A 115,343-nucleotide genomic window follows, 5' to 3' on the forward strand; every position below is an offset into this window, starting at 1 on the left:
GGAGTTTGACGTGGGTTCCGGCGTGGGTTCGGCCGATGCCGATGTGCCGGAGTCGGCCGGGCAGGCGCAGTGTGACGGTGCCGGACTTGTCGATGCGGTCCTCTCGGACGCGGTCGTGCGTGGGGGTGGTTCCGGTGGGGGTGGCCTTGGTGCCGGTGTCGTAGACCGTGGCCGGGGTGGCCCGGTGCGGGAGTGATCGGTGCGGCCGGTGGGCTGCGTAACCCCGTACCGGCGGGCAGCTTCGGACTGGGACTGACCGGAGAGGACCGCCGTGATCACGAGACGCTGCTTGCTCATGCCCCAGCGTCGCCGTGACCATGCCGATCACGCGAGACATTTCATTCCGATGTCCCGAGACACCCCATTCCGATCTCCTGACCAGGACACCACCGGTACCGCCATTTGAAACCCCCTGCATCCCTTGAAAAACAGGGATCCGGGCGTTTTGCGTGTCGGCGAAGAGCTGCCTGACCACATTGTGACTACATCTGGTGGAGCCGACCGAATGGCCGGCTCCGATTTGACGAACTGCCGCAGGTGGATCAGGACGTAACGCACTCATGGGATCGGTTGGTCTCCTTCAGACTGAAAGGATCTTGTCCGACTTAGTTCGGTTGCATTGCCAGCAGAGCGTCTGCAGATTCTCTTCGGCCGTCATCCCGCCCCTGGACACGGGAACAACGTGGTAAGCCTCGAGGAGCAGGTGAGGCTCGGCCGCGAGGGACACCGAACAGAACCGGCAGGTGTGGCGATCCCGCGTCTTGATGAACGTTCGGAGCCTGGCGGTCATCAACGCTCGCCGGCCGGCAGCGGACTTGTTGAATCGGATCTTCTGCGACACCGTTTCGACGAGGGCGTCGATGGTCTGGGCATTCAATGTGACAGTCATTCGCTGCGAGCTGTTGCCGCCTGCGCTCACGTACTCGAACGCATAGACCGGGTACGGAACGGTGATCGGTGAGAGTTCCACCGCCTTGTGTGCCATGAACTCCTCGGAGTAGTGCTTGAGGATGAACGCAGGCGGCTCGATTGATGCGGTGATGCCGGCGTCGCGCTGGCGAAGGCTGTCGACAGCGTCCTCAGCTGAGCACCCTCATATCGCCTAGGTCATAAATCGAGTACCAGTTGCTCCCCGACACACCGCGACACACACGTCATCATCGTGTCTCCCGTCAACCGCTCCTCCAGTCCGAGCACGGAGTCGCGATGCTCCGGGATACCCGCCAGCACGCGCACCTCGCACGTACCGCAGGTGCCCTCGCGGCACGTCGACAGCACGTTGGCTCCCGCGCGGTTGACTGCGTCCAGGATTGATTCGCCCGCGGCCACCCGCACCGTGGTGCCGCTGCGGCGGAGTTCCACGTCGAAGGGTCGATCGGGCAGCGTCGACGCCGCACGGGGTGCGAACCGCTCGACGACCACGCTGTCCGAACGGCCAGCTCGGCGCGCCGACTCTTCGACGGCCAGGAGGAGCTCCTGCGGCCCGCAGGCGTAGACGCGTCCGCCGGCGGGCAAGCGCCTCCACATATCATCGACGTCGTAGCGTCCGCGTTCAGCGCTGGGCCAGAGGTAGACGCTGGCGCCGTATCGTTCCTGAAGCTCGTCGGCGTAGGCCATCGTCCTGCGCGAGCGCCCGAGGTAGAGCAAGCGCCACGGGACGCCGGCGCTGTCGGCCTCTGCCGCCATCGCAAGAAGCGGCGTGATGCCGATCCCGCCGGCGAGGAGGAGCCAGAACGGCGCGGGCTGCGGCGCGAAGTGGTTGCGAGGTCCGCGGATGCGGAGCCGGTCGCCGACCGCGACGCCATCGTGTACGACGAGTGAGCCGCCGCGACCGGTGTCCTCACGGAGAACGGCCACCCGGTATTCGCCCTCGCTCGGGTCTCCCGTGAGCGAGTACTGCCGAACGAGCCCACCGGGAAGCTCCAGGTCGATATGGGCGCCCGGGCGCCACGCCGGCAGACCGCCGTCGGCGGTGGCGGTCAGGGTGAGCTCGATGACGCCGGGCACCACGTCGCGGCGGACGCTGACGATCACGGGGAAGGACTCCGGCGTCACGGTGGTCCTGGAGCTGCGGCTCTGACGCGGGGGCGTGGTCGTCGGCGTCCACGCCAGTGGCAGCGACACGAGCCCGCGACCCTCCGAGACGACGGTGTGCCGCAGGTCCTGCACCGGCACGGCGAGCCCGAGGTCGGGCAGCCGCTCGTGCAGCACGCCGAGCTCGACGCGGAGCAGCAGCCGCGCGAGCGGCGCGCCGAGGCACGCGTGGACTCCCTGGCCGAACCCGAGATGGGGCGACTCCCAGGTGCGCTGGACGTCGATCCGCTCAGGATGGGCGAAACGGCTCGGATCGCGCGATCCCGCGGCGTATGCGAGGAAGACCTCATCGCCTTCCCGCAACGGCACGCCGCCCAGCCGAGTGTCGCGGGTCACGAGCCGCTTCATGCCGGTGATCGCGGACTCGAAACGGAAGATCTCCTCCAGCGCCTGCGCGCGCGAAGCGTCGTCGCGCTGCACACGCGCGTAGAGGTCCGGGTCGGCGAGGAAGTGCGAGAGGGCGACGCAGATCAGGTTGGATGATGTCTCGTGTCCGGCGAGCATCAGCCCGGGGAACATCGACAGCATTTCGAAGTCGGTCAGCTCGACGGCACCGCTGTCACGCTGATCCCAGATGTGGCTGATCAGGTCGTCACAGCGATCGTTTCGGCGCAGTTCCATGAGCTCGTGAAGGTGGTCGTGGAGGTCGAGCAGTTTGGCCGCCTTCTCGTCAGGTGTACCAGGGTGGTAGATGTCCCGCGGTCCCATGAAGAAGCCGAGCGCCTCGCCCACCCACTCGGCGCGCTCCGCGTCCACCCCGACGATGTGGCTGATGACCCGCAGCGGGAGCGGTAGCGCGAAGGCCGTCTTCAGGTCGGCCTCCCCCTGCTCGGCGAAACCGTCCACCAGCCGGTGCGCCTCCTCGCGGATCCACGGCTCGAACCGGGCGAGCCGGCGCGGCATGAAGAAGGTGTTGACGCTCGACCGGAGCCGGTCGTGGTCGGGGTTGTCGATGCCGATCAGGGTCCCGCGGCTGGGCACGCGGCCCTCGAACTGTTCGCGCCATGGGGACGGCACGGTGCCGACCGTGGGCTGCGACGAGAACGTTTCCGGGTCGTGAAGGGCTGCGACGATGTCGTCGTAGTCCGTGAAGACCCGGGCGCCGCCATACGTGTCGGACTGCGGCGGTATCTCCGCGTGGCGGGCCGCCTCGAGGTCGGCGAAGAGCCGCTGGGGATCGGTGAAGGGGCACGCCGACGGCGTGGTGAAGGTGGTCATCCTTAGGCTCCAGGAGTGCTGGCGGCCCGCCGGAGGCATGCACAAGCGGGACGCGATGGGTCCTTGTGCTCGCCCAGCGCGCTGGAGGCGCCGAGGGGGATTATTCGCTCCGGCCGTGATGCCGGGCGCCCTCACCCCGCCTGTGTAAACGACGACGGTACACGAGGCCTGTCCCTATTGTCAAGAATCGGGTAACTTATGCCGCTTTTGCGCAGAAGTCTGCGATACTCGGAGGATGGACACCGCGGTCATCCCGAATTCATCGCTCATCGTCGACGGCCTGCCTTTTCTCGCCATCGGCGGCGAGCTGCACAACTCCAGCTCGTCGGACCCCGCGCACCTGGCCGCTGAGTGGGGCCGGCTCGCGACCGCCGGCATCAACACCGTGCTGGTGTCGGTCTCCTGGGCGGAGCTCGAACGAACCGAGGGCGACTTCGACTTCCGCATCGCGGATGAGCTGGTCCGACAGGCGCGCGGTGCGGGCCTCCGGCTGGGCGTGATCTGGTTCGGTGCCTTCAAGAACGCACTGTCGACCTACGCGCCGACCTGGGTGCGCGCGGACACCGAGAGGTTCCCTCGAGCGGTGCTGCAGGAGGACCCACTGCCTACGCCCTTCAGCTACGCGGGATCGATGGCGAAACCCGCGCTCTCCGTGTTCTCGCCGGAGCTCGTCGCCGCGGACGCGCGCGCCTTCGCAGCCTTCGTCCGGCACCTGACGGAGACCGATGACACCGGGACCGTGATCATGATCCAGGTCGAGAACGAGATCGGCCTCCTCGGTTCGGCCCGTGATCATTCCGCGCCGGCTCTCGCCGCGTGGAACGCCGCTGTGCCGGAGCTGGTGGTGCAGCTCGCGCGAAACGACGCGGACGCGCTGCCGGACGGGGTCGCGGACGCTGTACTCGCGGCACCCGCCAGGGCGGCGTGGTCGCACCTCGCCGGGAACGCCGACGACATCCAGGAGACGTTCATGGCGTGGGGGTTCGGGTCGTACGTGGAGAGGATCGCGGCTCCCGTGCGCTCGTCGACGCGCATCCCGTTCTTCGCGAACGCCTGGCTCGGCCCGCAGCCCGGTCAGGACAGGCCGGGGCAGTACCCGAGCGGGGGCCCGACGGCGCGAATGGTCGGCCTGTGGCAGGCGGTGGCGCCGTCGCTCGACTGGGTGTCGCCGGACATCTACATCGACGACTCCCGACCGGTGCTCGAGGCCTACACGCAGCGCGGGAACCCGCTCTTCGTCCCGGAGTCGCGCTTCTCCGCGGGTGACCTGTTCCTCGCGGTCGGGGCGCTGGATGCGATCGGCTACTGCGCATTCGGGCTGGAGGACGGCCGGGAGGGCGCGCTCTACTTCGAGGCGGCCCGCAGCCTGTTGGCGCTGGCGGACCAGATCCTGGAGCAGCGCTCCCGCGGGAACGTCTGGGGCTTCGCACTCGGAGCCGACGTGGAGTCCGCGTCGCACCGCTTCGGCGATCTCACCCTCACGGTGCGCAACGGGCCGGGCCTGTTCGCCCGGATGCTCCTGGATGTTGGCGTGCAGCTCCCCGAGCCCGAGCCGTCGCCGTCGGAGACCCGGCCCGGCGCCGTGCCGTCGCCCGGGGACGACCGCCCGTTCGGCATCGTGATCCGCACGGCGCCGGATCGGTTCGTCGTCGCGGGCCAGGCGGCGCTGTTCGACTTCGCCGGGGACGATGCGACGGTCGAGATCGACGAGGTGCGGGAGCTCGTGCTCCACGGTGGGGAGCTGCGGCCGGCCCGCTTTCTTAACGGCGACGAGCGCCTCGCGATCGTGCCGCAGCGCGGGATCGGCATCGCCGAGGTCACGCTTCTCCGGATCTGACCGAAACGGCTACTTAGGTTGAAAAAATGCCTAAGATTGTCGTAGACTGACCATGACGTCGGGGCCCCGGCCCGTTCCTCACCGTGACGTTGCGGCGAGGGCACAAACCGTCGCGTCGATCACCCGATCGTTCGGGTTTCGCATGCCGCTCTCGCCACTCAGGTTCCGCCTCCTCGTCACCTCCCTTCTCGCCGTGTCCTTCCTCGGCGCGTTGGACAACACCGTCGTCAGCACAGCGATCGCGACCGTCGCCGGCCAGCTCGGTGCTCTCGAGCACATGAGCTGGATTATCGTCGGGTACACGCTCGCCAGCACGGTCCTGCTGCCCGTCCTCGGGAAGCTCGGCGACCGGATCGGGCCGCGCGCGGTGTTCCTCAGCTCGGTCGCCGTGTTCATCCTCAGCTCTGTCGCGTGCGGTTTCGCGAACGGCATCGTCTGGTTGATCGTCGCCCGCGTGATCCAGGGGATGAGCTCGGCGGGTCTCCAGCTGATGTCGCAGACGATCATCGCCGAGGTGACCACGCCGCGGCAGCGGCCGAAGTTCATGGCGATCATCGGCGCGGCCTTTCCGATCGCGATTCTCATCGGGCCGGTGCTCGGCGGTATTATCACGGACACCTGGGGCTGGCCGTGGGTGTTCTGGATCAACGCCCCCGTGGGCGTCGTCGCGTTCGCGCTCGCGATCGTGGCCGTACCGCACATCGAACCCGGACGGAGCGGGCGCTTCGACATCGCCGGGGCCGTCGCCCTGACGATCGGCCTGGTCGCCCTCGTCCTGGCCGTGTCCTGGGTGGGTGGCAGCGCGCAGGCGGCCGCTACGACCATCGTGTTCGCCGTGGCAGCCGTCGCCCTCGTCGTATTCTTCGTCATCGAGCTGCGCGTCGAGGAGCCCTTGGTGCCCCTCAACTGGTTCCGCGACCGGACGGTCGCCACGGGCACGGTCATCTCGGCGATCGTCGGCATCGGCCTGTTCTCGATCACCTCGTATCTGCCGACTTACTTCCAGATGGCGTACCGCACGAGCGCCACGGTCTCGGGGCTCGTGCCGATCGCGACGGTGTTCGGGATGCTGGTGAGCAACCTGTCAACCGGCTGGCTGGTGAGCCGCACCGGCCACTACCGCGTCTACCCGCTCGTCGGCACGGTTCTCGGCGCCGCCGGGCTCGGCGCGATGGCGCTGCTGCCCGCCGGTGCGCCCCTGTGGGCGCCCGCGGTCGCGATGGCCGTGGTCGGACTCGGGACCGGCGCCTTCATGAGCCTCATCGTCGCGGTCGTCCAGAGCGCCGTGCCGCGCCAGGAGACCGGCACCATCACGGCCAGCGTGAACCTCGTGAGGCAGGTCGGGGCGACTGTGGCGACGGCCCTCATCGGCGGCATCATCGGCGCGACCGTCGCGGTCATGCTTCCTCCGGGCCTCCACGCGGCCACGCTCACGCCCGCCATCGTTCACGCCGAAGGCCCCGAGATCCAGCAGCAGGTCGCCCACGTATACCAGGGCGTGTTCGTCCCGATCTTCGTGGCGCTTGCCGTCACCTACGTCGTCGGCATCGTGGCGGCGATTCTGCTGCCGAATCGCCGACTGTCCGACGACACCGAACCGCTGCGCGCGGCACCGGCCGCATCCATGCCCGCCTGAGCACGAACAGGAGATCATCATGACCCCCGTCCCGACCCACACCATCGCCGTCGTTGGCAGCGGTCCCATCGGATCCGCCTACGCCCGGCTCCTGCTCGAGGCCCTCCCCGACGCGCGCGTCGTCATGTTCGAGGCCGGTCCGCAGTTGACTGCCATCGCCGGGGAGAACGTGCGCAACATCCCCGATCCGGACGAGAAGGAGCGGGCTCGCGAGCTGTCGCAGGGTCCGCAGGCCGGTGCGTTCCGCGAGTCCCTCGGCATCCCCTCGTCCGTCGTCGTCGAGGGCATGTTCACCGCGCGTGGGGGGACGCACCTCCTCGATTTCGGCGGCGAGGGCTCTGCGCACACGCCGAGCTTCCCCGCGGCGGCGGCGTCCACCAACGTCGGGGGGATGGGCGCGCACTGGACCTGTGCGACGCCGAGCCCGTCGTTCAGCGAGCGCATCCCCTTCATCGCAGACCCGGAATGGGAAGAGCTTGTCGCGGAGGCGTCGCGGCTCCTGCATGTGCAGACATCGGCTTTTGCAGACTCGGAGATCGGAGCGGCGATCCGCTCGCTGCTGGCCGAGGAGTTCGGCTCCGAGCTGCCCGACGGCTTCGGCCCAGGGACGCTGCCCGTCTCGGGCGACCCCCAGCCGGACGGCACGATGCGCTGGGCCGGAGCCGACGTGGTCCTCGGGCCGGTGCTCGAGCCCGGAAGCGGCCTCTCGGAGCGATTCGAGCTGCGGGACCTCTCCCTGGTGCGCCGGGTCGAGCGCGCCGACGGCCGGGTCACCGGCGTCCTGGTCGAGGACCTCCGCAGCCACGATGTCTACTCGCTCGACGCCGCTCTCGTGGTCGTGGCCGCTGACGCCTTCCGCTCCCCGCAGCTGCTGTGGGCGTCCGGGATCCGTCCCCGCGCTCTCGGGCATTATCTGACCGAGCACCCGGTCGTGATCTCCACCGTCGCCCTCGATGCCGACAGCATGCGCCGGTTCGCGACGGAGCAGGAGCTCGATGCGGAGCTCGCCCGCAGGGCGACCAACCCGGCCGATCCGGTCGCGGCCGTCAACCGCGTCCCCTTCTCAGAACCGGGCCACCCGTTCTCACTGCAGGTGATGTACGCGGAGAGGCCGCCGTTCCAGCTCGACCCGGAGCATCCCGCCGCCGACAACCGCTGGGGGTACGTCAACATGGGGTATGGGATGCGCAAGCAGCCGCGGTACGGCGACGGCGTGACCTTCGATGACGACGAGCTCGACTATCGCGGCTTTCCTAACATGACGGTCACGTACGAGCTCGCCGAGGTTGAGCAGCGCGAGATCGCCGAGGCCACGGAGCGCCTCCGGCGCGCCGGGAACGCCCTCGGCACGTTCGTCGCCGAGCCCCGGCTGCTGCCGAACGGCTCCAGCCTGCACTACCAGGGCACCATGCGCATGGGCGCGGAGGACGACGGCACCTCGGTCGCCGACCCGTACTCGCGCGTGTGGGGCTACGAGAACCTCGTCGTCGGCGGCAACGCCCTCATCCCGACCGCCACCACCATGAACCCCACGCTCATGAGCGTCGCGATCGCCGTGCGCGGCGCGCGCGAGGCCGCCAGGCGGTTGGCAACGACGACGAGCGCATCCGCAGGCGCTCGCAGCTGACGCGTACGAACTGGATCACAAAGGAGAATCCAATGCTCGAAGAACAACTGATACAGACGGCGGGCTTCCGCAACATCGGCCCGGAGGGTGCGCCCAACGGATTCCAGCTGCGCGTGCGCAGCCCGTACTACCGGGGGCTCTGGGCGAACCTCATCGAGAAGCCGACGGTGACCGTCGACGGTGAGCGCTTCGGCGGCGACACCATCCGCTGGACTCTCCCGGCCGGCGAGTTCTCGTTCGAGGAGCTCCAGCAGTCCAACGACGCACGCTGGCCACTCGGACATGCCGCCGTGCTGACCGTCCCGCGCGACGGCGGTCTCGCCCGCGGCATCCACGACGTCACACTGGAACTGCGGCTGCGGATGTCGTACATCCCGGAGGAGCTCCAGCCCTCGATCTGGACCGCATCACGGAAGTCGGTGATCGTGAAATGACCACCGACGACCTCCCCTTCGGCCTCGGCGTCTCGCTCTACAGCTACACCGACGACATCGGCGTCACCATGACCGTCGAGGACTGCATCGCCGACGTCGCCGACCTCGGCGCCAGCGGCCTCGAGATCCTCGGCGAGGGTCACATCGAGGACTATCCCAACCCCTCCACGGCGTGGATCGACGCGTGGTTCGCCCGCAACGAGCGCCTGGGACTCACGCCGACTCTCTACGGCTCGTGGATCGATACCCGCCGCTTCCCGGGCCGCGGAATGACCGCGGCCGAGGGCGCACAGCAGCTGGAGCTCGACCTGCGGCTCGCCTCCACTCTCGGCTTCTCGTTCGTGCGCCCGAAGATCGGCGTGATCTCCGAGGACCTCCTGGTCGACCCGATCTGGCAGGAGGCCGTTGAGCGCAACCTCCAGCTGGCCGCCGACCTCGGCATCGTGATCTGCCCGGAGATCCACTGGCCGACCGTCATCAAGTCGCCGGTCGTGGAGGAGTACCTGGAGTTCAAGGAGCGCACCGGCTCCGAGCACTTCGGGCTGCTCATCGACACCGGCGTCTTCGAGCTGTCGTCGTACCCGCGGCGGGGAGGCAGCGCCTCCTTCCGCATGGGCGACGGCTCGGCCCGGCCGCCGGTGGTGCCGTTCGTGCCGGTGTCCGACCTCGCCGACGTGATGGAGCACACCGTCTACTTCCAGGCCAAGTTCTACGAGGTGGACGACGACCTCGTCGACCACTACATCGCGTGGCGGGACATCATCGACGTGGTCGTCGACTCCGGCTACACCGGGTGGCTGTCGAGCGAGTACGAGGGCCACCACGAGCCGTACCGCGCGCCCGACCAGCTCCGGCGGCAGCACGCCCTCATCCGCACCATCGCCGCAGAACGCGCGGCGGCGCACTCAGACAGGAAGTGAACCATGCCCAATGGACTCATCGACGATGCGAGCCTGCGCGTCCACCCGGAGGGCTTCGCCCTTGCCCTGACCATCCCCTGGTACCGCAGCCTGTGGTTGTCCTCCGTCACGACCCTTCGGCTGACGTTCGACGGCGCCGAGGTGCCGGAGGTGGATCTGACCTTCGAGCTCGCCGGCGTCCGCTATAGGATCGCCGACCTCCCGCAGCAGAGCGACGTGCTCTGGTACCTGCAGTCGCATCCGCTGCTCATCGTCCGGCGCGAGTCGGCCGTGCAGCTCGGCGAGACGCACGAGGTCGAGCTGCACGGCGAACTGCGGCTGCCCTATATGCAGATCAAACCGGGAGAGGACGGAGGCCCGGGGCTCTACGTGCCGAACATCGTCCACCAGCATCTGACGCTCACCGCGACCGACCACAATGCCGAGCCGCCGGCGCTCGTCACCGATGTTCCTCCGGCTCCGGAGGCGACCGACGCCGACCCGTTCCAGCTGGGACTGACGCTTTACTCGGCCAGCGCCGAGTTCCGCGCCGGCTGGTTCGACTTCGACGGGCTGCTGGACCGTGTGGCCGAGCTCGGTATCGGCCCGGGGATCGAGATCGTGGCCTCCCAGGTGCTGCCGACGTATCCCGCCGTCTCCGACGAGTTCGTGACGACCTGGCGGGAGGCCTTCGACCGGCACGGCTTCGACGCCAGCTCGTTCGGGGCAAACCTCGACATGGGCAAGCGGCGCGACCGCGACATGACGCCCGACGAGGAGTTCGAGGTCAGCGAGCTGCTGTTCCGCGGCGCCAAGGGGCTCGGTTTCCCGCTGGTGCGCATCCAGTCGGCCAAGCCCGAGCTTCTGCGCCGCCTGCTGCCGGTGGCCGAAGACCTCGACCTCAAGCTCGCCTACGAGATCCACGCGCCGATGGGACCAAACGCTCCTGAGATCGTGAAGGTGCGCGACCTCTACGCCGAACTCGACTCGCCGCTGCTCGGCTTCGTCGCCGACTTCTCGTCGACGATGCACAGCATGTCGCCGACCCTGCTGCGCGCGGTGCACCGGGCGGGCCTGGGTGACGAGGAGGTGCAGCGGCTCCAGGAGATCTGGGCGACCGACGCATCGATGCGGGAGCGCCAGGAGAAGTTCATCGGGTACCTGAACAGCCGCGGGTTCGACCCGGGCCGGCTCGGTTCGTTCGCACACCTGGCCTTCAACATGCACGGGCACGTCGACCCGCACGAGTGGGCGGACATCATGCCGCAGATCTTCCACGTCCACGCCAAGTTCTATGACATCGACGAGAACGGCCAGGAGCCCGCCATCGACTATCCGGAGCTCGTGAAGATCTTCGTCGAGGGCGGCTACCGCGGCTACTGGTCGAGTGAATGGGAGGGCCACGCGTTCGCCGAGCTGGGGGAGGTCGACCCGCTCCTGCTCGTGCGCAAGCAGCACGACCTCATCCGGGCGAGCATGCGTTCGCTGCAGACGGCCTAGGCCGCGCGATGACCGACACCCAGCCCGACCTTCGCGCGCTGCCGCTGCCCGAGGCCGTCACGTGGCTGCGCGATCACGGCGAGCCGGACGATCCGCGCCCGGGCATCGACACGGCGTCGCTGCGGCGGCGGTTCCCGCGCCTCGCGCACGTGCGCACGCGTGACCTGGTAGTGGAGGCGCCCGGCGGACCGCAGCCGGCGCGGCTCTATCGCGACGACACGGTTGCGCATGCGGGCGTGGCGCTCGTCTGGGTGTATGGTGGCGGCTTCATCGGTGGGCACCTGGACATGCCCGAGTCGAACTGGGTGGCGCTCGAACTCGGAGCCCGGGGAATCCCGGTGCTCGCGGTCGATTACGTCAAGTGCCTGGGCGACGTGCACTTTCCGGCGCCGTCGGACGACGTGCTGGCCGCGTGGCGGTACGCCCGGACCAACAGCACGAAGCTGCTGGGTGTCGAGCCGGGCGCCCTCCTGCTCGGCGGCGCAAGCGCGGGAGGCAACCTCACGGCCGGCGCCGTGGCGCGACTGCGAGACGCGGGGGAGTCGCTGCCCGGCGCCCTCGTGCTCGTGTACCCGGCGCTCGATCCGGACGGCGCGCATCCCGGTGGGATCCCGGACCCGGAGTCGCCATACTTTAAGCTCTCGCTCAACTTCGCGGGCTCTCCCGAGGCGATGCACAACCCGCACGCGTTCCCGGGACTCGGGTCGGTCGGCGGGTTCCCGCCGACCCTCGTGGTCGTGTGCGAGCACGACAGCCTGCGGCCGTCGGGGGAGGCGTTCGCCACCCGCCTCTTGGCAGCCGGACGCGACGCCACCCTCTATGTGGAGGCGGGCGCGGACCACGCCCACATCGACGAGCCGTCGCATCGGGGCGCGGCGCGCACCCTGGCCGCGATTGGCGACTGGATCGGGGAGCGCCGGTGAGCCATCGTCGCATCCCTGTCACGTCCCAGGTGCGCGTGATCGTCGACAACGACTTCGCCGGCGACCCGGACGGGCTCGTCGCGCTTGCGCATCATCTGCTCGCCGACGCGGCGGAGATCCGGGGGATCACCTGCACCTCGATCGCAATGGACGACATGCCCTACCCGGCCGGTCATCCCGCGAAGGCGATCGCCGGGGAGCTGGTCGCGCGCCTCGGGCGCGGCCCCGTCCCTCCGATCTCCCAGGACGTACAGGTCAGCTTCGCGGAACTCGACGGCCCGACGGCGGGTGCGCTGCTCATACTGGAGGAGTCACGCCGCGACGATCCGCTGCCGCTCGTCATCGCCTGCGGCGGCCCACTCACCAACGTCGCGTCGGCGCTGCGGGAAGACCCGACCCTCGCCGACCGGGCGGACCTCATCTGGATCGGCGGCGGGGAGTATCCCGGGGGCGCCTGGGAGTACAACCTCGCCCTCGACATCTCGGCGGCGCAGGTCGTGTTCAATGAGAGCCGGATCCGCATCTCGCAGGTGCCGCAGCACGTCTACCGGCGATGCGCCGCGTCGGTGGCCGAACTGGAGGTCGGCCTTCGGTCGGCCGGCCCGTTCGGGGAGTGGCTCTACAGCTGCTTCACCTCGCCTCCCGACTACATCCGGGTCGGCGGCAACTGGCCGATGGGCGACAGCCCGCCCGTCCTGTTCACGGCGATCACGACCGAGTCGAGTGCGTCACGCATCGTGGATGCGCCCTGGATCGACGACATCGGAAACTACGTTGCGCATCCCCACCCGCGCGCGTTGACCCTCTACGACACCGTCGACACGCGGGTACTGTTCGCCGATTTCTGGTCCCGCCTCGCGCTGCTGGGGTAGTCCCGGTCGTCCGGCGCGGCTCGCAACCGGCTCAGATGTGCTCGCCGGCGGCGGCGGCGACGACGCGGCCGGCCTCCTCGAAGAGTGAACGCATCCAGGTGTGCTCGGGGTCCTGCGTGTGGACCGGGTGCCACCACAGCGCGTTGACGATGGGGGTCGGGGGGAACGGGAGCTGAACCACGCGCACGGCAGCGGCGCGTTTGGCCAGCGGCACGAGAGCCGAATGGATGATGCCGACGCGGTTCGTGCCCGCGATGAAATGCGGAATGGCCAGGAAGCTCTCCACGACGACCTCGACGTCGGGCTCGATCCCGAGCTGCTGCACCTGCCGTTCCGCGGAGGTGAACGCCGAGCGCGACTGGTAGTTCATGACCCAGGGAAGCTCCGACAGCTCCTCGCGCGACAGGACGTCTCCCACTCGGTCGTTCGTCTCGGAGACGATCGCGACCCAGTCGTCCTGCCACAGATCGACGAACGGCAGCTCGGTGAGGAATCCGTGCGGGATGACCATCCCGTCCACCGATCGGAGGCGGTTCGCGGCGTCTTCGACCACCGTCGGGTTGTGGAGCATGAACCGGAAGTGGACTCTGGGCGCCTGCGCGGCGGCCAGCTCGGAGACGACACGTCCGATGGTGGTGAACCCGTAGTCGGAGCCGAAGATCGAGAACTGACGCACGGACTCGGACGGGTCCCAGGTCGCCTGGCTCTCGAAGACCCTGCGCGCCGCCTCCAGCGCGATCGTCGTGTGGTCGGCGAGCCGCAAGGCCAGCGGCGTCAGCTCGTAGGCGTTGCCCCGGCGGGCGAGGATTGGATCGCCGAAGTGGACCCTCAGCCTCGACAGCGAGGCGCTCAGCGCGGGTTGGCTGAGCCGCAGCCGCTCCGCGGCACGGGTCACACTGCGCTCGGTGAGGAGGGCGTCGAGCGCGATCAACAGGTTGAGATCGAGCCGCGACATCAGCGGGGAATCGGTCACGATGGTGTGATCCTTCCTGCCCGGCGGTGGGCGTCTTCACTATAACGAGGCGACCCGCGAGGGGGTGCGCGGCCGAGTATCGATCGGGTATCGACCCAGCTTATGTCTGGGATAAGCAGAAGTGGCGTTGTTTATCTGCCTTAGCGCTGCGAAACTCGAATCGCCCCCAGAGGAGACAGCGACACAGCCGCCGCCTCACCGACAACGAAGTCTAAAAAGAGGTCAATCCGATGAAGCACACACGCAGGAGCCGCACCAGCCGGCTTGCCTGGCTCGCCATCCCCGTCGCCGCAGGGCTTACGCTCGCGGGCTGCTCCAGCAGCGTTTCCACGGGCAAGGAGCCGCAGACGATCACCTTCGCCTACGGCGCCACGAACGACCAGGACAAGGCCGCCTACGACGGCCTCGCCAAGGCGTTCGAGGCCGAGAACAAGGGGGTCACGATCACGACCCAGAACCTTCCCGTCCAGAGCTACGGCACGACGATCGCGACTCGGGTCCAGGGCGGCAACGCCCCCGACACGTTCTTCGCCGAGGGCGGCACCGGCCAGGCCCAGTCGATCCTCCCGTGGGCGAAGTCCGGACTCGTGCTCCCGCTCAATGACGCGTCGATCACCAAGAACATGCCCGACTCCGCCAAGAACCTCTACACCTACAACGGCAAGATCTACGGCGTGCCCCTCGGCACCCAGCTGAACGGTGTCATCTACAACGACGAGCTCGCTCAGTCCATCGGCGTGAAGATCGACGTGAGCACGAGCCTCGACGACATCATCGCCCAGTGCGGCAAGGCGCGCGACGCGGGCAAGACGGTCTACGGACTCGCCGGATCGACCTTCCAGAACAACGGCATCCTCGCGGTCGGAATCGCCACCTCCACCGTGTACGGCCCGGACAAGGACTGGAACACCAAGCGCGCTCAGAACAAGGTCACCTTCGCCGGCTCCAAGGGCTGGACGACCGCCCTCGAGTCGGTCAAGAAGATGTACGACGCGGGCTGCTTCCAGGACGGCGCCACCAGCGCCGGGTTCGACGCTCTGACCAACGGCGCCTCCTCGGGCAAGATCCTCGGCTTCTTCGCTCCGAGCGGCGCGGCGCAGCAGATCATGCAGGCGGCGGGTGGCCACGTGAAGCTTGTGGCACTCCCCGTCGGTGCGCCTGACGGCACGAAGACCTTTCTGTCGCTGAGCGCCGACCAGGGCGTCACGGTGAGCGCCAAGACCAAGAGCCCGAAGCTCGCGACGGACTTCCTGAGCTATATCATCTCGGACAAGGGTCAGGAGGCGTACTCCAAGGAGATCGGCTCGATCCCGGTCAACGTGAAGAACGACTCGACCCTGCTGCCGCAGTACGCCGGCATCAAGGACGAGATCGCCAAGAACGACACCCGCGGCTACGCGCCGACCGAGTGGCCGAACGCCAAGATCTACACAGACCTCGGCAACGGCGTCCAGGGCATCCTCACCGGTCAGATGACCGTCAAGCAGGTGCTTCAGCAGATGGACACCGACTGGGGTTGATCCGGTCACCCGGGCGGCCGGTCCTCTGAGGGCCGGCCGCCCGAATCGGTTGAAAGGAACGAATCGATGACGACGCAGTCAGAGGTGCGGAGAATGACAAAGCTCGAGACGCAGGTGCAGGCTCCGCGCCGCGCGCCGCACAAGAAGGCCTATCAGGTCCGGCTCGGCAGCTGGTGGTGGGCCCTCCCCGCACTCGTGCTGATGGTGGTCGTCATCTATGTCACCACCATCGCGGGCGGGTTCTTCGCCTTCACGAACTGGTCGGGCCTCGGCGCGTTCGACTTCGTCGGCCTGGCGAACTTCGTCAAGATCTTCCAGACGCCCGAGCTCATCGGGTCGCTGTGGAACACCCTCCTCCTCGCCTTCGGCTTCCTGATCTTCACCAACGTCCTCGGGCTGCTCTTCGCCCTGGCGCTCAACCGCACGCTGAAGACGCGCTACGCGCTGCGCACGCTGATCTTCATGCCGGTGGTCGTCAGCCCGATCGCCGTCTCGTACATCTGGAAGTTCATCTTCGACTACAACGGTCCGCTCAACCAGGCGCTGGCCGGAGTCGGCCTGCCGAAGCAGAACTGGCTCGCCGACCCGGGGCTCGCGATCTGGTGCGTGCTCGTCGTGATGGTCTGGCAGAACATCGGCTTCGTCATGGTCATCTACCTGGCCGGTCTCGCGACCGTGCCGGAGGAGATGGAGGAGGCCGCTGCGCTCGACGGGGCCAGCACGTTCCGCCGGTTCCGTTATGTCGTGCTGCCGATGATCCAGCCGTCGGTCGCCATCGCCACGACGCTGACGCTCATCCAGGGCCTGCGGGTGTTCGACCAGGTGGTCGCGCTGACGGGCGGAGGCCCGGCCGGAGCCACCCAGACGCTCGCGCTGGAGGTCTACCAGCAGGCGTTCACCTACCAGCAGTTCGGATTCGGAGCCGCGCTGGCGCTCGTGCTCAGCCTCCTGATCCTGCTTTTCTCCATCGCGCAGCAGTATGCGACGCGCGACCGCTCGGCCAAGGAGGCGTGAGCCATGTTCCGGTACACGAAGAAGACCCTCGCCATCGAGATCATCGTGCTGATCGCGGCCGCGATCCTGCTGCTGCCGTTCTGGATCCTGCTGGTCGGCTCGCTCAAGACGCTCCCCGACATCCTGAGCTCGGCGGCGATCGCCCCGCCCACCAGTCCGACCTTCGACAACTTCATCACGCTGCTCTCGCCGGCCTCCACATCGTCGGGCAACATCTGGGCAGGCCTCGCGTCGAGCCTCATCATCACGACAGGCAGCATCATCCTGCTGGTCGGGCTGGGCTCGGTCGCGGCGTACGGGATCGCCCGGTCCACGAGCAAGTGGAGCCGACGCTCCTTCTATCTGTTCCTCGTCGCCATTATCCTGCCGACGCAGCTCGGCACGCTGCCGCTCTACATCGGCGCCCGCGACGTCGGCCTCGTCGGCAACCCGTGGGGCATGATCCTGATCTACACGGGGATGCTGCTGCCGCTCTCGGTCTTCTTGTACGCGAACTTCTTCCGGAACCTGACCCCGGAGTACGAGGAAGCCGCGATCATCGACGGCGCCAACCGCTACCAGGTGTTCTGGAAGGTCGTCCTCCCGTTGATGTCGCCGGCGACCGGCACCGTGGCGATCCTGGCCGGGCTCATCGTCTGGAACGACTTCTTCACCTCGCTGATCTTCCTCAACGGGACGCCCTGGCAGACCCTCCCGGTGGTGATGTACAGCTACGTCGGCTCGCTGGTCTCGCAGTGGAACCTGATCTTCTCGGTCGTCATCGTCTCGATGATCCCGATCCTGGCGTTCTACGCCTTCGCGCAGAAGAAGTTCATCCAGGGTTACGCCGGCGGGCTCAAGGGCTGACATCGCATGACGTCCGCCACGCGTTCCGCTCCCGACCGGGGGGACGGGACCTTCCTCAACCCCGTCCTGCCCGGCGACCGTCCTGACCCGGCGGTGCTGCGCGTCGGCGAGAACTACTACCTGACGTACTCGTCGTTCGACGCGTCGCCGGGGCTGACGATCTGGCGCTCGCCGGATCTCGTCAACTGGACGTTCGTGACCAGCGCCCTTGAGAAGCCCCTGACAACCGTGTTCGCCCCCGACTTCATCGAGCACGATGGACGCTTCTACCTCTACATCCCGTTCATTCCGAGTGCCTGGTCGGACCGCATCCCGGAGCCGCAGATCTGGGTCACCCACGCCGATAGCCCGGAAGGGCCGTGGAGCGAGCCGACGTTCACCGGCGTCTCCGGGGCGATCGACCCGGGGCACATCGTGGGGGAGGACCGCGAGCGGTACCTCTTCGTCAACGGCATCCGTCGCTGCCGCCTGAGCGCGGACGGGCTGACGGCGGTCACGCCGCTGGAGCACGTCTACGACGGCTGGCGGTATCCCGACGAGTGGATCACCGAGGCGTACGCCCTGGAGGGACCGAAGCTGTTCCGCCGTGGCGACTGGTTCTACCTGGTCAGCGCGGTCGGCGGCACCGGGGGTCCGGCGACCGGCCACATGGTGATCGTCGCCCGATCCCGGTCGGTGCACGGACCGTGGGAGAACGCGCCGGGCAACCCGATCGCCCGCACGTGGTCGGCAGACGAGTCGTGGTGGTCGCGCGGGCACGCGACGATCCTCGACGCTCCGGACGGCTCGTGGTGGATGGTGTCCCACGGTTACGCCAACGGCTACCGGACGCTCGGCCGTCAGACGCTGCTGGAGCCGATCGAGTGGACGGAGGACGGCTGGCCCGTCGCCGCCGCGAGCGATGTCGGCGCGCCGCTCGCCACGCCCGCCGCCGGTAGCGGAGCCGTCCCGGTCGCCGTTCCCGCACCCTCCGACGATTTCGCCGCCCCTGCGTGGGGCGAGCGGTGGGTCTTCGACAACCCCGGGCCCGACGAGCAGGGCCGGGCGCGCTTCGGCGACGGGCTGGTGCTTGTCGCGAAGGGCTCCTCCCCGTCCGATTCCTCGCCGCTCACCACCTGGGCGATGGACGACGCCTACGAGGTGGAGGTAACACTCGAGGTGCGCGGAGGCGCGACCGGCGGCCTGCTCCTCTATTTCAACGACCGCATGTTCTTCGGGATGGGCTGGGACGGCGAGGCACTCCCCAGCTACGCGGGCGGCATCCGCACGCACTGGCGGGAGCCGGCCGAACCCGGCACGACGATCGAGCTGCGGCTGCGGAACGACCACCACATCGTGACCGGCTGGCACCGCCGCCCCGGTGAGGACTGGACGCGGCACGGCGTCCGCTACGACACCTCGGGAGCGCACTCGGCGACGATGAACGATCTGAAGAGCCTGCGGCCGGCGCTGTTCGCGGCAGGCGACGGCGAGGTCGTGTTCCGGGAGTTCCGGTACCGACCGCTCGCGGAGGAGGGCGACCGATGACCGTCGACATCGAGTCCCTGCTCGCGCGCATGACGTGGGAGCAGAAGCTTCTGCAGTTGCAGATCGTGTGGAGGCCCTCCGCGGCCGAGCGGGAGGCCCTCATCCGCCGTGGCATCGGCTCGACCTTCTGGCCGCCGAGCGCGGGGGAGACGAACGCAGCCCAGCGGATCGCCGTGGAGGAGACCGAGCTCGGCATCCCGCTTCTCGTGGGGCTCGACGTGATCCACGGGCAGTTCACGATCTTCCCGACGCCGCTCGCGCAGGCGGCCGCTTTCGACCCGGCGGTCGCAGAACTCGACGCCCGGGTCTCGGCGACGGAGGCGCGCTCGGCCGGCGTCAACTGGACGTTCTCGCCGATGGTCGACGTCACCCGCGACCCGCGCTGGGGACGTGTGGTCGAGGGCTTCGGCGAAGATCCCTACCTGTCCTCCGTCCTCACGGTCGCCAAGGTGGCCGGATACCAAGGCAGAGCACTCGACACGGGCGACGCGCTCGCCGCCTGCCTCAAGCATTTCGTCGCCTACGGCGCCGCCGAGGCGGGCCGCGACTACAACACCACGGATGTCTCCGACCGCCGCCTCCGCGAGACGTACCTCGAGACCTTCCGGGCCGGCGTCGAGGCAGGGGCCGCGACGGTCATGGCCGCGTTCAACGCGCTGAACGGCATCCCGATGCACGCGAACCGTGCCCTGCTGACTGGGGTGCTCAAGGAGGAGTGGGGATTCGACGGCGTGGTCGTCGGCGACGCAGACGGGGTCGCACAGCTCGTCAACCACGGCGTGGTGGCCGACGAGCGCGCCGCCGTCGTTGCGGCCATCGACGCCGGTGTCGACATCGTCATGGGCGGGTCGCTGCTGGTGGATGCGGACGGAGTGGCGTTCGTCTCACCGGACGAGCTTCGCGTCGCGCGGGTCGACGACGCAGTGCGCCGAGTGCTTCGCCTCAAGGAGCGGCTCGGCCTGTTCGAGCGGCCGTACGTGAATGCGTCCACCGCCTCCACCTCCGCCACCGAGCGATACCGGGAGCTCGCGCGTCAGGCGGCGGAACGGTGCACCGTGCTGCTGACGAACGACGGCGCGCTGCCCCTTCCCCAGACCGGCCGGGTGCTGCTCGCCGGACCGTACGCGCGCAGTCTCGACCACCTCGGCACCTGGGTACAGCATTTCGCCTCGCCGGTCACCGAGTCGTTGGCGGATGCGCTCGCGACCGAACTCCCGCACGTCGACTGGGAGGTCGTCGACGGATGCGGCTTCTTCGATGCGACCGATGCTGCCGTCGCGGAGGCGGTCGAGCGTGCCGCGGGCGCCGACCTGGTCGTCCTCGCCGTGGGCGAACCGAGCCGGATCTCCGGTGAGGCGAGCTCGCGGGCGGACATCACCCTCCCGGACGCGCAACGACGCCTCATCCACGCCCTCGCCGACGCCGGTGCGCGCGTCGTGGTCGTGCTCGCCACCGGGCGGCCGCTGGTCGTCGAGGACTGGATCGAGCGCGTCGATGCCACCCTCTGCGTGTGGCACCTCGGCTCGGAGGCACCGGCCGCCATCGCCAGGACCCTGTCTGGCAGGGTCAGCCCGGGGGGCCGCGTTCCGATGACCTTCCCGCGCGCGGTCGGCCAGGTGCCGATCCACTACGACCACGAGCGCACCGGCCGTCCCCCGCGGACCGGCGGCGCGCTGCTGCCCGAGACGATCGCCGGCTTCACCGGCCCGAATAACACCGACGACTACTACACGTCGAAGTTCCTCGACCTCCCGCTCGGCCCGCGCTTCGACTTCGGCCACGGGCTCGCCTATACGACGTTCGCCCTCGACGGGTTCGAGATGTCGCGAACCGTCGTCAGCGCTTCGGAGGCGGAGGCCGGCATCGACGCCACGGTGCGCGTCACGAACACCGGCGACCGCACGGGCGACGACGTCGTCATGCTGTTCGTCACGGACGAGGTCGCGTCGGTGACGCAGCCCGTTCGGCGCCTGCGCGGCTTCACCCGCGTCACCCTCCAGCCCGGCGAGTCGGTCACGGTCGCCTTCCGGATCGAGGCGGACCACCTCCGCTTCTGGGCCGACGGGCAGCACCGCGTGCTCGAGCCAGGAGACTTCACTCTCACCGTCAGCGACTGCACCACGGAGCACCGGCTCGGCGTGCGTCTGGAGGAGGCGGCATGACTCTCGAGCGCCTCCGCGACGTCGTCGCCGGCACGGTCCCCAACGTGATCATGCCGCTGTTCTGGCAGAAGGGCGGCCCCGTCGAGGTCGTGCGCGAGGAGATGGAGCGCATCGCCGACGCCGGCATCGGCGTGGTCATCCTGGAGGCGCGCCCGCATCCGGAGTTCCTCGGCGACGGCTGGTGGCGCGACGTGGATGCCATTCTCGAGATCGCCCGGCGCCGCGGCCTGAAGGTCTGGTTCTTCGACGACGACACCTTCCCGACCGGTCACGCCGGCGGTGCGGTGGAGGCGGCCCCAGCGGAGCTGCGCCGCCGCTTCGTCAGCGAGCGGCACACCGACGCCGTCGGTCCCGCGCGGGGTTCCTCCTTCATCGTCGAGCGCCGCGCGCTCTGGGGACCGGCCGCCGCGCAGGAACCCGGAGACCTGCTGCGGGTGCTCGCCTTCCCGCGGGCCGAGGACTCCGACGAGCTCATCGGCGACCCCGTCGACCTCACGAGCCGCATCACCGACGGCGTACTGCACTGGGACATCCCCGATGGCTGGTGGAGGGTCTTCTTCCTGGAGGTCGGCGAAGGCGGGAGCACGCGGCACGCGCAGCACATCGACTACCTGAACGCCGCGTCCACCCAGCTGCTCATCGACACGGTCTACGAGCGCATCCACGAGCGCTACGCCGACGATTTCGGCACGACGATCGCGGGCTTCTTCAGCGACGAGCCCGGGCTCTACAACGACCCGGACACCTTCAATTTCGACTCGCGGCTCGGAAAGGTTGTGCCGCTGCCGTGGAACGACGAGGTCGCCGCCCGGCTGTCCGAGGCGCTTGGACGGGACGCGGTCCCGCTCCTGCCCCTGCTGGGGATGCCCGCAGGCGGACGCGAACGCGAGGTGCGGTACGCCTTCATGGACATGGTGTCGCGGCTGTATTCGGAGAACTTCAGCCGGCGGCTCGGCGACTGGTGCCGCGCGCACGGCGTCGAGTACATCGGCCACGTCATCGAGGACAACGGATCGCACGCGCGGCTCGGCCCGGGCGCCGGGCACTACTTCCGGGCCATGGCCGGCCAGGACATGGCCGGCGTCGACATCATCGGCGGCCAGGTCGTGCCGGGGTTCTCCCGCGGACCGTTCGGCAACCTCAGCGGAGCGGCCGACGGGGAGTTTTTCCACTTCGGGCTGGCCAAGCTCGCGTCGTCGGCCGCGCACCTCGACCCGCTGAAGCAAGGCAGAGCCATGTGCGAGACGATCGGCGCCTACGGCTGGTATGCGGGGCTGCGGCTGTTCACCTGGCTGACGAACCACCTCCTGGTGCGCGGGGTCACGCACCTGGTGCCGCACGCGTTCTCGCCTGCGGCGTTCCCCGACCCGGACTGCCCTCCGCACTTCTACGCGCGCGGCAACAATCCGCAGTACCCGCTGCAGCACCTGCTCAGCGCCTACACGAACCGCCTTAGTCACCTGCTCCAGAGCGGTGCGCACGTCGCCCCGTTCGCGGTGCTCTACCACGCGGACGCCGAGTGGCTGGGCGAGGCGATGCCGTTCGAGCGGCCGCTGCGATTGCTGATGGAGGCTCAGCTCGACGCCGATGTCGTCCCGGCCGATGCCCTCCCGGACGCCGCGGCGGACGACTCGGAGCTGACGCTCGGCGAGGAGACGTACGACGCGCTGATCGTTCCGGGCAGCACCTACCTGCCCGCCCACGTCGCGCACGACCTGCTGCGACTCGACGACGCGGGCGTGCCGGTGGTCTTCGTTGATTCCGTCCCGGAGGTCGCAGGCTCTGGAGTCGACGCGAACTCCCTGAAGCTGCGGTTCCGGGCGGTGTCGCGGACGGGGCTGGTGGACGCCGTCCGGGGGATGAGCGACCGTGCTGTGCGCCTCGACCCGCCGGCCGCGTCGGTGCGCGTGCTGCGCCGCGACGCCGGCGATGCCGACGTGATCATGCTGGTCAACGAGTCGGTGCGGGATGTTGTGCGCACGAGCGCGATCTTCCCGCGTGCCGGAGAGATCGTCGCTTTCGACGCCACCACGGGAAGCCTCACGGAGCTGGCGGCCGGGAGCGACGGGCGGTCGGCGTCCGCTTCCCTGGAGCTCGGCCCCGGGGAGTCGGTCGTGCTGCTCGTCGGCTCGCCGACGGCCTGGGAGGGCCTGCCGGTCCGGCCGGCCGCCGAGCGCGGCGAGGCCGTCGAGCTCGCGCCGACCTGGGCGGTCGCCACGGCGACGGCGTCCGAGCCCGCGTTCACACACTGGGGCGAGCTCAACGATCTGCGGCCGCTCAGCGACCCCGACCTCCTGCCCCGATTCAGCGGCACGGCGCGGTACACGGCATCCTTCGACTCGCGGGATGACGCCGCCGAGCACGTCCTCGATCTCGGGCAGGTCTTCGAGCTCGCCAGCGTGCGCCTCAACGGCGTCGACCTCGGCAGCCGGATCGCGCCTCCGTACGTCTTCGAGGTGCCGGCGGGCGTACTGGCCGGAAGCAACTCCCTGGAGATCGAGGTGACGAACACGCTCGCGAAGGCGCAGCCCGACTTCTTCTCCGCGTTCGCGCAGCAGGAGCCGAGCGGGTTGCTCGGCCCCGTGACCATCGCAGCACGCTCGCCGCTGCCCAGGAGGGACGGCGCATGAGCGACAACCGCCGGTCATTCGAGCGCTTCTGCGACCTCTTGTACACGCAGAAGCGCGTCGCCGACGCGTTCGCCCTCCTCGTCTCCGACGACTACCGGCAGCACAATCCGAACATCCCCGACGGCCCCGCCGCCGCGGCGGAGGCTCTGACGCCGAAGTTCGACGGCAGCCCGGATGCGCGCTTCGAGATCCAGCGGATCCTCGTCGACGGCGATCTGGCGATGGTGCACGTCAAGGCTTCCCGACCCGGCGCCCCCGACGCCGCGGTCGCGGACATCTACCGATTCGAGGGCGGCCGGATCGTCGAGCACTGGGACGTGCTGCAGCAGGTTCCCGTGCACGCTGCCCACGACCATCCGATGTTCTGAACAAGGAGTAAACCAATGTACCAACTCGCACCCAACATCGAACTGCTCTTCACCGAGGCCGGCGACTACCACGACCGCGTCCGCGCGGCCGCTGCGGCCGGCTTCGACGCCGTCGAGATGTGGGGCCCGACCGGCGTCGACGCCCCGACGACGCCGAAGAACCTCCCCGCGCTCAAGGCCGCACTGGAGGAGACAGGCACGACACTCACCGCCCAGCTCTCGGAACCGCGCACGCAGTTCATGATCCCGCCGTGGGACCACTCGGAGTTCTATCGCAAGCTCGACGAGGGCGTCGCCATCGCGCAGGACCTCGGTTGCCCGCGCCTGGTCGTCGGGAGCGGCACCGGCTTCGGCGGGTGGAAGCGCCAGGTCCAGCTCGACAAGCTGATCGAGATCTACCAGAAGGCGATCGCGCAGATCGACGGGTCGGGGATCACGCTCGCTCTGGAGCCGGTCAACATCCGCGTCGACCACCCTGGTTCACTGCTCGACCGCACCGCCGAGGCGGTCTACGTCGCGCGCGGCGTGGGCTCCCCGTACTTCGGCGTGCTCTACGACATCTACCACTCGGCCGTCGAGGGCGAGGACATGGCGGCGGAGCTGGCCAACGCGGGCGAGCTGATCGCCTACGTGCAGCTCGCCGATGCCCCCGGGCGCGGCGAGCCGGGCTCCGGCGAGCTGGACTGGGCGGAGCGCTTGCGGATCCTCCGATCCTCCGGCTACGACGGCCCGATCGGCCTCGAGTACTACCCGACGCAGGAGTCGGTGGCCTCCGTCGCACTCATCCGCGAGCTGGCGGTGACCGCGTGAGCCGCTATCCGGAATCCGTCGACGTCGCCATTGTCGGCAGCGGCCCCGCCGGCGCGACGTATGCGCGCATCCTGAGCGAGGAGGCGCCGGGCGCCACCATTGCGATGTTCGAGGTCGGGCCCACGGTGTCGAACCCGCCCGGCGCGCACGTCAAGAACATCGAGGACCCCGTCGTGCGGGCCGAGGCGCAGGAGCGCTCGGAAGGCCCGGGCGCGGGCGCTGACACCGTGAACTCTCCGGGTGCGGTGACCGCGGGGCAGCGCCGGGGGCGCCCCGGCACCTACCTCCTCGACGAGGGGTTTCAGGAGCCGGGCGAAGACGGCATGCCCGTCGTCGCGTTCTCCAGCAATGTCGGCGGGATGGGCGCCCACTGGACCGGAGCGTGCCCGCGCCCGGGCGACAGCGAGCGCATCCCATTCCTCCCCGACCTCGACGCCCTGCTCGACGAGGGCGACCGACTGCTCGGCGTCACGACCGACGCGTTCGACGGAGCGCCGTTCACGGCCCTCGTGCGAGAGCGGCTCGCCGCGGCCGTGGACGATGGCCGGCCCCCGGCCCAGCGGGTGCAGCGAATGCCGCTGGCGGTCCACCGGCGTGACGACGGCCGCCTGGTGTGGTCGGGTTCGGATGTGGTGTTCGGCGATGTGACGCGTGCCAACGAGCACTTCACCCTGTACGACGAGTCGCTGGTCACCCGGGTGCTGCTCGAAGACGGCCGTGCCTCCGGCGTGGAGGTCCACGATCGTCGCACGGGCGAGCTGCACACGGTGCAGGCGCGTTTCGTCGTCGTCGCCGCCGACGCCCTGCGGACACCGCAGGTGCTCTGGGCCAGCGGGATACGCCCCGCCGCCCTCGGCCGCATGCTCAACGACCAGACGCAGGTGGTCTACGCCACGCGCATCCGGGGTGCGGAGTCAGTGGCGAAGGACGCGGCCACGCGCACCGGCACCGGTGACGTCGGAGCCGACGAGGTGATTGACGGAGCCATCAGCGAGCGCAGTGGCGTGAGCTGGGTGCCGTACACCGACGCGGTGCCGTTCCACGGCCAGGTGATGCAGCTGGACGCCTCCCCGATCCCGCTCGCCGACGACGACCCCGTCATGCCGGGCTCGATCGTCGGGCTCGGCCTGTTCTGCGCCAAGGATCTGCAGTGGGACGACCGGGTGGCGTTCAGCGACGACGAGCGCGACTGGTACGGGATGCCCGCGATGCGCATCCACTACACGCTCACCGACCGCGACCGCGCAGTGATCGCGCGCGCCCAGGACGAGATCGTCGAGCTCGCGAAAGCTGTGGGGGACCCCATCGGCGATCGGCCGTTCACCATGCCGCACGGAGCATCGCTCCACTACCAGGGGAGCGTTCGGATGGGGGAGACCGACGACGGCCGCAGCGTGTGCGGTCCGAACAGCGAGGTGTGGGCGGCGCCCGGGGTTTTCGTCGCGGGCAACGGGGTCATCTCGACGGGAACGGCGTGCAACCCGACGCTGACCTCCGTCGCGCTGGCCGTGAAGGGCGCTCGCCGCATCGCGAGCGCGCTTGCCGGCGACACACCCTTGCTTATGCAGCAAACCGACATTAGTCTGTAGAAACATGGAAAAAGTAGTCAAGGAGGACTCGTGATCCCCGATCGCATCATCGAGCAGGGAACGCTTAAGACCGGCGGCACGCGTGCCGCGGTCGACGTGCGCATCCCCTGGTACCGCGCACTCCCGGCGTCCTGCATCGCAGGCGCCTCTCTGTCAGTGGATGGCGTGCCCGCTCCAGCTGAGACGCTCCGCTGGGAGCTAAACGGCCGCGAGCGCACCTTCGCCGAGATGGTCGACGACACCGAGTCGTGGTGGTTCCCCCTCGACTCGGCCGTGCTCTCCGGCGACGTGCCGGTCGCCGCGGACGGCGGCGAGCACGAGGTCTCCGTGGAACTCACGCTCTACATCCCGTACATCGTGATCGGCGAGAACGAAGTGCTTCACATCGAGGAGCACGACACCAAGACCATGAAGGCGGCGACGGCATGACCGGCAACCTCGGATCCCCGATCCAGGGCGTGACGCTGTACAGCTTCACGCGCGCGTTCCACGCCCGCGAGTACGACCTCGAGGGCCTCATCCGCAAGGTCGCCGCCGACGGCTACGGCCCGGGGCTGGAGATCATCGGCTTCTCCAGCTTCCGCGGCTTCCCCGCCATTGACGACGGCTACGCAGGCTGGTTCCGCGACCTGATCGCCGAGGTCGGGCTGGTTCCGACGTCGCTCGCGATCAACGCCGACATCGGCATCCACCGCGACCGGCTGCTGAACCAGGACGAGCTCATCGAGTACATGCGTCGCCAGATCGAGGCCGCCGCGAAGCTCGGCTTCCCGATCGCCCGCGTGCAGATCTCGATCACTCCCGACTCGATGGCAGCGCTGGCGCCGATCGCCGAGCAGTACGGCGTCACGCTGGCGCTGGAGGTGCACGCCGACCAGTACGCGTCGCACCCGCGCATCCTCGCGCTGCGGGATCGCTTCGAGGAGGTCGGCTCGCCGTTCCTGGGCTTCACGGTCGACTGGGGCGCGACGACCGTGGGCTTCGCGCCGTCCCTGCTGGAGGCCTACCGCCGTCGCGGCGCCACGGACGAGCTGCTCGGCCAGGTCGTCGACCTCTGGAACGAGTTCTACCAGGCCGGGCCGCCGGCGGACCAGGCCGACCACGGCCAGCGCTTCGGCCGCTTCATCGGCCTCGCCGCCCAGAACGGCCGGCCCGACCTCGGCATCGACTTCGCCATCAACGGCACCGGCCTGTTCGGCCCGGCACGCGTCGACGACTGGCTGGAGATCATGCCGTGGATCAAGCACGTGCACGGCAAGTTCTTCGGCATCGACGACACCCACGAGGAGCCGTCGGTGCCGGTGCGCGACCTCATCGCGCTGCTCGTGGACAACGGCTACAACGGAGCGATCTCGAGCGAGTACGAGGGCTGGCACTGGAACTACTGGCAGTCGCCGTTCGAGATCATCCGCGACGAGCAGGCCGTGCAGCGGTCGGCCGCGGAGAACGCGGGCAGCCGGATGGTCACCGACGCCGCGGAGGCGCGTGTCCAGCTGTCGGAGTGGCTGCCGAGCATCGAAGGAGCGAACCGATGACCGCGAACGACAACGCCGAGGCCGGCGGCATAGCCGGCACTGGCATCGAGCTGGGCACCACCCTCTACTCCATGACGAGCGAGTTCGCGGCCGGCGTCTATACGCCGGAGACCCTCATCGCCGCCGTCGCCGAGAACGGCATCGGGCCGGGCGTGGAGTTCAACATCGCCCAGCTCCTGCGGACCTACCCCGACGTCGACGCCGAGTTCGAGAAGCTCTGGTTCGACTCGCTGGAGAAGTACGGGCTCGAGCCGAGCGCTGTCGGCACCAACCTCGACATGGGCCGTCGCAAGGACCGCGACATGACGCCGGAGGAGGAGCACGACTTCCTCGCCCGCCAGCTGAAGACCGCGCACACGCTCGGGTTCAAGCGGGTCGTCATCCGCTCGGCCGGCCGGGAGCTGCTGCGCAGCCTCCTGCCGCTCGCGGAGAAGTACGACCAGCGGCTCGGCTACGAGATCCACGCGCCGCAGGGCCCGAACGACCCCAAGGTGCTCGGGATCCGCGAGCTGTACGAGGAGCTCGGCAGCGACCGGCTCGGCTTCACCGCCGACTTCTCCTCCACCATGCACAGCCTGTCGCCGACGCTGCTGTCGCAGCTGGCCAAGATGGGCCTCGACGAGAAGCACTTCGCAGTGATGGACGAGATCTGGCACGAGCCGACGCCCATGCACGTCCGCAATCAGAAGTTCGAGGACTACCTCACCGGCGAAGGCGTCGACCCTGCTCGATTCGGTCCATTCACCCGGCTCGCGTTCAACATGCACGGCCTGGTGCCGCCGGAGGAGTGGCTCGACATCATGCCGCAGATCTTCCACGTGCACGCGAAGTTCTATGACATCGACGCTGAGGGCCAGGAGCCCGCCATGGACATCCCGCGCATCGTCCGCCAGTTCCTCGAGGGCGGCTACCGCGGGTACCTCTCCAGCGAGTGGGAGGGCCATGCCTTCTCCGACCTGGGGGAGGCCGACCCGATCGACCTCGTCAAGAAGCAGCACGCGCTCATGCGCCGAACCATCGAAGACGCCGTCGCCGGCGTCCCGGCCTGATCGAGGAGCACACACCGTGTCAGACACCATCGCCGAGTCCACCGCCGCCCTCCGGGAGGAGTTGGCCGCGCTGCGCGAGGAGCTCGCCCAGACCCGTTTCCTCGCCCGCCGTGCGGCCGATCGCGGGGACATCGAGAACCTGTTCAGCCGCTACATGTACCTCCACAACGCGTTCCAGGACGAGCGGATCATCCCGCTCTGGGTCAAGGAGGGCACCGAGGGCATCCGCGCCCGCTACACGAACGCCGGCCAATACACCACTTGGGAGAGCGTCACCCGGTACCATCGCGACCGCGCGTCGCCCGTCGGCAAGCTGATCCTGCACGCGACCACCACCCCGGTGATCGAGGTGGCCGGCGACGGTGAGACCGCGAAGGGTGTGTGGCTGATGGCGGGCACCGAGTCGGGCCTCACCGATCCCGCGGTCGCCAAGAACAGCCCCGACTACATGTACTCACCCGGAGAGGTGCAGGGAAAGAAGGTCTGGGCGCACTGGGTCTGGTGCAAGTACGCCATCGACTTCCTGCGTCAGGACGGCGAGTGGAAGATCTGGAAGTTCCGCTGCTACGAGCTCGCCCGGGCGCCGTTCGAGGAGAACTGGGTCAGCTTCGGCGAGAAGAACCAGGACGCCTTCGACCTCGACCTGATGTACTTCGGCGACGACGGCAAGCCCATGTTCATGCCGCCGGCGGACGAGCCGGTGCCGAGCGAGAACCATCCGTACAGCCCGTCGACGGTGCAGAAGCTCGAGCCCGAGCCTCCTGTGGCGCACGACACGTTCGCCGACACGTTCAAGTAAGGGATTCGGATCATGGCAACGCACAATTCGCTCTTCGCCGAGCAGGACGTCCGGCGCACCGACGACGGCATCGCCGTCTCGGTGCAGCTGCCCTGGTACCGCAGCCTCTGGCTGTCCGCCGTCGACGACGTCGCGGCGAGCGTCAACGGGGTCCCGATCCCGCGCGACGACCTGCGCTTCGAGCTGAACGGTCGCAGCTACCGCATCGAGGAGCTGCCTGAGCAGTCCGAGACGCTCTGGTTCGTCGCCGACCGGTCCGACGTCGTGATCCCGCTGGGCCACGCGCCGGAAGCGGGCGAGAAGCTCACCGTCGAGATCGTGCTCACTATGCGCCTGCTCTACATGCAGATCATGCCGGGCGTCGACGGCGGCCCCGGCCGCTACGTGACCAACCGCGTCCCCGTCGAGCGGGAGCTGGTGCTGGCATGACCCTGCGGGTGGCGATGATCGGCTACGGGTTCATGGGGTCCGCCCACTCGGTGGGCTGGCGCCAAGCACCGGCCATGTTCTCTCTGCCCGAGAAGGTGGAAATGGCCGTCGTCGTCGGACGGAACGCGGATGCTGTCGCCCGGGCCGCCGAGCAGTGGGGCTGGGCCGAATCGGCGACCGACTGGCGGGAGGTGATCGCCCGTGACGACATCGACCTGGTCGACATCGTCACTCCCGGCGACTCCCACGCCGAGATCGCGATCGCCGCTCTCGAGGCGGGCAAGCATGTGCTGTGCGAGAAGCCCCTCGCCAACTCCGTCGCGGAAGCCGAGGCGATGGCGGAGGCCGCCGCCCGTGCTGCCGAGCGCGGGGTCGTCGCCATGGTGGGCTTCACTTATCGCCGGGTGCCGGCAGTCACGCTGCTCCGCGACCTGATCGCACAGGGCACGATCGGCGAGGTGCAGCAGGTCCGCGCCGCCTATCGTCAGGACTGGCTGGTCGACCCGCAGATGCCGCTGGCGTGGCGACTCCAGAAGGAGCACGCCGGCTCCGGAGCGCTCGGGGACATCGGCGCCCACATCCTGGACATGACGCAGTTCGTCACCGGTCAGACGGTCGATGCCGTGACCGGTGTGCTCGACACCATCGTGAAGCAGCGACCCCTGCAGGCGACGGGATCCGGACTCTCGGGCAGCGCAGGCGAGGGCTACGGCGAGGTGACGGTCGACGACGTCGCGATCTTCACGGGCCGGCTGTCCGGCGGTGCGCTGGCCTCGTTCGAGGCCACCCGGTTCGCGACCGGGCGCAAGAACGCGCTGTCGATCGAGGTCTCGGGCACCGCGGGCGCGTTGCGCTTCGACCTGGAGGACCTCAACACGCTGCAGTTCTACGACCGCACCGCGCCGGAGGAGCTCCAGGGCTTCGCGAAGATCCTCGTCACCGAGCCGACGCACCCGTACGTCTCCGCCTGGTGGCCCGCCGGTCACCTGCTCGGCTACGAGCACGGCTTCAGTCACCAGGTCGTCGACCTGGTGACCGCCATCACCGAAGGCACTCATCCGCATCCCACCTTCGCCGAGGGCCTGAGCGTGCAGCGCGCGCTCGCCGCCGTCGAGGAGAGCTCGGCGAACGATTCCGCCTGGGTCCGCGTCGCCGTGAGCGACCCGGTTTCCGCATACTGAAGGTCTCCGCAGACCGAATCCACACACGGAAGAGGAGTCACAACGATGACGCGACCGATCACCCTGTTCACCGGCCAGTGGGCCGACCTGCCCTTCGAGGAGGTGGCGCGGCTCGCCGGGGAGTGGGGCTACGACGGCCTCGAGATCGCCTGCTGGGGCGACCACCTCGATGTGTCCCGGTGGGATGACGCCGAGTACGTGCAGTCGCGCCGCGACATCCTCGAGCGCAACGGCCTGACGGTGTGGACGATCTCCAACCACCTCGCCGGCCAGGCCGTCTGCGACGACCCGATCGATGCGCGCCACCGCGACATCCTGAACGATCGGGTGTGGGGCGACGGCGACCCGGAAGGGGTGCGGCAGCGCGCCGCCGAGGAGCTGAAGCTGACCGCCCGGATGGCCGCAGCACTGGGCGTGAAGACGGTGACCGGCTTCACCGGCTCGTCGATCTGGAAGGCCGTCGCCATGTTCCCGCCCGCCTCCGACGAGTGGATCGCCGCGGGCTACCAGGACTTCGCCGACCGCTTCCACCCGATCCTCGACGTGTTCGAGGAGGTCGGCGTGCGGTTCGCGCTGGAGGTGCACCCTTCCGAGATCGCGTACGACTACTGGACCGCCAAAGCGACGCTGGACGCGATCGGGCACCGCGAGAGCTTCGGCATCAACTTCGACCCGTCGCACTTCATGTGGCAGCAGCTGGACCCGGTGGCGTTCGTCCTCGACTTCGCCGACCACATCTTCCACGTGCACGTGAAGGAGTCGATCACCAACCTCGACGGCCGCAACGGCGTGCTCGGCTCGCACCTGCCGTGGGCGAACCCGCGACGCGGCTGGACCTTCGTCTCCACCGCGCACGGCGAGGTGCCGTGGGAGCCGATCTTCCGCGCACTCAACTTCATCGGCTACACCGGCCCGACCTCCGTCGAGTGGGAGGACGCCGGGATGGACCGCCTCCAGGGCGCTCCGGAGGCCATCGCCTTCGTGCGCGAGCTCAACTCGATCACCCCGCCCGACGCCGCGTTCGACGCCGCCTTCTCGACGAAAGCAGACTGACGCCCGATCCACTGGATGTGCTCATCCTGTCGGGCCACATGACCCGCGAACATGACAACGAGCACCGCAGCTTCCGCTTGCACAACCAGTGGATCACGACACTGCTGGAGGACACCGGCCGGTTCCGCGTGCGGGTCGTCGAGGACCCGCGGGGGCTCGGGCCTGAGACCATCGACAAGTACGACGTGGTCATCGTCGTGTTCGAGGGCCGGGACGGCTACCACGAGAAGGCGACCGGCTTCGGCGCAGAGACGGATGCGGCTCTGCGGAAGTTCGTCCACGACGACGGCAAGGGGATCGTCTGGTTCCACGGCTCGGCCGCGCAGGAGGACGACTGGGGCTATCCGGACGAGTACAACGTCATGCGCGGTTCCCGGCTGACGTTGGCAGGAGGGCTCCGGCCGCGGCCATGGGGCGAAGCGCAGCTGGACACCGTCGAGCCGCGGCACCCGATCACCGAGGGCATCAGCGCGCGCTGGACGGTGACGGGCGACGACATCCTCACCGGCGTGGAGATCTTGGTCGGTGCCCAGGTGCTGCTCACGACCTTCGACGACCTGGAGTCGTACGAGAACGCGCCGGTGTGGCCCATGTCGCACTACCCGGTCGCGATCCCGCCGGAGGGCGTCGCGGCCCTCCCCGGGATGAACACCGCCCAGCCGATCGCGTGGATCAACGAATACGGAGGGGGCCGCTCGTTCACCATCACCATCGGCCACGACATCGACACGTTCCGCCGCATCGAGTTCATCCGGATGGTCCCGCGCGGCGTCGAGTGGGCCGCCACCGGCGAGGTCGAACTCAGCGGCCCGGACAGGCGCGGCGAGCGCCGGTTCCTGCCCTGGCCGTATTACAACCGCGAGGGCTGAAGGGCGGCCCCGACAAGGGACAGGTGCGCACGCGTCTGTTCCGTGGGGCTGGCGTCGAGCCACTCGTGCCCTCCCCACTCGCTGCACAGCGTGCCGGCGAAGCCGGGTGCGGCCCCACGCAGTAGCGCGCCGAGGTCCCGGAGTGGCTGCGAGGCACGGTCGTCGGTGTCGTCGAGGTCCCAGAACTTGAGGTGGAACGCTCGGACCAGCGGGAGGATGCTGCGCGCGGCTTCGACCGGGGACCGGCCGAACCGTACGAGCAGGTTCATGTAGAGCGCGTGGGCGGAGGGAGGCACCGCACCCGAGCGGAGGTGGGTCACCACCCCTTCCAGTGTCTCCGGCTCCAGCCAGGCGTCCGTCAGCCGCTGCAGCAGCGGCTCCGGAATGCTCGGTGCCAGCGCCGCGAGATACGTCACCGGCAGCGCCGGCATGAACATGCTGGTGTCGACGAGCAGCCGGATCCGCGAGTCGTCGAGAGTAGCGACGTCGTCGATGGCGCGCGCGACCGGCGCCGTGTCGGGCGTCTGCTGGCCCTGCAGTTCCTCGTAGAGGGTCAGGTCCAGCTCGTGCAGCACGGGCTGCAGTCTGCGCAGTAGCGCGTAACCGGCCTGCCCGATCGGCAGCCGCACGCCTTCAGCGCCGACGTCGTGCGCGGTGCGCAACTGCGGGAGAAGGAATTCGAGCCGCTCGTCGTCGTCGCGCCGACGTGTGGGGGTCAGCCAATCATCGAGACTCGCTCCGACCACGCTGACCCGCCCCCCCGCGGCGTCGAGCCGCTCGCGCAGCTCCACCGCCTCCGCTCTGGAGGCCGCGGGGAACGATCGCCACAGCTGCCCGGGCTCGAGCTCGACCACGGACGAGACTCCAGAGGTCACGATCCCGACGACGATGTCGGTCGACGGGCGATCGGCGCGGATCACCTCCGGCGTCCAGTTGAAAGCGCTCGCCGCGAGTGCCCACGGCGCGTCGCCGACGGCCTCCACCCGCCGCTCGGCCTCGAAGTAGAGCTCGAGCGGAGCGTCCGGCCCGCCCGGGAGATACGGGATCAGCAACCGGAAAGACGCCCGGACGGTGTGCACTCCCGGCCGGAGCGGGCGGCGGACGCGCACCGCGAGCCGGTCCTGCACGAACCACCAGCCGTCGCCGCCCGGCACCTCGACGGGGCACTCCTCCCCATCGAGGTAAAGCTGCAACCACGAGACGCTCGAAAGCGGGAGGGAGCGGATCCATGGCAGGCACAGATGGACCTCGAACCCGTCGGCGGTGGCGATCAGAGCGTCGTCCCTCAGGATCGGGATCATGCGGCCGCGGCTTTGATCCCATCGACGGTCGGGCGGCCGTCCGCGAACCATCGAGGGAAGGTCACCTCGAACAGCTCTTCGATGGCCAGTTCGGCGCCGCCTCGCAGCGGCTCCCGCTCGTCGCCCACCGACCGCACGATCGACAGGTCGCGGGTCGCCAGCGGCAGCGAAAGCTCGTAGACGCGCTGGCGCACCTCCGCCAGGAAGAGCTCGCCGGCTGCAGACAGAGCGCCGCCGACCACGATCACGCCCGGATTGAACATGTTCACGAGTGCAGCGATCGACTCGCCGATCAGCCGGGCCGAGCGCTGCACGAGTGAGATGGCCAGCGCATCCCCGTCCTGGGCGGCGATGGACACGGACTCCGGGGTGATCGGATCCCCGCGGGCGACCACGTTCGCGAGAACGCCGGTGGCGCCCTCCTGGAGCGCCCGCTCGGCATCCCGCACGATGGCCCAACCAGAGGCCTCCGCCTCCAGGCAGCCCAACTTGCCGCACCGGCACGGCGTCGTCGAGTCGCGGACCCTCACGTGCCCGATGTCGCCGGCGGCCCCGTTCGCGCCGCGGTGGATGCGGCCGCGCGAGAGCAGGCCTGCGCCGATGCCGCTGCCGACCTTGCAATAGATCAGGTCGACGTTGTCGTCCCGGCGATGGGCTCGTTCGGTGAGCGCCAGCAGGTTGACGTCGTTGTCCACCCAGACCGGCGCGTCGAAGCGCTGTTCGAAGCGGCGGCGCACGTCGAAGCCGTTCCAGCCCGGCATGATCGGCGGCGCCACTGGAGAGCCCGTCTCGAAGTCGACGGGCCCGGGGACGCCGACCGCGACCGCCCACACGGGGCGTTCCGGGTGGGATGCGAGGAGCTCATCCAGCATCCCGAGAGCGGTGTCGATCGTCTCGGCAGGTCCACGGCCGATGTCCCACGCGCGGTGTCCCTCTGCTATGACCTCGCCGTCGAGGGTGGCGAGGCCCACCCGGATGTGGAGGGCGCCGAGCGCGCAGACGACGATCATGGCCTGGTCGGCGCGGAAACGGAGCGTGCGTGGCGCGCGGCCGCCGGAGGAGGGGCCGTACTCGCCGTCCTCCAGAAAGCCCATCTCGATCGCGGCCTCGACGCGCTGGGCGACGACGCCACGGCCGAGTCCCGTGAGCCTGCCGATCTCGGGCCGCGTGTCGGCCTCCCCGGTGCGCACGAGATTGATCACGCGCAGGAAGCTCATGGCTTCGTCGGTCTGAGCGCCGAACTTGAGTGCGGAATCCCTAGCCATGTTTGATTCTGACACAACAAGAGGGCCAAAAGGGCCATACGGAGGCTACTTCCGTGGAAAGTGCTGAATCTTGTGTCCCTGTGAGACCGAAGAAAAGACGATGCCGACCAAGGAAATCAGTCTCATTGATCCGCGGCATAGCCGATACGCGGTTCCCTGATCTGGACGCTGCCTTGAAAGTAGAGACCGGGCATCACATTCGGCCCATCTAGAAAGGATCAAGGATGATCAAGCTTCTCTCCCACTTGTCTTACGTGGAGATCACGTCCCCGGATGTCGAGGCGTCCGTGAAGTTCTACGAGGAACAGGTCGGTCTGACCGTCGTCGACCGCGTCGACGGAGCCGTGTACCTCCGCTGCTGGGGCGACTACTACGCGTACGCGGTCGTCGTCTCGCCCGGCACCGAGCCGACGCTCGCGACCATGGCCTGGCGCACGTCGAGCGCCGAGGCGCTCGAGGAGGCAGCCAAGCGCGTCGAAGCCGCCGGCATCGAGGGCGAATGGCTCGACGACGTGCCCGCCATCGGCCGCGCCTACCGCTTCACCGGTCCCTGGGGCCACTCGATGACCCTGCACTGGGACGTCACCCGCCACCAGGCTCCCGGCCACGTCGCATCGATCTACCCGGACCGCCCCGAGAAACGCAGCAAGGTCGCCGGCGCCCCGCGCCAGCTCGACCACGTCACGATCGCGACCAGCGACGTCGACGGGTTCGCCGCCTGGTACAACGACGTGCTCGGCTTCCGCATCATGGCCCGAACCGTGCTCGATGAGGCGCCCATCTCGATCTTCTCGGTGCTCACCACGAACGAGAAGTCGCACGACCTCGGCGTCGTACTCGACGGTTCGACCCGCGCCGGACGCGTCAATCACTACGCGTTCTGGGTCGACACCTACGAGGAGCTCCTCATCGCGGCCGACACCCTGATGGAGAATGGCGTTCCGATCGAGTACGGCCCCTCCATCCACGGAATCGGCGAGCAGACGTTCCTCTACTACCGTGAGCCGTCGACGCTGCGCATCGAGCTGAACACCGGCGGGTACCGGAACTACGTGCCCGACTGGCAGCCCAATACGTGGAAGCCTTCGCTGGGATCGAGTAACTTTTACCGGAACGGCGCCATGCCGATGTCGATGACGGAGTCGTTCCCGGCCGCCGACGGGCCGAGCGCGACCGAGGAGGGCGTGCCCGAGGAGATCAAGGCCGCGCTGCTCAACCCGTACGCCGTGCAGGGTCGCGGCTGACGATGGCGGCACCGAGCGAGGACCCGGCCGACCTGGACCGTCAGGACCCGGAGGGCGAGATCGCGGCGAGGGTAGAGGCCTGCCGTAACTGGGGCCGGTGGGGTGAGGACGACGTGCTGGGGACGCTCAACTTCATCGACGCCGCCAAGCGGGCCGACGCCGCCGCCCTCGTCCGCGAGGGTCTGACGATCTCCCTGGCGCAGTCGTTCGACATGAACGGCCCGCAGAAGGGCTGGCGCCGGCGCACCAATCCGGTGCACACCATGCTCGACACCGGCACGGACGCCGAGCGCGGCACCCAGGGGTTCCCGCACGGGCTCGGCGGCGCCGACGACGTGATCGCGATGCCGCTGCAGTGCTCGACGCAGTGGGACGGGCTGGGTCACATCTTCGACCACGGCTACGCCTGGAACGGCCGCCGAGCGGGCGACGTCGTCACGAGCGACGGTGACCTGGTCACGGGCATCGAGCACGCGGCCTCCGTGATCGTCTCGCGCGGGGTGCTCCTCGATCTTGGCCTGCACCTCCGCCCCGGGTCCGCTGAGCTGGAGGACGGTTACGCGATCACGGCCGCCGACCTCCGCTCGTGCGTTGAGGCGCAGGGCGCGACGAGCGCGGTGGGCACCGGAGACATCGTCCTGGTGCGAACCGGCCAGCTCGCTCGCGTGCGCCGGGACGGGTGGGGCGAGTACGCCGGGGGACCGGCCCCCGGCCTCTCGCTGACCACCGCAGGCTGGCTTCACGACACCGGGATCGCCGCGATCGCGACCGACACCTGGGGCTTCGAGGTGCGGCCGAACGAGTTCGATGTGCCGGCGTTCCAGCCGCTGCATCAGGTCGTCATCCCGAACATCGGGCTCACCATCGGGGAGATGTGGGACCTGGAGGAGCTCGCGTCGGAGTGTGCGCGGCTCGGGAGATACGATTTCCTCCTCTCGGCCGCGCCGCTGCCGATCACGGCGGCCGTCGGGTCGCCGATCAACCCCATCGCGCTGCTGTAGCGGGCTCTCCGCCCGGCAGCGCGTCCAGAAGAACAGAGAGGTTCTTTATGACCGCCGTCACGAAGGTCGCCATCGCCGGAAGCGGTGTCGCGGGTCTGGCCACCGCCATCCAGCTCGCACAGGGGGGTGTCGAGGTCGACGTCTTCGAGTCCAAGCCCGAGTTGAGCTCGCTCGGCTCGGGCATCACCCTGCAGGGCAACGCGCTGCGCGCCCTCGCCGCGCTCGGCGCCTGGGTCGACGTTCAGGCGAAGGGCTACTTCTTCGAAGGGCTGACGCTGCGGGCGCCGGGGCCGGACGCCCCCGTGGTGGCCGAGCTGCCCGAGGTGAAAACGGGCGGCCCTGACTTCCCGGCGACCGGCGGCATGTACCGTCCCGACCTCGCGCGCATCCTGCTGGACCACGCAGTCGCAGCCGGCGCGAACGTCCGGTTCGGCACGAAGGTCACAGGCGTCGCAGATACCGCCGACGGCGTCGCAGTAGAAGTCGACGGCTCGCCCGCGGGCACCTACGACCTCCTGGTCGGCGCCGACGGGCTCAACTCGGCCGTTCGCGAGCTGATCGGCATCGCCACCAAACCGCAGCCGACCGGTATGGGCATCTGGCGGTCGTTCGTCTCGCGCCCGGCCTCGGTCGAGCACAGCGAGCTGTACTACGGCGGGCCGGTGTACATCGCGGGCTACACGCCCACCGGAGAGGACACGATGTACGCGTTCCTCGTCGAGCCGGCGCAGGAGCGGGTCGGCCTCACCGACGAGGAGGCGGTCGCGCTGATGCTCGCGGAGTCGCAGGCCTACGGCGGTCCGTGGAACGACATCCGCGCCGACCTGCAGGCGGGCGCGAAGGTCAACTACACCTGGTTCACGCAGCACATCGTGCCTGCCCCGTGGAACCGCGGGCACTCAGTGGTGATCGGCGACGCCGCCCACACCTGCCCGCCCACGATCGCGCAGGGCGCGGCGCAGGCGCTGGAGGATGCGGTCGTGCTGACCGAGCTGCTGCTCGCGGCCGACACGGTGGACGACGCCCTCTGGGACGAATTCCACGCCCGTCGCCTGCCGCGCGCACAGGCCGTGGTCGACGCCTCCGTGCAGCTCGGCCAATGGCAGATCGACCACGACAGGGAGGCCGACGCCGCCGGACTCATCTTCGGCATATCGCACAGGATGGCGGAGCCGGCATGAGGATCGCGCGCTGGTCGGCCGACGGGGCTGTGGCAGAAGGGTTCGTGATCGGGGACCGGGTTGTTCCCTTCCCGGATTCGCTGACCGTGAGCGACGTACTCGCGCATGGGCTGGCGCAAGCGCACGCGCTGTTCGCCCGCGCGCGTGATGACGACGGCAGCGTGTTGGGCGACGTGAGGCTGCTCGCGCCGCTCGTCCCCGCGTCGATCCGCGATTTTGTCGCCTTCGAGGAGCACGTCGAGGGCGTGAGCGCTTCCGTGGACGGCAAGAGCGAGGTCGTGCCAGAGTGGTACCAGGCGCCGACCTTCTACTTCACCAACCCGCACACGGTTCTCGGCCCCGGCGAGCAGTTGCGGCCTCCCGTCAGCGCGCGGCTCGACTTCGAACTGGAGATCGCGGCGGTCATCGGCGGCGCACCCGGTGTCGACGGCGCGAACCTGACCGCCGGGGACGCAGCCGGGGTGATCTTCGGCTACACGATCATGAACGACTGGTCGGCCCGCGACCTGCAGTCGCGCGAGATGAAGGTGCGGCTGGGCCCGGCGAAGGGCAAGGACTTCGGGATGAGCCTGGGCCCGTGGATCGTGACCGCCGACGAGTTCGAGCCGTTCCTCGACGAGGACGGCTTCCTCGCGATCCGTGCCGAGGTGTACGTCAACGACGAGCGCATCGGGCACGACCTCGTCTCGAACATGGGGTGGCCGTTCCCGGAGCTGGTCGCCTACGCCTCTCGCAACTCTCGGGTCGTTCCCGGCGATGTGCTCGGCTCCGGAACGACCGGCAATGGCGGCTGCCTGGCCGAGCTGTGGGGTCGCCGCGGCGAGCTCGCTCCGCCCCCGCTGACCGACGGCGACACGGTGCGGATGCTGGTGGAGGGCATCGGCGAGCTGGTGGGACCGGTCGGCGCACCCGTCCCTGTGCCCGAGCTGCCCCGTGCGCGCGAGCGCTCGCGACACCGGAGCCGCGAGGAGCAGGTCGCGCGATGAGCTCCTCCCTCTTCGACGCGTTCGCCCGGCTCGGCGGCACGACCGTCGTCGTCACCGGCGCCGCCCGCGGTCAGGGCGCTGCCGAGGCGCGGATGCTCGCGGAGCTCGGCGCGCAGGTGGTCGCGACCGATGTCGTCGAACCCGACGGCGCGGTGGGCGACCGCATCGCTTTCCGCCACCTCGACGTGACGGACGAGGAAGCGTGGGCAGAGCTCGCCGGCGAGCTCGCGCAGACCCTGGGCGGTGTCCCCCTCCACGGCCTGATTAACAACGCGGGCGTCACCTACCGCGCCGGTATCGGCCGGACCGAGCGCGCGGACTGGGACCGGGTGCTCGCGGTCAACCTGACCGGTCCGATGCTCGGGATGCGCGCCCTCGCGCCGCTCATGGGCGACGGCTCGTCGATCGTGAACGTCGGCTCGGTCGCCGGACTCACCGGTCACTATACGGCGGCGTACACGGCCTCCAAGTGGGGTCTCCGTGGGCTGTCACGCGTCGCGGCCACGGAGTACGGCCCGCGCGGCATCCGGGTGAACACCGTCCATCCCGGCTTCATCGAGACCGACATGACCGCAAACGCTCCGGAGGCGATGCGGGAGGCGCAGCTCGAGCTGACGCCCCTCGGACGTCTCGGGGAGGCCGACGACGTCGCCGGGCTCGCCGTCTTCCTGATCTCGGACGCGTCCCGCTACCTCTCCGGCGCCGACCTCCCGGTCGATGGAGGATTCGCCTCCTCCGCCGGGGCCAAATACCTCGCCGACCGCATTGCGGCCGGTGCGCAGCACGTTTCGCAGTAAGTAAGGAGCCCCTCGTGTTCATGTACTTCCCCACCAACTACGTCTGGAGCCTGGCCGTCGTCGCCACCCTCAACAACGGCGGCTTCATCGACGAGGTCGACCGGGCGTGCAAGCCGGTGCTGCTCGCGTCGCAGAACGGCGACGACGCCGGCACCGCCGAGCTGTACGCCTCGTGGGAGGCCGTCGCCGACCGCCTGGTGGCGAAGGCGCAGGCCGACGAGGCCGCGGGCCGCCGGATCGGCGCGGGGGAGACGTACTACCGAGCGTCGCTGTACACCTCGCAGGCCGAGCGCCTGCAGTCACCGCGGTGGGAGGGACGCAACGCCGCCTACCAGAAGTCGATCGACCTGCTGCTGAAGCACGTGGAGCTGAGCGACATCCCGCTCACTCGGGTGGAGGTCCCCTACGAGGGCTCGTCGCTGCCGGGGTACTTCTACCGCGCTCCGGGCGACGGGCCGCATCCCGTCATCATCCAGTGGAACGGCCTCGACTCCACCAAGGAGATGATGTTCTACTCCGGGTTCCCGAAGATGCTGGCCGAGCGCGGCATCTCGACCCTCATGATCGACACTCCCGGTTCGGGGGAGGCGCTGCGCTTGCGGGGTCTGACGGCACGCTACGACACGGAGGTATGGGCGGCGGCGATCATCGACTGGATCGAGGCGAACGCCGAGGAGCTCGGCGCGGACCCCGAACAGGTCGGCATCGTCGGCTGGTCGCTCGGCGGCCACTACGCCCCGCGGGCGGCGGCCTTCGAGAAGCGCCTCGCGCTCGCGGTGGCCTGGGGGGCCAACCATAACTGGGCAGCTGTGCAGGAGGCGCGACGGAATCGGGAGGGCGAGAACCCCGTGCCGCACTACTGGGACCATGTGTTCTGGGTGTGGGGCGTGCACGACATGGACGAGTTCATCGAGAAGACCCGGGGGATGCACCTGAACGGCGTGGCCGAGAAGATCACCGTTCCGCTGCTCATCGCGCACGGCGCGGGCGATCGGCAGATCCCCGTCCGCTATGCCCACGAGACCTACGAACAGGCGGTCAACAGCCCTCGGCGCGAGCTGCGGATCTTCGACGACCCGGAGGGCGGCACCGAGCACATCTCGATCGACAACATGCCGTACGTCGCGGGGATCATCGCCGACTGGGTCGCCGAGACCTTCGCCGCCCTCGAGTCGTCCGCCGCCGGCGGGCCGCCTGCCGTCGCCGCCGACGCCCGCTGAACGGACCCGGAGAACCATGCGCACCCAGGTCGCCATCATCGGAGCAGGTCCAGCGGGGCTCCTCCTCGGCCACATCCTGCAACGGGCCAGGATCGGCTTCGTCATCCTGGAGCAGAAGAGCCGCGAGTACGTGCTCGGCCGCATCCGTGCGGGAGTGCTGGAGCAGGGCTCGGTCGACACCCTCCGCGAGCTGGGCCTCGACGCCGGCCTCGATACGCGAGGGCTGACCCACCACGGCATCTACCTGAAGTACGAGGGGCAGCGCCGCCGCATCGACTTCGTCGACCTGGTCGGGCGCACGGTCACGGTGTACGGGCAGCAGGCGCTGGTGAATCACCTGCTGGCCGAGCACGACAGGCTCGGCTCCGACGTCCGCTTCGAGGTCGAAGGCGTCGCTCCGCGCTGCATCGACTCGGGCGCCCCCTACGTCACCACCGTCGAGGGCGAGCGGATCGACTGCGACTTCGTCGTCGGCGCTGACGGCTACCACGGCGTGAGCCGGCCGGCCATCCCGGGTGTGACTGCGCTCGAGCGGGGCTACCCGTACGCCTGGCTCGGCATCCTGGCCGATGTGGCGCCGCCCACGGACGAATTAATCTACGCGCTCCACCCCTACGGCTTTGCCATGCACTCGATTCGATCGCTCGCGCCCCCCGGCTGTACCTGCAGGTCGACCCGTCCGAGTCGATCGACGAGTGGCCGGACGACCGGATCTGGGGGCAGCTGCCGACCCGGCTCGGCGTCGACGGCTGGACGCTGCACGAGGACACGATCACCGAGAAGTCGATCACCCCGATGCGCAGCTTCGGGCGTCGACGCTGGAGCACGACCGGCTGCTCCTGGTCGGCGACGCGGGGCACATCGTGCCGCCGACCGGCGCCAAAGGGCTCAACTCGGCGATCGCCGACGTCGCGTTGCCCGGCCGCTCGCTGTCGGCGCGGTACCGCGGCGACGACTCCCTGCTCACCCGCTACGGCCATGTGCATCGGTGGCGGCCAAGCTCTCGCCGCCGTCTTCGAACGGCTGTGAAGGACTGACGTGACATCGACCGAACACAACGCAGCTCGGCCTTGGTTGAACGCCGACCTCCCGACCGGCGAGCGCATCCAAGTGCTCCTGAGCGCGATGACGATCGAGGAGAAGGCCGGCCTCTGCTTCCACAGCATGATCGGAATCGGTGACCTCACGGAGCCGAACCCGGTCTTCGGGACTCCTGCTCCCGTCGATTTGGTCGAGTGGCGGCACATGTCGCATTTCAACCTGGTAGGCGGTTCCGCCAGCGCTCGCGAGATGGCCGAGTGGCACAACGCCCTGCAGGAGGTGGCCGCCTCGACCCGTCTGGGGATCCCCGTGACTGTGTCGACCGATCCGCGGCACTCGTTCACCGACAATCCCGGCACGGCGATGATGGCTGGACCGTTCTCACAGTGGCCCGAGCCGCTCGGACTGGCGGCGATCGGCGATGAGGAGCTTGTGGAGCGGTTCGGCGACATCGCTCGCCAGGAGTATGTGGCCGTCGGACTGCGGGTCGCCCTGCACCCCCAGGTCGATTTGGCCACCGAACCGCGCTGGTCACGCCAGGTGGCGACCTTCGGCGAGGACGCAGAACTCACCGGGCGCTTGGGTTCGGCGTACGTGCGGGGATTCCAGGGCGCCTCGTTCGGTCGCGGATCCGTCTCGACGATGACGAAGCACTTCCCGGGCGGTGGCCCCCAGCAGGACGGCGAAGACCCCCACTTTCCCTACGGTCGAGAGCAGGTCTACCCCGGCAACGCATTCGAGGTCCACCTCGAACCCTTCGAAAAGCTCATCGCCGCCGGGACACGTCAGATGATGCCCTACTACGGCATGCCCGTCGGAACCGAATACGAGGAAGTCGGATTCGGGTTCAATAAGTCCGTGATCACCGGACTGCTGCGCGAACGGTTCGGATTCGACGGAATCGTCTGCACCGACTGGGGGCTGCTGAGCGACCACGAGATCTTCGGTCACGCTTTCCCGGCTCGTGCGTGGGGAGTCGAGCACCTGAGCTCGCGCGAGAGGATGAAGAAGGTCATCGACGCGGGTGCCGATCAGTTCGGTGGCGAGGCCTGTCCGGAGCTGTTGGTCGACCTTGTCGTCTCGGGGGAGATCCCCGAGTCCCGCCTCGACGAGTGCGCACGTCGCATCCTCCGTGAGAAGTTCGAGCTAGGCCTGTTCGAGATGCCGTACGTCGATGCCGCTGCGGCGGACGGGATCGTCGGGAATCCGGAGTTCCGTGCCGCTGGTGAACGAGCGCAGCGCGCATCCATCACCGTGCTGACCAACGGATCCCTCGATTCGCCGACGCTGCCCCTCTCTGTCGCCTCGCGGTTGTACGTCGAGGGAATCGAGCCGGATGGCCTCGGCGGGTACGGCGTGTTCGTGCCGACGCCGCAGGAAGCGGACGCGATCATCGTGCGCCTGAAGGCCCCGTTCGAGCAGCGGCCCACGATTTTCGAGAGCATGTTCCATTCCGGCTCGTTGGCGTTCCCGGACGAGTTGGTCGATCACCTCCGCGATCTCGCGAAGCACGCGCCGATCATCGTCGACGTCTACGCCGATCGGCCGGCCATCATCGAACCGATCGCCACGGTCGCAGCCGCCGTCACGGTGAACTGGGGAGCGAGCGCCGATGCGCTTCTCGACGTGTTGACCGGACGATTCGCCCCCCAGGGTCATCTTCCCTTCGACCTCCCCCGGTCGATGGCGGCGGTCGAGGCGGCGCGGCCCGATGTGCCCTTCGACACGGCCGATCCGCTGTTCCGGTTCGGTCACGGCATCACCGAGCTGGGCGCCCGTGGTCGTCAAACACTGTAACGAGAGTGCCGCCCCGGGCGATGCGGAGAACTTGGACATCTTCGACTTCCCGCTCTCCACGGACGAGCTTGGGAAGATCGACGCCATGGACAGCGGTGCCACCACCTATCAGTCGTCTCCCGAGATGGACCAGCGGGACGAGTCGTTCACCATCTCGGAGGCGTGATCGGACCCGTCCCCCGAACGCTGGCGTCACAACATCTTGACTACAACTGAGGAAGATACAACGCGATTCAATGAGATGCCGGGATACCAACTTGCTTGATCTTCCGCGGAAGTGGCCCCAATCCGTTGAGTTTCGCGGGTACGAACCAGGGTTCAAATCCCACCGGTACCGCCACGTCCAGAGCCCAGCTTCCCTCCTGTGGAACGGAAGCAGGGGGTCTTCGCACGGTGGATCGCGGCCGGCAGCGAGTTCACCACCCCGCCGACCACGACAACTTAAGCGACGTCGCCTTCTTCCAGCGTGTCGGGATGCAGGCTCCGACCCTCTTCATGCTCGCGGGGCCCCGGCCTGACCTACGCCGTCGCGGGTGTTCGCAGCGAAAAGGCCACCCCGAGGGGTGGCCGATTCACACACAGGGTGCCTAGACGGTGGTGTAACCGCCGTCAACGAGCACGTACGAGCCGGTCATGAAGCTGGCCTTGTCGGAGAGCAGGAACGTTGTGACGTTCGCGATCTCTTCCGGCTGCCCCAGGCGGCCGAGCGGATGCTTTGCCGACAGCCCGTTGAGTACCTCTTCCGGCGCGGACACCAGCAGCGGCGTTTCGATGTAGCCGGGGCCGACCGCATTGACGCGCAAGCCCTGGGCTCCGTATTCGGCGGCCGCGTTCTTGGTGAGGCCCACGACGCCGTGCTTGGCGGCCGTGTAGGCGGCGTTGCCAGGAGCGGCGACGGTGCCGTGGATCGACGCCATGTTGACGATGGCGCCCTCGGAGGCGCCGGCGGCGAGGATCGCCGGGATCTGGTAGCGCATGCCGTAGAGCACGCCGCTCAGGTTGATTGCGATGACGCGGTCCCAGTCCTCGAGGTCGACGTCGCCGACGGGGGCGTTGGCGCCACCGATCCCGGCGTTGTTCACCGCGTAGTTGAGCGCACCATAGGTTTCGAGGGCGAAGTCGACGGCCTTCTTGCTGTCTTCGGCAACCGCCGTGTTCGCCTGGAATGGAACGGCGGTGCCGCCCGCGGCGGTGATCTCGTTGGCGACGCGGGTCGCCCCGTCGAGATTCAGGTCCACAACCACGACGTTGACGCCGTTCTGTGCCAGGTCCTTGCTGATTGCTTCCCCGAGCCCCGAACCACCGCCCGTGACCAGAGCGGTCTTGCCTTCGAAGTTACCCATGATGTCTCCTTCTCCGCAGGATCGTGTCCCGCGATTTCCGTAGTGACCGGCCGTGCCGACCAGTTGTAATAACTACCCGCGGCGGAGATGTATTCCATACATTTGCATGGAAGAGCGGGCGCTCGGCCAGGGGAGCGTTCCTCAGCTCGGACTGAACGGAAGATTCAGGTCGTCCTCGTCCACGTCGACATCGCCGGTATCGTCGGGACCACCGGTTCCCGGCAGAACGTTGACGTCGTCCGGATTGATGTCCTCATCGTCCAATGCCGCACTGCCCTGCGGCTCGTCGTCGCGGGCTTGCATCTCGCGCTCGCTCGACGGGCTGTACGCCGTGTCGCGTCGCACCTGCTCCGCATCGGAATTCGTGGTGTCGCTCATGTCTTGACGCTACGTCCGGTTCGACGGTTCGCCTAGGCCCGGGTCCAGGAATCCTAGACGGCTTCGAGTGCGGTGTGGTGGTCCACCAGCCACTCGGCCATTTGCATGGCTCGGCGGGCCGAGGTGACGTCCCCCATGGTCGCGGCGATGATCGAGCCCTTCATCAAAATCTGGTACGAGTGAGCGAACCCGTCAGGGTCCCGCAATTCGGCCTGTTCGGCGAGGATTCGCAGCTCATTTCGCACGTTGTTCAAATGAGTGATGCTGGCCTTGCCCAGCGGATGATCCGAGCCCATCTCGATCAGAACGTTCACGAACGAGTCCCCCTCGAAATCAGGCCGGTGGAACCATTCATCGAACACGTCGAAAATCGCGAGGATCTGCTCGCGGGGAATGGTGCTTCGACTGCGGGCAACGGCGACGATGGTCTCGGTCGTCCAGACCCTCTCGCGACGGTTGAGGAACGCCGTCACCAAGTCGTCCTTTGACTTGAAATGACGGTAGAAGGTGGCGATGGCGACGCCCGACGTGCGGATGATCTCATCCACCGGAACGCCCCGAACGCCGCGCTGCGTGAAGAGGTCGTACGCAGCCCGGAGGATACGTTCGCGCGCGTTGGGTTTCTCTTTATCAGACATCGTGGCTTTCATGGTACCCCCTTGACAGAGAGAACGTTCTACATCTAAAAATGGGGTACGAGAGATAACGTTCTCTCCAGACCCGAATAGGGGCCACGAGGTTGAGCCAGGCACTACCCACAGCACCATCGACCAGCACCACCGAAGAGCTAGGAGACCAGGAATGTCCATCACCGCACTAGCCCCGCGTCCCGCCGCCCAGCTGCCGGGAGTAACTGATGACGCGGTCAAGGATTACTTGCAGAAAATCGGGCAGATCTCGCTCCTGACGGCGGAGGACGAGACCGAACTTGCCCGCCGCATCGAGGTTGGCGTGATCGCCCAGGAACGACTGGCCCGTGGAGTCGAGTCTGAAACAGTGGCAGAGGAACTCCGCTTCCTGGTCAGGGAGGGGGAGGCTGCCAACCGCCGTTTCGTCCGCTCCAATCTCCGGCTGGTGGTCACCATCGCCAAACGCTATGTCCGTCACGGCGTCCCCTTCATGGACTTGATCCAGGAAGGCAACATCGGCCTTGACCGGGCGGTCAAGAAGTTCGACTACCGGCAGGGCTACAAGTTCTCCACCTACGCGACCTGGTGGATTCGCCAGGCGATCAGCCGCGGCATCGCCGACTCCGGCCGGCTGATCCGGGTGCCCGTGCACACCGGCGAGAAGATCACCGTCGTTCGTAAGGCGATCCGCGAGTTCGAGGTCGACACCGGCCGGGTGCCGACGGTCGACGAGCTTGCCGGCCTCACCGGCTACACCACCCGCATGGTGAAGCGACTCCTCGACGCCGACCAGGAACCGGTGTCTATCCAGACACCGATCGGCGACGAGTCTGGCTCCGAGTTCGGCGACCTCATTGAGGATGACGACAGCGCCCCCGTCATCGACATCATCACCGCCCGAATCCGGCAGGACCTGCTTTGGGAACGCATCGACGCATTGCCGAGCCGCGAAGCGGAGATCATCCGGATGCGCTTCGGCCTGGGCGACGGCGACCCGATGACCTTCGACGAGGTCGGGGCGGTATTCGGGGTCTCGCGGGAACGCATCCGTCAGATCGAGAAGCGCGCCCTGAAGATGCTCAGGTGCGAGGAACTAGGCGATGGATTCGCGGAATGACAGCGTCTCGCTGAGTGACCCGGAGCGGCGTTCAGCCCCACCGTTCGGTGCCCGCGGTGAGGTGAGCGAGCGGCTGATCGGGTTGCTCCGACGATCCGTCGAAATGGGCCATCTGGAATGCGAAGCACTCCAGCGAGATGTCGTGTCGGCCGTCGCCCGGTCGGCCGACATCGTGCGCGACGACGACCTGCAGCTGGCGCTCTTCGTGCTCCACGGGTTGCACTACGGATCAGTCATCGATGCCGACGATGCCTGGGAATGGCACCCGGACCTGGTCGCAACCCGCCTTGTCATCGAGGGCGCATTCGAGCGTGAACTGCGACTGAACGTTCCCATGCCCGCGGTGCCACGGGCAGACCGCGAATCTGTTGCGGGCGCCCTGTTCGAACTCACGCAACCGGACACCGGCCCGAGCCTGTCGAAGTACGTCGCGCGCAGCGCGACCATCGGCCAGGTGCGTGAGCTCGTGGTGCAGCGTTCGATCTACACGCTCAAGGAGGCCGACCCCCACTCCTGGGCGATCCCGAGGCTGACCGGCCGGGCCAAGTCTGCACTGGTCGAGATCCAGGCCGACGAATACGGCGGCGGCCGCCCCGAGCGGATGCACTCGGCCATCTACGCCGGAACCATGCGCGGCCTCGGCCTCGACGACCGGTACGGCGCCTACGTGGACCAGGTGCCCGCCATCACGCTGGCGTCGCTCAACATGATGAGCATGTTCGGGCTCAACCGCCGGCTCCGTGGCGCGATTTCCGGGCACCTCGCCGCCTTCGAGATGACATCGTCCATCCCCAGTCGTTTCTACGGAAACGGATTCCGCCGACTCGGTTTCGGAAGCGACGTCACCTGGTATTTCGACGAGCACGTCGAAGCGGATGCCGTCCATGAGCAGATCGCCGCACGGGACCTGGCTGGATCGCTCGCGGAGGACGAGCCGGCATTGCTCGAGGACATCATGTTCGGCGCGAGCGCCTGCCTGACGGTCGACGGCTGGGCAGGCCAGCACATACTCGATGCCTGGACGGCGGGTCGATCCTCGCTCCGGGTGCCACTGCCGGTTTCGTCCGGTACGCCGGGCTGATGCACAGCGCCCGGTTCAACGCCGACTATGTGCTTCCGTTGCGCTGGACGGACGACGACCGGATCGCCGAACTCACGCGGTATCTTCGGGCGCTGAGCGGCTGGATCGATGTCATCGTGGTGGACGGATCCCCAATGGTGTGTTTCCAACGGCACGCCGTGGCCTGGGGCGGACTGGTGACGCACGTCGCTCCCGGGACATGGCCGGGCGGCAACGGAAAGGTCCGCGGGGTGATGACGGGCCTCCAGCTGGCCACCCACGAACGCGTGGTGATCGCCGACGACGACGTGCGGTACGACGCGGCGCTGCTCGCCCGGGTCATCTCGGCGCTCGATGAGGCGGAGGTCGTGCGCCCGCAGAACTACTTCATCGACCGTCCCTGGCACGCACGCTGGGACACCGCCCGCACCCTGCTCAATCGGGCCCTGGGCTCGGACTACCCCGGCACGCTCGGGGTTCGCCGGGGTGTTGTGCTGGCGGCCGGTGGATACGACGGGGACGTCCTGTTCGAAAACCTCGAGCTGATACGCACCGTGCGGGCCGCCGGTGGGCGGGAGCTTCGCGCCGACGACATCTTCGTGCCGCGGGTCGGCCCGGGCGTTCGGCACTTCCTCAGCCAGCGAGTTCGGCAGGCCTATGACGACTTCGCGCAGCCCGCCCGCCTCGCCGTGGAACTGTCGCTGTTGCCGCTCCTGGCCTGGGCGGCACTCAAACCGCGACGCCTCATGCTGGTGTCGGTCCTGGGGTGTGCGCTCGCCGAGAGTGGGCGGCGGAAGGGTGGCGGCAGGGCGGTGTGGCCGTGGACGAGCGCCCTGTGGGCGCCGCTCTGGCTCGGAGAGCGCGCAGTCTGCGTCTGGCTCGCGGTCCTCGCCCGGGCCACCGGTGGCATCCGCTACGGTGATGCAATCCTTCGCCGGGCGGCGACCCCGCAGCGGATGCTCGCGATCGCGCAGGCCCGAATCGGAAAGGCAGACCATGAATGAGAACATGACGCCGGTGCCCGTCGTAGTCGTCGAATGCGCTGACGGTCCGTTGCTCGTGCGCGGCGAGATCGAGATTCTCTCGGCGGATGGGATTCGTCGGCCGCAGAACCGCAAGACGATTGCGCTGTGTCGGTGCGGGGCGTCCAGCATCAAGCCCTTCTGCGACGGCACGCACAAACTGGTCGGGTTCAAGACCGCGGCGCCCGAGGACCTGCCGCAACCCGACCGGTGATATTCGCTGGGCGGAACGATTTGCGGCGTGGCATAACATTGGCTCGTGGGAAGCGCTCTGGACATCATCGGCTTGATCGCCGAGGTGTTCGTGTGGGTGGGACTGGTGCTCGGCGCGGTGTGCCTCCTGGTGCTGCTGGTGATGCGCACCTTCGGCGGGCGCTGGATCGAGGCGGACGGACTGGCGGTCACCGAGGCGGGAAAGACGCGGCTGCGGTGGATGTCACTGCACGGCCTGCACGAGCGGTTCCTCGACCCGGATGACCACCACCTGGCCAACCCGTCTGCTCCGATCCGGCTGTACTACAGCCAGCGCGACCCCTCCCGGGTTCGCTTCGACAGGGTCGGCCACGGCGAACGCACGCTGCGGCTGCTGTCGTGGCTGCTGCTCGGGCTGGGCCTGGCGGCCCTGGTCGTCTCGGTCGTGCTGATCTTCATTCCGGCCTGAGCGCCGGCGCCCTCATGGGGTGGGGTGGAGGGCGTCGTAGCGCCGGAACCCGGACTGGAACCGCAGCAGGAGTCCGATCAGCGTGATGATCAGCAGCCCGCCGAGCACCGGCGCGAACCAGAGCGCCGCCAGCGATGCGGCCACGCCCACGTAGAGGTCGCCGATCCGCGGGCCGCCGGTGACGACGACGGTGAAGATACCCTGCAGGCGGCCGCGCATGTTGTCGGGCACCGCAGTCTGCAGCATGGTGTTGCGGAAGACCGAGCTCACGTTATCGGCCGCACCCGTTCCAGCGAGCATGACCGCAGCGAGCACCAGGGCCGGGAGGTTGGTGTGGTCGACCGCGGAGCTCACCGGGCCGAACCAGCCGGTGCTTGAGACGCCGAGCACGAGGCCGAAGCCGAGCACGAATAGGCCGTACACGGCGATCGCCCACCCGATTGCGGCACCCTGTCGGCGCACCCCGCCGAGCCTCCCGGACAACACGCTGCTCATCAGGGTGCCGACGGCGCCGGCGGCGGTGAGCACCCCGACCGTGATGGCGCCGCCGCCGAGCAGCAGCGCGCCCACGGCGGGGAACAGCGCGTGCGGGCGTCCGAAGGTCATGGCGACGATGTCGACGATGAATGACATGCGGATGTTCGGGGCCCGCCTGAGGAACGTGAGCCCGGTACGGATCGACTCAAGCCCAGGTCGGTGCCGTTCGCCCTCCGGGATGATGGGCGGCAGTGCGACGATGCCCAGGAACGCGGCCGAAAACAGCACGACATCGATCGTGTAGGTCCAGCCGAAGCCGACCCCGGCGACCAGTACCCCGGCCAGGGCCGGACCCACCGTGACCATGAGGCCGAAGCTGATGCCGTTGAGGGCGGACGCGGCGGCCAGGAGCTCGCGGGGAAGCAGCCGCGGAACGATCGCGGCCCGGGAGGTGCCGATGATGGTCGCGGCCACCGCGTTGATCGAGGTGAGCAGGTAGAGCGGCCACACCGTCTCCACGTGCAGCCACGCGATCAGGGCGATCCCCGCGGTTGATGCCCAGGCCAGGACGGCGGCGACCATGGCGACCGTGCGGCGGTCGAACGCGTCGGCAAGCATGCCGCCGTACAGGCCGGCGAGCACCATCGGCACCAGCGCGAACGTGCCGACCATGGCGACGGCGAAGGTGGAGTGGGTGAGCTGGTAAATGTGCAGTCCCACGGCCATGATCGTCATCTGGCCACCGATGCCGGCCACGCTGCTTCCGATCCACAAGCGTGCGAATGCCGGACTCCGTCGCAACGGCGTGAGGTCGACGAAATGATTGCGGCGCGGGGTGGGCGGAGCGGTAGTGGAAGACATGCGAAGACAAGTCTAAGAGCCGTCAGACGTCGAGGAGCCGTCGGGCGTCCGACAGCCCTCCGTGGCTGCCTAAGCTGGAGGGATGACTTCCGAGCAGAGAACAGGCGTCGTGAAGCCGCGCGCGTCATCCGTCACCCTGGCGCTGCTAGTTGATGTGGCACTCGTGCTGGCCTTCGTGCTCGCCGGTCGCGGCAGTCACGACGAGGGCTTCACCCTGGCCGGCACCGCCACCACGGCCTGGCCATTCCTGGTCGGGCTGCTCGTCGGCTGGCTGGCCTTCCGGGTGTGGCGCTCGCCGCGCCGCGTGATCTGGAGCGGCCTCGGCCTGTGGGTCGCCACCGTCGCCGTGGGCATGATGCTGCGTATGGTCAGCGGACAGGGCACGGCGGCCAGCTTCGTGATCGTGGCGACGCTGGTGCTCGCGGTCTTCCTGCTCGGCTGGCGGGCAATCGCGGCGCTGCTGGTTCGGTCGCGGCGTCCGGCATCCGTTTGACCGCGTCCACGGGCTTCGTTCCGCTGAGGTACGTATATGACACCTTCGTTCGCGATCCGAACGTGCGTTATACGTACCTCAGCTCGGGCCGACGAAAGAGGCGGAACGAAAAAAATGGGGGGTTTCCCCGATGGCGCTCGCCGTGACGGCGCGGCAGGCTGGACACATGGAACTGAGCAGACCAAAGCAGGGGCGAGTCATCGCGGGAGTGTGTGCGGGAATCGCACGCCGATTCGGATGGCGGCCGACGACCGTGCGACTGCTGGCCCTGCTCAGCCTGCTACTGCCGGGCCCGCAGATCGTGATCTATGTTGTGCTGTGGATCCTGATCCCGCAGGACCCGGCGTAGTCGCATCCGCGCACAGCGGCCGTGACTGCGTACTGCCCAGCTAGGCGCGGTCGTACGCGGCACGCAACCAGGCGAGCACCTGGCCGTCCATGTCGTCGACGCTGGCCAGCGAGACCTTGTGGCTGCACATCCCGCCGGCCGGGAGCAGGCGATCGGTCGGCGACAGGCCAGGCAGGTTGACCCCCAACTGGATGCGCCCGGCACTGGGCGCCTCGATCAGCGCGAACTGCTTGTGCCGCCGCAGGGAGACGCTCGCCTTTTTCGGCGCGACCTCGACGTCCGAGCCGAAGCTCACAGCGGCTTCGACCAGCGCGTCGTAGATCGGGCGGAGGCCGGACTTCGGGCCGGAGAGCTGGGTGTCGACCAGGGCGTCGGCAGATTGGTCTGTCGCCCTGGAGCGGTACTGCAGGACGATGCCGTTCGCGAAGCCGTGGCTGATCCCCCGCTCCTGCTTCAGATAGTTCATCAGTGCGGTGTGCGAGTCGAGCCCGGTCGCCGCGAGCACGTCGAACCACTCGTCCAGGGAGCGGCCGGTGTTCTTCGGGAGGTTATCGATCATCGACTGGGTGGCGGTGTCCATGGTCCCAGTAAACCCCGAACGGATGCCTACAGGCCCTGCTCGACCATGTCGATCACGCGGCGGGTCAGGTCCGCGCGGAGGGGGCCGTCAATCGCTCGAAGTGGCCCGTCGATGAGCAGCACCGCCAGGCCGTGCACGGCCGACCAGGCCAGGAACTCCGCCCCTGGCCGACGCTCCGCAGGGAGGCCGCCGGCCGCGGCGAGGCCGTCGAGCGCGGCGCTCAGCAACTGGAACGGCGTGAGGCCGGAATTGCCGGCCCGCGCAGCGCGGGCTGCGCCCTCCATGTCGGGGGAGGCCGAGAACGCGGTCTGGAACAGGCCCGGTTCCTCCTGCGCGAAGCGCAGGTAGCCGACCCCGACCGCACGCAGGCGCCGGCGGGCTGTCGTCAACGGCTCGGCGGCATCCGTCAACGCGGCCTGCTCCGCCTCGATCGCAACGGCGACCCGCGACTGGCACGCCTCGCAGACCGCATCGAGCAGGGCCTGTCGGTCGGTGAAATGCCGGTAGGCGGCGTTGGGTGAGACCCCGGCCCGACGGGTCGCCTCACGCAGGACCACGGCGGTCGGGCCGCCCTCACGGGCGAGCTCGACGCCCGCCTCGATCAGCGCCCGGTGCAGGTCGCCGTGCCGATACGTTTTGCGTCCGCGCAATTTCGGATCAATCGTTGTCAAACCCCGCACCTCCCTCGTACCATGGACTATTGCAATGTGGACAACGTACACATAGTGTAACGCCGCTTCAGGAATCCATCGAAATCCAGTCGAGGACGAACGCATGTCGATCATTGAGGCCACCGGCCTGACCAAGAAGTACCGTTCGAAGAGCGGCCCGGTGCACGCACTTGCCGGGCTCGACCTGTCCGTGCCGCGTGGAACCGTCAAAGCCCTGCTCGGGCCCAACGGCGCCGGCAAGACCACCGTGGTCAAGATCCTCACCACCCTGATCAGGCCCGATGCCGGCACCGCGATCGTCGACGGCGTCAACGTCGTGCGCGACCCCAAGGCGGTGCGGCGCATCATCGGCGTCTCCGGCCAGTACGCGGCGGTCGATGAGAACCTCACCGGCTTTGAGAACCTCGAAATGGTCGGCCGGTTGTACCACCTCGGCGGCAGGGTGTCCCGGCGTCGCGCGCAGGAACTCATCGACCTGTTCGAGCTCACCGCGGCCGGCAACCGGCCGGTGAAAGGTTTTTCGGGCGGGATGAGACGCCGCATCGACCTCGCCGGCGCGCTCGTGATCAACCCCAAGGTGCTCTTCCTCGACGAGCCGACCACCGGGCTTGACCCGCGCAGCCGGCTCGCCCTGTGGGAGGTGATCAAGAATCTGGTCGCCGGGGGCACAACGGTGCTCCTCACCACCCAGTACCTCGAAGAGGCCGACCAATTGGCCGATGACATCGCGGTCATCGACGAAGGCCGGGTCATCGCGGAGGGAACATCAGACGAGCTGAAGGCGCAGATCGGCGGTCACCGCGTGGTCGTCGCGCTGGTGGACGCGGCCGACGCCCCCCGCGCACAGCAGGTCCTCGCCCGGTATGGGTCGGGTGAGCCGAGCCTCGACGACGACGGCCGAACGATCGAGGTCGCCGTGACCGACGGGCCCCTGGCGTTGCAGAATGTGCTCAGCGACCTCGGTGAGGGCCGTATCGAACTGCACGACGCGGGCATGCGGAGGCCGACGCTGGACGACGTCTTCCTCCAGTTGACCGGCCACCATGCTGAAGCCGAGCGACCCGACGACGACTCCGGCGCGAAGCGCGGCAAGAAGACGGATGACGCGGAGTTGGAGGTGGCCCGATGACCGCCGTCGCCACGTTGCCGACGACCAACCCCCTCGCACTCTGGTACTCGGACGGCTGGACCGTCACCAAACGCAATCTGATCAAGATCAAGCGTTCGCCCGACATGCTGGTGTTCGCCGTGATCCAGCCGATCATGTTCGTGCTCTTGTTCAGCCAGGTGTATGGCGGGGCGATCCAGGTGCAGGGCACCGACTACACCCAGTTCCTGATGGCCGGGATCTTCGCGCAGACAGTCGTCTTCGGTTCGACCTTTTCCGGCGCCGCGATGGCACAGGACCTGAAGGAAGGCATCATCGACCGGTTCCGCAGCCTGCCCATGAACGCGTCGGCGGTGCTGATCGGTCGGACCAACAGCGACCTGGTGCTGAATACCATTTCGATGTCGATCATGATGCTGACCGGTTTGGCCGTCGGCTGGCGGGTCAACTCGTCGGTGCCGGAGTTCTTCGCCGGCGTCGCCCTGCTGCTGCTGTTCAGCTACTCGTTCAGCTGGGTGATGGCCCTGCTCGGGATGAGCGTGAAGAGCCCCGAGGTGATCAACAACGCCTCATTCATCATCCTGTTCCCGATCACGTTCGTCTCGAACGCATTTGTGCCGAGCGACACCCTTCCCACCCCGCTGCGGATCTTCGCGGAGTGGAACCCGGTGTCCTCGCTGGTGCAGGCGGCGCGGGAGCTCTTCGGCAATGTCGGTACCGCACCGGTACCCGACGTCTGGACCATGCAGCATCCGGTGATCACAGTGCTCATCGGCGTCTCCGTGATGCTGGTGCTCTTCGTACCGCTGAGCATCCGCAAATACCGGTCGATCAGTTCGAGATGACCGGGCTGAACCAGAACCAGATCGTCACAACCGAATGAGGAGAAGCGCATGACCACCAACGCCCTGGGCATCACCGAGGGATTCAGCGGGTTTGCCGTTCCTGACGTCGACGCGGCGCGGCAGTTCTACGCCGAGACGCTCGGGCTCGAGGTGAACGAACCGGGGATGGGCATGCTCGGCCTCACCCTGCCGGGCGGCACCCGGGTGATGGTGTACCCGAAGCCGGATCACCAGCCGGCGGTGTTCACGATCCTCAACTTCAACACCTCGGACATCGACGCGACGGTCGACCAGCTGGCCGCCAGGGGCGTCGAATTCCTGCGCTATGAGGGCTTCATACAGGACAAGAAAGGAATCGCCCGCGGGGGAGGCGACAGGGGCCCCTCGATCGCCTGGTTCACCGACCCCGCCGGCAACATCCTCTCGGTGCTGCAGGAGGTGTAGCCCCCGCCGTGAGGGGCCAACAAAACCGAGTGGCGGGCGCGGCGCGCACTCGGAGAAACCTGCCCCTCACGGAAGCCCGCAGTGCGGCGCGCCGCGCCGGGTCAGCGGCTGCCGCGGCGCTTGCCCTTCGGCGGCGCGGCGGTGCGGGTGCGGCCGGGTGCCGTCGGTTTCTTGCGGGCCTGCTGCGGCTTCGACTTCGCCGCCGCCTCGCGGGCGAGCTTCGCCGCCTCCTTGGCCTTCGCCGTCTTCTTGACCTTCTTCTCGGGTTCGCCCCGCACCACAACGGTGGCAGCCCGCGAGCTGCCGGCGCGGCGGCCGCGCACGATCCCCACGAACTCTTCGACGTCATCCGTCGTCTCTGCTTTGAGCCAGGCCAGCGCGATCTGGGTCTCGGCGACGCCGTCGACCGGCCGCGATGCGACATCCTTCCTGCTGTGCAGGCGGGCCAGCGAGTGCGGCAGGATGGCGATGCCGACACCGGCCGCGATCTGCTCCATCACATCGTCGAGGTCCCGCATCGTCGGCAGCGGTCGACGGGTGCCGTCCTGCACCTCGGTCGAGAGGTCGCGCCACTCCGGCACGTCGTCGGGATCCTGCATGAGGTGCTCGTCGGCCAGGCCGGACAGCGGCACGACCGCGTCGTCGGGCAGCCCGGCGATCTCGTGGTCCGCGGCGACCACGACGACCGGGATCTCGCGGTAGAGCGGGATGACGCTGAGGCCGTCGTCGTCGATCGGGAGCCTGACCAGGCTGACGGTGGCCCGGCCGTCGCGCAATACCGCCGTCTGTTCGCCGGGCTCGGTGGGGAACACCTCGAGCGGCACCTCAGGGCGTCGTTCGGCCCAGAGGCGGGTCCACTTGGTCGGCGTGACGCCGGCGATGAAGCCGAGAGAGAAGGGCACCGGCATCCTCCCGGGTGGGTCGGTTCCGCCGTTCCGGCGGTGTACTCAGGTTATACGGTGGCTATACGCTGGAGGGATGATGTCGGAGAAGAAGCCCCAGACCATGAAGTCCGCCACGGCGGCACAGAAGCTCGGGATTCTGCTGCAGGCTGCGCCCGAGGAGTTCCAGAACTCAACGGTCACCCGCAGCGAGCTCGCCGAACTCACCGAGAACCCGCCGGCCTGGCTCGCTGACCTGCGCGCCAACGGCCCGCACCCGCGCCAGGTCGTCGCTGCCAAGCTCGGCGTGTCGACTTCTGGCCTGGCTCGCGGCGGCGTCACCGATCCGCTGACCACCGCCGAGATCAAGGATTTGCTGCAGAAGCCGCCGGCCTGGCTGGTCACCGAACGGGCCACGCAGGCCGAGGTGCGCGCGGAACTGATCCGCGACAAGGACGCCAAGGCCGAGAAGGCCGCCAAGAAGGAGCGTGCCGCCCGCGGCGCCGCCCAGCGCGCCGCCCACCGCGGACAATAGCCGGGACTCGCTGCCGGCCCTGGCGCCTGGCCCGCCTGGCCGCCTGGACCAGTTGGCCCGCCTAGCGGGCGTATCGCTCGTGGAGGAACTTCACCACGTCGTCGAGCTCATCCTGGCCGACGCTGTGCGGCATGCCCTCATAGATGCGCTCGACCAGGTTCGAGTGCCCGGGGAGCCACGCCTGGGTCTCGTTGACCGCCCGCGCCGGGATCACGTCGTCTGCGGTGCCGCGCCCCCAGAACACCGGGGGCTTCCGTTCGGCGAGGCGGGCGTCGCCGGGGTGGGCGACCGGCGACACGAATCCAGACAGCTGTACGGCGAAGTCGAACCGTTCCGGCGCGTGCCGCATCAGCTGCAGGGCCATGGTGCCGCCCTGCGAGAAGCCGAGCAGACCGACGGATGCCGGTTGTTCCGGCAGGGCCTCGAGCCAGCCGAGCACGCCCCGGGTCGCCGCATCCAGGGCCTCGATCCACTCGTCATCCGGCCGTGATGATGCGTCCTCGTCGCCGATCGGGAACCATCCCCAGCCGTTGCCGAGTACCAGCGGGGCGCGCAGGGAGGCGATCGCCGGCTCCAGCGGCAGGTAGGGCGCCAGCGCGAACAGGTCGCCCTCGTGCGCTCCGAAACCGTGGAGGATCAGCAGGAGCGGCCGACCGCGTCGGTCTTGCTCGCCTGCCGACCAGAGCACGGCATCCGTGTCGATCTGTTCGATGCGTTCGCTGTCGTCCATCGCCGCCCTGCCTGCTCGTCCCGACGCCGGGAGGCACCGTTTCGTCAATCCTTCCACCGATTGGCTTTCCGCCGAATATGGGCTCCTGTCGGGCATTGGTCGCCACGGTGGGCGAGAATGGCTTCATGAGCGTGCGCACACCTGACCCCGACCCCGAGTGGATCCACGGGCCCGACGACGCACCGCCGCCGAACCCGAACCCCGGCTGGCTCACCGACCTGGAGCTGGCCCAGGTGCGCCGGAGGCTGCCGCTGCTCTATGTCGAGGCGGTCCCGGTGCGCACCGACGGGCTCGGGCAGGTGGTCGAGGTCGGCGTGCTGCTGCGCGCGACCTCCACCGGTGAGATGACCCGCACCCTCGTCTCCGGCCGGGTGCTGTACGGGGAGACGCTGCGCGACGCGCTCTTCCGTCACCTCGAGAAGGACCTCGGGCCGATGGCGTTCCCGCAGCTGCCCGCGAGCCCGGTGCCGTTCTCGGTGGCCGAATACTTTCCGCTGCCCGGGTTGACCGCCTTCACGGATGACCGCCAGCACGCGGTCTCGCTCGCTTACGTGGTGCCGGTCACCGGCACCTGCGACCCGCGGCAGGACGCCCTCGAACTGACCTGGATGACGCCCAAGGAAGCGGCCTCCGACGCCGTTTCCGCGGAGATGGAGGGCGGCCGCGGCGCGTTGCTGCGCACGGCGCTGGCATCCGTCGGCCAACTCCGCTAATCCCCCGCCCGTCCCGCGAACCTGCACTTGTTGGGTCTAAAACGCTCGCTTAAACCCAACAAGTGCAGGCTCGCGAACGCCCGGGAGCCGGCTCAGGCGAGACCGAGCGTCTCCAGGAACAGGCGCGCGTAGCGCGGCGCGTCGACGTTGAGGGCCACCTCGACCATCTCCCACTCATCGGCCAGGCCGTGCACCACGTCTTCGCCTGGCCAGCGGCGGAGGTCGACCAGGGTCTGCCCGCGCCCGAAGCCCGAGAGCTGCACCCGCACCGGCCGCACCTCCGTGCGGAGCGCGCCCGGGTCGACGAGCGCGCACACCGCCCCGGCGTCGCCGATCAGGCCGGTATATTCGGCGCTCTTGTCGGAGCCGAGCGCGATGCGGTTCGTGAGCAGCGCGCCCACCGCGCGGCCGGCATCCGTTTCATGGGTCAGCAGAGCGGATGCGATGCCTTCGTCGATCCCGACCTGGTTGAACACGTCCAGCCCGTACATGAACGTGGGCACGCCAGAGTCGAGCACGATCGCGGCGGCCTCGGGGTCGTGCCAGACGTTGAACTCGGCGACCGCCGTGGCGTTGCCGACGCTTGCCGAGCCGCCCATGAAGACGATGCGCTCGATGTTGCCGGCGATGTCGGGGTACTGGCGCAGGAGGAGCGCGAGGTTGGTCTGCGGGGCGAGGGCGACCATCGTCACGGGCCTGTCGCTCTCGCTGATCAGGCGGCGCATGAGCTCGATCGAGCTGATCGGCAGGGCTTCGCGGCTGCTGGGCGGCAGGCGGAGGGTGCCGAGGCCGCCTTCGCCGTGCACATGAGATGCGGCGCGGGCAGGCTCGATCAGGGGGCGGCGGGCGCCGGCGGCGACGGGGATGTCGGGGGCATTTGCCACGTCGAGGATGCGGAGCGTGTTCTCGACCACGCGCTCGAGCGAGGCGTTGCCGGCGACGCAGCTGATGCCGAGCACCTCGATGTCGGGGTGGGCGACGGCGAACAGGATGGCGAGGGCGTCGTCGACGCCGGTGTCGACGTCGAGGATGACGGGGAGCGGGGTCATCCGCTCAGCCTATCTGTCACGCGAACCCCACTTGTGGCGCGCGAGAACGCACTTGTGGCCCGCGAGAACGCACTTGTGGCGCGCGAGAACGCACTTGTTGGGTCTAAGACGGTCGCATAAACCCAACAAGTGCAGGTTCGCCGAGCAGGGGCGCGTCAGCGAACGAGCCGCACCTCGTGGATCTCCTCGCCGAGGAACGGCTCGGTGTGCTCGCTGCCGTCGGGTGCGAAGCCGTTGCGCTGGTAGAAGCGATGTGCTCGCGGGTTGTCGGACGCGACCCACAGGTAGGCCGGGTCGGCGCCGCAGGCCGCGTCGAACAGTTGCTGGCCGATTCCGGTGCCGTGGAACTCGTGGAGCAGGTAGATGAAGTGTAGTTCTCGCTCGCGGGGGGCGTCGTCGTCGCGGGCCGGTCCCGACCCGGAGAATCCTACGATCTTGTCGTCCACGACCGCCGCATACTGGCGGTATTCCTCGCCCTGGCCCATCCAGTGGGTCCACAGCTCGGCCATCCGGCGCGGGGAGAGGTTGGCGAGCGTGGCTTCGCTGACCAGGTGGTCGTAGGTCTCGTGCCAGCACGTGGCGTGCACGCGACCGAGGGCTTCGGCATCAACGTCACGGACGGGCCGAACAACAACTGTGGTGTCCATCCACCGAGACTAGCTGAGCCGCGGACACTGTTTTGACCGCCGATGTCGGCACTGATGCCGGGTGACCGGAGGCCGCCGTGCGTAACTCCTGCAGTTTTCAATGCGAGTGGATTTGGCACCCGCGTCATTCCGCGGATGTGCGCGCCGGCCGTTTGCAAATTGCAGGAGTTACGCACGCGGGCCGGAGCCGACGGGGCGCGAGGGCCGGTTTCGGCGCCCGCCGCGGAGCCAATTGGGGGCCAAACGGCCGGCTGGGCCAATCGGCCTGCTGTGCGGCGGAGGCGACAAAGCCCCGGTCGGCGCAGCCTTCGTTCGGACCCGACCACGCCCGAACGCACAACGGGCCGGCCACCGAAGTGGCCGGCCCGTCGTCGAACGGATGCAGCGAAGCGGATGCCGCGAACGGATCCGGCGAACGGATGCCGCGGAGTTAGCCCTGCGCGCGACGCGGCGCGGCGCGGCGTGCGCCAGCACCGGCGGACGAGCCGCCGCCACGGACGAGCCCGCCGACCTGCAGGCCGCCGGAGCGACCCGAACCGGAACCGGAGCCGCCGGAGCGACCCGAACCGGAGCCGGAGCCGCCGCCCTGCTTCGGGGCGTGGCTGCGGCCGGTAGCCGCCGGGCGCCCCGAACGGTCACGGCGGGCGCCGCCGGACGAGGCCACGTCATCGCCGCGGCCGGAACCGCCACGACCGCCCTGCTCATCGCGGTTGGTGCGCTTGCGCTGGGCGTTGGCGCCCTGTGAACGGCCACCCTGCGACTGTCCGCGGGCGGGCTGCTCCTGGCGCGGTGACGGCTTCACGTACGCCGCGACCTCGCCGACCAGTGCATTCACGGCGGGGGAGTCCGCGGTCACGCGCTGCGGGGTCACCTTGATGGCGGCCTTCCGCAGCAGCTGCTCGGTGTCCTTCTTCTGCACGGGGAGCATCACGGTGACGACGTCACCGGCGCTGCCGGCGCGGGCGGTGCGACCCGAACGGTGCAGGTACGCCTTGTGCTCGGCCGGCGGGTCGACGTGGATCACCAGTTCGATGTCGTCGACGTGAACGCCGCGGGCGGCGACATCCGTTGCCACCAGAACCTTGACGTCCCCGGCGGCGAACGCAGCCAGGTTGCGATCGCGGGCGACCTGGGAGAGGTTGCCGTGCAAGTCGACGGAGGGGATGCCGGAGTCGGTGAGCTGCTTGGCCAGCTTCTTGGCGTGGTGCTTCGTGCGCATGAAGAGAATGCGGCGGCCGGTGCCCGACGCGAGCTTCTGCACGAGGTCCTTCTTGGCGTCGACACCCTCGACCTCGAAGACGTGGTGGGTCATCGCGGAAACGTGGCTGGTGGCCTCGTCGACGGAGTGCAGGACCTCGTTGTGCAGGAAGCGGCGAACGATCTTGTCCACGCCGTTGTCGAGCGTGGCGGAGAACAGCAGGCGCTGGCCGTTGGCCGGCGTCTTGTCGAGGATGCGGGTGACGACGGGCAGGAAGCCCAGGTCGGCCATGTGGTCGGCCTCGTCGAGGACGGTGATCTCGACGGCGTCGAGCGACACGAAGCCCTGCTTCATGAGGTCTTCGAGACGGCCGGGGCAGGCCACGACGATGTCGACGCCGGCCTTGAGCGCGGCTACCTGGCGGTTCTGCGAGACGCCGCCGAAGATCGTGGTGGTGGTCAGGTTGTACGCCTCGGCGTACGGGGTGAGTGCCGTAGAGATCTGGGTGGCCAGTTCACGGGTGGGAGCCAGGATCAGGCCGACCGGGCGCCCGGGGCGGCGCTTGCCGCCGGCGAGTTTGCCGCCGAGGCGAGCCGCCATCGGGATCGAGAAGGCGAGGGTCTTGCCGGAGCCGGTCTTGCCCCGGCCGAGCACGTCGCGCCCGCTCAGGGTGTCAGGAAGGGTGTCGACCTGGATCGGGAACGGGCTGTTGATTCCCTGCGCCGTGAGGACGGCGAGCAGGGGTGCCGGCACGTTGAGTGCGGCGAAGGTTGTTGCGGTTTCAGACAAAGTGGTGCCTTTCGGGCATCAGATTCCCCGCGTGTTCCGCTGCCGACAGGCGGCATCCGAAACCAGGAGGATTCACATGGCGAAGGTGCCGATAGGCACATCCGTTCGCCGTAAGAAGTGATCATTCATAAAATCGAACCGGCCAGCGGATGCAGGCGGTCGCGATAGGAAGAGGGCGTTCTACGACGCAGGGAGCGCGTCAACGCACTCACAAGTAACCCCAGTCTAGCGGATGCGGTCAAGTGGCACAGATTCGCAGGCTAAAATCGTTGGTCCGAGCGTATAGATCTGGAGTCGAGTGGCAGTGAACGAACTCGATCGCGAACGCGCTCACGTGGCAGCCCTGTACGCGCGGCTGGACGACATGCGGCTCGACGAGGCCACCCGGCTCGCCGCCGTGCGCGCCCAGGGCGTCGGAGGCAACCACCAGATGCGCAGCGAACGCGACGCGTTCGCCCGCCTGCACGAGGACCGGCTGCTGCAACTGCGCGAGGTGGACGAACGGCTCGTGTTCGGCCGGCTGCGACTGGCCGATGCCGGCCCCCGTGGCGACGATCCCCACTCCGACGACGACTCGATCCGGTACATCGGCCGGCTGGGCCTCCGCGACGAGAACCAGCAGAGCCTCCTTCTGGACTGGCGGGCCCCGCAGGCCAGCGCCTTCTACCAGGCCACCGCGGCGACGCCCCTCGGCGTGCTCGCCCGCCGCCACCTGATCATGCGGGAACGCGAGGTGATCCGCCTCGAGGACGAGGTGTTCGACGCCCGGCTCCTCGCCGCGGGCTCGACCGGCGGCCAGGAGAACGAGGTCCAGGGCGAAGGCGCGCTTCTCGCCGCGCTCTCGCTGGAGCGCACCGGACGCATGCACGACATCGTCGCGACGATCCAGGCCGAGCAGGACCGGATCATCCGCTCGGAGATGCGCGGTGCGCTCGTGGTCCAGGGCGGCCCCGGCACCGGCAAGACCGCCGTGGCCCTGCACCGGGCGGCGTACCTGCTGTACACCCACCGGGATCGCCTCGGCCGGGCCGGGGTGCTGATCGTCGGGCCCTCCGACGCGTTCATGAGCTACATCGAGTCGGTGCTGCCCTCGCTCGGCGAGACCGGCGTGGTGATGCAGTCCCTCGGCGAGTTGTTCCCCGGCGTCACGGCGACAACGGATGACGCGCCCGCGGTGGCCGCGCTCAAGGGCTCGGCCGAGATGGCCGGGTTGATTGCCCGCGCCGTGAAGTCGCGCCAGCGGGTGCCGGCGAAGCCGGAGACGGTCGTGGTCAACGGCGACCGGCTGGTCGTGCAGCCGGCGATCCTCGCCCAGGCGGTCGCCAAGGCGCAGGCCAGCGGCAAGACGCACAACGAGGCGCGGGTGGTGTTCGTCAGCCAGGCGCTCGACCGTCTGACCGAGCAGTTCGTGCGGCAGCTGCGGCAGGCCGGCCGCGCCATCGACGACAGTGACATGTCCCTGCTGCGCGAGGACCTGCGCACCTCCTACGACATGCGCGTGGTGCTCAACACGGCGTGGATGCCCCTCACCGCCGAGAAGCTGGTCCAGGACCTGTACGCCAGGCCGCAGTGGCTGGCCGAGCTCACCCACCGGTGGCCGGCCCGGCAACGCGCGCTGCTGCAGCGTCCGCGGGAGGCTCCGTTCACGATCTCCGACGTGCCGTTGCTCGACGAGGCAGCCGAGATCCTCGGCCCGATGGCTGTGGAGTCCGACGCCGGCCGGCACGAGCGAGACGCGCAACGCCGTCGCGACCTCGAAAACGCCACTCAGGCAATCCGGAACGCCGGTGTCGAGGGGATCGTCAGCGCCGAACAGCTCGCGGACAACTTCTCCGATTCCGGTGACGACGCGTCGACGACCGCGGATCGGGCGCGTTCGGACCGCACCTGGACATTCGGCCATGTCGTCGTCGACGAGGCCCAGGAGCTCTCGCCGATGCAGTGGCGACTGCTGGTGCGCCGGAGCCCGATGCGTTCGTTCACAATCGTGGGCGACATCGCCCAGGCCAGTTCGCTGGACGCCCCCTCGAGCTGGCACGCTGCCCTCGACGAGCAGTTCAGCGGCCGGTGGGAACTCGAGGAACTCACGGTCAACTACCGCACCCCCGCCCAGATCGCACGCGAGGCGGAGCGCATCGCGCGTCAGCATGGCCTGCCGATCACCGCGACGAAGTCGGTGCGCGAGGGCGAATGGGCCATCGCCACGTCGTTCGCAGACGATGCCGCCTCGCTACCGGCCTCCGTCGTGCGAGCCGTGCGCGACGACCGGGCGATCTCGACCGCCGGCACGCTCGCCGTCATCGCGCCGGTGCACTTGCTCGAGCCGGTGATGACCCGGTTGACGGATGCCTTCGGTGCCGACGTCGGGACCGGATCACGAGGCCTGGAGCGCCCGATCACGGTGCTCACCGCGCACGACGCCAAGGGCCTGGAGTTCGACGCTGTCGTGCTCGCCGACCCTGACGCGCTCCTGGCCGAGTCCCCTCGTGGGGCCGCGGCACTGTATGTGGCGATGACCCGGCCCACCCAGCGGCTGACGCTGGTGCGGGTGGCCGCTAGCGAACGCGCCTAATACGCCGGGTGGTACAACTCGCCGACGGGGACCTCGACGGCGACCGTGTTGCCCGGCTGTGGCAGCGGGCAGGCCCACATCGGGTCGTAGGCGCACGACGGGCTGTACGCGAAATTGAAGTCGAGGATCAGGGTATCGTCGTCGGCGCCGGGCCCGAGGTCGGCGCCTTTCACGGTGTCGATGAGGTAGCGCCCGCCGCCGTAGGTGCCACCGGGCTTACCGGCCAGGGCGTCCTTCAACGGGATGAAGATGCCGCCGGCGTAACTGGCCAGCCGCCACACGTCGAGCGAGCCGACGTACGGCAACCGCACGCTGCCGACCAGGTCGAACGGCACCGTGCCGTCGGTGCCGGTCTCCACGTTCAAGCGCACCGGTTCCGCCGCCCGGTGCACCTCGAGCTCGAAACGCCAATCCGGGTCGTACGCGGCCACGGTGAGGCCGGTGAAGGCGGCGCGATCGTCGGGCAGGAGCGGCGATGACGGGTGTCCGGCGAACAATTCGTCGCGCCCGGACCGCCACAGCTCGTGGCCCGAGGCCGGGTCATGGGCGCTGAGGTGACGAACGCCGGCGTACAGTCCGAACACGCGCCGGCGCCAGTCCGCGATCTGCAGGGCACCCAGTGTGGAACTCATTTACGTCACACTAGCCCCGTGTTGGCGCCGGTGCCGGTCGCGGTGGGCATGGGCGGGGTCCAATCCGGCGAATCGACACCCAGGTCGAGTTGCCAGGAGGGTGCAAGTTGCTTCAGCCGCAGCATCCGCCACTGCCAGAACGCCCAGAACGCGGGCCACACCGCAACGCTCGCCCGCCCGGCCGTGAAGATCAGCTGGTCGCGATAGAGGGTCTTGCCGGTGCCTGCCGGGTCCGGGGAGATCGCCATCCGATGGTCCCACAGGGTGACCACCGTCATTGCGCCGGACACGCCCCGGCCGGCGTCGCGGAGGATCCGCACGTCTCCGTCCTGCGTCGTCGTCGTGGTGAGGCTGATCACCTGCTCACCCATCGGCACCAGGCCGAGGCCGCGCATCACGACCGGGTGCTCGCCGCCCGCCCACACGGTCGGGAAGCCCCGGGGCTCGAGCGACTCCATGGTCAGCACGGGGGAGCTCACCTCCCGAAAAACGGCGGGGCTCTGCACGGCGCGCCACGCGGCATCCGGGTGGCAATTGAGGGTCTCTTTCAGCAGAACGCGCATGGCTCCAGTCTGCGGTGACGCCCGATGCAGTACAACTGGAGCGTGGCAATCAGATACTGGATGGGCGTTGTGCAGCGTGAACACGTGCGGCGCGGGGTGGAGCTGGGCATCGCCCAGGCCAACCACGGGTCGCGTGCCGCGCTGGAGCAGATGGGCGAGGCCGACGGCATCGTCTACTATTCGCCGAAGACCGATATCGAGGGCGAACCGCTCAAGGCGTTCGCCGCGATCGGACGCATCGCAGACGGCACCGTGTTCCAGGCGGGTTCGGCTTCCAGTGACTTCCGCCCCTGGCGACGCAAGGCCGACTATGAAGCGGATGCCGAGGAGGCCCCGATCCGTCCGTTGCTGGCGGTCCTTGACTTCTCGCGTGACAATCCGAACTGGGGTTACCAACTGCGGCGGGGCATGATCGAAATCTCGAAGCACGACTTCGAGGTGATCCGACGGCAGATGCGGCGAACGTCGCCCGACGAGAGGTGGCGTTCAGGCGGCGTTCAGTAGACTCACGGCTATGACGGGCGAACTCTGGTGGGTGCCCTCGGTCATCGTTTTCGCCGTGGTGGCGGTGGTGGTCGGGGCGATCATCGCCGTCCAGCGCCGCCGGTCGCGAGCACGCCAGCGCCTGGCGCGCGCCGCCGACGCTGACTTGGCACGCCGCGCGGCGATCAGCCTGGTGCGCGCGGATGACCTGGTGCAGGAGGCGTCAGACGAACTCGGATTCGCCATCGCCCAGTTCGGCGAGCAGGCCACGCGCGACTTCGCGACCGCGCTGGCCACGTCCCGGCGGCAATTGCGGGACGCGTTCGCCCTGCAGCAGAAGCTCGACGACTCTGTTCCCGATTCCAGGGAGGAACGCCGGCGCTGGAACGACCAGCTGATCATGCTCGCCGATGAGGCCACGGAACGGCTGAACCAGCAGACCCGAGACTTCGACGCCAAGCGGGGCCTGGAGCGCGATGCGCCGCTGCGCCTGGAACAGTTGACCCGCCGCCTGGATCGGGCGGCCGACCGGGTGAAGAGCGGCGCTGCCAGCCTGCAACGGCTGGGACTCACCTACGCGGAGGGTGCCCTGGCGCCGATCAGCGGCAACGTGGAGCGCGCCGAGATCGCACTCGGGCAGGCCAGGGTCGCGGCCGACGCCGCCTCCGCCCGGTTGAACCGGGCGGCCTCCGAGCCGGTCGGTGACCAGCTGCAGGCGGTGGAACAGGCCCTCTTCACTGTCACGCAGCTGCTGGACGCGATTGAGACCGGCGAAGACCAGCTGCACATCGGCTACGCCACCCTGGGCAAGGCGCTCGCCGCCTCCGACGTGGAGCTCGCCGAAGCGCGCCAGCTGCGTGACCGGCACGAGGACTCCGAGGCGAGTGCGAAGCTCAACGCCGTCATCGCCCGTGCCGACTCAGTGCTGGCCGACCTGCGCCGACCCGACCGGCTGAGCGACCCGGCCGCCGACCTCGCCATGCTGCGCGAGGCGATGGACGGGCTGGACGTCATCCGCTCCGAAGCCCGCAACCGGCAACTGCGGCTGGAGAACGCGCGCACCGCATTGACCGGCGCCGTGCTCACCGCGCAGAGCCAGATCACGGTGACCCGCGATTTCATCACGGCCAACCGAGGTCGGGTGGGCGCAGCCGCGCGCACCCGGCTGGCCGAGGCCGAGCGGCAGCTCGCGCTCGCGCAGGCCGAGTCGGACCCGGTCACCGCCCTGGACACCGCGCGCCGCGCGATGACCCATGCGACGGATGCCGATGCCCTCGCCCGCTACGACACGCACTGACCGCGCCCCTCGGCGTCGTCACGGACTCCAGCTGTGCCGACCGGCGGCTCGACTCTCCCGATAATCTGGGCGGATGAGTGAAACGCAGCCGCAGGGCACCTACCAGGTCCGATTCGATTGGGGCGTCGCAGGATTCCAGGCGCTGGCGTCCGGTGCCGACGTGGTCGTGCTTGCCGATGCGCTGCCTCCCGCCGGTTCACCGGATGCGGCCGCACTGGTCCGGAGGCCGCTGTCCGGCCACCGGGTGATCCGGGCCGACCTCGGAAACCGCACTGCCGTCGCCGAATGGGTGATGGCGCGGCAGACGGAGACCGGCGCCCGGTTTTCCGTCGCGGTCATCGCAATCGGGGAACGGCGGCAGGACGGCTCCGCCCGATGGGGCATGGAGGACCTGCTGGTTGCCGGGGCGGTCGTCGACGCCCTCACCGAGCTCGGGATCGACCATTGCTCGCCGGAGGCGGCTGCGGCATCCGCTGCCTTCGTCGGGTTGAAGCGGGCGCTCAGGCACCTGCTCGCCGCCTCGGAGACCGGGCTGGCGCTCGCCGCGGCCGGGCAGCGCGACGTCGTCAGCGCGAGCACAGTGCTCGACCACTCACGCGACGTGCCCGAGGTCGGGGAGTTCGCCTTTCCAGCCTGAGTGACAGGTGTCAGGTCCCCGTGGCCGCCGCCGCTCTCCGCCGCGCCGCCGCGGTGATTTCCCGCCGGTTCCAGGTGATCAGGTGGGCCCGGCTGAAGCCGCGGCCGCAGAGGCCGCAGGCCAGGGGTCGAGTCGGTTCCCGGTACCGGTAGTGCGTGTGCCCGGCCGGGCAGGTGCCCACCCACGGTGCGAGGTCGTCGGCGATCTCGCCGTCGTGGGTGCGCTTGCCGTCGTAGCCGAGGTCCTGCGCGGTGGCCTTCCACTTCGGTCCGTGCCCAGCGCGCGGCCCAGCCAGGGCGTGCGCGACCTCGTGGAGCAGGATCTGGTGGATTTCGTCGTCCTCGTACCGGGCGGCCAGATAGCGTGACACGGTGATCCGCTTGGCGGTGAAGTTGCACAGCCCCGCGCGTTTCTTGGCGTTGTCGAAGCCGAACGACCAACTCGGGTCGAGGTGAAGGGCGATCAGTGCGTCGGCCCAGCGGCGCACGCGGTCGAGGTTCGCCATCAGGGTGCCACCTGCACCTGATAGAGCCGGTCGTCGCCGTCGCCGGGGTTTCCCCGGCCATCCGTGTTGTTGCTCACAAACCACAGTGTGCCATCCGGCCCTGACACCACATCGCGCAGACGCCCGAAACTGTGGACAAACCAGTCACCCGCCTCACCTGTGGAGAGAACGATGCGCCAGAGTCGTTCACCGCGCAAGCTCGCCATGAAGACGGTGTCGTTGACGATCGCAATGCCGCTGGGACTGGCGACATCCGTTCGCCACTGCTGCACCGGGTCGACGTACGAGGGGTTGCCGGCGGCACCCTCGACCACCGGCCAGCCGTAGTTGCTGCCCGGGGTGATGCGGTTGAGTTCGTCCCAGGTGTTCTGCCCGAATTCGCTGGCCCAGAGCTGGCCGTGAGAGTCCCAGGCGATGCCCTGCGGGTTGCGGTGCCCATACGAGTAGACCAGGGTGCCGAACGGGTTGTCGGTCGGAACCCCGCCGGTGGGTGTCATCCGCAGGATCTTGCCGCCGAGCGAGTTGCGGTCCTGCGCGTTCGCACCGTTGCCGGCGTCTCCGGCCGTGGCGTAGAGCAGGCCGTCGGGCCCGAATCCGAGGCGGCCGCCGTTGTGGTTGCCGGCCTTCGGGATCCCATCCAGAATCAGTTCCGGAGTGCCCAGCCCGTAGCTTCCGGCAGCCCCGGTCAGCGGCATCCGCACGATGCGGTTGTCGTCTGCGGCCGTGAAGTAGGCGTAGATCCAGCCGGCGGAGGCCGCGGTGCCGGAGCCGGAGTGGGAGCCGGAGTCGGCGCCGGAGTCGGTTCCGTGGTCGGCCGCGGTGTCGTCCGCCGCGGCACGATACGCCAGCCCGAGGAGGCCCCCCTCCCCGCCGGGTTCGACCCCCGGCACCGTGCCGGCCTCGCGCAGGCCGCCGTCCGGGAGCAACTCAACGATCTCACCCGCGTCACGCTCGCTGATCAGGGTACCACCGGCCGGTATCCGCACGATCGACCACGGCACATCGAGCTGTGACGCGATGACGACGGGATCCCCGACCGGGTGCACCGGCAGCAGGACTCCGGTGGGAGGGGCCGTCTCCGACGGGACCGGCCGGGCCGGAGTGGACGTGGACGTCGGCGGACGCGGTGGGCCCGCTGTACAGGCGGTTAGGGCGAGCGCAGTTGTCGCCGCCAGCGCGCCGAGCGCCAAGACGCCGCGGCGTCGCATCCGCTGCACGCCGTTGCCGGCCGCAGCCAGGGTGGACTTCTGCCTCATGGTCACGTGCCGCACCTCATCCCGTGCACAACTCCTGCAATTCTCGCCGATTCGGTCGAATTTGGCCCATTTCTTGACAACTCCCCATGAATTGCAGGAGTTATGCGCGCGGGCCGGTGGCACACTCAGGACGAAACCGATCGCCCGGCCGGGAAGGTGTTCGCTGCGGTTGCCCTCATCGGAATTCTCCGGGGTTGGCCACAGCCCGGGGACGAATCGGTCGATACCGGACCGTCTGTGCGGCCGGAAGGCGCCCGGGTTACTCGGTTTGCCCGGACGGACGGGCAGAGTCGTCTGACTCCTGCCGCTTCTGCTTCTTCTCCTGGATGAACGATTCCACGACGGCAACGGCGATGAGCGAACTCTCCACCTGTCCCTCTGGCGCCCCGCTCTTGTTGCGAAGGAACACGGCGGCGGTGAAATCGGCGAGCGCCGCCTCGAGGTTGCCCTGCTCGAAGTAGACCTTGCCGCGGTGCTGGCGGGCGTAGCCGGCGATGCTGTCCCACTCGTGGGTCTCCGCCTCGTCGATGCAGTGGCTCAGCTCCGCCGCGGCCTCGTCGAGCTTGCCGCGGTACTGCTGCACTTGGGCGCGACGGATGCGACACAGCGCGAGTTCCTCGCGGCTCCCGGTGAACCGGGCCTGGCGAACCGCCTCGTTCGCGATCTCCCAGGCTTCGTCCAGCCGGCCTACCAGCCGAAGCAGCGTGACCTTCTCGTTGAGTGCGGACAGGCTGCGGAGGTCGCCGAGTTCGTCGAGCCGGGCGCCGGCGGCGCGGAGGTCAACTTTTTCGCGCAGCGTGACTGCGTCGTAGCCGATGATGATGCTCAGGATGGGTTCCAGTGAGGCGGGCGCGGCCGGGTGTGCCGCGCGGGGGAGGGGTCCCCTTCAGGATAACCCGGGTCTGCATCGTGCGCCGCCGCTGTTCCCCGTGTCCCAGTCACATCATCGCTGTGTCGCCCTCCTGCCGCCTCGCCTTCCGTCCTGCCGCCTCGCCTTCCGTTGTGCCGTCTCGCCTTCCGGTGTGCCGTCCAACGCACCCGTAGTGCCGTCACGCTGTGCATTTGACCACGCGCGGATGGCAGGCCCGCCGCGCGTGGCCAGATCCGCAGCGCGAAGGGAGGGGGCGCGCCGCAGTGTGGGGACGCGGACCCACAGCGCGGCGGGGGCGGGGCGCGCCGAGGTGTGGGGACGGGCATCCGCAGCGCGGCGGGAGCGGGGCGCGCCGCAGTGCGGGAGGCGCATCCGCAGCGGCGGTGGCTCAGCGCCCGATCTGGAACACGGTCCGGCCGGGGAGCGGGGACGGCGTGGCCGTCGCATCCGTTGACACCAGCGACCCCGCCATGAACTGACGCAACTCGGTGCCCTCGATCACCTTCGCCGGGTGCGGGCCGCCGGCCAGCAGTCGGGGGATCCAGCCGGTGTCGATCGGCGTGTGCGCCGCGACGAAGACGATATTGCCGAAGCGCCGACCCTTCAGCACCTGCGTCTCCGCCAGCCCGATCAGATGCGGGAACACCGAGGCCAGCGTCGCAGCCTGCCCGCGCGCGAAGGCCAGCCCGGGGCCGTCGGCGACGTTCACGGCAAGCACGCCCCGCGCGGAGAGCAGCGGCGCCGCCAGCGCATAGAACTCGCGGCTCGTGACGTGGGCGGGCGTGCGCGCGCCGGAGAAGATGTCGACGACGACGAGGTCCACCGCGCCGTGCAGCCCGGCCGGCAGCTTCGCCAGCACTTCGCGGGCGTCGCCGTGCCGCACCCGCAGTTGAGCGCGCTTGTCCCAGGGCAGCTCGGCCCGGACCAGGTCGATGAGCTCGGTCTCCAGCTCGACCACCTGCTGTCGGGAGCCGGGCCGGGTGGCCTCGACATAGCGTGGCAGGGTGAGTGCGCCGGCGCCCAGGTGTACCGCAGTGATCGGTTGGCCGGGGTCGCCGATCAGGTCGATGACGTGGCCGATCCGCTGGATGTACTCGAAGAACAACTCGCCCGGGTTCTCGAGGTTCACGTGCGACTGCGGGGTCCCGTCGACGACCAGCTGAAAGCTTCCGGGGGTGAACCGGTCGGGTTCGATCACGGCCGAGTAGCCGCTGTGCTTCAAGACGACCGACTTTGATCCACCCGACGGATGCTGCTGCTCGCCCCTGCTCATTCCTCCAGTCTGCGGCATCCATTGCACGCTCCGCAGCCAAACCTCCCTCCGCGCGTCAAACGACTCCGTCCCTCGCCGAACCTGCACTTGTTGGGGTTATCAGGCCTCCATAACCCCAACAAGTGCAGTTTCGCGGCCGGGAAGGCGGCCGGGAGGGGGAGTCAGCGGGAGACGGGCTCGGTCGCGCCGAGTGCCGCCAGTTCGCTCCGCCGCGGCAGGCCCTCCCAGTCGCCCGACGACAGGCATACATACGCCCCGACGGTGACGGCAGTCGTCAGCCGGGTGGCGACGTCCTCGCCGCGCAGGTACTCGGCAAGGTAGCCCGCGACGAACCCGTCGCCGGCGCCGACCGTGTCGACGGGGTGGATGCGCACGGCGTCACGCGTGTATTCCTGCCCGTCGACCAGGGCGACGGCGCCGCGGGACCCGAGCTTCACGACGGCCTGCCCGGCCCCGGCGTCCACCAGCCGGTGCGCCAACTCGAGCGGCGAGAGCCGCGTGCCGGTCGAATCGGCAGCGCCCACCGCAATGGCGGCCTCGTCGTCCCCCGCGAAGACGAGGTCGGAGTGGGCGATGATCCGACGGTAGACGCCGCCCGCCTGCTCCGCGGTCCACAGCTTCCCGCGGAAGTTCAGATCGAACGACACCGGCACCCCGGCCTCCCGCGCGACCGCGATCGCCGCGAACGTCGCGTCAGCGGCCGATGAAGACAGCGCCGGGGTGATCCCGGTCACGTGCAGCAGCGATGCCGCCCGGACCAGCTCGGGGTCGATGTCCTCCGGACGCAGCCGCGACCCCGCGTTGCCGCGCCGGTAATACCAGACCCGGGTGTCGGAGCTGGTGCGGTGCTCCTTGATCATCAGCCCGGTGGGTGCCTCAGGGTCGCGGATGCCGACCACCCGCACTCCCTCGGCGCCGATCTCCCGCAGCACCAGGTCGCCGAGCGAGTCCGCGCCCACCCGTCCGATCCAGGTGGTATCGGTGCCGAGTCGGGTCAGCGCGATGGCCAGGTTGCTCTCCGACCCGCCGATCCCGAGGTTCAGGGTGCGCGCGTGCTGCAGCGGCCCGGCGGTGGCCGAGCTCATCATGGCCATGGTCTCGCCGAAGGTGACGACGGATGCCCCGGCGCCGGTGCTCGGGGACCCCGCGGCGGCGCTCATTTGCCGGCCCGCGCATCCGCTGCGAGCTCGGTGACTCGACGCGCCCGGTCGGCGAGGGCGTCGAGGGACCCGCCTTTGAGCGCGTCGCCGATCAGCGGGCCGCCGAGGCTGACCGCGGTGGCGCCGGCCGCCAGCCAGGCCGGGATGTCGCCGAGGCCGATGCCGCCGGACGGCACGAACTGGAGGTCGGGGAACGGGCCGCGCAGGTGTGAGCCGTACTGGGGGCCGACGGTCTCGGCGGGGAAGATCTTCACGGCGGTGGCACCGGCGTCCCAGGCGGAATACAGCTCGGTCGGGGTGAGTCCCCCGGGGAACACCGGCACTCCGGCCGCGACGGCCAGCGCGATGACGTCGAGGTTCACGATCGGCGTCACGAGGTAGCGGGCGCCGGCGTCGATGGCCTGCTGGGCCTGGGCGACGTTCACGATCGTTCCGATGCCGACCTCCACCTCGGAGCCGGCTCGCTCCAGCAGCGCCGGCAGGTGCTCGAACGTGCCGGGGGTGCTGAGCGTGAGCTCGATCGAGCGCACCCCGTTTTCGGCGAGTACGTCGACGACAGCGTCATAGTCGCTCGCCTGGCTGGCGCGCAGCACCGCGATGACGGGGTTGGCGACAAGCAGGGCGGATGCCGGCAGGCGGCGGGGCGGGATGGTCTCGGTCACGATTACTCCAGTAGGGGTGGGGGGTGGGGGGTGGAGGGAGGGACGGGGTTGGGGACGAGGACGGGATCGGGGTTGGGGACGGGGACGGGGTTGGGCCGGGGCGGTCGGCTGGGTCGCGCTGGGCTCAGGTGTGCGCCGCGACCGTGCGCGAGTGCGGGCAAATGGTCGCTTCGGCTCGGTGCGTCACGGCACTTTGCCCGCACGGGTGGGGCGTGGTGCGATGAGCGAGGGGGATGCGGGTGATCCGGGTGCGGATGACGGGGGCGAGGAGCCGGGTGCGGGCGAGGAGTCGGGTGGGGGCGAGGAGTCGGGTGGGGGCGAGGAACCGGGTGCGGCCGGGCCGGGGATAGGCCGGGCGACGGACTGACGGGCGGGCCCGGTTGACCCGCGCACCACCAGCCGGGTCTGCACGCTGCTGCCGCGCTCGCCGCCGGGATCGAGGATCGCGTGCGCGGCCAGGCCGCCGAGGGTGCGGGCGGAACTGTCGATGGTGGTCAGTGCCGGCCAGGCGAGGCCATCGGGGAGGGAATCGTCGCAGCCGACCACGCTCAGCCGACCGGGCACGTCTATGCCGGCGGCGCGACTCGCGGCCAGCACGCCGAGGGCGACCTGGTCATTGAAGGCGAGGATGGCGGTGGGGAGGCCGGATTCGGTGTCGCTGAGGATCCGCTCCGTGGCGTCGCGGCCGGCGCCGAAGTCGGGGCGCTCGGTTCCGACGACGGTCAACGGGATGCCGAGCTCCGCGCAGACTCGGTTCAATGCGGTGCGCTTCTGCAGGCCGGACCAGGATCGGGGCGGTCCGTCGATGTAGGTGATCCGATGGTGGCCGAGCTCGTGAAGGTGGTGAACAGCCGCCGTGTACCCGGGGTCGACGTCGATGACCACCTGGGAGAGCCGGGCCGTCGCCGGGACGGTGTCCCGCAGCATCCGGTTGGCGAGCACGATCGGCAACTTACTGGTGGCGCCGACGATCTGGTCGTCGGCCATGCGGCTCGAGGCCAGCACGAGGCCGTCGACTTGGGTGGACATCCGTTGCAGGAGGGTGTATTCGCGGTCGCTGTCTTCCTGCGAGTCCCCGATCAGGATGCCGACGTCGTGGGCGCCGAGCGTCGACTCGAGCGCGGCGAGGAACGACGTGTAGAAGGGGTTGGTGATGTCGGGGAGTATCACGCCCACGTTGCCGGTGAGGCCAGTGACCAGGCTGCGGGCCAGCCGGCTCGGGGTGTAATCGAGGCCCTGTGCGACCGCGAGCACGCGCTGACGGGTGGCGTCGATGACGGCGGTCGAGCCGCTGAGCGCACGGGACGCTGTGGCCACGGAGACGCCGGCAGCGGCCGCCACCTGCCGAATCGTCGTCGCCATCTTGACCGGTTCGCCTCTCGCAACAATAATGGACAATGAAACCGTTTACATTGAGCTTATCGCAGCCGTCAGGATCCCGCCAGATGACAACCAATGCCCAGCCCGGCACCGCCCAGCCCGGCGCTGTCCCACCCCTCGCCGTCCCGCTCAGCGCCGTCGCCCTGCACCTCAGCGAGAGCGACGAGGTGGCCGTCGCCCTGCATCCGCTGGCCGCCGGCACCCGCGTCGCCCTGGGCGACGGCGCCGAGATCTTGCTGACGGCGGACGTGCCGCGCAGTCACAAGTTCGCGGTGGCATCCGTCGCCGTGGGCGGACAGGTGCACAAGTACGGGCAGTCGATCGGCCGGGCCACGGTCGCGATCGCGGCCGGCGACCACGTGCACACCCAGAACCTCGGCATGGACGACACGGAGCGCGAGCACGAATTCGGCACCCGGCACACCGAACTCGCGGCGCCCGCCGGCGAGATGCCCACGTTCCTCGGCTACCCGCGCGCCGACGGCCGGTTCGGCACCCGCAACTACGTCGGCATCCTCACCTCGGTGAACTGCTCGGCCACCGCCGCGAACCTGATCGCCGACGCGTTCCGCGGCTTCGCGCTCGACGAGTTCGAGAACGTCGACGGCGTGATGGCCCTTACCCACAACAGCGGATGCGGCCTGGTCCCGACCAGCGAGGGCGGCCAGGTGCTGCTGCGCACCCTGCGCGGCTACGCGAACCACCCGAATTTCGGCGGCATGCTGGTGGTCGGGCTCGGCTGCGAGATGGTGCCGGTGGAGTCCCTGGTCGAGGGCTACGGACTGCCGGCCGACACGATTGTGTCGACCATGAACATCCAGGGCGAGGGCGGGGTGCGCGCCACGGTCAAGGAGGGGATCGCCCGGATCCGCGCGATGCTCCCCGAGCTGAACCAGCGGCGGCGGGTGCCAGCGCCGGTGTCGGAACTCGTGCTCGGCCTCAACTGCGGCGGGTCGGACGGTTTCTCCGGCATCACCGCGAACCCGGCGCTCGGCGTCGCTTCCGACCGGCTGGTCTCGTACGGCGGCACCTCGATCCTGGCCGAGACACCCGAGGTCTTCGGCGCCGAGCACCTGCTGACCAGCCGGGCGGTGGCGCCCGCGGTCGGGCAGCGCCTGCTCGACCGGATCGACTGGTGGCAGGACTACGCCCGGCGCGGCGGCGGGAGCCTCGACAACAACCCGTCGCCCGGCAACAAGGCCGGCGGACTGACCACGATCCTGGAGAAGTCGCTCGGTGCGGTCGCCAAGGCCGGCCAGGCCGACCTCTCGGCCGTGTACGAGTACGCCGAGCCGGTGACCGAACGCGGCCTCGTGTTCATGGACACTCCCGGATACGACCCGGTGTCCGTCACCGGCATCATCGCCGGCGGAGCCACAGTGGTCTGCTTCACCACCGGACGCGGATCGGTGTTCGGGGCCAAGCCGACCCCGTCGATCAAGATCGCCACGAACACCGAGATGTTCGAGAAGATGGCAGACGACATGGACCTCAATGCCGGCCGGATCGTCGACGGCACCGCGACCATCGCCGAGGTCGGAGGCGAGATCTTCGAGCTGATCGTGCGCGTCGCATCCGGTGAGCAGACGGTGAGCGAGGAGCTCGGGGTGGGCCAGGAAGAGTTCATTCCCTGGCAGTTCGGCACGGTCACCTGAGCCGGCGGCGGGTCCGGCGACGGTTGCGGCCCGGCGGATTCCCTTACCCCGCGTACTCGGTCGGCGCCGTGGGGGCCAACCCAGGACATCCGCTACCGCGAAAACGCACTAGTTGGGGTTATGACGGCTTCATAACCCCAACAAATGCACTTTCGGCGAACGGGGCAGGCGAACGGGGCAGGCGAACGGGGCAGGCGAACGGGGCAGGCGAAGGGGGCAGGCTCACCAGTCGTGCATGCTCCCGTCCCGCTGCAGGCGGTTCACGGGCAGGTAAGCGGGGGTGTAGGCGTAGGACGCGGCGAGTTCCTCGTCGTACTCGACGCCAAGGCCGGGGTTGGTGCCGGGGTGCAGCAGGCCGTTCTCGAAGGTGTAGCTGGTACGGAACACCTCAAGCGTATCGGCCGAGTGCTTCATGTACTCCTGGATGCCGAAGTTGTGGATCGCAAGGCCCAGGTGCAGCGCGGCCGCCTGGCCGACCGGCGAGATGTCGGTGGGCCCGTGGAAGCCGGACTTGATCTGGTAGATCGCGGCGAAGTCCATGATCTTCTTCAGCGCGCTGATGCCGCCGGTGTGGGTGACCGCGCTCCGCACGTAGTCGATCAGCTGCTCGGTGATGAGCGTCTGGTAGTCGTAGACCGTGTTGAACACCTCTCCGATCGCAAGCGGCGTGGTGGTCTGCGACCGCACCCGCCGCAGTGACTCCTGGTTCTCGCCGGGCGTGCAGTCCTCCAGCCAGAACAGCTTGTACGGCTCGAGCGACTTGCCGAGGATCGCCGCCTCGTTCGGGGTGAGGCGGTGGTGGCCGTCGTGCAGCAGCGGCAGTCCGAAGCCGAACTCCTCCCGCACTGCCTTGAACACGGTGGGGATGTGCTCGAGGTAGGCGGCGCTGTCCCACTCCTCCTCGGTCGGCACCGACGTGCGTTTGGCCGGTTCGTAGTCGTAGCGCTCGCCCGGTTTCTGGTTGGTGGCGACCCCGTAAACCTGGCCGAGACCGGGGACGCCGGTCTGCACCCGGATCGCCTTGAAGCCCTGGTCGAGGTGGTTCTGGATCGAGGTGAACAGCGACGGCAAGTCGGAACCGGATGCGTGTCCGTACGCGAGCGCGCCGGTGCGGCTCGCGCCGCCCAGCAGCTGGTACACCGGCTGCCCGGTGACCTTGCCCTTGATGTCCCAGAGCGCCACGTCCACCGCGGCGATGGCCGCCATGGTGACCGGGCCGCGACGCCAGTACGCACCTCGGTAGAGGTATTGCCAAGTGTCTTCGATGTTCTGCGGGTCACGGCCGATCAGGAGCGGCACGACGTGTTCCTGCAGGTATGCGACGACAGACAGTTCCCGTCCGTTGAGTGTCGCGTCGCCGAGGCCCGTCACGCCGTCGGAGGTCGTGAGCTTCAGGGTGACGAAGTTGCGGCCGGGGCTGGTGACAAAGACCTCAGCGCGTTCGATGGTGGCCATGCGAGTCCTTTCGTGGAGCGAGTGGAGCGAGTGAAGCGAGTGAGACGGGCCAAGCGAGTGAAGTAAACGGAATGGGCGAAATGAACGACGTTGGACGTCAGCGCCGAGCGTACGAGGCGAGTGGCAGGTGGTAGGCGAGGTCGACGGCGGTTTCGGTGGCCTCATCGAGCGTGAGCCGATGCTCGGCGACCAGCTTCGACAGGTAGCCGGCGTCGATCCGGCGGGAAAGGTCGTGACGTGCGGGGATGGAGGCGAACGCCCGGGTGTCGTCGACGAAGCCGCTGGTGTTGTAGAAACCGGCGGTCTCGGTGACCAGTTCCCGGAACCGGGCCATCCCGCCGGGGGAGTCGAGGAACCACCACGGCGCCCCGAGTTTCACGGCCGGGTACGCGCCGGCGATCGGCGCCAGCTCCCGCGAGTAGACGGTCTCGTCGATGGTGAACAGGATGATCCTGAATCGCGGATCGTGCCCGAACGCGTTCAGCAGCGGCTGGAGCGCTCGCGCGTATTCGACCGCCACCGGGATGTCGAACCCGTTGTCCGGTCCGTAGGTCTCGTGAACGGATGCCGCGTGGTCGCGGAGCACGCCCGGGTGCAGCTGCATGACGAGGCCGTCATCCACCGTCATCCTCGCGCTCTCGAACAGCATGTTTCCGGCGAACGCCTCGCCGGAGGCCGCGTCGACCGGCCCGTTCAGCGCCGCGGCGAAGATCCGCTCCGCCTCGGCCCGGTCGAGCGGAGTCGTGTTGGCGGTGAGGTGGCCGTGGTCGGTCGCCCGGGCTCCTGCGGCGACGAAGGCGAAGCGCCGCTGCTGCACGGCCTCGAGGAAACCGGCGTAGTCGCCCACATCGACGCCGCTTCGGGCGGAGAGTCGGTCGACCGCGGCGCGCCAGCCGGCGCGGTCCGGGTAGAACACGGCGTCGGGACGGAAGGTGGGAACCACGCGCTCGCCCCAGCCTTCGGCGGCGAGCGCGGCGTGGTCGGCGAGGTCGGCGTCCGGGGCATCCGTTGTCGACAGGACTTCGATGTTGAACCGGTCGAACAGCCCACGGATGCGGAATTCCGGCTTGGCCAGCGCCTCCGTCAGCTCGTCGTAGATCACGTCCGCGGTGGCGGCTGACGGTTCTTCGGTGATGCCGAAGATCTCCACCAGTTCGTGTTCCATCCAGTAGCGGGTGGGCGTGCCGCGGTAGAGCTTCCAGTTTTCGGCAAACCGGCGCCAGATCAGGCGGTGATCGGTCTCGAACGGCGCGGCCGGGTCACGCGGGCGCACGCCGAGGTCGCTGTTGGAGAAGCCCTGCGAGACCAGCATCCGCACCAGGTAGTGGTCGGGAATGATGAAGAGTTCGGCCGGGTCGCCGAAGGAGTCATTGCGGGCGATGGCGCCGGCGTCGATGTGGCCGTGCATCGAGACGATGGGGAGCGCGGCGGTGGCCTGGTAGAGCTCCCTCGCGATGCTCCGCTGCGCCGGTTCGGCGGGGAGAGCTCGGTCCGGATGAAGTGTCCACGGTCGCGATGTCACTAGCTGCCTCCTCATTGAAACGGTGGTGAAACAAAACAGCGGTCTTTGTTGCAGCCGCCGATCGATGAGCGATGGCCGCCAAATCGCTGCACTGCCGACCACTATAGGGCCTCGGCGCCGATACCAAACCGTGACTTGACGAAACACTGAAAAGGTTTGCAGAATAGGGTCAACGTCAGGCGCCAGGGGTGCGCCGGCCGGGGTACACAAGGAGGTGTTGGGGTATGGCCGTGACCATTCGTGATGTCGCTCGTGCCGCCGGCGTCTCCATCTCCACCGTCTCCCGGGCGCTTGCCGTACCGGAGCAGGTCGCGGCAGACACCCGCCGCCGGGTGCAGGAAGCTGCCCGGTCGATGGGCTACCGCCCCAACCGCGCGGCCCGCGGCCTCATCACCGGCCGCACCGGCAGCATCGGCCTCGTCGTGCCCGACCTGGAGAACCCGTTCTTCGGTTCGATCTGCAAGGGCGTGCAGGCGCGGGCGCGCGCCGCCGGCTACGCCGTGTTCGTCGCGGACACCGACGAGGACCCGCTGCTGGAAGCCGAGGTCGTCCGCAGCCTCACCAAGCAGGTCGACGGTGTGATCCTCTGCTCCGCCCGCGGCTCCGACGCGGAGGTCGCCGCCCTCGCCGAGGAAGCGCCGATGGTGCTGGTCAACCGGCAACTCGGCGACATCCCCTCGATCACGTTCGACAACGACGGCGGGCTCCGTGCCGTGATGGGGCACCTGGTCGCGCTCGGTCACCGCAGGATCGCCTATGCCGCCGGGCCTGTGACGTCCTGGTCCGACCGGGAGCGTTCGCACGCCTTCCATTCCTACGACTCCACCATGCCGGGCCTCGAACTCATCGAGCTGGGAAAGTTCCCGCCGGTGTTCTCCGGCGGCACGCAGGCCGCCGACCTCGCGATCGCCAGCGGCGCCACCGCGATCGTGGCCTTCAACGACCTGGTCGCTGTCGGCCTCATCGACCGCCTTCGCCATCGCGGGCTGCGGGTCCCCGACGACATCAGCGTCGCCGGATTCGACAACGTGCCGGTCTCAACCCTGGTCTGGCCGAACCTGACCACCGTCGATTTCCCGCGGGTCAAGATCGGCCGGACGAGCGTGGACATGCTGCTCGACGTCGTGCTCGGCGGTGGGTCCGGCATCCGCCAGAACCAGAATGTGCCGGTCAGTCTGGTCGTGCGCCAGTCCACCGGCGTCGTGCCCGCGGGAGCCGCCGCACCGGCATCCGCTTCCGCAACACCGGCAGCCGCCGCCCTGGCAGCCGCTGCCCCCATACTCGTTCCGCACGCGCCGCGTGCAGAACCCAGCTTCCAGGCACTGCAGCCTGGGGATTAAAGAAGGAAGGAACACGATATGCGCGCTCGAAAGAGTACATATCTGGCGGCGACAGTCGCTGTGGCCGCACTCGCGCTCACAGGCTGCACCGCGCCCAACTCCGGTGCCAAGCCGGCTCCCGTTGCGACCAATGCGAGCGACGTGCCCGCCAAACCGTCCGCTCCGGTCACCCTCAACATCCTCGATGTGGCTGGAAACCAGAAACTCACCGGACCCATGGTCGACGCCTTCGTCCAGAAGCACCCGGACATCATCTCCGCCGTCACCTGGGAGAGCGCCGGCGCGCCCGACCTGGTCGGCACGATCAAGCCGCAGGTCGACAGCGGAAGCCTGTCCGTCGACCTCGTCATGACCGGCACCGACGGCCTCTCGGCCGGTATCGGGCAGAACCTCTGGGTTCCGCTGGTCAAGGACTACGGCGACCGCCTCGACAACCAGAAGAACTACATCGAGCCGGCCGCGAACATGCAGAAGCTCGCCGAGGGCTTCGGCGTCGTGACCACGTACTACCCGTCGGGCCCGTTGCTGCAGTACGACCCCGCAGTGGTCAAGGACGTTCCGAAGAACCCGGAAGACCTGCTCAAGTGGGCACAGGCCAACCCGGGCAAGTTCGGTTACGCCCGCCCGGCCAACTCCGGACCCGGCCGCACCTTCCTGCAGGGCCTGCCGTACATCCTCGGTGACACCGACCCGTCCGACCCCGAGAAGGGCTGGGACAAGACCTGGGCCTACCTCAAGGAACTCGGCGCGACGATCAGCAACTACCCCACCGGAACCGGCCAGGTCATCTCAAACATGGCAGACGGCACCTGGTCGATGATCCCCACCACCACCGGCTGGGACATCAACCCGCGCGCACTCGCGCAGGAGCCGAAGTCGATCGAAGCCGCTCCGTTCGACGACTTCACCTGGGTGACGGATGCCCACTACGCCGTCGTGCCGAAGGGCCAGACCGCGGACAAGATGTCGGCGATCCTCCTCTTGCTGCAGGACATGCTGACCCCGGAGACTAACGCCATGGCTTACGACTCCGGCTACTTCTACCCCGGCCCCGCCGTCAAGGGTGCAACCCTGGCCAAGGCGCCGCAGGCCAGCCAGGACGCCATCAAGGAATTCGGCCGTGACTGGTACGACAAGCTGATCGACAAGATGCCCAAGGCAACCCCGCTCGAGCCGGCCCAGCTGGTGAAGGCATTCGACATCTGGGACCGTGAAATCGGCACCGGAAAATTTGAGGTGAAATAACACATGTCACTGTCGGCTAATGCATTCGAGTCCCTCGAACTGAAGAACGTGGGACGCAGTTTCGGAGGTCGCGATGCGTTGGTCGACCTCAACCTGACGATCCGGGCAGGGGAGTTCATCGCCCTGCTCGGGCCGTCGGGTTGCGGCAAGTCCACGGCGCTGAACTGCCTCGCGGGGTTGCTCCCGCTCACCCACGGCGAAATCCTGATCGACGGCAAGCGCGTTGACGTGCTGCCGAGCGAGAAGCGGGACTTCGGTATGGTCTTCCAGAACTACGCGTTGTTCCCTCACCTCTCGGTGGAGAAGAACATCGCCTTCGGCCTGCAGATGCGGGGCCTCCCCAAGGCCGAGATCACCCGCCGCGTGGGCGAGGGCCTGGCCCTGGTCAAGCTCGAGGAGCACGCCAAGAAACTCCCGGGCCAGCTTTCCGGCGGCCAGCAGCAGCGTGTCGCGATCGCGCGCGCCGTCGTGCTCGAGCCCCGTTTGGTCCTGATGGACGAACCGCTGTCGAACCTCGACGCCAAGCTCCGCCTGGAGATGCGCACCGAGATTCGGCGCCTGCACCAGTCCCTCGGCCTCACCACCATCTACGTCACCCACGACCAGGAGGAGGCGCTGTCACTGGCCGACCGCCTGGTGGTGCTTCGCGATGGCCGGGTGCAGCAGATCGGAACGCCGGAGGAACTGCACGACCACCCGGCGAACTGGCACGTCGCCGACTTCATGGGTTACCGCAACCTGATCGACCTCACCGTGGAATCGGTGGAGGGAAGCCAGGCGCGGGTGACCGGTAACGGTATGGACCTCCTCGCCAAACTGGTGCAACCGGCATCCGTCGGTGACAATATCCGCGTCGCCATCCGGCCGTCCGACCTGCTCGTGGTGCGGCCCGGCGAGTCGACGACCGGCCGGAACACGCTGCAGGCGCAGGTCAACGTGGTCGAGTACCAGGGCCGCGAATTCGCGGTTGGGGTCACCGCCACCGGCGGCCAGAACCTGTTCGTGCACGCCGAGGAAGCGCCGGTCCCCGGTGCGACGGTCACCCTCGCGGTGGACCCGGCGCGGGCGCTGGTCTACCGCAGCAACCTCGACGAGGTCTCGACGGAGCAGCGGGAACTCGCGGAGGTGCGGGGATGACATCCGCTACGAATTCCGGCTCCCGCTCGCGCGGCCGGAGCTCGGCGAGCCTGAAGCACCGGCTGGCCGAACGCGGCGTCGACACCAAGCTCTGGCTGGTGGTGCCGGCCGTGGTGTTCGCGCTGCTGCTGTTCGTTTACCCGTTCGCCTACGGCATCGGGCTCACCTTCCAGCCGCTGCCGGCCACGGTGGAGAAATGGGGCGGCGGATTCTTCGCCAACTACCTCGCCTTCTTCCGCGACTCGTTCGTGTTCGACTCGGTCTGGATCACGATGCGGCTGGCATTGCCGGCGGCACTGTTCAATGTGCTGGTCTCGATCCCGATCGCGTTCAAGCTGCGCGGCAAGTTCCGCGGCAAGCGGTTCCTGCAGACGTTGCTGGTGCTGCCGATCACGCTCGGCACCGTGCTCACCGCGCAGGGCCTGCTGATCTTCGCCGGGCGCCAGGGCTGGCTGAACCGGTTCCTGCTCGAGACCGGCATCATCGACCAGCCGCTGCAACTGGTGAACAACTACCTGGGTGTGTTCTTCTCCCTGGTCATCTCCGGCTTCCCGTTCGCCTACCTGCTGATCTCGTCGTACCTCTCCGGCATCGACCCGTCGCTCGAGGCTGCGGCCAAGACGCTGGGCGCGAACTGGAAGCAGCGTTTCCGCCGGGTCACCCTGCCGCTCTTGGCGCCGGGGCTGGCGACCACGTTCATCCTCACCTTCGTGCTCGCGTTCAGCGTGTTCCCGTCGGCGCGGCTCGTCGGTGACGCCTCCGGATCCACGCGGGTGCTGGCGTTGATGGCGTACCGCGCGTTCTCCGAGCAGCTGGACTACAGTATGGCCTCCACCATCGCGATCATGATGGGCGTCGTCGAGCTCATCGTCATTGCGATCGTGTTCCTGGGCCGCTCATTCCTCTATAAGGGTTCAACGGGAGGGAAGGGCTGATGTCCGACTCAACACTCACACGTGACCGGGCAGCGGATGCCGGCACTCTCGTCACGAAGCCGCGTCAGCCACGTGGTTCCCGCGGCTCCCTCGCACCCGGCGAGAAGTCGCTGGTGGCCTCACCGGGCACCTGGTTCGTCTGGGCAGGTGTCGTCGCGTTCTTCGTGTTCCTGTTCGGCATCGTGCTCAGCGTGCTGGTGGACTCGCTCGGCAAGCCCTGGTTCAACACCTGGCTGCCGGAGAACTTCACGGTCGGCTGGTACCAGGAGGCGTGGACGCGGTTCGACCTCACCCACATCATCGGGGTCACCCTGTTGGTGGCGCTCTCGGTGATCGTGATCTCGATCGTGATCGGGGTTCCGGCGTCCTACGTGCTGGCCCGCAGCAACTTCCCCGGCAAGAAGCTGGTGATGCTGCTGTTCCTGCTGCCGATCCTGATCCCGCCGATCACCTTCGGCATCCCGCTGGCGACGGTGATGTACAACTTCGGCCTGGGACGCACGATCCTCGCCGTCATCCTGGTCAACCTGGTGCCGTCGGTTCCGTTCGTGATCATCACCATGACGCCGTTCATCGAGCAGATCAACCCGGCGATCGAGAACGCGGCACGCATGTGCGGTGCGAACATGCTGCAGGTGTTCGCCAAGGTGCTCGCCCCGCTCCTGGTCCCGGGCATCCTCGCCGCGGGCATCCTGGTGCTGGTGCGCACGGTCGGCATGTTCGACCTGACCTTCCTGGTCTCCGGGCCGCAGTCCGACACCCTGGTGGTGGCGATCTACCGGGCCATGACCAGTGCCGGCGGTGGCGAGGCCAGGCAGCTGATCTCGTCGATGGGCGTGATCTACACCGCGATGATGCTGGTCATCCTGATCATCGCGCTGCGCTTCATCAACCCGACCCAGCTGGTCGCCCAGGTGAAGGAGTCCCGCGAGGACTGACCGCTCCCGCGGGGTCCTTCCTCGCCGAAAACGCACTCGTTGGGGTTATCAACCCGTTTTGAACCCAACGAGTGCGTTTTCGCGTGAGGGGGTGTGGATAAGTTCGGCGCGGACGGGTCGGCCGGCCTCATCATGTTGGCGTGCGCAGACTCGAACCATTGCCACCGTGGCTGCACGGGCGGGCGTTCCTGACCACCGACGTGCCGCCGGGCACTTTCCCGATCGACCGACTGCGCGCTCCGGACGTGCAGCGGCCCTCGCGCGGCGTTCGCGCCATCGGGCTGGACCCCGACGCGGTCCGCGACAGGTGCCTCGCCTTCCAGCCGAGGATGCCGCGTGGCCAGGCGTTCAGTCACCTCACCGCTGCCCAGCTGTACGGCATTCCACTGCCGCCCTGGCTGGAGGCGAGAGCCACGCTGCATGTTGCCGTCAACGAAGTGCGGCAACCCCCGCGAGTGCGCGGCGTGGTGGGGCACTCGCTCGAAGGTGTCGAGGCGCGGTTCTGGTGGTGGAGCGGGTTCGTCGTCACCGACCCGGTCTCGACGTGGTGCCAGCTCGCATCCGTTCTCTCGCACTACGACCTCGTGGCAGCGGGTGACTACCTGGTGTCGGGTCGGCCGCTCGACGACGGCAGCCGGGAGCCGGCGCTGACCACCATCGATGCGCTCCGCGCGGGTATCGCGCGATACGCGGGTCGAAGGGGCGTGCGAAACATGCGGGCGGCGATCGAACGGGTGCGCGCCGGCGTCGACTCCCGGCCCGAGACGTGGCTGCGGCTCCTGCTCGTGGACGACGGGCTGCCCGAACCGGTCGTGAACCAGCCGGTGTTCGATGAGGCGGGGAACCGGCTCGGTAAACCGGACCTCGCCTACCACTGGGCGCGGACGGTGTTCGACTACGAAGGCGAGGGGCACCTGGTCAGCAAGCAGCGCTTCAAGGCGGACATCGTGCGGCGGGAAGTCTTCGAGTCGGCACTCTGGCGATACGTGCGAGTGCAATCCGGGGACGTCTTCGACGACCAGCGCTCTTTCCTGCTTCGGGTGCGCCGAATCATCGCCCAGCAGGCTTCCGCGAGAACGCACTCGTTGGGGTTATGAGGGGGTTTTGGACCCAACAAGTGCGTTTTCGGCGAGGGGAAGGCGAGGGGAAGGCGAGGGGAAAGCTGGGTTATACCCGAGAAAATGGGCCAGGTCAAGAAACTAGTGGACACGGCGCGTCAGAACGCATATAGTTGATCCTTGCGCTCCCAGACATATCTCTGCCTTCATATTGCGGTCGGCTTTGCGTGCTCAAGCCACCTTGCGGCACATCTCTCCCCCAGGTTTCACGACCTCAGAGGGTCTGTGGAGTTCTCCATTACTAACAGTAACTAGACCTGACGGGGTCCACGGAGGTTATTTCCTTGGCTGCTGCGCGCAACGCATCCACCAATTCACCCAAGAACGGCCGCTCAGCAGAGCGTCTCTCGTTCGCAAAGATCACCGATACTCTCACTGTTCCGGATCTGCTCGCACTGCAGACCGAGAGCTTTGACTGGCTCGTCGGGAACGACGGCTGGAAGCAGCGCGTCACCGAGGCGCAGAAGGCAGGTCGCCAAGACCTCCCGAGCCGCACCGGCCTCGACGAAATCTTCGAAGAGATCTCTCCGATCGAAGACCTCGGCGAAACGATGCAGCTGTCCTTCACCAACCCGGAGCTCGAGCCGGAAAAGTACACCATCGACGAGTGCAAGGAAAAGGGCAAGACCTACTCCGCACCGCTCTACGTGAACGCCGAGTTCATGAACCACCTCACCGGTGAGATCAAGACCCAGACCGTGTTCATGGGCGACTTCCCGCTGATGACCCCCAAGGGCACCTTCGTGATCAACGGCACCGAGCGTGTCGTCGTGTCGCAGCTGGTCCGCAGCCCCGGCGTCTACTTCGAGCGCCAGCAGGAGAAGACGTCCGACAAGGACATCTACTCCGCCCGCGTCATCCCGAGCCGTGGCGCCTGGCTCGAGTTCGAGATCGACAAGCGCGACCAGGTCGGTGTGCGCATCGACCGCAAGCGCAAGCAGTCCGTGACGGTCTTCCTCAAGGCCCTCGGCCTCACCAGCGAAGAGATCCTCGAGGAGTTCAAGGGCTACCCGTCCATTGAGTTGACCCTGGAGAAGGACAACATCCTCACCAAGGAAGAAGCCCTCAAGGACATCTACCGCAAGCTCCGCCCGGGCGAGCAGGTTGCCGCCGAGGCCGCCCGCGCCCTGCTGGACAACTTCTACTTCAACTCGAAGCGCTACGACCTGGCCAAGGTCGGTCGCTACAAGATCAACCGCAAGCTCGGCCTCGAGGCTCCGCTGACCGACTCGGTGCTGACCCTCCAGGACATCCTGGGCACGATCAAGTACCTCGTCGCGCTGCACGACAACCGCACCACCCTGCCGGGAACCCGTGAGGGCAAGAAGGTCGACATCCGTCTCGACGTGGACGACATCGACCACTTCGGCAACCGTCGCATCCGCGCCGTCGGCGAACTGATCCAGAACCAGGTTCGCACCGGCCTCTCCCGCATGGAGCGTGTCGTCCGCGAGCGCATGACCACGCAGGACATCGAAGCGATCACCCCGCAGACCCTGATCAACGTGCGCCCCGTCGTCGCCGCGATCAAGGAGTTCTTCGGAACCAGCCAGCTGAGCCAGTTCATGGACCAGAACAACCCCCTCGCCGGCCTGACGCACAAGCGTCGCCTCTCGGCGCTGGGCCCGGGTGGTCTGTCCCGTGACCGCGCAGGCGTCGAGGTGCGAGACGTTCACCCGTCCCACTACGGCCGCATGTGCCCGATCGAAACCCCGGAAGGCCCGAACATCGGCCTGATCGGTTCGCTCGCCTCGTTCGCGCGGATCAACTCCTTCGGTTTCATCGAGACCCCGTACCGCCGTGTTGTCGACGGAATCGTCACCGAGACCATCGACTACCTCACCGCGAGCGAGGAAGACGAGTACATCGTCGCCCAGGCCAACGCGCCGCTGACCCGGGACGCCCACTTCGCTGAAGAGCGTGTCCTGGCCCGCAAGAAGGGCGGCGAGGTCGACCTCTTCCCGCACGACGAAATCGGCTACATGGACGTTTCGCCGCGCCAGATGGTGTCGGTGGGTACCTCCCTGATCCCGTTCCTCGAGCACGACGACGCGAACCGCGCACTCATGGGTGCCAACATGCAGCGCCAGGCTGTGCCGCTGCTCCGCAGTGACAGCCCGCTCGTGGGTACCGGTATGGAAGGCTACGCAGCCATCGACGCCGGCGACGTCATCACCGCCGACAAGGCCGGCGTGGTGATGGAGGTGTCAGCGGATGTCGTCACTGTGCAACTCGACGAGGGTGGCACCCAGGACTACTACCTGCGTAAGTTCGACCGCGCCAACCAGGGCACCAGCTACAACAACCGCGTGATCGTCAACGCGGGCGACCGCATTGAGGCTGGAGAGGTCATCGCAGATGGCCCCGCCACCGACAACGGTGAGCTCGCGCTCGGAAAGAACCTGCTCGTGGCGTTCATGCCGTGGGAGGGTCACAACTTCGAGGACGCCATCATCCTGAGCCAGAACCTGGTGAAGGACGACGTTCTCTCCTCGATCCACATCGAGGAGTACGAGGTCGACGCTCGCGACACCAAGCTGGGCAAGGAAGAGATCACTCGCGACCTGCCCAACGTGTCGCCTGACCTGCTGGCCGACCTCGACGAGCGCGGCATCATCCGCATCGGCGCCGAGGTTCGCCCCGGCGACATCCTGGTCGGAAAGGTCACGCCGAAGGGCGAGACCGAGCTCTCCGCCGAGGAGCGCCTGCTGCGTGCCATCTTCAACGAGAAGAGCCGCGAAGTCCGTGACACGAGCCTCAAGGTTCCCCACGGTGAGCGTGGAACGATCATCGGCGTCAAGGTGTTCGACTCGCAGGACGGCGACGACGAGCTCGGCTCTGGCGTCAACCAGCGCGTTGTCGTGTTCATCGCCCAGAAGCGCAAGATCACCGAGGGCGACAAACTCGCCGGCCGCCACGGCAACAAGGGCGTCATCTCCAAGATCCTCCCGGTCGAAGACATGCCGTTCCTCGCCGACGGAACCCCGGTTGACATCATCCTCAACCCGCTCGGCATCCCCGGCCGGATGAACTTCGGGCAGGTCCTGGAGACTCACCTCGGCTGGATCGCAAAGCAGGGCTGGAAGGTCGACGGCAAGCCCAAGTGGGCTTCCAAGCTCCCCGAGGCCGCGCACAGCGCCGAGCCGGGCACCAAGGTTGCGACCCCGGTGTTCGACGGCGCGCTGGAGCAGGAGATCGAGGGCCTTCTGGACTCGACGATCCCGAACCGCGACGGCGACCGCATGATCGACCGCACCGGAAAGACCATGCTGTTCGATGGCCGTTCCGGCGAGCCGTTCCCGCGTCCGGTGTCAGTGGGATACATGTATATCCTGAAGCTCCACCACCTCGTCGACGACAAGATCCACGCCCGGTCGACCGGCCCGTACTCCATGATCACGCAGCAGCCGCTGGGTGGTAAGGCGCAGTTCGGTGGACAGCGTTTCGGTGAGATGGAGGTGTGGGCGCTCGAAGCATATGGAGCCGCCTACGCCCTGCAGGAACTCCTGACCATCAAGTCCGACGACATCCTCGGCCGCGTCAAGGTCTACGAAGCGATCGTCAAGGGCGAGAACATCCAGGAGCCCGGCATCCCCGAGAGCTTCAAGGTTCTGATCAAGGAAATGCAGTCGCTCTGCCTGAACGTCGAGGTGCTCTCGGCCGATGGCACCGCAGTGAGCCTGCGCGACACGGATGACGAAGTCTTCCGCGCCGCTGAGGAACTCGGCATCAACATTTCCACCCGGTTTGAGTCGTCGTCGATCGACGACATCTAAACCAGGCCCAGAAGAGACTCGAAAACTTTCCAAGGAGAGAAATTGCTCGACGTAACAACTTTTGACGAGCTTCGCATTGGCCTGGCTACCGCCGACGACATCCGTCGCTGGTCACACGGTGAGGTCAAGAAGCCCGAAACTATCAACTACCGCACGCTCAAGCCCGAGAAGGACGGCCTGTTCGGAGAGCAGATCTTCGGACCGTCCCGGGACTGGGAGTGCTCCTGCGGCAAGTACAAGCGCGTGCGCTTCAAGGGCATCGTCTGTGAGCGCTGTGGCGTAGAGGTCACCAAGTCGTCGGTGCGCCGTGAGCGGATGGGCCACATCGAGCTCGCCGCCCCGGTTACCCACATCTGGTACTTCAAGGGCGTCCCGTCGCGCCTCGGCTACCTGCTGGACATGGCTCCGAAGGACCTCGAAAAGGTCATCTACTTCGCCGCGTACATGGTCATCACGGTTGACGAAGACGCGCGCCACCAGGACATGCCGGGCCTTGAGAACGAGCTTCGCCTCGAGATCAAGACCCTCGAAGGCCAGCGCGACACCCGCATCGCGGACCGCATGCAGCGCCTGGAGACCGACCTCGCAGCCCTGGAGGCCGAAGGCGCCAAGAGCGACCAGAAGAAGCGCACCAAGGACGCCGCCGAAAAGGAGATGGGCCAGACCCGCAAGTCGATCGACGAGCAGATCGCCCACCTCGAGCGCGTGTGGGAAGACTTCCGCACCCTCAAGGTCGGCGACCTCAAGCCTGAGGACTCGGTCTTCCACGAGCTCCAGGACCGCTTCGGCATGTACTTCGAGGCGTTCATGGGCGCCGAGGCCATCAAGAAGCGCCTGGAGGCGTTCGACCTCGTCACCGAGAGCGAAAACCTGCACCTTCAGATCTCTGAGGGCAAGGGCCAGAAGAAGATCCGTGCGATCAAGCGACTGCGCGTGGTCAACGCGTTCATCATGACCGGCAACTCGCCGGCCGCGATGGTGCTCGACGTCGTCCCGGTGATCCCGCCGGAGCTGCGCCCGATGGTGCAGCTCGATGGTGGCCGCTTCGCGACCTCCGACCTCAACGACCTCTACCGTCGTGTGATCAACCGCAACAACCGCCTGCGTCGCCTGCTTGACCTCGGTGCTCCCGAGATCATCGTGAACAACGAGAAGCGGATGCTGCAGGAGGCCGTTGACGCGTTGTTCGACAACGGTCGTCGTGGTCGCCCCGTCACCGGTACCGGCAACCGCGCCCTGAAGTCCCTGAGCGACATGCTCAAGGGCAAGCAGGGTCGGTTCCGCCAGAACCTGCTCGGCAAGCGGGTCGACTACTCGGGACGCTCGGTCATCGTCGTCGGCCCGCAGTTGAAGCTGCACCAGTGTGGTCTGCCCAAGCAGATGGCGCTGGAGCTGTTCAAGCCGTTCGTGATCAAGCGCCTGATCGACCTGAGCCACGCCCAGAACATCAAGGCGGCCAAGCGCATGGTCGAGCGGAGCCGTCCGCAGGTGTGGGACGTGCTCGAGGAGATCATCCGGGAGCGCCCCGTGCTGCTGAACCGTGCGCCCACGCTGCACCGCCTGGGCATCCAGGCCTTCGAGCCCCAGCTTGTTGAGGGTAAGGCCATCCAGCTGCACCCGCTCGTGTGTGCCGCGTTCAACGCCGACTTCGACGGTGACCAGATGGCAGTGCACCTGCCGCTGTCCGTCGAGGCGCAGGCCGAGGCCCGCGTCCTGATGCTCGCATCGAACAACATCCTGAAGCCGTCAGACGGCCGCCCGGTGACCCTGCCCACCCAGGACATGATCATCGGTCTGCACCACCTGACCACGCTCAAGGAAGGCGTCGAAGGCGAAGGCCGCGCGTTCTCATCGACCTCTGAGGCGATCCTCGCGTTCGATCAGAAGTCGCTCGACCTGAACGCCAAGGTGCGCATCCGTCTCACCGACGAGTATTTCACCGAGGGCACCCAGCCCGATGGCGTCGAACTGGTCGACGTGAAGGAAGGCACCGGCAAGGCCGTGGGCACCGTACTGGTGAACACCACCCTGGGCCGCGCAATCTTCAACGAGGCGCTTCCGGCCGACTACCCCTACTTCGAGAAGGTGGCGGACAAGGGCACTATCTCCCAGATCGTGAACGACCTTGCCGAGCGCTACCCGAAGGTGGAAGTCGCCGCGACGCTGGACCGCATCAAGGACGCCGGCTTCTACTGGGCCACGCGCTCCGGTGTGACCGTCGCGCTCAGCGACATCCTGACCCCGCCGAACAAGCCGCAGATCGTTGCCGGCTATGAGAAGCAGGCCGCCAAGGTGCAGTCACAGTTCGAGAAGGGTCTCACCACCGACCTCGAGCGCCGCCAGGAGCTCATCCAGATCTGGACCCGTGCGACGGAAGACGTCGCAGCGGCCATGCAGGAGAACTTCCCGGCAGACAACACCATCAACCGCATGGTCACCTCCGGTGCCCGCGGTAACTGGCTGCAGGTGCGCAACATCGCCGGTATGCGAGGCCTGGTGAACAACCCGAAGGGTGAGATCATCCCTCGCCCGATCATCTCGAGCTACCGCGAGGGCCTGTCCGTCGCCGAGTACTTCATTGCTACTCACGGTGCTCGTAAGGGTCTGGCCGACACGGCTCTGCGAACCGCGGACTCCGGCTACCTCACGCGTCGTCTCGTGGACGTCTCGCAGGATGTCATCATCCGCGAGGACGACTGTGGAACGACCAAGGGTCTTGACCTGCCGATCGCCGCCGTCGACTCCACCGGAACCCTCGTTCGCGACTCCAACGTCGAGAACGCGGTCTACGCCCGCAGCCTGGCCGCCGACGCGGTCAACGCCAAGGGTGAGGTTGTGGCCCAGGCCGGCGACGACGTCGGAGACGTGCTGATCAACAAGCTCGTCGAAGCCGGCGTTGAGAACATCAAGGTTCGTTCGGTGCTGACGTGTGAGTCCGCGGTCGGTGTGTGTGCTGTCTGCTACGGCCGCTCCCTCGCCACCGGCAAGCTCGTCGACATCGGTGAGGCCGTCGGAATCATCGCCGCGCAGTCCATCGGTGAACCCGGCACGCAGCTCACCATGCGTACCTTCCACACCGGTGGGTCGGCATCCGCTGACGACATCACCCAGGGTCTGCCCCGGGTGCAGGAACTCTTCGAAGCCCGTACCCCCAAGGGTGCGTCGCCCATCGTCGAGGCCGCCGGTCGCATCACGATCGAGGACACGGATCGCAGCCGCAAGGTGATCCTGACCCCCGACAACGGTGACGAAGCCATCGCCTACCCGGTGCTCAAGCGTTCGACCCTCCTCGTGGAGGACGGACAGCACGTCGAGCTCGGTACGCAGGTCATCGTCGGCGCCGTCGACCCGAAGGAAGTTCTTCGGGTCAAGGGTGTCCGTGAGGTGCAGAAGCACCTCGTCGGTGGCGTGCAGGATGTCTACCGGTCACAGGGTGTTCCGATCCACGACAAGCACATCGAGGTCATTGTTCGCCAGATGCTGCGGAAGGTGACCGTCGTCGAGCACGGCGACACCGGCCTGCTGCCCGGCGAGCTGGTCGACCGCCTGAAGTACAACGAGCTCAACCGGGCCGCGTTGACCGAGGGCAAGAAGACGGCTTCGGCCCGTCAGGAAGTCATGGGTATCACCAAGGCTTCGCTGGCGACCGAGTCGTGGCTGTCGGCCGCTTCCTTCCAGGAGACCACCCGGGTTCTGACCCAGGCGGCCATGGAAGGCAAGAGCGACCCGCTGATGGGCCTCAAGGAGAACGTGATCATCGGTAAGTTGATCCCGGCCGGCACCGGTCTTCCCCGTTACCGCGACGTCACTGTCGAGGCGACAGAGGAAGCCAAGGCTGAGCGTTACCCGAACCGCATCTTCACGGATGAGGCGGCTTTCAACGAGGGTGACCTGAGCTTCGTCGACTTCGACAGCTTCAACTCGGACGACTTCACGCCCGGCACCTACAACTAACGGTTTCCGTTAGTTCGGATGGCCCCCTGCTTCGGCAGGGGGCCATCCTGCGTCCCCGTGGGTTCGCGCTGCGTCCCCTGCGCCCGCGCTGCGTCCTCGTGGGCCCGCGCTGCGTCCCCGTTGGCCCGCGCTGCGTCCCCGTTCGCTCGCGCTGAGGATTTTGCCACGCGCGGATGGCCTGCCCGCTGCGCGTGGCCAAATCCTCAGCGCAAGCGGATGCCAACGGCTCAGTCGGAGTCGGACTTGATCTTCCCGTTCCCGTTGGTCTTCCCGTTCGGATTGCCGTTGCCATGCTCGGGCACAATCGGCGGAGAGGACGGCGAGACCGAGTCTTTCGGCGCTTCCGCGACTTTCTTGGCCTTCTTCGGCTTGTGCGCCTTCTTGTTGGCGTGCGTCTTGGCCCATTCCGAGACCCGCTTGCCCGTCGCGGCGCCCTTCACCTTCGACGCATCCTTGGCCGCGTCGCGCGGCATCGCGGCGACGTCCTGGCTGCGGCCGTTCTTCTTCGCCTGCGGCCTGTCCGACGTGGAATCGTCGGTGGGTACCGGTGTGGGCGCGGCGATGTCGGTTGACGATCCGACCCTTCCGGTCTCCGGCAGCCCGGTGGAGGCGAAGGCAGCGCCGCCAGCGAGGACGACACCCGCGATGGTGACCGTTGCGACGGCGATCATCGGCGCTGTTCTCACGTGGTCCTCCGGCGGCTGTATTCATGTGTGCGATCGCGCACCCCGCGCGGTTGTGCTCAGTGTGGCGGATGCCTGGCCGACCGTCAATGCCGCGATCCGTCGAACGTGTCCTTCCGCAACCGCTCATTTCGGGAACGGGGGGTGGCGAACAGGTGAGCTCGAACGGGTGGTCGCGAACGGGTGATGCCTACCGGATAAGTTTGACGGAACCTCCGAAGGGCACCGTCCGATGAGCACCTCCCCTACCGCAGCGCCGCCCCGTCGTCGTCTCCGGCTGATCCCCGCGACCGGCAACGCGACGCCCACGCCGATTGCAACGGATGCCGCGGGCGTCGACCCGAGGCATCCGTCGTCGTGTGCCGAGATCTACACGACAGACTGGGCCGCTCAGCTGAGTCCGCTGCTTGTGCTCAACCCCGCGTGGACCCAGGACCCGGCCGGCGGAGCCATCCGGTACCGCGGTGAGGACGACGGGCTCGAGACGGTGTTGGAGGCGACCACGTCCGTGACCTGCATCTGGGCCAAGGCGTCCGGCGGCGGCGATGTTGGACTCACCACGAACGTCGCCGAAATCACCGAGACGCAGCAGGCGAGCGTCACCGAACGCATGAGCGGCCTCGGCTACTCGTGCTTCGAGGAGATCAAGGGCCTCCGCTGTGTCACCGAGGTGACCGCCGACGGTTCTAGCTGGGGCGAATCGCACTTCCTCCGCGAGGGGCTGTGGTTCGCGACCAAATGGGTGAACACCAGCCCAGAGGGCTATACCCACGACATAGTCGGCACGGTCTTCGGCGACGCGTAGCCGCGGTCCCGCAGCCAGCACCGCCCCTCGATGCAGCCCAAACCGGCTGGATTGAGCATCCGTCGGCGGAATCCGGATGAACTGTCGCCTCTGTCCGGCTCGTTCCGCCTTCGCTGCGTGGACGGGCGCGATTGCTACTTGCCGGCGAGGATCTTGGTGACTTCCTCGTCCTTGAGCTTCATCCACGGCGAACTATTCGACCCTTCGAGGGCCGCCTGCGGGCTGTCGCTCTGGTTCCACCACTTGGACTCGAGGATCCGACCGCCGAACATGACCCGGTCGCCCTTCTCGTAGACGGCGGAGGCGACCCAGTCCGGATACGTTCCCTCGGGCACCTCAATCACCGGCTGCGGCTTGTCGCCCGGAAGCACCGGGCCGATCAGCTCCCACGGCGTCTCGGAGGCGCGCATGGAGGGGTTGTCGGGCAGGTCATCGAGGGTCCAGTACTTTGCGGCGTAGACGTTGCCGTGCCACACCACCCGGTCTTTGGCAACATACGTGGCCTCCGGCGTCCAAATCGGATAGGGGCTGGTCGCGGGGTCGTCGACCACGGGGGCGACCGACGGTTCCGCGGTCCGCGTGGCCGGCGCAGCGAACGGCGTCCCGGTGATCCCGCTCGCCAGCACTTTAGCGAAGCGCGCATCACCCTGCTCTACTCCGCTGCAGGCGTCGGAGACCCGCTTCACATCGGGATAGTTGGCGCCGCAGGTGGCATCGCGGTTGAGCGACCACATCGAAACCCTGCCGATGCCCGTCTGCCGCGCGAACGTGTTCAGCCCCCGCGCCGCGTCGAGGCCGAAGACCTCGCTCGGCACGTCATTCTGGCCGATCATCGGGGTGAGCCCGATCTTCCGCCAGAGCGTCCTGTCGCCCGGGTCGAAGCCGGCGGCTGTGTAGAGCACGGCAAGCTGCTTGTGGGTGGCCTGCGCGGCGCTGATAGAGGCGTCCAGCATGCCCGCCGAGGTCGTGATGCCGGAGTTGAAATCCATGGTCATCACGTTCACGCCGGTGAGATCGACCTTGGCCGCGAGCATCTGGGCCACGGCGGTGGTGCCTTTATCGGTCAGTCCGGTCGGGGCCACCGGCAGGGTGAGCCACACGTCCAGGCTCGTGCCCGCGGCGGCCTGCTCCTTCTGGATCGCAGCAATGGCTTCGGCTCGGCGCACACCGGCCGCGGCGTCGCTCAGGCCGGCGCCCTCGACGTCGAGGTCGATCCTGGTGATGTCGTACCGGTCGATGACCTGCCGGTAGGCGCTCTTCAACTTCACCGGGTCGGTGCAGGTCGTCGCCAGCTCGGAATTCGCCATGCCGCCGAACGAGATGGATACCTCGCCGCCGTTCTGCACGAAGCGCGCGATCCGCCGGTCGACGTCCATGCTCCGACCGGCCTCGCCGAGTCCGTAGAAGCCGCCCCACGATGGGCGGCAGTCGGAGTCGGGGTCGGAGACGATGAACGAGAGCACGACGCTCTTCTCATTCGAGGCAGCGACGTCCTCGAACGCGAAGGTGGGCGTCGCGGTCACGTCGACGTAGCCGGAGAAGAAGGAGCGTGAAGCGGATGCGGCTTGCGCGTCTTCGAAACGGGTCCAGCCGAAGACGGCCCCGGCGGCGACCACGGCGAGTGCGGCGCAGAGCGCGACGACGCGCAGAACGGACAGTCGGCGGCCAGGAAAGCGTTGTGACACAGGTTCTCCCCAGTGCGGGGTACAGGCGGACCCCGGGAAACGGTTTCGCGAACGACGAAAGTGCCGGTCACGGTCCTGGTTGTGATGATTGGAACGTCAGGAGGCGCCATTGCCGGAAGTCGAAGCCGCGCGGCGAAAGCGCGCGCCCTCCTATTATGCTGGCAACGAGCGGACAGTCTCTGGCCCACATCCGGGTGAGTTTCCCGCACAGAATTCACGGGCGGAGCGTCCCTCCCGTTGACGCGGGGGACCAATGCCAGAGCGATCAGTGCTGTCGGATGAGTCTGTAGAGTCCATAGCCACTTCAGAACCGGGTGCGCTCCCCGACGCATCCCTTGCCGAGGGGGGCGCGACCCGAAAGCGCCAGTGGGGCGCCGAGCGCCGGTCGGAGCCACTCTCGATCGTTCACCCCACGCCGTCGCGGCGGAAGATCCTGCTTGGCCGGGTGGGCATCCTGGTGACTATCCTGGCCTGGATCCTCTACGTCATCTCCACAGTGCTGCGGCAGCTGGCCGACAACCCCAACGCTGGATTCCAGTTCCAGCTTGAAACGGTCTCCTACCTGGTCGTCGTGACGTTCCTCACCTTCTCGGCACTCATGTACCTGCTTGCCCGGCAGGGTGCGCTGTACCGGTTCGCCAACCACATACGGGTACCGCGCGGCGAACTCGACCGCCACTTCACCGACTACCACGATGGCATCACGGTGCTGGTTCCCTCCTACGCCGAGGAACCGCAAGTGGTGCGCGCCACGCTCTGGTCGGCGGCGCTGCAGGAATTCCCCGACCTCACTGTTGTGCTGCTGCTCGACGACCCGCCCTTCCCCACCGACCCCGCCGTGCTCGCCCGGCTTGAAGAGACCCGGGCGCTGGCGGCGGATATCGAGCTGGCCCTCTCCGCTCCGGCGGAGCGAGCGAACTCGGCGCTGGCCGATTTCCGACAACGGATGCAGAACTCCGTGGATGCCGCTGACGAACTGCTCCGGGTCTCCGCCGAATACGAGGCGGCTGCCGGATGGCTCGAGACGATGGCCGAGGCCGAACGCGTCGAGAACCACGTGGACGAGTTCTTCGTCGACCTCGTCATCATGGGCCTGTCGCGGGAGTTGCGCCTGACGCTGCTCGCCCTGGACGCTGCGAGCGCGCAGAAGGCCTCGCCCGGAGCCGAGCGACTCGGCCAGCTCTACCAGCGGCTCAGCTGGATCTTCAACGTGAAGACCGAGACCTTCGAGCGGAAGATGTTCGCCAGCCTGTCGCACGAAACGAACAAGGCGATGAACCTCAACGCCTACATTTCGCTGATGGGGCACCGCTGGAACCGCGAGGATGCGGCCGGTGCGATGGTCCTGCGCGAGGTCGCGGAAGACGAGCCCGCCGACCTCATCATTCCCGACACCGAATACCTGCTGACCCTCGACGCCGATTCGCTGCTGCTGCGCGACTACTGCCTGCGGCTGGCGTACTTCCTGGAATCCGCGGGCAATGAGCGGGTGGCCGTCACCCAGACGCCGTACTCCTCCTTCCGCGGCGCACCGACCCGCATCGAACGAGTCGCCGGCGCGACCACCGACATCCAGCACATCCTGCACCAGGGCATGACCTACTACGGGGCGACCTTCTGGGTCGGCGCGAACGCCGTCATCCGCAAACGCGCCCTGGAAGACATCGTCGAGGTGGAGACCGTCGGCGGTTTCGAGATCCGCACGTACATCCAGGACCGCACCGTGATCGAAGACACCGAGTCCAGCGTCGACCTCGGAACGCACGGCTGGACCCTCTCGAACTACCCTGAACGACTCAGCTACAGTGCCACCCCGCCCGACTTCGGCGCGCTCGTGGTCCAGCGCCGCCGCTGGGCCAACGGTGGCCTCCTGATCCTGCCCAAACTCTGGAAGCAGATCTCGCAGCGCCGCTCCCTGCGCGAACGGGTGCTGTTCCGCGAGGTGCTGCTGCGGGTGAACTACATGGCGTCCATCGCCTGGGCCAGCTTCGGGCTGCTGTTCCTGCTGGCCTACCCGTACGACAGCCGGCTTCTGAGCCCGGTCGTCTTCATCGCCGCCCTGCCCTACTTCCTGGCCATGGGAAGCGACCTTCGGGACTCCGGCCACCGCTTCAGCGACATCTTCCGCATCTACGGTTTCAACCTGGTGTTGCTTACGGTGAACCTGGCCGGCGTCATCAAGTCAATGCAGCAGGGCCTCACCGGCGAGAAGATTCCGTTCGTGCGCACGCCGAAAGTGAAGAACCGCACGGCAGCTCCCGCGCTCTACGTCGTGGTGCCGTACCTCATCGTCGCCTTCTCGCTGCTCACCGTATGGCGCAACGTGCAAGACCAGAACTGGGGCAACGTGGCATTCGCCGCGCTCAACGCCGTGCTGGCGGCCGGGGCGATCCGGGCTTACGTCGGAATGCGCAACTCAATCGTCGACGTGTTCCTCGGCGTGCTCGGCTGGCTGTACGTGTCACCGAAGAAACCGAAGCAGGAAGCACCGAAGATTGTTCCAAAATCGCCGGAAGAGATCGACTGGGAGTCCGTTCTCTACTACGGCGACCGCCGGCTCAACCGCGACCTGCGGGCGGGCAACGACCGGCGCCGCCGGGTCACCCCACGCTGACGTTCCGCACCGCGCTCGCGTGCTCTGCGCCGGCAGGCTCCGCACCGGGGCGCTGCCCCAGCCATCCTGCGATCTCGGCCGCCGGAATCGCTCGGGACATGTGGAACCCCTGGCCTTGGTCGCACCCAGCAGCGGCCAGGTGACCGTAGGCATCCGCTGACTCGATGCCTTCGGCCACCACCTGCATCTCGAGGGCGTGCGCCAGGTCGATAGTCGACGAGACCAGGGCCGCGGCGCGGGCATCACCGGTTATGGGGCTGACAAAGGATCGGTCAAGCTTGAGTTCATCGATCGGCAGGTCTCGGAGGTACGCGAGGGAACTGTAGCCAGTGCCGAAATCGTCAATTGCAATCCGGAAGCCACGACTGCGAAGCTCAGTCAACACGACACGTGCGCGGTCCACGTTCCTGATGACATATTCCTCGGTGACCTCCAGGGTGAGCGCGGAGGGCGGCAGCCCGCGGGACGCCACCATCTCGGCGACCCGGCGCGGCATACCCGAATCCACAAGCGAACTGGCAGACAGGTTTACGGCGACGGTGAACGCGTGGCCCTTCGCGTGCCAGCACGCGGCCTCGTCGAGGGCTTGTTCGAGGACCACTCGCGTGAGCTCTCGGATCAGGCCCGCCTCTTCGATCAGCCCGAGGAAGGCATCGGGAAAGAGCAATCCCCGCACCGGATGGTTCCATCGCACGAGAGCCTCGTACCCGGTGACGGACCCGGATCTGAGATCGACCTTCGGCTGGTAGTGCACCACCATCTGCCCGGCCGCCAGGGCGTTTCGGAGCTCGTCAAGGGTTTTCAGGCGGGTGTCACCGTCGACGTCGTCGAGGTCGCCGTAGAGGTGATGCCCCGTGCGCGCGGCCTTGGCTTTATACATCGCCAGGTCCGCCTTACGGAGCAGCGGGCTCAGCGTCTCGCCATGCTGTGGGAACATGGCGATTCCGACGCTGGCACCCGAATGCACGGCGATACCGTCCAGCGAGTAGAGCTCGGCCAGCGCGTCGCACACGTGCTGGGCGAACGTGGTGGCCATGTCAGCATCCACACCGGTCAGCAGCAGCGTGAACTCATCACCACCGAGTCGGGCGAGCAGGCTGCCGCGGTGGCCACCGCGATGCAGCTGCTGTTCCAGACGTCGACTGACCTTGACAAGGAGCTGATCGCCGACGTCGTGACCGAGGCTGTCGTTGACGTGCTTGAACCCGTCCAGGTCGAGCATGAGAAGCGCACCGGTCCGATTGCGGTTCGCAGCGATCCGCATGGGCACGTCCGTGTAGAAGGCGCGACGGTTGGGAAGGCCGGTCAGCTCGTCGGTGCGTGACTGGCGCCGAAAATACCACTGGCGCAGACCCAGCGGCGCAACTGCGGCTGCCAGTGTCGCCCCGGCGAGTACGACCGCCACGCCGTTCACGCGAGTGGTGCTGCTCACCAGCAGGATGCAGATTGCGGCGATCATCGAAGCGACGGGAATGGTCAGCTCTGGGCCGCCGGCCCGGGTGGAACGCCCGGCCTGTTCGCTCCTCGCCGAGCGGCTGATCCACCCGGCGACGAGAGCCAGGCCGACGGCGGAGCAGAGGTCGGGCCAGGAACCGACACCGTATCCAGAAGCGAAGAGGCTGTAGGCGATGTCCGCGACCGCGAACAAGACCAGGCCACCGGCGAGCAGCATCCAGTGCCGTCCGCGGTCCAGCCCATGCGCGCTTGCGATTCCCGCCACCGCAGCGATCAGGAGGAGGTCGAGCACGGTGTAGGTCACCTCGATCACGGTGGCCAGCGAGAACGAGCGCGCGAGGCTGTCGTCAAGCATCGGCACGAGAAAAACCGCGAGAACGGATGCCGCGCCCAGCGCGCCGATGGCGCTGTCAAGCAGCACCGCACGGCTCAGCCCCCGTATCCGTCGATGAACGAGTCTGACCAGGGCGGCGAGCATGAGGACATGGAAGGTGAGGTAGCCGGCGTCGGCGGGCGATGGTACCGGCAGCGAGCCGGACTCGTCCAGAGCGTGCACATGGAAAGCCTTGGCGGCCGCCCAGCTCGTAACGGCCGCCGCCGCAAGAAGCAGCCCCGGTCGCATCCGTTGTCTCTGAAACAGCGCGACTACTGCAACCACGACCGTGGCAATGCTGGTGGAGGTAGCCATCCATCCGTCGATGACCGCGTCGAAGCCGTCACCGTGCAGTACACGAGCTGCGGCATGCGCGGCGAGCATGAGCGTCATCACCCACACGGCCCAGCCGGTCACAGTGGCGACGCGGGGCCTATCGTCAGCGGCACCCGGACTATAGCGATGCAGCACGCAAACCCCCAGAATCTCGACCAATCCTACCGGCCGGCTGAGAACGAATGGGTGGTTCGCCGCCCGAACCCGACACCCGCACCCCCTGATCGTGGGACTATCCCCACGCCGCACACCAGAGGTACTGTTGCGCGTTACCAGCACCACTCGTAATGCCTCGGGCCACTGACTTACGTCGCTGCACCGTCCGAGGGCAGCTGCAGCTATGCCCGGCCCGGGGGAGGTTAGTGTGGCATCCCTGACTGAAATCCTGATCCTCCACGGCCTCCTGCCGATCGAGGAACTGGACACCCTGATGGCCGGCGACCCGGCCGACGAAGGCGCTGTGCGTGAACTCGTCGCCAAGGGCGTGATCACCGAGGTGCAGTTCGCCAAGGCCCGCGCCCAACAGGCGGGCCTTCCCTTCGTGGAATTGCTCGACTACCCCGTTGACCGCATGGCCGTCGCCCTGGTGTCCGCTGCCATCTCGCGCCGCCACGCTGTGCTGCCGATCAGCATCGACAACGGCCGGCTGGTGCTCGCCATGGTCGACCCCGGCGACGTGTTCGCCGTCGACGACGTACGCGCAGCAGCACGGATGCCGGTCCTCCAGGTCGTCGCCGCCGAGGGTGACCTGCTCGCAGCGATCGCCCGGTACCACCGCGCCGACGACGAACTCAGCAACCTCACCAGCACCATGGAGGAGGAGAACGCGCCCGCCGACGCATCCGCTTTCGGTACCACGGACACCGCCGACGATGACGCGCCGATCGTGCGGTTCGTGAACCTGCTGGTGAGCCAGGCCATTCAGGACCTCGCCTCCGACATCCACATCGAACCTGCCGAGCACGACATGCGGGTGCGGTACCGCATCGACGGCGTGCTTCACGAGATGCAGAGCGCGCCCAAGAGCATCCAGAACGGTGTGATCTCGAGGCTCAAGATCATGGCCGACATCGACATCGCCGAACGCCGCAAACCGCAGGACGGCCGCATGTCGGTCAGCCACGGCGGGCGCAAGATCGACCTCCGCGTCGCGACCCTCCCCACGGTGTGGGGCGAAAAGGTCGTCATGCGAATCCTCGACAACTCCAACACCAGTCTCAACGTGCGTGACCTCGCCCTGCTGGAGCACAACTTCGAGGCCTACAAGACTTCCTACAGCAAGCCGTATGGCATGATCCTGGTCACCGGTCCCACTGGTTCCGGCAAGTCGACCACACTCTACACGACCCTCGGCGCGGTTGCTCGCCCGGAGATCAACGTGATCACGGTCGAGGACCCGGTCGAATACCGGATGAAGGGAATCAACCAGGTTCAGGTGAACCCGAAGGCGGGCCTCACCTTCGCCAGCGCGCTGCGCTCCATCCTCCGCAGCGACCCGGACGTCGTTCTGTTGGGGGAGATTCGCGACCACGAGACCGCTCAGATCGCCATCGAAGCCTCCCTCACCGGGCACCTCGTGCTCTCCACCCTGCACACCAACAACGCCCCGAGCGCGATCACCCGTCTCACCGAGATGGACATCGAACCGTTCCTGGTCGGCTCTGCCCTCGACAGCGTGATGGCTCAGCGCCTCGCGCGCCGACTGTGCGACCGGTGCAAGCAGCCGGCGGTCATTGACGCCGAGTACCTCACCAAGCTGCGCTTCTCGTTCGACCGCGACCTGCCGCTGCCCACGATCCATCAACCGGTCGGCTGCACCAACTGCTCCAACACCGGTTACCGCGGCCGCATCGCCGTGCACGAGGTGATGACCGTGACCGAGGAGATCGAACGCCTCGCCGTCACCCGCGCCTCGAGCGCCGAAATCGGCCGGATGGCCCGTGAGCAAGGCATGATCACGCTCCGCGAAGACGGCTGGGAGAAAGCCAAACTGGGCCTCATCTCCGTCGAAGAGATTCTGCGGGTGGTCGCTTAGTGGCAGACATTGAAAGGGGAGGCTTCATGGACGAGCCAATTTACGAGATTCCGGTCACACCCAAGGCAGCGGATGCCGAACCGACGTTGGAATCGCTGCTCGCCGAGTTCGCCGCCCAGGAGGTAGTCGAGCCGCGCACGGTGGTCGACCCTCTCGAGACCCAGTGGCTTCCGCCGAGCCCAACCGACCCCTTCGACGAGGTGCCGCCGCCCACCAAGGTCTACTCCCTCGACGATTACACCTCGCAAGGTCGGGCTGCGGCACGCCGCGCGGCAGTTCCCACGATCGCCCCGCAGGTAGCCCGGGCCGAGGCGCTGCTCACCGACGAGGAACGCGCGGCGCTCGGCAACGCCGATCCCGACCTCGTCGCGGCGCTCGAGCAGGTCGTGCTTCGGAACGCCTCCGACCTGCACGTGACAGCCGGGGCCGCACCGAGCCTCCGCGTCGATGGCGGTCTTAGGCCGATGGAGGGCGCCGAGCGATGGATGCCGGAGAAAGTCACGGCTGCTCTCTTCAGCCTGCTCCTGCCCGACCAGCGCGAGCGCTTCGAGCGCGAACTCGAACTCGACTTCGCCTACACCGCTGGCGGCGCCCGATTCCGCGTCAACTATTACCAACAGCGCAACTCCGTCGGCGCGGCTTTTCGTCTCATCCCGCGGGACATCAAGCCGCTAGACGAGCTCGGGGTGCCGGCATCCATCAACCAGTTCGCCAAGCTCGCACGCGGACTCGTCCTCGTCACCGGGCCGACCGGTTCCGGCAAGTCGACGACCCTCGCCGCGCTCATCGACCTGGTCAACCGCACCCGAGCTGACCACATCGTGACCGTCGAAGACCCGATCGAGTTCCTGCACCGGCACCAGAAGTCGCTGGTGAACCAGCGCGAGGTCGGCCACGACACGCACAGCTTCGCCGCTGCGCTCAAGCACGTGCTGCGGCAGGACCCCGACGTCATCCTGATCGGCGAGCTCCGCGACCTGGAGACGATCTCGGTCGCACTCACCGCAGCGGAAACCGGCCACCTCGTCTTCGCCACTCTGCACACGCAGTCCGCAGCGCAGACCATCGACCGGGTCATAGATGTCTTCCCGCCGCACCAGCAGGGCCAGGTTCGCGCACAGCTCGCCGCCACCCTGCAGGGCGTCGTCTGTCAGACCCTGGTGAAGAAGGCCAGCGGAAGCGGCCGCGTCGTTGCCACCGAGGTTCTCGTGACGACCCCCGCGATCGGCAACCTTATCCGCGAGGGCAAGACCTACCAGATCACGTCGATGATGCAGGCCGGCCGTGGCCTCGGCATGCACACCATGGACCAGCACCTCGCCGACCTCGTCGACTCGGGCCAGATCACGCGCGAGGCCGCCCTCGAGAAGGCGCAGGAGCCTGACGCCATCGGACAGCTGATCCAGAGGGCAGAGACCCCAGCGGATGACGTCGGTCGCGCGATCGCCTCCGGCGGCATCGACTTCGGCGACTCCTTCTCCCGAGACGGCCACTGATGCCCACCGCGCAGGCCTACGCCTATCGCGGGCGCGACTCCGCCGGCAAGGTCATCAAGGGAACCCTGGACGCGACGAGCGAGGGTGCGGTCGCCTCCCGCCTCAACGCGATGGGGCTCTCCCCGATCTCCATCACGCCAACGGCCGAAGGCACCGGACTCAGCCGGGAAATCTCCATCCCTGGCTTCAGCAAGGGCGTAGGTCTCAAGGACCTCGCCATCATGAGCCGCCAGATGGCGACCATGATCGGGTCGGGGTTGTCGCTGCTCCGCGCCCTCAACATCCTTGCCGAGCAGACGGAGAGCAAACCGCTCTCGAAACTGCTCGTGCAGGTGCGCGACGACGTCGAAACCGGTACCGCGATCTCCGATGCCCTCGCCAAGCACAGCGAATCGTTCCCGCCGATCATGGTGAATATGGTGCGCGCTGGTGAGACCGGTGGCTTCCTCGACGGAGCGCTCGAGTCGATCGCGGCGAACTTCGAGAAGGAGGTGAAGCTCCGCAATACGATCAAGTCGGCCTTGACCTACCCCGTCATCGTTCTGCTCATGTCTCTCGTGGCCGTCATGATCATGCTCATCTTCATCGTGCCGATCTTCGAGGAGATGTTCAAAGGGATGGGCAGCGGGCTGCCCATCCCGACCATGATTCTGGTCTACCTCTCCAAATCCATGGTGTGGGTGGTGCCTGTGCTGGCCGTGGTCATCATTGCGTTCAGTGTCTGGTGGAAGAAGAACAAGAACACTGAACGGGTGCGAAAGTTCGTCGACCCGATCAAACTGAAACTGCCCGTTTTCGGCATGCTGTTGAAGAAGATCGCCGTCGCCCGGTTCGCCCGCAACTTCTCCAACATGATCGGCGCTGGCGTACCCATCCTCCAGGCGCTGAAGATCGTCGGGGAGACCTCCGGCAACTGGGTGATCGAAAATGCGCTCAACGAGGTCGCCGACTCTGTGCGCCAAGGCCACTCGATTTCCGCGCCTCTCCTGCAGCAGCCGGTATTCCCTCCGATGGTCACCCAGATGATCGCTGTCGGTGAGGATGCCGGCTCACTCGAGGTGATGCTGGACAAAATCGCGGACTTCTACGACGACGAGGTCCAGGCGGCTACGGAGCAGCTCACCGCCATGATCGAGCCGCTGATGATCGCATTCCTCGGCGTCGTCATCGGTGGCATGGTGATCGCCCTGTACATGCCGATCTTCGGCATTGCCAGCGCGATCAAGTGACTCATCCCCCTCACGGGGGGCGTGTTCATGCGGAATCACCCCCCTCTGTGGGTCGAATCTGTAAGACGTCCGCTAATACAGTGAAGCCCTGATCGGTCCTGCAGGCCGGTTCCCTTGCTAACCAAACTGGATTGGACCACATCGTGCTTACAAGCTCACTCAATGCACTCAATGTACGCAGGAAATCAGACGAGAACGAAAAGGGCTTCACCCTGATCGAGCTCCTCGTCGTCGTCATCATCATCGGCATCCTCGCCGCAATCGCCATCCCTGTATACCTTGGCATCCAGAATAATGCCAAGGACAGTGCGACCAAATCCGACTTGACCAACTTCAAGACGGCCGTGGTTGCCGCCCAAACGCAGAGCAATGGAGTCCTCCCCGCGGCGGCGCCTGCTGGTGTAGCAGTCACGACCGGCACAACGGCGGTCGTATACACGACCAACGGCACGACTGCATTCTGCATCTCCGGTCACAGTGCCTCCGGGGCGAACTTCGCGATCACAGACTCAACGACGGCGACAACTGGCTTGGTCTGCGCCGCAGCCGGAGCAACTGTCGCTGGCTAGTAAGCCGCTGAAGGCCGTCGCATTGTTGCCTTCCTAGATGCGGGGGCGGCACTTCAGTGCCGCTCCCGCAATCCAGTTCGTTCCCTATATACCGTGCATACGGAGACGACTCATGAGGACAATCCGTAACTTCGTGCGCGTCACGAAGCGCTCTGATAGCGGCATCAGCCTCATCGAAATCATGGTCGCGATGATGCTCTTGGCGCTCGTCTCGGTGGCAATTCTCCCAATGCTCATTATCGGACTCAAGAATGCTTCGATGAACGCGACGCTCGCGACAGCCACGGGTCTCGTCAATCAGCAGCTTGAAGATGCGCGGTCGCGCATAACCTGCGGCGCGCTTGCAGCCCCAGCATTCAGCACGACCGACACACGCGGAGCCGTGCTAAATGTAACTCGCACGGTACCAAGTTGCCCGGTTGGCGGCTACCCTCGTCCAATCGCCGTGACAATTTCTGTCTCGCCCGCCACTACGGGCGTAGCAGTCTCATCGGCCACTACCCTCGTCTATGTGGAGGGCCCATGAGCGCAGACGCTCAGGACAGATTTGAGGACGGCTTTACGCTCGTCGAACTTCTGGTTTACTGCATGCTCCTGGTCCTCGTCTTCGCAATCGCGAGTGCAATGCTCATCAGCGTGATGAAGAATTCGAAGACGGTCACCGCAATGAACGAAACCACAAGTGCTGGCCAGCTTGCGGTTGACTCCATCGATTCGAGCATTCGCAACTCATCTGATTTCCAACTCACCAACCCGAGTGGAACCGACCAGCTCCTCATCACGCGCACAGCTTCCACGGTTGCGGGGCCTGTCACATGGAGCTGCATGGCCTGGTATTACTCCTCATCCGGGGCGGGCAGCATTCGCTCAATGCGGTCGAGCACCACGATTCTGCCGCCTACTGCCACTGAGTTAGCGACCTGGACTCTTCTTGATGACGGCGTGACCCCATTAACAGGGACGGCAATCTTCAGCGCAACACCGAAGCAAATCACTGTCAGCTTCAAGAGCGCGTCGCCCAATCAAACACCGATCGGTATTACGAGCGCGGCAGTAAGCCGCGCTGGAGCATCAGGGAGCCCAGCATGCTACTGAACCGACGCGATAGACGGGCATCCGCTGATGAAAGCGGATCGGCCCTCATAGTGGTCATCGGAGTTATGGCTGTGGGACTGATCCTCACCGCCGTTGCAATGAATTCTGTCGTTTATGGGCTTGGGTATTCAACGGCAACTCGCGCCGGAGTGCAGTCGCAGGGCAGCGCGGAGGCGGGTCTTGCTGCGGCGCGTGCGGGACTCTTCCCGGATGCGACAACCCACCTGAACAATTGCGCTACTCAGGCGACACCGGCAAAATACGTCTCGACATCAGCGCCGGTTTACACGTCGCTCGTCGAACAATACGACGCCACTGGCTGGCATCCCGGTTGTCCGACGGCATCGACTACTCAGGTTCGGGTCACGTCCACTGGCACCGCGCAGTCCACTGGCGTCGCTGGTCAAACCGCGGGAAATGCTAGCAAAGTTGAAGCGGTTGTGAACTGGCTCACTCCGGGGGTTGTCCCGACTGGAGTCGGAATGTACCTATACGGCGGCGGGGTCGTGGAGTCCAATTCCACGCTCGACTTGTCGGAAAGCACAGGCGCCGGTCTAATGATCAAGAACGGCAACTTCGATTGTGACAAGAACAACACGGTGATCAACGGAAGCGTGCTCATCGTCGGGAATCTGGACTTCAACAAGACATGCACCGTCAATGGCAGTGCGTGGGTCACCGGCTCTGCGAGCCTCGGCTCTGGGAGCATCGCGCATGACCTGACTGCTGGCAGCGTGAGCCCCACCCCCCCCGGGAGCAAGGTAGGTGGGACTTACACAAAGATCGTCGCGAGTACGGTGCTGCCGGCGGTTCCGCAATGGACCGAGGTTGGTTACAATCCAAGTGATTGGCGCGATGGCACGGGCGCTCCGTACGAAGTCAAGTCGTTGACCGGGTGCGCACTCCCAAATGGCACGCTGGGCGGTACGATCCCCGGCAAGCCGGTCATCATCAATGCCCTCGCTTGCGCTGCTGGTCCGACGGCAAGCAACAACACGACAGTGAAGCTCACGAGCGATGTTGTGATCTTCGGGCAGAAGTTTAACTGGGACGGGGTCAACTCGTTGAGTTTCGCCTCGTCCTCGAGTGCCGTGCACAAAATCTGGTTCATCACACCGGACTACACACTGGGGAACACGCCATCCTGCCAAACCGGAGGACCCTACAATCAGGGGAATTTCACCGTCAAGAATGGATTCTCGATCGACGCTCCGATCGAAGCCTTTCTCTACACGCCATGTGCGTTCGAAGGAAAGAACGGCTTCACATGGAAGGGCCAGATCTACTCCGGCGCCTACAGCGAAGTCAAGAACAACCCCACGTTTGTGTTTGCGCCCTTAGGCATCGCCGGAGCCGATCTGAACACGGGCCTTGCTATTCCACCGATCGACTATCCCAAGCCCGGTGCCGTCGTGTCGATCCGCGACCTGAGCGGCCCCTAGAGTGCCAGTCCTTCTCATCGGGAGCCTCGGTCTCTTCATCGGCTCCTTCCTCAATGTGGTGATATTCCGCGTGCCTGCGAGGCGCTCGATCATTTCTCCACCGAGCGCTTGCGGGTCGTGCGGCGCGCAGATCCGGCCATGGGACAACATCCCCGTCCTGTCCTGGGTGTTCCTTGGCGGCCGCTGTCGGGACTGCAGGGCGACGATCTCAGTGCGGTATCCCCTCGTGGAGCTGGGTACGGCGCTGCTCTTCGCTGTCGTTGCCCTAAAGTTCGGCGCGGGCTTACTTCATTCGCCCACGGCGGTCGGGACTGGCATTGTGCTTGTGGCGTATCTTTACCTGGCAGCGATCAGCGTCACGCTCGCCCTTATAGACACAGACACCAAGCGCCTGCCGAATTCGATCGTGCTTCCCGCCTACATGGTTGGGCTCGTCCTCTTTGGCACGGCAGCGGTCTTGGGTGGCGATTTCGGATCGCTCCTGCGGGCCGTGATGGGTCTCAGCGTTCTCTGGGCTGCATATCTCACCCTCGCTTTGGCCTATCGTGGCGGGATGGGCTTCGGCGACGTTAAACTCGCCGGAGTGCTTGGCGTGTTCCTCGGATTCCTAGGCTGGGGCGAGCTAGCAGTCGGCGCATTCGCGGCATTCGTGCTTGGCGGACTCTTCGCGCTCGGGTTAGTCCTCACCCGGCGAGCAGGGCGCAAGAGTGGCATTCCGTTCGGACCCTGGATGCTCGCCGGCGCCTGGGTCGGCATCCTTTTTGGCGATCAGCTCTGGAACGGCTACTTGTCGATCCTTGGCGTGGCCTAGCAGCAACCTAGCCCAGTCAGAGAAAGCAGAACCCATGGCAACCAGCGTCGTAGGAATAGACATCGGCAGCAACTCCGTGCGCGCAGTGGAACTTTCCGATCCGGCCAAGGCGAAGCCCACGCTACTTCGCTACTTCGAGGTGCCGCTGCCCGAGGGCGCAGTGAGTCGAGGCGAGGTCCTTGAGCCGAATACCGTGGCTGCCGCGCTCAAAGAGCTGTGGTCAAAGGGCGGCTTCAAGTCGAAGAATGTCGTGCTCGGGATGGGCAACCAACGCGTGCTCGCCCGTGACCTGACCGTGCCGAAAATGTCGCTTAAGCGCATCCAGGAGTCGCTGCCCTTCGAAGTGCAGGACATGCTCCCGGTCCCGGTGGCGGATGCCCTGCTTGATTTCTATCCGGTTTCGGAAAGTACCGGAGAGAACGGCCCCGTCGTGCACGGACTGCTTATCGCCGCGGTGAAAGAGGCGGTGCTCGGGAACGTCAAGGCGACGCAGCTCGCCGGACTGACCACCGTCGATGTGGACCTCATTCCATTCGCGCTCAGCCGAGTATTGGTCACCCGGCCCGGGCTGACCGGCACGATCGCCGTTGTCGACATCGGCGGCAACACCACCAGTGTAGTCATCGCCAAGGATGGCGTGCCGCAGTTCGTACGCATCATCCCCACCGGTGGAAACGACCTAACCGAGGCCCTCCGCTCCGGCCTGCCAACGAATGCCGCGCAGGCCGAGGCCACGAAACGGAGCCTGGGCCTGGCGACGGGAGAAATTCCGCCGGAGCACCAGCCGGCTACCGAGATCATCTACCAGGTGACCAGCGAACTCCTCACCAGCCTCCGCAACACGGTGACCTACTTCGGCAATACTCACCCGGCCAACCCGGTTAAGCGAATAGTGCTGAACGGCGGAGGCTCGTTGCTCCAAGGGCTTGGGGCCGCGCTCTCCGAACTGACGCGGCTGGACGTGTCCGGATCCGATCCGTTCTCGACCGTCACACTGCCCCGCACCATCCAGACCGACGCGCTCCGCGCCAGCGGGTCAACATTCACCGTCGCTCTGGGGTTGGCATTGGGGAGCGCAGCATGAGCAAAACGGTCAAGGACGACACGCTGGTCGTCGGCGGCGAGCCGCGTGTCGACCTCCTGCCGCTCGAGGTGCGCAAGGAACGTAAGGCGAAAGTCATGCGCCGTCGCCTCGGGCTCGGCGTCGTCGGAGTGCTTCTGCTGATGGTGCTCGCCGCTGGTGGGGCGACGCTCCTTTCGGCCCAGGCTCAGTTACGGCTGTTGGTGGAACAAAGCCGGACCGCCGAGCTACTGGCCGAACAGGGAAAATACATCGAGGTGCGGAAGGTGCAGGACCAGGTGGGTCTCGTGCAGGCCGCCCAGCAAGTCGGCGTGTCGACGGAAATTGACTGGAAGAAATACCTGGAAGCCGTACAGGCGACCCTTCCCGCCAGCGTGACGATTGATGCGGTGACCGTCGACTCCGCATCGCCGCTAGCGATCTATGACCAGCCCACCGCTCCGCTCCAGGGTTCCCGCGTCGCAACAATGAGTTTCACTGCGAAGAGCGCGACCCTACCCGACGTGCCGACCTGGCTGACTGCTCTCGCGACGCTGCCCGGCTATGCGGATGCGCTCCCCGGCTCGGTCAACCTGGATGCCACGACGGGTGAGTACACCGTCAACATCACGATGCACGTCAATGACGCCGCGTTCTCAAAGCGCTTCGCGACGGAGGGTAAGTAACCATGGACAAGAACCGCCTGTGGGTCATCGGCTCCGTCTTGGTAATGGTTGTCGTCGTCGCGCTGGGCTGGGTGCTCGGTGTGGAGCCCCAGCTCAGCGTGACGGCAACGGCGAACCAACAGCTTGCCGAGGTCGAAGCGACCAATGCTGCGCATGAATCGTCGCTGGCAAAGCTCAAGGAGGACTTCAGCGGCATCGACGCGCTCAATCAGCAGCTTGCCTCGTTGAGTCAATCGGTGCCGTCTGGCACCAACGTGCCTGCGTACGTCGACCAGCTGGACGCGCTCGCCACGGCGAACCAGGTCACGCTCAAGAGCTTGACGGTCGCAGATGCCGAGGCGTACACGGCGGTCGCACCTGTTGCGCCGGCTGTCCCCGCAGCCTCCACCGAGGCGGGGGCCAGCGCGGCTCCGACGCCCACCGAGGCTCCGGCGCCGGTGGCGGCACCCGGGGCCCCGCCGGTGACCAACGCGAAGATCACGGCCGACAACTTTGCGTCGCTCGCGGTGACCATCTCGATCAGCGGAAGCTACGGCAACGTGCTGAACTTCGTCAACGGACTGCAGACCGGCTCGCGACTCTTCCTCGTCACCGGCCTCAGCACCACAGCGGCAGCGGATGCTGCGGCACCCGCTGATCCGAAAGCCGCAAAGCCCGCGCCCTCAACTCCGATCGTCGAGGGAACCATCTCCGGACTCATCTACTCCATCGTCACCCCGACGGTGCCGGCGGTTGTCGGCGCCGGGTAGGTGGCGCTAGCTAACGAAGGCACCCGTGCGCGGCGTTCCGCGGCGCG

The 115,343-nt window shown here is 67.7% G+C and carries 103 protein-coding genes and 1 pseudogene; 73 read left to right on the plus strand and 31 right to left on the minus strand.

Going from position 1 to position 115,343, the window contains the following annotated elements:
• From AB4Y94_RS10630 to AB4Y94_RS10640, 3 genes and pseudogenes are all read right to left on the minus strand, one after another.
• Positions 1–220 (minus strand): annotated as a pseudogene (locus AB4Y94_RS10630) (IS481 family transposase); the annotation flags it as partial.
• A gap of 360 nt (positions 221–580) precedes the next feature.
• Positions 581–985, minus strand: coding sequence for an HNH endonuclease (locus AB4Y94_RS10635; RefSeq protein ID WP_441727794.1), 405 nt, complete (start codon positions 983–985; stop codon positions 581–583).
• Positions 986–1,107: 122 nt separating this feature from the next.
• Positions 1,108–3,312 carry a cytochrome P450 gene (locus AB4Y94_RS10640; RefSeq protein ID WP_441727795.1) on the minus strand — a complete coding sequence of 735 codons (2,205 nt, stop codon included), beginning with the start codon at positions 3,310–3,312 and terminating at the stop codon, positions 1,108–1,110.
• A 235-nt stretch (positions 3,313–3,547) separates the two neighbouring features.
• On the opposite strand from AB4Y94_RS10640, the gene AB4Y94_RS10645 reads away from it, so the two are divergent.
• The 8 genes from AB4Y94_RS10645 (at position 3,548) to AB4Y94_RS10680 (ending at position 13,040) form a co-directional block, all read left to right on the plus strand.
• Entirely contained in the window at positions 3,548–5,149 is a 1,602-nt protein-coding gene (locus AB4Y94_RS10645; protein WP_441727796.1) for a DUF5597 domain-containing protein, read from the plus strand.
• 142 nt (positions 5,150–5,291) lie between these two features.
• Positions 5,292–6,785 (plus strand): MDR family MFS transporter, encoded by a 1,494-nt coding sequence (locus AB4Y94_RS10650; protein ID WP_441727797.1) that lies wholly within the window; start codon positions 5,292–5,294, stop codon positions 6,783–6,785.
• A gap of 19 nt (positions 6,786–6,804) precedes the next feature.
• Positions 6,805–8,412 carry a GMC oxidoreductase gene (locus AB4Y94_RS10655; RefSeq protein WP_441727798.1) on the plus strand — a complete coding sequence of 536 codons (1,608 nt, stop codon included), beginning with the start codon at positions 6,805–6,807 and terminating at the stop codon, positions 8,410–8,412.
• 32 nt (positions 8,413–8,444) lie between these two features.
• A complete protein-coding gene (locus AB4Y94_RS10660) occupies positions 8,445–8,846 on the plus strand; it encodes a C-glycoside deglycosidase beta subunit domain-containing protein (RefSeq protein WP_441727799.1) in 402 nt (133 codons plus the stop codon).
• A complete protein-coding gene (locus AB4Y94_RS10665; protein ID WP_441727800.1) occupies positions 8,843–9,766 on the plus strand; it encodes a sugar phosphate isomerase/epimerase family protein in 924 nt (307 codons plus the stop codon). The genes AB4Y94_RS10660 and AB4Y94_RS10665 overlap by 4 nt, the downstream gene beginning before the upstream one ends.
• A 3-nt stretch (positions 9,767–9,769) precedes the next feature.
• Complete coding sequence (locus AB4Y94_RS10670; protein ID WP_441727801.1) at positions 9,770–11,245, plus strand: C-glycoside deglycosidase beta subunit domain-containing protein; 1,476 nt, start codon at positions 9,770–9,772, stop codon at positions 11,243–11,245.
• Positions 11,246–11,253: 8 nt separating this feature from the next.
• A complete protein-coding gene (locus AB4Y94_RS10675) occupies positions 11,254–12,168 on the plus strand; it encodes an alpha/beta hydrolase (protein WP_441727802.1) in 915 nt (304 codons plus the stop codon).
• Positions 12,165–13,040 (plus strand): nucleoside hydrolase, encoded by an 876-nt coding sequence (locus tag AB4Y94_RS10680; protein WP_441727803.1) that lies wholly within the window; start codon positions 12,165–12,167, stop codon positions 13,038–13,040. The genes AB4Y94_RS10675 and AB4Y94_RS10680 overlap by 4 nt, the downstream gene beginning before the upstream one ends.
• A gap of 31 nt (positions 13,041–13,071) precedes the next feature.
• Here the strand turns inward: AB4Y94_RS10680 and AB4Y94_RS10685 are convergent, their stop codons facing one another.
• Complete coding sequence (locus AB4Y94_RS10685) at positions 13,072–14,013, minus strand: LysR family transcriptional regulator (protein ID WP_441727804.1); 942 nt, start codon at positions 14,011–14,013, stop codon at positions 13,072–13,074.
• 230 nt (positions 14,014–14,243) lie between these two features.
• Between AB4Y94_RS10685 and AB4Y94_RS10690 the strand changes: the two genes are divergently transcribed.
• The 17 genes from AB4Y94_RS10690 (at position 14,244) to AB4Y94_RS10770 (ending at position 33,394) form a co-directional block, all read left to right on the plus strand.
• Positions 14,244–15,533 carry an ABC transporter substrate-binding protein gene (locus AB4Y94_RS10690; protein ID WP_441727805.1) on the plus strand — a complete coding sequence of 430 codons (1,290 nt, stop codon included), beginning with the start codon at positions 14,244–14,246 and terminating at the stop codon, positions 15,531–15,533.
• 93 nt (positions 15,534–15,626) lie between these two features.
• Positions 15,627–16,547, plus strand: a complete 921-nt coding sequence (locus AB4Y94_RS10695) for a carbohydrate ABC transporter permease (RefSeq protein ID WP_441727806.1) — start codon at positions 15,627–15,629, stop codon at positions 16,545–16,547.
• Positions 16,548–16,550: 3 nt separating this feature from the next.
• A complete protein-coding gene (locus AB4Y94_RS10700; protein WP_441727807.1) occupies positions 16,551–17,393 on the plus strand; it encodes a carbohydrate ABC transporter permease in 843 nt (280 codons plus the stop codon).
• A gap of 6 nt (positions 17,394–17,399) precedes the next feature.
• Complete coding sequence (locus AB4Y94_RS10705; protein ID WP_441727808.1) at positions 17,400–18,920, plus strand: family 43 glycosylhydrolase; 1,521 nt, start codon at positions 17,400–17,402, stop codon at positions 18,918–18,920.
• Complete coding sequence (locus AB4Y94_RS10710) at positions 18,917–21,082, plus strand: glycoside hydrolase family 3 N-terminal domain-containing protein (protein WP_441727809.1); 2,166 nt, start codon at positions 18,917–18,919, stop codon at positions 21,080–21,082. Before AB4Y94_RS10705 ends, AB4Y94_RS10710 begins: the two co-directional genes overlap by 4 nt.
• Positions 21,079–23,712 carry a glycosylhydrolase-like jelly roll fold domain-containing protein gene (locus AB4Y94_RS10715; RefSeq protein ID WP_441727810.1) on the plus strand — a complete coding sequence of 878 codons (2,634 nt, stop codon included), beginning with the start codon at positions 21,079–21,081 and terminating at the stop codon, positions 23,710–23,712. The genes AB4Y94_RS10710 and AB4Y94_RS10715 overlap by 4 nt, the downstream gene beginning before the upstream one ends.
• Entirely contained in the window at positions 23,709–24,080 is a 372-nt protein-coding gene (locus tag AB4Y94_RS10720; protein ID WP_441727811.1) for a nuclear transport factor 2 family protein, read from the plus strand. Before AB4Y94_RS10715 ends, AB4Y94_RS10720 begins: the two co-directional genes overlap by 4 nt.
• A 15-nt stretch (positions 24,081–24,095) precedes the next feature.
• The gene (locus AB4Y94_RS10725; RefSeq protein WP_441727812.1) at positions 24,096–24,890 is read left to right on the plus strand and encodes a TIM barrel protein; all 795 of its coding nucleotides are present in this window, start codon (positions 24,096–24,098) and stop codon (positions 24,888–24,890) included.
• Positions 24,887–26,479 carry a GMC oxidoreductase gene (locus tag AB4Y94_RS10730; RefSeq protein WP_441727813.1) on the plus strand — a complete coding sequence of 531 codons (1,593 nt, stop codon included), beginning with the start codon at positions 24,887–24,889 and terminating at the stop codon, positions 26,477–26,479. Before AB4Y94_RS10725 ends, AB4Y94_RS10730 begins: the two co-directional genes overlap by 4 nt.
• Before the next feature lie 30 nt (positions 26,480–26,509).
• Positions 26,510–26,908 carry a C-glycoside deglycosidase beta subunit domain-containing protein gene (locus AB4Y94_RS10735; protein ID WP_441727814.1) on the plus strand — a complete coding sequence of 133 codons (399 nt, stop codon included), beginning with the start codon at positions 26,510–26,512 and terminating at the stop codon, positions 26,906–26,908.
• A complete protein-coding gene (locus AB4Y94_RS10740) occupies positions 26,905–28,014 on the plus strand; it encodes a sugar phosphate isomerase/epimerase family protein (RefSeq protein ID WP_441727815.1) in 1,110 nt (369 codons plus the stop codon). The genes AB4Y94_RS10735 and AB4Y94_RS10740 overlap by 4 nt, the downstream gene beginning before the upstream one ends.
• The gene (locus tag AB4Y94_RS10745; RefSeq protein ID WP_441727816.1) at positions 28,011–29,063 is read left to right on the plus strand and encodes a sugar phosphate isomerase/epimerase family protein; all 1,053 of its coding nucleotides are present in this window, start codon (positions 28,011–28,013) and stop codon (positions 29,061–29,063) included. The genes AB4Y94_RS10740 and AB4Y94_RS10745 overlap by 4 nt, the downstream gene beginning before the upstream one ends.
• A 16-nt stretch (positions 29,064–29,079) precedes the next feature.
• Positions 29,080–29,862, plus strand: coding sequence for a nuclear transport factor 2 family protein (locus AB4Y94_RS10750; protein ID WP_441727817.1), 783 nt, complete (start codon positions 29,080–29,082; stop codon positions 29,860–29,862).
• 12 nt (positions 29,863–29,874) lie between these two features.
• On the plus strand, positions 29,875–30,291 hold the full coding sequence (locus AB4Y94_RS10755; RefSeq protein WP_441727818.1) for a C-glycoside deglycosidase beta subunit domain-containing protein: 417 nt from the start codon (positions 29,875–29,877) through the stop codon (positions 30,289–30,291).
• A complete protein-coding gene (locus AB4Y94_RS10760; protein WP_441727819.1) occupies positions 30,288–31,472 on the plus strand; it encodes a Gfo/Idh/MocA family protein in 1,185 nt (394 codons plus the stop codon). The genes AB4Y94_RS10755 and AB4Y94_RS10760 overlap by 4 nt, the downstream gene beginning before the upstream one ends.
• A 45-nt stretch (positions 31,473–31,517) precedes the next feature.
• Positions 31,518–32,525, plus strand: a complete 1,008-nt coding sequence (locus AB4Y94_RS10765; RefSeq protein ID WP_441727820.1) for a sugar phosphate isomerase/epimerase family protein — start codon at positions 31,518–31,520, stop codon at positions 32,523–32,525.
• 17 nt (positions 32,526–32,542) lie between these two features.
• Complete coding sequence (locus AB4Y94_RS10770) at positions 32,543–33,394, plus strand: ThuA domain-containing protein (RefSeq protein WP_441727821.1); 852 nt, start codon at positions 32,543–32,545, stop codon at positions 33,392–33,394.
• Here AB4Y94_RS10770 and AB4Y94_RS10775 read toward each other — a convergent pair.
• Both AB4Y94_RS10775 and AB4Y94_RS10780 read right to left on the minus strand, forming a co-directional pair.
• Entirely contained in the window at positions 33,376–34,695 is a 1,320-nt protein-coding gene (locus AB4Y94_RS10775) for a restriction endonuclease subunit R (protein WP_441727822.1), read from the minus strand. The genes AB4Y94_RS10770 and AB4Y94_RS10775 overlap by 19 nt on opposite strands.
• On the minus strand, positions 34,692–35,960 hold the full coding sequence (locus AB4Y94_RS10780; RefSeq protein ID WP_441727823.1) for an ROK family protein: 1,269 nt from the start codon (positions 35,958–35,960) through the stop codon (positions 34,692–34,694). The genes AB4Y94_RS10775 and AB4Y94_RS10780 overlap by 4 nt, the downstream gene beginning before the upstream one ends.
• 224 nt (positions 35,961–36,184) lie before the next feature.
• Between AB4Y94_RS10780 and AB4Y94_RS10785 the strand changes: the two genes are divergently transcribed.
• The 9 genes from AB4Y94_RS10785 to AB4Y94_RS10825 are packed head-to-tail and all read left to right on the plus strand — an operon-like array spanning position 36,185 to position 45,393.
• Positions 36,185–37,204, plus strand: coding sequence for a VOC family protein (locus AB4Y94_RS10785; protein WP_441727824.1), 1,020 nt, complete (start codon positions 36,185–36,187; stop codon positions 37,202–37,204).
• A 2-nt stretch (positions 37,205–37,206) separates the two neighbouring features.
• On the plus strand, positions 37,207–38,205 hold the full coding sequence (locus tag AB4Y94_RS10790) for a cyclase family protein (protein ID WP_441727825.1): 999 nt from the start codon (positions 37,207–37,209) through the stop codon (positions 38,203–38,205).
• Between the two features lie 47 nt (positions 38,206–38,252).
• On the plus strand, positions 38,253–39,386 hold the full coding sequence (locus AB4Y94_RS10795) for an FAD-dependent monooxygenase (protein ID WP_441727826.1): 1,134 nt from the start codon (positions 38,253–38,255) through the stop codon (positions 39,384–39,386).
• Positions 39,383–40,372: a fumarylacetoacetate hydrolase family protein gene (locus AB4Y94_RS10800; RefSeq protein WP_441727827.1), complete on the plus strand. Its 990-nt coding sequence runs from the start codon at positions 39,383–39,385 to the stop codon at positions 40,370–40,372. Before AB4Y94_RS10795 ends, AB4Y94_RS10800 begins: the two co-directional genes overlap by 4 nt.
• On the plus strand, positions 40,369–41,169 hold the full coding sequence (locus tag AB4Y94_RS10805) for an SDR family NAD(P)-dependent oxidoreductase (RefSeq protein WP_441727828.1): 801 nt from the start codon (positions 40,369–40,371) through the stop codon (positions 41,167–41,169). The genes AB4Y94_RS10800 and AB4Y94_RS10805 overlap by 4 nt, the downstream gene beginning before the upstream one ends.
• 20 nt (positions 41,170–41,189) lie before the next feature.
• Positions 41,190–42,389 (plus strand): alpha/beta hydrolase family protein, encoded by a 1,200-nt coding sequence (locus AB4Y94_RS10810; protein ID WP_441727984.1) that lies wholly within the window; start codon positions 41,190–41,192, stop codon positions 42,387–42,389.
• A gap of 16 nt (positions 42,390–42,405) precedes the next feature.
• Positions 42,406–43,431, plus strand: coding sequence for an FAD-dependent monooxygenase (locus AB4Y94_RS10815; protein ID WP_441727829.1), 1,026 nt, complete (start codon positions 42,406–42,408; stop codon positions 43,429–43,431).
• Positions 43,428–45,227: a glycoside hydrolase family 3 protein gene (locus tag AB4Y94_RS10820; protein ID WP_441727830.1), complete on the plus strand. Its 1,800-nt coding sequence runs from the start codon at positions 43,428–43,430 to the stop codon at positions 45,225–45,227. Before AB4Y94_RS10815 ends, AB4Y94_RS10820 begins: the two co-directional genes overlap by 4 nt.
• A gap of 31 nt (positions 45,228–45,258) precedes the next feature.
• Complete coding sequence (locus AB4Y94_RS10825) at positions 45,259–45,393, plus strand: hypothetical protein (RefSeq protein ID WP_441727831.1); 135 nt, start codon at positions 45,259–45,261, stop codon at positions 45,391–45,393.
• Between the two features lie 421 nt (positions 45,394–45,814).
• Here AB4Y94_RS10825 and AB4Y94_RS10830 read toward each other — a convergent pair whose 3' ends face one another.
• The 3 genes from AB4Y94_RS10830 to AB4Y94_RS10840 all read right to left on the minus strand — a co-directional run bounded on the left by AB4Y94_RS10830 (position 45,815) and on the right by AB4Y94_RS10840 (position 47,586).
• Positions 45,815–46,570 (minus strand): SDR family NAD(P)-dependent oxidoreductase, encoded by a 756-nt coding sequence (locus AB4Y94_RS10830; protein ID WP_441727832.1) that lies wholly within the window; start codon positions 46,568–46,570, stop codon positions 45,815–45,817.
• 141 nt (positions 46,571–46,711) lie between these two features.
• Positions 46,712–46,948 carry a hypothetical protein gene (locus AB4Y94_RS10835; RefSeq protein WP_441727833.1) on the minus strand — a complete coding sequence of 79 codons (237 nt, stop codon included), beginning with the start codon at positions 46,946–46,948 and terminating at the stop codon, positions 46,712–46,714.
• 53 nt (positions 46,949–47,001) lie between these two features.
• Positions 47,002–47,586 (minus strand): TetR/AcrR family transcriptional regulator, encoded by a 585-nt coding sequence (locus AB4Y94_RS10840; protein WP_441727834.1) that lies wholly within the window; start codon positions 47,584–47,586, stop codon positions 47,002–47,004.
• Positions 47,587–47,749: 163 nt separating this feature from the next.
• On the opposite strand from AB4Y94_RS10840, the gene AB4Y94_RS10845 reads away from it, so the two are divergent.
• From AB4Y94_RS10845 to AB4Y94_RS10865, 5 genes are all read left to right on the plus strand, one after another.
• Positions 47,750–48,694, plus strand: coding sequence for a sigma-70 family RNA polymerase sigma factor (locus AB4Y94_RS10845; protein ID WP_441727835.1), 945 nt, complete (start codon positions 47,750–47,752; stop codon positions 48,692–48,694).
• A gap of 103 nt (positions 48,695–48,797) precedes the next feature.
• Positions 48,798–49,775 carry an iron-containing redox enzyme family protein gene (locus AB4Y94_RS10850; RefSeq protein WP_441727985.1) on the plus strand — a complete coding sequence of 326 codons (978 nt, stop codon included), beginning with the start codon at positions 48,798–48,800 and terminating at the stop codon, positions 49,773–49,775.
• A complete protein-coding gene (locus AB4Y94_RS10855) occupies positions 49,775–50,758 on the plus strand; it encodes a glycosyltransferase (protein WP_441727836.1) in 984 nt (327 codons plus the stop codon). Before AB4Y94_RS10850 ends, AB4Y94_RS10855 begins: the two co-directional genes overlap by 1 nt.
• Positions 50,751–50,990, plus strand: a complete 240-nt coding sequence (locus AB4Y94_RS10860; protein ID WP_441727837.1) for a CDGSH iron-sulfur domain-containing protein — start codon at positions 50,751–50,753, stop codon at positions 50,988–50,990. Before AB4Y94_RS10855 ends, AB4Y94_RS10860 begins: the two co-directional genes overlap by 8 nt.
• 45 nt (positions 50,991–51,035) lie before the next feature.
• Positions 51,036–51,437, plus strand: coding sequence for a hypothetical protein (locus tag AB4Y94_RS10865; protein WP_441727838.1), 402 nt, complete (start codon positions 51,036–51,038; stop codon positions 51,435–51,437).
• A gap of 12 nt (positions 51,438–51,449) precedes the next feature.
• On the opposite strand, the gene AB4Y94_RS10870 is transcribed toward AB4Y94_RS10865, so the two are convergent.
• Positions 51,450–52,775, minus strand: coding sequence for an MFS transporter (locus AB4Y94_RS10870; RefSeq protein ID WP_441727839.1), 1,326 nt, complete (start codon positions 52,773–52,775; stop codon positions 51,450–51,452).
• 82 nt (positions 52,776–52,857) lie between these two features.
• On the opposite strand from AB4Y94_RS10870, the gene AB4Y94_RS10875 reads away from it, so the two are divergent.
• Both AB4Y94_RS10875 and AB4Y94_RS10880 read left to right on the plus strand, forming a co-directional pair.
• On the plus strand, positions 52,858–53,268 hold the full coding sequence (locus AB4Y94_RS10875) for a DUF3054 domain-containing protein (protein ID WP_441727840.1): 411 nt from the start codon (positions 52,858–52,860) through the stop codon (positions 53,266–53,268).
• Positions 53,269–53,434: 166 nt separating this feature from the next.
• Positions 53,435–53,617, plus strand: a complete 183-nt coding sequence (locus tag AB4Y94_RS10880) for a PspC domain-containing protein (RefSeq protein WP_441727841.1) — start codon at positions 53,435–53,437, stop codon at positions 53,615–53,617.
• 40 nt (positions 53,618–53,657) lie between these two features.
• Here AB4Y94_RS10880 and AB4Y94_RS10885 read toward each other — a convergent pair whose 3' ends face one another.
• Positions 53,658–54,197: a DUF4287 domain-containing protein gene (locus tag AB4Y94_RS10885; RefSeq protein WP_441727842.1), complete on the minus strand. Its 540-nt coding sequence runs from the start codon at positions 54,195–54,197 to the stop codon at positions 53,658–53,660.
• Positions 54,198–54,223: 26 nt separating this feature from the next.
• The gene (locus AB4Y94_RS10890; protein ID WP_441727843.1) at positions 54,224–54,868 is read right to left on the minus strand and encodes a TetR/AcrR family transcriptional regulator; all 645 of its coding nucleotides are present in this window, start codon (positions 54,866–54,868) and stop codon (positions 54,224–54,226) included.
• 103 nt (positions 54,869–54,971) lie between these two features.
• Here AB4Y94_RS10890 and AB4Y94_RS10895 point away from each other — a divergent pair, with 103 nt between their 5' ends.
• The 3 genes from AB4Y94_RS10895 to AB4Y94_RS10905 are packed head-to-tail and all read left to right on the plus strand — an operon-like array spanning position 54,972 to position 57,265.
• Positions 54,972–55,997 carry an ATP-binding cassette domain-containing protein gene (locus AB4Y94_RS10895; RefSeq protein WP_441727844.1) on the plus strand — a complete coding sequence of 342 codons (1,026 nt, stop codon included), beginning with the start codon at positions 54,972–54,974 and terminating at the stop codon, positions 55,995–55,997.
• The gene (locus tag AB4Y94_RS10900) at positions 55,994–56,821 is read left to right on the plus strand and encodes an ABC transporter permease (protein ID WP_441727845.1); all 828 of its coding nucleotides are present in this window, start codon (positions 55,994–55,996) and stop codon (positions 56,819–56,821) included. The genes AB4Y94_RS10895 and AB4Y94_RS10900 overlap by 4 nt, the downstream gene beginning before the upstream one ends.
• Positions 56,822–56,869: 48 nt before the next feature.
• Positions 56,870–57,265, plus strand: a complete 396-nt coding sequence (locus AB4Y94_RS10905; protein WP_441727846.1) for a VOC family protein — start codon at positions 56,870–56,872, stop codon at positions 57,263–57,265.
• A gap of 101 nt (positions 57,266–57,366) precedes the next feature.
• On the opposite strand, the gene AB4Y94_RS10910 is transcribed toward AB4Y94_RS10905, so the two are convergent.
• Entirely contained in the window at positions 57,367–58,167 is an 801-nt protein-coding gene (locus AB4Y94_RS10910) for a LysR family substrate-binding domain-containing protein (RefSeq protein ID WP_441727847.1), read from the minus strand.
• A gap of 79 nt (positions 58,168–58,246) precedes the next feature.
• Between AB4Y94_RS10910 and AB4Y94_RS10915 the strand changes: the two genes are divergently transcribed.
• Positions 58,247–58,681, plus strand: a complete 435-nt coding sequence (locus AB4Y94_RS10915; RefSeq protein ID WP_441727986.1) for a DUF5997 family protein — start codon at positions 58,247–58,249, stop codon at positions 58,679–58,681.
• A 61-nt stretch (positions 58,682–58,742) separates the two neighbouring features.
• Here AB4Y94_RS10915 and AB4Y94_RS10920 read toward each other — a convergent pair whose 3' ends face one another.
• Entirely contained in the window at positions 58,743–59,411 is a 669-nt protein-coding gene (locus tag AB4Y94_RS10920; RefSeq protein ID WP_441727848.1) for an alpha/beta hydrolase, read from the minus strand.
• Between the two features lie 125 nt (positions 59,412–59,536).
• Here AB4Y94_RS10920 and AB4Y94_RS10925 point away from each other — a divergent pair, with 125 nt between their 5' ends.
• Positions 59,537–60,124 carry an NUDIX hydrolase family protein gene (locus AB4Y94_RS10925; protein WP_441727849.1) on the plus strand — a complete coding sequence of 196 codons (588 nt, stop codon included), beginning with the start codon at positions 59,537–59,539 and terminating at the stop codon, positions 60,122–60,124.
• Positions 60,125–60,216: 92 nt separating this feature from the next.
• On the opposite strand, the gene AB4Y94_RS10930 is transcribed toward AB4Y94_RS10925, so the two are convergent.
• The 3 genes from AB4Y94_RS10930 to AB4Y94_RS10940 all read right to left on the minus strand — a co-directional run bounded on the left by AB4Y94_RS10930 (position 60,217) and on the right by AB4Y94_RS10940 (position 63,807).
• A complete protein-coding gene (locus AB4Y94_RS10930) occupies positions 60,217–61,173 on the minus strand; it encodes a nucleoside hydrolase (RefSeq protein WP_441727850.1) in 957 nt (318 codons plus the stop codon).
• A 155-nt stretch (positions 61,174–61,328) separates the two neighbouring features.
• Positions 61,329–61,820: a GNAT family N-acetyltransferase gene (locus tag AB4Y94_RS10935; RefSeq protein ID WP_441727851.1), complete on the minus strand. Its 492-nt coding sequence runs from the start codon at positions 61,818–61,820 to the stop codon at positions 61,329–61,331.
• Between the two features lie 430 nt (positions 61,821–62,250).
• Positions 62,251–63,807, minus strand: a complete 1,557-nt coding sequence (locus tag AB4Y94_RS10940) for a DEAD/DEAH box helicase (protein ID WP_441727852.1) — start codon at positions 63,805–63,807, stop codon at positions 62,251–62,253.
• Between the two features lie 298 nt (positions 63,808–64,105).
• On the opposite strand from AB4Y94_RS10940, the gene AB4Y94_RS10945 reads away from it, so the two are divergent.
• Complete coding sequence (locus AB4Y94_RS10945; RefSeq protein ID WP_441727853.1) at positions 64,106–66,379, plus strand: HelD family protein; 2,274 nt, start codon at positions 64,106–64,108, stop codon at positions 66,377–66,379.
• On the opposite strand, the gene AB4Y94_RS10950 is transcribed toward AB4Y94_RS10945, so the two are convergent.
• A complete protein-coding gene (locus AB4Y94_RS10950; protein WP_441727854.1) occupies positions 66,376–67,011 on the minus strand; it encodes a DUF1684 domain-containing protein in 636 nt (211 codons plus the stop codon). The genes AB4Y94_RS10945 and AB4Y94_RS10950 overlap by 4 nt on opposite strands.
• 5 nt (positions 67,012–67,016) lie before the next feature.
• Positions 67,017–67,574: a hypothetical protein gene (locus tag AB4Y94_RS10955; protein ID WP_441727855.1), complete on the minus strand. Its 558-nt coding sequence runs from the start codon at positions 67,572–67,574 to the stop codon at positions 67,017–67,019.
• Positions 67,575–67,616: 42 nt separating this feature from the next.
• Between AB4Y94_RS10955 and AB4Y94_RS10960 the strand changes: the two genes are divergently transcribed.
• From AB4Y94_RS10960 to AB4Y94_RS10970, 3 genes are all read left to right on the plus strand, one after another.
• Entirely contained in the window at positions 67,617–68,078 is a 462-nt protein-coding gene (locus AB4Y94_RS10960; RefSeq protein ID WP_441727856.1) for an EVE domain-containing protein, read from the plus strand.
• A gap of 10 nt (positions 68,079–68,088) precedes the next feature.
• The gene (locus tag AB4Y94_RS10965) at positions 68,089–69,354 is read left to right on the plus strand and encodes a hypothetical protein (protein WP_441727857.1); all 1,266 of its coding nucleotides are present in this window, start codon (positions 68,089–68,091) and stop codon (positions 69,352–69,354) included.
• Between the two features lie 73 nt (positions 69,355–69,427).
• Positions 69,428–69,991 carry a 2-phosphosulfolactate phosphatase gene (locus AB4Y94_RS10970; protein WP_441727858.1) on the plus strand — a complete coding sequence of 188 codons (564 nt, stop codon included), beginning with the start codon at positions 69,428–69,430 and terminating at the stop codon, positions 69,989–69,991.
• A gap of 10 nt (positions 69,992–70,001) precedes the next feature.
• Here AB4Y94_RS10970 and AB4Y94_RS10975 read toward each other — a convergent pair whose 3' ends face one another.
• The 3 genes from AB4Y94_RS10975 to AB4Y94_RS10985 form a co-directional block, all read right to left on the minus strand.
• Positions 70,002–70,496, minus strand: a complete 495-nt coding sequence (locus AB4Y94_RS10975; protein ID WP_441727859.1) for a SprT-like domain-containing protein — start codon at positions 70,494–70,496, stop codon at positions 70,002–70,004.
• Entirely contained in the window at positions 70,496–71,752 is a 1,257-nt protein-coding gene (locus AB4Y94_RS10980; protein WP_441727987.1) for a PQQ-dependent sugar dehydrogenase, read from the minus strand. Before AB4Y94_RS10980 ends, AB4Y94_RS10975 begins: the two co-directional genes overlap by 1 nt.
• Before the next feature lie 259 nt (positions 71,753–72,011).
• Positions 72,012–72,335 (minus strand): hypothetical protein, encoded by a 324-nt coding sequence (locus AB4Y94_RS10985; protein ID WP_441727860.1) that lies wholly within the window; start codon positions 72,333–72,335, stop codon positions 72,012–72,014.
• Here AB4Y94_RS10985 and AB4Y94_RS10990 point away from each other — a divergent pair, their 5' ends adjacent.
• Positions 72,336–72,596 carry a hypothetical protein gene (locus AB4Y94_RS10990; RefSeq protein WP_441727861.1) on the plus strand — a complete coding sequence of 87 codons (261 nt, stop codon included), beginning with the start codon at positions 72,336–72,338 and terminating at the stop codon, positions 72,594–72,596. It begins immediately after the preceding gene.
• Positions 72,597–73,011: 415 nt separating this feature from the next.
• Here the strand turns inward: AB4Y94_RS10990 and AB4Y94_RS10995 are convergent, their stop codons facing one another.
• The 4 genes from AB4Y94_RS10995 to AB4Y94_RS11010 form a co-directional block, all read right to left on the minus strand.
• On the minus strand, positions 73,012–73,896 hold the full coding sequence (locus AB4Y94_RS10995) for a spermidine synthase (protein WP_441727862.1): 885 nt from the start codon (positions 73,894–73,896) through the stop codon (positions 73,012–73,014).
• A 161-nt stretch (positions 73,897–74,057) separates the two neighbouring features.
• A complete protein-coding gene (locus AB4Y94_RS11000) occupies positions 74,058–75,056 on the minus strand; it encodes a sugar kinase (protein WP_441727863.1) in 999 nt (332 codons plus the stop codon).
• Positions 75,053–75,718 (minus strand): bifunctional 4-hydroxy-2-oxoglutarate aldolase/2-dehydro-3-deoxy-phosphogluconate aldolase, encoded by a 666-nt coding sequence (locus AB4Y94_RS11005; RefSeq protein ID WP_441727864.1) that lies wholly within the window; start codon positions 75,716–75,718, stop codon positions 75,053–75,055. Before AB4Y94_RS11005 ends, AB4Y94_RS11000 begins: the two co-directional genes overlap by 4 nt.
• 183 nt (positions 75,719–75,901) lie before the next feature.
• Positions 75,902–77,080: a LacI family DNA-binding transcriptional regulator gene (locus AB4Y94_RS11010; RefSeq protein WP_441727865.1), complete on the minus strand. Its 1,179-nt coding sequence runs from the start codon at positions 77,078–77,080 to the stop codon at positions 75,902–75,904.
• Between the two features lie 83 nt (positions 77,081–77,163).
• Here AB4Y94_RS11010 and AB4Y94_RS11015 point away from each other — a divergent pair, with 83 nt between their 5' ends.
• Positions 77,164–78,753 (plus strand): UxaA family hydrolase, encoded by a 1,590-nt coding sequence (locus AB4Y94_RS11015; protein WP_441727866.1) that lies wholly within the window; start codon positions 77,164–77,166, stop codon positions 78,751–78,753.
• A 222-nt stretch (positions 78,754–78,975) separates the two neighbouring features.
• On the opposite strand, the gene manD is transcribed toward AB4Y94_RS11015, so the two are convergent.
• Complete coding sequence (gene manD / locus AB4Y94_RS11020; protein WP_441727867.1) at positions 78,976–80,208, minus strand: D-mannonate dehydratase ManD; 1,233 nt, start codon at positions 80,206–80,208, stop codon at positions 78,976–78,978.
• Positions 80,209–80,305: 97 nt separating this feature from the next.
• Positions 80,306–81,730, minus strand: a complete 1,425-nt coding sequence (gene uxaC, locus AB4Y94_RS11025) for a glucuronate isomerase (RefSeq protein ID WP_441727868.1) — start codon at positions 81,728–81,730, stop codon at positions 80,306–80,308.
• A 224-nt stretch (positions 81,731–81,954) separates the two neighbouring features.
• Between uxaC and AB4Y94_RS11030 the strand changes: the two genes are divergently transcribed.
• The 8 genes from AB4Y94_RS11030 to AB4Y94_RS11065 all read left to right on the plus strand — a co-directional run bounded on the left by AB4Y94_RS11030 (position 81,955) and on the right by AB4Y94_RS11065 (position 96,173).
• The gene (locus AB4Y94_RS11030; RefSeq protein WP_441727869.1) at positions 81,955–83,070 is read left to right on the plus strand and encodes a LacI family DNA-binding transcriptional regulator; all 1,116 of its coding nucleotides are present in this window, start codon (positions 81,955–81,957) and stop codon (positions 83,068–83,070) included.
• An 18-nt stretch (positions 83,071–83,088) separates the two neighbouring features.
• On the plus strand, positions 83,089–84,315 hold the full coding sequence (locus AB4Y94_RS11035; RefSeq protein ID WP_441727870.1) for an extracellular solute-binding protein: 1,227 nt from the start codon (positions 83,089–83,091) through the stop codon (positions 84,313–84,315).
• A 3-nt stretch (positions 84,316–84,318) separates the two neighbouring features.
• On the plus strand, positions 84,319–85,452 hold the full coding sequence (locus AB4Y94_RS11040; protein WP_441727871.1) for an ABC transporter ATP-binding protein: 1,134 nt from the start codon (positions 84,319–84,321) through the stop codon (positions 85,450–85,452).
• Positions 85,449–86,387: an ABC transporter permease gene (locus tag AB4Y94_RS11045; RefSeq protein WP_441727872.1), complete on the plus strand. Its 939-nt coding sequence runs from the start codon at positions 85,449–85,451 to the stop codon at positions 86,385–86,387. Before AB4Y94_RS11040 ends, AB4Y94_RS11045 begins: the two co-directional genes overlap by 4 nt.
• Positions 86,387–87,325: an ABC transporter permease gene (locus AB4Y94_RS11050; RefSeq protein WP_441727873.1), complete on the plus strand. Its 939-nt coding sequence runs from the start codon at positions 86,387–86,389 to the stop codon at positions 87,323–87,325. Before AB4Y94_RS11045 ends, AB4Y94_RS11050 begins: the two co-directional genes overlap by 1 nt.
• A gap of 140 nt (positions 87,326–87,465) precedes the next feature.
• On the plus strand, positions 87,466–88,422 hold the full coding sequence (locus AB4Y94_RS11055) for a hypothetical protein (RefSeq protein ID WP_441727874.1): 957 nt from the start codon (positions 87,466–87,468) through the stop codon (positions 88,420–88,422).
• A 305-nt stretch (positions 88,423–88,727) separates the two neighbouring features.
• Positions 88,728–92,219 (plus strand): DNA-directed RNA polymerase subunit beta, encoded by a 3,492-nt coding sequence (rpoB, locus tag AB4Y94_RS11060; protein ID WP_441727875.1) that lies wholly within the window; start codon positions 88,728–88,730, stop codon positions 92,217–92,219.
• Positions 92,220–92,261: 42 nt separating this feature from the next.
• The gene (locus AB4Y94_RS11065) at positions 92,262–96,173 is read left to right on the plus strand and encodes a DNA-directed RNA polymerase subunit beta' (RefSeq protein ID WP_441727876.1); all 3,912 of its coding nucleotides are present in this window, start codon (positions 92,262–92,264) and stop codon (positions 96,171–96,173) included.
• A 227-nt stretch (positions 96,174–96,400) separates the two neighbouring features.
• Here the strand turns inward: AB4Y94_RS11065 and AB4Y94_RS11070 are convergent, their stop codons facing one another.
• Positions 96,401–96,859 (minus strand): hypothetical protein, encoded by a 459-nt coding sequence (locus AB4Y94_RS11070; protein ID WP_441727877.1) that lies wholly within the window; start codon positions 96,857–96,859, stop codon positions 96,401–96,403.
• Between the two features lie 229 nt (positions 96,860–97,088).
• On the opposite strand from AB4Y94_RS11070, the gene AB4Y94_RS11075 reads away from it, so the two are divergent.
• Positions 97,089–97,661 carry a hypothetical protein gene (locus tag AB4Y94_RS11075; RefSeq protein ID WP_441727878.1) on the plus strand — a complete coding sequence of 191 codons (573 nt, stop codon included), beginning with the start codon at positions 97,089–97,091 and terminating at the stop codon, positions 97,659–97,661.
• A gap of 134 nt (positions 97,662–97,795) precedes the next feature.
• On the opposite strand, the gene AB4Y94_RS11080 is transcribed toward AB4Y94_RS11075, so the two are convergent.
• Entirely contained in the window at positions 97,796–99,346 is a 1,551-nt protein-coding gene (locus AB4Y94_RS11080) for a chitinase (RefSeq protein ID WP_441727879.1), read from the minus strand.
• 253 nt (positions 99,347–99,599) lie between these two features.
• Here AB4Y94_RS11080 and AB4Y94_RS11085 point away from each other — a divergent pair, with 253 nt between their 5' ends.
• Complete coding sequence (locus AB4Y94_RS11085) at positions 99,600–101,960, plus strand: glycosyltransferase family 2 protein (RefSeq protein WP_441727880.1); 2,361 nt, start codon at positions 99,600–99,602, stop codon at positions 101,958–101,960.
• Here AB4Y94_RS11085 and AB4Y94_RS11090 read toward each other — a convergent pair.
• Positions 101,947–104,205 (minus strand): putative bifunctional diguanylate cyclase/phosphodiesterase, encoded by a 2,259-nt coding sequence (locus tag AB4Y94_RS11090; RefSeq protein WP_441727881.1) that lies wholly within the window; start codon positions 104,203–104,205, stop codon positions 101,947–101,949. The two genes, AB4Y94_RS11085 and AB4Y94_RS11090, sit on opposite strands and share 14 nt — an antisense overlap.
• Positions 104,206–104,488: 283 nt before the next feature.
• Here AB4Y94_RS11090 and AB4Y94_RS11095 point away from each other — a divergent pair, with 283 nt between their 5' ends.
• From AB4Y94_RS11095 to AB4Y94_RS11145, 11 genes are all read left to right on the plus strand, one after another.
• The gene (locus AB4Y94_RS11095) at positions 104,489–106,159 is read left to right on the plus strand and encodes a GspE/PulE family protein (RefSeq protein ID WP_441727882.1); all 1,671 of its coding nucleotides are present in this window, start codon (positions 104,489–104,491) and stop codon (positions 106,157–106,159) included.
• A gap of 26 nt (positions 106,160–106,185) precedes the next feature.
• On the plus strand, positions 106,186–107,655 hold the full coding sequence (locus AB4Y94_RS11100; RefSeq protein ID WP_441727883.1) for a type IV pilus twitching motility protein PilT: 1,470 nt from the start codon (positions 106,186–106,188) through the stop codon (positions 107,653–107,655).
• Complete coding sequence (locus AB4Y94_RS11105; RefSeq protein WP_441727884.1) at positions 107,655–108,884, plus strand: type II secretion system F family protein; 1,230 nt, start codon at positions 107,655–107,657, stop codon at positions 108,882–108,884. The genes AB4Y94_RS11100 and AB4Y94_RS11105 overlap by 1 nt, the downstream gene beginning before the upstream one ends.
• Before the next feature lie 131 nt (positions 108,885–109,015).
• Entirely contained in the window at positions 109,016–109,453 is a 438-nt protein-coding gene (locus tag AB4Y94_RS11110; RefSeq protein ID WP_441727885.1) for a type II secretion system protein, read from the plus strand.
• Positions 109,454–109,565: 112 nt separating this feature from the next.
• Complete coding sequence (locus AB4Y94_RS11115) at positions 109,566–109,979, plus strand: type IV pilus modification PilV family protein (protein ID WP_441727886.1); 414 nt, start codon at positions 109,566–109,568, stop codon at positions 109,977–109,979.
• Entirely contained in the window at positions 109,976–110,548 is a 573-nt protein-coding gene (locus AB4Y94_RS11120; RefSeq protein ID WP_441727887.1) for a PilW family protein, read from the plus strand. The genes AB4Y94_RS11115 and AB4Y94_RS11120 overlap by 4 nt, the downstream gene beginning before the upstream one ends.
• A gap of 71 nt (positions 110,549–110,619) precedes the next feature.
• Positions 110,620–111,990: a hypothetical protein gene (locus AB4Y94_RS11125; RefSeq protein WP_441727888.1), complete on the plus strand. Its 1,371-nt coding sequence runs from the start codon at positions 110,620–110,622 to the stop codon at positions 111,988–111,990.
• Position 111,991: 1 nt separating this feature from the next.
• Entirely contained in the window at positions 111,992–112,801 is an 810-nt protein-coding gene (locus AB4Y94_RS11130) for a prepilin peptidase (RefSeq protein ID WP_441727889.1), read from the plus strand.
• A gap of 34 nt (positions 112,802–112,835) precedes the next feature.
• Positions 112,836–113,885, plus strand: coding sequence for a type IV pilus assembly protein PilM (pilM, locus tag AB4Y94_RS11135; RefSeq protein ID WP_441727890.1), 1,050 nt, complete (start codon positions 112,836–112,838; stop codon positions 113,883–113,885).
• Entirely contained in the window at positions 113,882–114,547 is a 666-nt protein-coding gene (locus AB4Y94_RS11140) for a hypothetical protein (RefSeq protein WP_441727891.1), read from the plus strand. Before pilM ends, AB4Y94_RS11140 begins: the two co-directional genes overlap by 4 nt.
• Positions 114,548–114,549: 2 nt before the next feature.
• Complete coding sequence (locus AB4Y94_RS11145; RefSeq protein WP_441727892.1) at positions 114,550–115,296, plus strand: hypothetical protein; 747 nt, start codon at positions 114,550–114,552, stop codon at positions 115,294–115,296.
• Positions 115,297–115,343 lie beyond the last annotated feature (47 nt).

This window comes from Glaciibacter sp. 2TAF33 (genome assembly GCF_052114945.1).
Lineage (GTDB): Bacteria > Actinomycetota > Actinomycetes > Actinomycetales > Microbacteriaceae > Cryobacterium.

Bases quoted from the DNA above. Each gene is read 5' to 3' on its own strand.
- AB4Y94_RS10635 (WP_441727794.1), bottom strand. From the start codon at position 985: ATGGCACACAAGGCGGTGGAACTCTCACCGATCACCGTTCCGTACCCG.
- AB4Y94_RS10640 (WP_441727795.1), bottom strand. From the start codon at position 3,312: ATGACCACCTTCACCACGCCGTCGGCGTGCCCCTTCACCGATCCCCAG.
- AB4Y94_RS10645 (WP_441727796.1), top strand. From the start codon at position 3,548: ATGGACACCGCGGTCATCCCGAATTCATCGCTCATCGTCGACGGCCTG.
- AB4Y94_RS10650 (WP_441727797.1), top strand. From the start codon at position 5,292: ATGCCGCTCTCGCCACTCAGGTTCCGCCTCCTCGTCACCTCCCTTCTC.
- AB4Y94_RS10655 (WP_441727798.1), top strand. From the start codon at position 6,805: ATGACCCCCGTCCCGACCCACACCATCGCCGTCGTTGGCAGCGGTCCC.
- AB4Y94_RS10660 (WP_441727799.1), top strand. From the start codon at position 8,445: ATGCTCGAAGAACAACTGATACAGACGGCGGGCTTCCGCAACATCGGC.
- AB4Y94_RS10665 (WP_441727800.1), top strand. From the start codon at position 8,843: ATGACCACCGACGACCTCCCCTTCGGCCTCGGCGTCTCGCTCTACAGC.
- AB4Y94_RS10670 (WP_441727801.1), top strand. From the start codon at position 9,770: ATGCCCAATGGACTCATCGACGATGCGAGCCTGCGCGTCCACCCGGAG.
- AB4Y94_RS10675 (WP_441727802.1), top strand. From the start codon at position 11,254: ATGACCGACACCCAGCCCGACCTTCGCGCGCTGCCGCTGCCCGAGGCC.
- AB4Y94_RS10690 (WP_441727805.1), top strand. From the start codon at position 14,244: ATGAAGCACACACGCAGGAGCCGCACCAGCCGGCTTGCCTGGCTCGCC.
- AB4Y94_RS10695 (WP_441727806.1), top strand. From the start codon at position 15,627: ATGACAAAGCTCGAGACGCAGGTGCAGGCTCCGCGCCGCGCGCCGCAC.
- AB4Y94_RS10700 (WP_441727807.1), top strand. From the start codon at position 16,551: ATGTTCCGGTACACGAAGAAGACCCTCGCCATCGAGATCATCGTGCTG.
- AB4Y94_RS10705 (WP_441727808.1), top strand. From the start codon at position 17,400: ATGACGTCCGCCACGCGTTCCGCTCCCGACCGGGGGGACGGGACCTTC.
- AB4Y94_RS10710 (WP_441727809.1), top strand. From the start codon at position 18,917: ATGACCGTCGACATCGAGTCCCTGCTCGCGCGCATGACGTGGGAGCAG.
- AB4Y94_RS10715 (WP_441727810.1), top strand. From the start codon at position 21,079: ATGACTCTCGAGCGCCTCCGCGACGTCGTCGCCGGCACGGTCCCCAAC.
- AB4Y94_RS10720 (WP_441727811.1), top strand. From the start codon at position 23,709: ATGAGCGACAACCGCCGGTCATTCGAGCGCTTCTGCGACCTCTTGTAC.
- AB4Y94_RS10725 (WP_441727812.1), top strand. From the start codon at position 24,096: ATGTACCAACTCGCACCCAACATCGAACTGCTCTTCACCGAGGCCGGC.
- AB4Y94_RS10740 (WP_441727815.1), top strand. From the start codon at position 26,905: ATGACCGGCAACCTCGGATCCCCGATCCAGGGCGTGACGCTGTACAGC.
- AB4Y94_RS10745 (WP_441727816.1), top strand. From the start codon at position 28,011: ATGACCGCGAACGACAACGCCGAGGCCGGCGGCATAGCCGGCACTGGC.
- AB4Y94_RS10755 (WP_441727818.1), top strand. From the start codon at position 29,875: ATGGCAACGCACAATTCGCTCTTCGCCGAGCAGGACGTCCGGCGCACC.
- AB4Y94_RS10760 (WP_441727819.1), top strand. From the start codon at position 30,288: ATGACCCTGCGGGTGGCGATGATCGGCTACGGGTTCATGGGGTCCGCC.
- AB4Y94_RS10765 (WP_441727820.1), top strand. From the start codon at position 31,518: ATGACGCGACCGATCACCCTGTTCACCGGCCAGTGGGCCGACCTGCCC.
- AB4Y94_RS10775 (WP_441727822.1), bottom strand. From the start codon at position 34,695: ATGATCCCGATCCTGAGGGACGACGCTCTGATCGCCACCGCCGACGGG.
- AB4Y94_RS10780 (WP_441727823.1), bottom strand. From the start codon at position 35,960: ATGGCTAGGGATTCCGCACTCAAGTTCGGCGCTCAGACCGACGAAGCC.
- AB4Y94_RS10785 (WP_441727824.1), top strand. From the start codon at position 36,185: ATGATCAAGCTTCTCTCCCACTTGTCTTACGTGGAGATCACGTCCCCG.
- AB4Y94_RS10790 (WP_441727825.1), top strand. From the start codon at position 37,207: ATGGCGGCACCGAGCGAGGACCCGGCCGACCTGGACCGTCAGGACCCG.
- AB4Y94_RS10795 (WP_441727826.1), top strand. From the start codon at position 38,253: ATGACCGCCGTCACGAAGGTCGCCATCGCCGGAAGCGGTGTCGCGGGT.
- AB4Y94_RS10800 (WP_441727827.1), top strand. From the start codon at position 39,383: ATGAGGATCGCGCGCTGGTCGGCCGACGGGGCTGTGGCAGAAGGGTTC.
- AB4Y94_RS10805 (WP_441727828.1), top strand. From the start codon at position 40,369: ATGAGCTCCTCCCTCTTCGACGCGTTCGCCCGGCTCGGCGGCACGACC.
- AB4Y94_RS10810 (WP_441727984.1), top strand. From the start codon at position 41,190: ATGTACTTCCCCACCAACTACGTCTGGAGCCTGGCCGTCGTCGCCACC.
- AB4Y94_RS10815 (WP_441727829.1), top strand. From the start codon at position 42,406: ATGCGCACCCAGGTCGCCATCATCGGAGCAGGTCCAGCGGGGCTCCTC.
- AB4Y94_RS10830 (WP_441727832.1), bottom strand. From the start codon at position 46,570: ATGGGTAACTTCGAAGGCAAGACCGCTCTGGTCACGGGCGGTGGTTCG.
- AB4Y94_RS10835 (WP_441727833.1), bottom strand. From the start codon at position 46,948: ATGAGCGACACCACGAATTCCGATGCGGAGCAGGTGCGACGCGACACG.
- AB4Y94_RS10840 (WP_441727834.1), bottom strand. From the start codon at position 47,586: ATGTCTGATAAAGAGAAACCCAACGCGCGCGAACGTATCCTCCGGGCT.
- AB4Y94_RS10845 (WP_441727835.1), top strand. From the start codon at position 47,750: ATGTCCATCACCGCACTAGCCCCGCGTCCCGCCGCCCAGCTGCCGGGA.
- AB4Y94_RS10850 (WP_441727985.1), top strand. From the start codon at position 48,798: ATGGGCCATCTGGAATGCGAAGCACTCCAGCGAGATGTCGTGTCGGCC.
- AB4Y94_RS10855 (WP_441727836.1), top strand. From the start codon at position 49,775: ATGCACAGCGCCCGGTTCAACGCCGACTATGTGCTTCCGTTGCGCTGG.
- AB4Y94_RS10860 (WP_441727837.1), top strand. From the start codon at position 50,751: ATGAATGAGAACATGACGCCGGTGCCCGTCGTAGTCGTCGAATGCGCT.
- AB4Y94_RS10870 (WP_441727839.1), bottom strand. From the start codon at position 52,775: ATGTCTTCCACTACCGCTCCGCCCACCCCGCGCCGCAATCATTTCGTC.
- AB4Y94_RS10875 (WP_441727840.1), top strand. From the start codon at position 52,858: ATGACTTCCGAGCAGAGAACAGGCGTCGTGAAGCCGCGCGCGTCATCC.
- AB4Y94_RS10880 (WP_441727841.1), top strand. From the start codon at position 53,435: ATGGAACTGAGCAGACCAAAGCAGGGGCGAGTCATCGCGGGAGTGTGT.
- AB4Y94_RS10885 (WP_441727842.1), bottom strand. From the start codon at position 54,197: ATGGACACCGCCACCCAGTCGATGATCGATAACCTCCCGAAGAACACC.
- AB4Y94_RS10895 (WP_441727844.1), top strand. From the start codon at position 54,972: ATGTCGATCATTGAGGCCACCGGCCTGACCAAGAAGTACCGTTCGAAG.
- AB4Y94_RS10900 (WP_441727845.1), top strand. From the start codon at position 55,994: ATGACCGCCGTCGCCACGTTGCCGACGACCAACCCCCTCGCACTCTGG.
- AB4Y94_RS10905 (WP_441727846.1), top strand. From the start codon at position 56,870: ATGACCACCAACGCCCTGGGCATCACCGAGGGATTCAGCGGGTTTGCC.
- AB4Y94_RS10915 (WP_441727986.1), top strand. From the start codon at position 58,247: ATGTCGGAGAAGAAGCCCCAGACCATGAAGTCCGCCACGGCGGCACAG.
- AB4Y94_RS10920 (WP_441727848.1), bottom strand. From the start codon at position 59,411: ATGGACGACAGCGAACGCATCGAACAGATCGACACGGATGCCGTGCTC.
- AB4Y94_RS10925 (WP_441727849.1), top strand. From the start codon at position 59,537: ATGAGCGTGCGCACACCTGACCCCGACCCCGAGTGGATCCACGGGCCC.
- AB4Y94_RS10930 (WP_441727850.1), bottom strand. From the start codon at position 61,173: ATGACCCCGCTCCCCGTCATCCTCGACGTCGACACCGGCGTCGACGAC.
- AB4Y94_RS10935 (WP_441727851.1), bottom strand. From the start codon at position 61,820: ATGGACACCACAGTTGTTGTTCGGCCCGTCCGTGACGTTGATGCCGAA.
- AB4Y94_RS10950 (WP_441727854.1), bottom strand. From the start codon at position 67,011: ATGAGTTCCACACTGGGTGCCCTGCAGATCGCGGACTGGCGCCGGCGC.
- AB4Y94_RS10955 (WP_441727855.1), bottom strand. From the start codon at position 67,574: ATGCGCGTTCTGCTGAAAGAGACCCTCAATTGCCACCCGGATGCCGCG.
- AB4Y94_RS10965 (WP_441727857.1), top strand. From the start codon at position 68,089: ATGACGGGCGAACTCTGGTGGGTGCCCTCGGTCATCGTTTTCGCCGTG.
- AB4Y94_RS10970 (WP_441727858.1), top strand. From the start codon at position 69,428: ATGAGTGAAACGCAGCCGCAGGGCACCTACCAGGTCCGATTCGATTGG.
- AB4Y94_RS10975 (WP_441727859.1), bottom strand. From the start codon at position 70,496: ATGGCGAACCTCGACCGCGTGCGCCGCTGGGCCGACGCACTGATCGCC.
- AB4Y94_RS10980 (WP_441727987.1), bottom strand. From the start codon at position 71,752: ATGAGGCAGAAGTCCACCCTGGCTGCGGCCGGCAACGGCGTGCAGCGG.
- AB4Y94_RS10995 (WP_441727862.1), bottom strand. From the start codon at position 73,896: ATGAGCAGGGGCGAGCAGCAGCATCCGTCGGGTGGATCAAAGTCGGTC.
- AB4Y94_RS11000 (WP_441727863.1), bottom strand. From the start codon at position 75,056: ATGAGCGCCGCCGCGGGGTCCCCGAGCACCGGCGCCGGGGCATCCGTC.
- AB4Y94_RS11010 (WP_441727865.1), bottom strand. From the start codon at position 77,080: ATGGCGACGACGATTCGGCAGGTGGCGGCCGCTGCCGGCGTCTCCGTG.
- AB4Y94_RS11015 (WP_441727866.1), top strand. From the start codon at position 77,164: ATGACAACCAATGCCCAGCCCGGCACCGCCCAGCCCGGCGCTGTCCCA.
- manD (WP_441727867.1), bottom strand. From the start codon at position 80,208: ATGGCCACCATCGAACGCGCTGAGGTCTTTGTCACCAGCCCCGGCCGC.
- AB4Y94_RS11030 (WP_441727869.1), top strand. From the start codon at position 81,955: ATGGCCGTGACCATTCGTGATGTCGCTCGTGCCGCCGGCGTCTCCATC.
- AB4Y94_RS11035 (WP_441727870.1), top strand. From the start codon at position 83,089: ATGCGCGCTCGAAAGAGTACATATCTGGCGGCGACAGTCGCTGTGGCC.
- AB4Y94_RS11040 (WP_441727871.1), top strand. From the start codon at position 84,319: ATGTCACTGTCGGCTAATGCATTCGAGTCCCTCGAACTGAAGAACGTG.
- AB4Y94_RS11045 (WP_441727872.1), top strand. From the start codon at position 85,449: ATGACATCCGCTACGAATTCCGGCTCCCGCTCGCGCGGCCGGAGCTCG.
- AB4Y94_RS11050 (WP_441727873.1), top strand. From the start codon at position 86,387: ATGTCCGACTCAACACTCACACGTGACCGGGCAGCGGATGCCGGCACT.
- AB4Y94_RS11075 (WP_441727878.1), top strand. From the start codon at position 97,089: ATGAGCACCTCCCCTACCGCAGCGCCGCCCCGTCGTCGTCTCCGGCTG.
- AB4Y94_RS11085 (WP_441727880.1), top strand. From the start codon at position 99,600: ATGCCAGAGCGATCAGTGCTGTCGGATGAGTCTGTAGAGTCCATAGCC.
- AB4Y94_RS11100 (WP_441727883.1), top strand. From the start codon at position 106,186: ATGGACGAGCCAATTTACGAGATTCCGGTCACACCCAAGGCAGCGGAT.
- AB4Y94_RS11105 (WP_441727884.1), top strand. From the start codon at position 107,655: ATGCCCACCGCGCAGGCCTACGCCTATCGCGGGCGCGACTCCGCCGGC.
- AB4Y94_RS11115 (WP_441727886.1), top strand. From the start codon at position 109,566: ATGAGGACAATCCGTAACTTCGTGCGCGTCACGAAGCGCTCTGATAGC.
- AB4Y94_RS11120 (WP_441727887.1), top strand. From the start codon at position 109,976: ATGAGCGCAGACGCTCAGGACAGATTTGAGGACGGCTTTACGCTCGTC.
- pilM (WP_441727890.1), top strand. From the start codon at position 112,836: ATGGCAACCAGCGTCGTAGGAATAGACATCGGCAGCAACTCCGTGCGC.
- AB4Y94_RS11140 (WP_441727891.1), top strand. From the start codon at position 113,882: ATGAGCAAAACGGTCAAGGACGACACGCTGGTCGTCGGCGGCGAGCCG.
- AB4Y94_RS11145 (WP_441727892.1), top strand. From the start codon at position 114,550: ATGGACAAGAACCGCCTGTGGGTCATCGGCTCCGTCTTGGTAATGGTT.